We start from the raw sequence: 115,343 nt of genomic DNA, 5'->3' as shown, positions 1-115,343 counted from the left end.
GTCGTGACTTGTCCAAAAACGCGGCTTACGCTTTTCAGTACATCGATTGCCGGGTAATGTCCCTGCCCGGCCAGCTTTCTGCTCAGATACAGGTGACCGTCAAGGATAGAGCGAATTTCATCCGCCATCGGGTCCGCCTCTTCCTCGCTTTCCAGCAGTACCGTATAAAAGGCAGTAATGCTTCCCTCGCTGGTCGCCCCGGGGCGTTCCAGCAAGCGGGGCAAATTATCGAATACGGAGGCGGGATAACCTCGACGGGCCGGACGCTCTCCCGACGCCAGTGCCACGTCTCGCAAAGCACGCGCATAACGGGTCATGGAATCGATAAAAAGCACGACCCGTTTTCCCTGGTCGCGAAAATATTCCGCTACGGTTGTCGCCAGTTGCGCCGCATTGCAGCGATCGACCGAGGGGAAATCGGAAGTGGCAAAAACCAGCACGCATTTTTCTTTCTTATGCGAAGCGCGCAACATATCCACGAATTCAGTGACCTCACGGCCTCGTTCACCGATAAGACCGATAACAAAGACATCCGCCTCCGTTTGCTCGATCAGCATATGCATCAGCATGGTCTTACCGCATCCTGCGGAGGCAAAAATGCCCATTCGCTGGCCTACGCCACAGGTCAATAACCCGTCAATCGCGCGCACACCGGTAATCAGCGGTTCACGGACGCCAACGCGCGAAGCGTAAGAAGGCGGTGCGACATCAATAACGCGTTCTTCGCTAATCGGCGCCACTTCAGGGGTAAAACGCTCAACGATTTTCCCCGTCGGATCCAACACCGCGCCTAATACCGAGTATCCCACCCACGCCGATAACGCACGTCCAGTGGGATAAAGCACGACATCGCGGCTCAGCCCCTGGGCATTGCCGATAAGGCTCAGCACGGTGCGTTCCCGCTGTAAGCCAACCACCTGCGCACGTGCAACAACCTGTTTTTGGTGCCAGCCACGGCGTATTTCACACAGTTCGCCAATGGCCACATCGCGCAATTCCGCCTCAATAATTGGGCCGGTTATTTTTTGTGGGTAGGCCAGATATTGCAGTAAACGAGGTGTTTTCATCTCATTAGCGACCGACTAAAAACTTCCAGATAGTTGTAAAACCCATTCAAGGCAGTAGAGAACTTTTCACCGTCAGATAAAAAATCCGGATGCACTAAGGCTTTAAGAGTTAGCTCCCCATTCTGCTCCCCCAGTAGTAATTGCCCGCCGCGGGCAAAATGGCATCCTTCCATTATGGTCATTAAGATTTCATAAGCCCGCTGTTGTAATACCACCATGCTGTCAGCACCCAATTGCGCCCAGATCCATACATCATCGTCCTTGACGCTGATACAGATACTTGGCAATGCAAATAAATCCAGAACAATTGTTGAATGGCTATCTATTCCTCCAATTAATGAAGGATCGCAACCACTTACTTCCAGTGCGGAACGAACTAATTCAGCGATATCCAAATGTTGCATAGATCTTTTCCTTAATTAAGCCCTTATATTGTTTTTATAACATTCACTGACTTGCTATCTGCTATCTCACCGAAAGATAAAACCTCCAGATCCGGAAAACGACCTTCAATCATTTTCTTAATAAATCGACGGACATCGACAGACGTAAGGAGGACAAGATCTTTATGTGCAATCAATAAATCATCCAACTTAAGTGTAATGAGATCCATCAAATTAGCGGAGGCTTCCGGGTCAAGGCTGAGGAAGGTACTGCCAGAGGTCTGACGGATCCCTTTGCGAATAACATCCTCAACCTCAGCAGATACCATTACTGCTCGTAATTCGCCGCCATTGGCGAATTTATGACAAATATAACGCGCCATTGCTCCACGAATATGCTCCACAAGGTTAATGACATCTTTTTCTCTTGGCGCCCACAATGCGAGCGCTTCCATAATTAATTTCATATTACGCACGGAAACACGTTCGCTTAACAAACGCTGCAAAACTTCAGATATACGTTGTACCGTGGCATGTCTGAGCACTTCTTTAAGTAAATCAGGAAATTTCGCTTCCAGTTGGTCCAGCATATGTTTTGTTTCCTGAATACCGAAATATTCATTGACGTTGCGCGCCAGCGTCACCGCCAGACAGTGGTAAAGCTCATCAAGCGCGTTCCGCAACACATAGCCAAGCTCCCGGAGTTTCTCCCCCTCTTCATGCGTTACCCAGAAATACTGACTGCTACCTTGCTGATGGATTGTTGGATTAATACCAAAGGACACGACTTCATCGGAATAATTTACCACTCGCATCAAATCAAAATAGACCGTAAATTGTTCAACACGGATCTCATTAATCAACAATACGATGCTGTTATCGTCCAGGCCCTCGCCATCGCGTAACAATACTTCCGGCAGGCGCACGCCATAATCAATAAAGAACTGACTACGTAGACGCTCCGCAAGTTGAGCTTTTTCCAGATCTTCACGCCGGCTCTTCGGCACAAGTAATATCAACGGTACAGTCTCTGTAGAGACTTTATCGAGATCGCCAATCAGTCCTAACGACGACCCTTCTTTTTCCTCAATACTGAGCGGCTGCTCGCCTTTGCTGGTTTTAGGTTTGGCGGCGCTACGTTTTGCTTCACGGAATTTAAAATAGAAGAGTACGCTTAAAACCACCGATAAAATAACAAAAACCGGCAGCGGGAATCCCGGCAGAGTTCCCATTGAAATGGTCAAAATAGCCGTAACAACCAATACAAATGGGTTGTTCAACAGCTGCGTCATGATATTCCGCCCCATATTATCGCTATCGCCATTTACGCGAGTCACGATAAAACCGGCACTAATCGCAATCAACAATGCGGGGATCTGGGCGACAAGACCATCACCAATGGTCAGCATGGTATAAGTAGACAGAGCGGAGGACAAATCCATACCATGGCGGGTCATCCCCACCGAAATACCGCCAATAAAGTTCACAAAGATAATAATGATGCCGGCAATAGCGTCACCTTTGATAAACTTCATCGCACCGTCAAAGGAACCGTAAAGCTGGCTTTCCCTTTCCAGTACGCTTCGCCGTTCGCGCGCAGCATCCGCATCAATAATACCGGCCTTCAAATCGGCATCAATACTCATCTGTTTACCGGGCATACCATCCAGAGAAAATCGGGCCGCGACTTCCGCGACGCGTTCTGAACCTTTGGTAATAACGATAAACTGGACCACGGTGACAATAGAGAAGACAACAAAACCCACCGCCAGGCTATCGCCAATAACGAATTGCCCGAACGTGGCGATAATTTCACCGGCATCGGCTTCAATCAAGATAAGACGGCTGGTACTGATCGATAATGCCAGACGAAAGAGCGTGGTAATTAACAGTACCGCAGGAAACGTTGAAAAACTGAGGATTCTGTCAATGTAGAACGACCCCATAAACACCAATATCGCCAGTACGATATTCAGTGCGATCAGGAAATCAACCAGATAGGTAGGTAATGGAATGACGAACATAGAAATGATCATCACCATTAGTACCAGAATCAGTAATTCAGGTCGTAAACGAGCACTGTTAAGTAGAGAAAGCAGCACTATAGGTATCCTGTTAATATTAAATTAAGACAGCTTTTCAATAGTACGACGCTGTTCTGCCATTTCATGCTTGTAGGCAATATCGGTCATACTACGTAACGCCATTAACAATTCTTCCTGCCAATATTCTTCATAAAAGAGTGAAGAGGGTATGGCTTTACATACTTGATAAAATATCTGCAAAAAGGATGCATGTTCTTTATGACTAAGCAATAACGCATTCAAGCCTATAATATCGGCTAACAGCGAATCCACTTCATGTGGCTGTTGCAATAGCGAAAGCATCAGTAGTAACCACGACGACTCCTCCGCATTAAACGCTTTGGTAAACGAATACGACAACAATGTACTCACAAACAGTAGGTCAGCGGAGCGCAACATTTTAAGTTGCGTCAGGCGTCGTAAAAGCTGGCCAAACTCCAGGCGCGAACAACTGGCGTCATTCGCGTCAATATCGGTTAATAGCGAACCCTCAATAAAATCCAGTACCACCAGTCGACGTTGATAGCCATAACTGGCTATCCAGTCAGAGTAAATCTCCACTTCATGTGATTCACTCTGGATAAATTGCCGATAGCTGGCACGCAATAAGCCTGGTTTTAACGATAATGTTTTCCCAAAAAGCCGGGCCTTCAACGCACAATTAATCCCTGCCTTGAGGGTCTTCGGATCGGTTTGCTCTTCAACGTGCTTAAGTAACGACTCCAGCTTTTTCCGCACGATCTCTTCCAGGTCTTTACGACGAAGCAATTCGCGTAACACAAGGACTAAATCACTGGGGTCAGGAAATAAGCTACGCGCCTGACGTAAAAAATCTTCTAACGCGCCGCCATGTACGCTAATTAGCTTTAATATTTGCTTCGCCTTCGGTAAAGCCTCATCCTCCAGCACGCGTTCAAAACTGTTAGATAAATTACTGGATTTTTTTTCATAATCGCGACGGTTACGAAATTGCGCCAGCGCCGCTGACATTTCGTCCGTCGACTGGACAAATTTTTGTACTTCCGCCCCTGGAGACGAATCCTCTGCGGCCTGTTGTATTTCCGCCTGTTGCGCATCAGTATGCTGGGTCGCATCCTGATGAGATGTCTGCCGGGACAATATTCTGGAAAATGAAATACCAGAGGTTGAGCCAGGAATCATTTAATTACCTCCTGACCTCTATCCAGATAAACACGAACCCATTTCTGTAACTTATCGTCCCCACTCCAGGCACCGCTTTGCTTCAGAATATTGTTTACCGATTCGCTGGCATCCGGCGTTAACGGGTCGACAATTTCTTTTGGTTCAATCATGAACACACGAACAACATTACTTTTATTCTTACTGGAATAACGGAACAGGCTACCAATAAGCGGTAATTTGCCTAAAAACGGAATACTTTGGACAGTATCGGTATTTGCATCCCGTGTATAACCACCGACCAGCAAACTTTTTCCGTGCGGAACTCTTGCAATAGTGCTAATTAACGTTCGCCCGACTTCGGGTAACGCATCTACGGAGGTGGTAGTATCGGATTGCGGCGTCTTATCGTTGCCATCTTCAATGTCCAGCGACATTTCTATCTGACCATCTGCGGAAAAACGGGGCAGCACTCGGATCATTGTTCCGTATGTTACATGCTCAAGCGCCACATTACGTTCCCCAATCAGCTTGGTGTAAAACGTTCTGTTGTTATCAAAAATAGCGGGAACATTTTCCTGAGTCAGTAATACCGGACGCGAAACCACCGTCGCCTGTTTCTTCTCTTCTAACGCATTGACCGCGGCGATGAATCGACTGCCATCGAGGGTACTTATTGAAGACTGGTTTAATGACACGCCAAGTTTGTCCCCAATAGTAATGCTGCCGCTCCATGAAGTGCCCAAACGCTCCAGATCGCTTTTATTAAGATCGACAATCCACAGGGATAATTCTACGTGACGTTTGGCGACATCCAGCGCTTTAACCAGCATTTCGATAAAATGCACCTGCTCAGCCGTTCCCTTTACTAACAAACTGTTGGTATCCGGATAGGCCACGATTTTAATATTGCCCGCCGCGGCATTTTGCTTTAAAGCTTCCTGCAGACTCATGCCACCGGCATAATTTGCTGCTTTACCTTTCTCTCCATTCGCTGAAAACGCTGGCATCGCCGGGGGTTCGCTACTGACAATATTACCTAAAGGCTGCTCTTCTCCCTGCAATAACCTTTCAATGGCCGTAGCAATACCGGGAATAACCATTTTCTGATCGCGCAGATTGTAGGTACGATCGCCCACGAAGGTATTGTTCAGACGCATCACCCCTATTTTCTGGCGTCCCAGCTCAATACCATCGTTTTGCTTGTCCATCATGGTGGCGGCGTTGACCACCATATCAACATAGACGGGTGGCCCTGAAACATAGAATGTTCCTTTACGGTTATCGCCACGTAGCGGGTAATTTTTGTTATATAAACCTGAGCGTTTTAGAAAATTGTTGAACTCATTGAGTGAGACGTTGCGTAAAGAAACCACGGCATTGCGCATTTCACTGGCGTCATAAATATAGATAGCCTGCCCATCGAAATACCAAATCAGCCCCAGTTGTAGGGAAAGCTTCTCCAGTAATGCGTTAGGATCGTGAAACTCAAAGTTGCCCGTAATTTTTTTTCGTGCCGCCATTTTGCTAACAATGACAGGCTCCTTTAGCTGTAGCGCCATGGCATCGAAAAATGTCCGCAGGCTATCGTCTTTCGCAACAAACCCACTTCCCGTTACAGGTATTTTTTCACTAGAATAACCAGGTGCAACCAGAACAAGCGCGGCACATGCCAGCACTCTGGCCAAAAGAATATGTGTCTTCATTTGTCTGCCAATTGAATAATATTTGATAATTTCCGCGGCGAAACGCCGATCAGCTCTTTGATCTCACTAGAAAAATGTGAAGGCGATGAGTAACCATGATTAACGGCTAATTGGGTGATGTTCTCGTGGCCTTCTACACTATTCAGCAGCGATTGCGCCATACGCCAGTTTCGTAATTCACTCTTCGCTTTTCCGCCCAACGCTCTGCTGCACAAACGACGAAAATGGGTATAAGAAACGCCATAGTCTTCTCCCAGCATTCTCATCGTGTTGCCGCTGGTTGACTGAGCGAGTAAATAGCCAACCAACCAGTAACTCTCGCTTTTTCGTAACAGCGCCAGTACCTTATTGAAGGCCGGAGAAGGCGTAATAATTTGCTGCAAAAACCAGTACTCGCAGCGTTTACGATCTTGCCAAATAGCGCGAAACTCAGGACTCAGCAAAACCCATTTATCGGATTCAGCATATGTCGTGTCCACTAATCCTGCGCCATCGATAAATGCCAGTAATTTGCTGAGTACTTCAATTTTTAACGGTCGAAAAACCAGGTCTCCTGATACTGGTGCGACAACGGCCTGCTCGCAAAAAAGCAGCGCGCCTTCCTGAATCAGGCAGTTTTCATTGTGTCGGCCTTCAGAAAATGACATATGCAGCTTTTGCGCGGAACACGTCTGTATAAACCATGCTTCCGGGCTGCGGATTTTCCGCTTCTCTCCTTCTTTAAGTACTTCCTGCGTATTTAGCATAGTTGTCAGCACCAGTTAAAAATCATTTTAATATGTAAACAATACCGGGAGCGGGTGGCAAAATCCTGATGCAAACATTATGAAACTGATGCCACCCGCTAATTAAATTAGCCAACTTGCACAGTGCTCGCTGATTTAAAATAGAAAATCAGCTCATAGTGTATAAATTCTGGCTTATTATTCTACAGCAGCAAAAATTCAGATATTGTCATCGGGATGGAGAATTAATTATTTATATCAGGAGTTTTTTTTGCTAGCATTCCTGAAACGCATTCACCCCCTTATAACTATTGTCAGATAACGTTCTGACGGTTGTGTAAAAACATTGCGCCTCATTCTTCTGTAGTTGGAGTTAATATGAAAAAATTTTATAGCTGTCTTCCTGTCTTTTTACTGATCGGCTGTGCCCAGGTACCCCTCCCTTCCTCCGTGAGCAAACCGGTACAGCAACCTGGCGCTCAGAAAGAGCAACTGGCCAACGCAAATAGTATTGATGAGTGTCAGTCTCTTCCGTATGTGCCGTCAGACCTTGCGAAGAATAAATCATTATCAAACCAGAACGCTGATAATTCCGCATCAAAAAATAGCGCAATCAGCTCAAGCATTTTTTGCGAAAAATATAAGCAAACCAAAGAGCAGGCGCTCACCTTCTTCCAGGAACATCCACAATACATGCGTTCGAAAGAAGATGAAGAGCAACTCATGACCGAATTTAAAAAAGTTTTGCTTGAACCCGGAAGTAAGAATTTAAGCATATATCAGACGTTACTTGCTGCCCATGAAAGACTGCAAGCCTTATAAGGCCATATCACCGTTGGCTGAACTCATCATGATATAATTAAGACCATATTTTGCATTGCCACTTAATATCAATATAATTATTATAGCTATGGTCACTTTTACGGTTGGCCATTTGTCTCTTACGTTGCATTTATCAATCTGCTTTTTGATACAGCAGCACCTCGCTGCTGCTTTTTTTATTGGCGATAAAGAACGGCCTCCCAGACTCGGGAAAATAGCCGAAACTTATACTGACAAACTATCGTCTCGTATATCGCGGTAAACTGACATCCCCCTCTTTCTCCACATGTTGGCATTCTTACGATACCCCATCCACTTTTCGCGGATAACGTTCTTTTTACCTGTGACAGCGTATTGACTACCAGGCTAGTATAGCGGCAGAAACGTCCCGATGTCTGGAATGAATGGCAAACAGTCTATAAGGTGATTGAATGGATACGACAGAAGAACTAAACGGAACCTACTTCTACCACGGACAATCGAATCTGTCAGCAGGTGAACTATTTGATGTAATTGTCCTTGAGCAATTTTGTGATGAACCTGGGATTGGTATTGAGTCAGGTGCTGCTATCCTCGCCGGGCAACCGTGGTTAAAAACCAGAACGAAACCGGGAGAGGCAATCAAAGGGACAAGTGTTATCTCCAGGTATGGGAGAATGCTTTTACGAAATGCACGAACTACTTTTGGTATTAGCGTTCCTACACCCGTTGGTATAAGAATGCGAAAAACAAATAATCTTGCCGCAGTCATAGCACGATATGTTCCATGGTTAGGTTGGGTTGGTCTTGTGAATTCAATTTACCAGGTATCAAGGAGAACTCAGGCAAAATACAACCTAATAGCACGCCCTAAAGATCGTATACAATGGACATCCTTTTGATGGACACAATTCAGCAAGAGGTGTTAGCACTCTTCCGTGAAGAGATTCCCGGATATTTAGACAGCAATTGGAAAGAAATCCCTTTAGAACTTGATTCTGATTTATTTGAAGCTCCAGGCGATGGCCTGCATGAAGCTTTGGATAAATTTGAAAAAAAATTTAATGTAGATTTATCACAAGTTAAATGGTCGTGTTATTTTCCCTGGGAGAATACTCCACTGCTTACACGATGGTTTAAATTAAAACGGGAAGATGTAGAACGAACTCGTACACCTTTAACAATCAGAATGTTTTCTGAGTCAGCGAAAGCTGGGAAATGGCTTTATGATTAGTGAAAAATATGTCGAATTAATCAGGAGTTAATTACTATGAATTTTGTTAATCGGTTAAAATTAAAAGTAGTAAATTTCATATGCTTTTCAAATTAAAATAATTTGTTGTATCTACCTTTCGATCACCAGTAACTTTGACGCCATCCGTTTCAAATTGACCATTTTGTTCTGGTGTATATCGCGAGTAGACATTTCTGAATGTGTTTGACTATCCACTCTTTTTTAGCCTGCGTGTATGGCGGCGACAATGCTGTTACATAGGTACCGGTATATTACCAAATTGATTCTGCCAGATATCCCGCCTCACGTAGAGCATTCATAATTTTATTCGCTAATTCATACTGATATTCATACGAGGTATTCTCCATGGAAAATACCGTTAATTCATATTTATAATACAGCCACCCATCATTCTCATTTATCAACTTAGGATTACAGTCATAATTTCTTTCTATTGTAATCATTGTATTTTCGCATCTTAAATATAATGAATTCACTTTTATTATGTCTGGAATCCCTTGGGATAAAAAATCAATTAACTCATATTTATCCAGATCAGACTCAACAACGATTGTGAATTCAGCGTTAACTTCTTCCATTATGGAACCTCAATATATGGGCCTCTATTAAACGGTGATGATCCTTTCATTACCGATATCTGTATTTTTGTTACATCATCCGGATGAAAATGTAGGATATACATCCTCCCGTATGCCACCTTCATCACCAGGGCCTAATGCACGCCGTTGGGCCTTTGTTGATTTTTAACCATCTGATCTTACTCAGCAATAGTGGACACGCAACTAAGTGAGTAAACGCTCAAGCAAGAGGTGACTCACATGACAAAACCAGCATCAACCACCAAAAAGCCACGTAAACAGCAAACTCAGCTCTCTTCTTCTGAACGTGAGCAGGAGATGTCCGCCGCTTAGGGTTGTGTCCCTATTACGCGGGTAGGATCAATCAAGCAGTTACAGCAAAAAAGAGAATCATGAATATATTTAGCAAACTCCCTGATGATACGTAATCAGTGAGATTAAAGTAATGCAATCGCGATAAACCGAAGTTAATCCCCTGTTTAAAGACAGTGAACGACCTTCTTGCCATGTCTGGACTATATCAGCCTCACATGTACGCCTTGAAAGCGTACAGACATGTATTATAATTGTACATATTGTTCATAAACAGGAGGATGAAAACCATGCCTCAGATAGCTATAGAATCTAACGAAAGACTGTCGTTACGTGTATCGACGGATGCCAAAAAGTTGATAGTCCGCGCTGCGGCAATCCAGCAAACCAACCTGACGGATTTTGTGGTCAGTAACGTACTACCTGTCGCACAGAAGATTGTTGATGCCGCCGAACGGGTATATCTGACGGAGCGTGATACTCAAATGATCATGGAAATTTTAGATAACCCGCCAGCGCCGAATGAAAAGCTTCTTGCTGCTGCTTTCGCCCTGCCGGACATGAAGAAATGATGTTTACAGACTGGCATGAGGCCGCGATAGGGAAAACCCACAATCGAATGAATTTTGATTGTGGGGATGCCGATCTGAACCAATTCCTGCAACGCCATGCACGACAAAATCATGAGAAAGGGACAACGAAAACCTATGTTGCGCTTGATAATTCGGATGTTACACGTATCCACGGCTTTTACTCAGTCAGTCCTGCATCACTGATATATGCACAGGTTCCCGGCGCAATCAGCAAAGGATTAGGGAGATACGATGTGCCAGTGTTTCGTCTGGGTCGTTTAGCCGTAGACAAATCTATGCAGGGGCAAGGGCTGGGAGCACAACTTTTGTTATCTGCCGGAAAGCGTTGCATACAGGCGGCTTTGCAGGTCGGTGGCGTAGCCCTGCTTATTGATGCCAAAAATAAACAGGTCTGCGACTGGTACAAAGGATTTGGCGCAGTACCATTAAACGATCAACCCCTTTCCTTGTTGCTGTCGTTTAAAACGCTTTATGCTGCTTTATCTGCATCTGGTAGGTTATGACAACATGAGGCTTTGTTGAATAATTCAGAATCGGCCAACGATAAGGATACAGGACCCCCACCGGAGCACTCGTTATACGAGCCTGACGCTGGTCGGCATTGCCAACAACGTCATCCGGTTCAGAGCTTTGACCATCGCCATCGCTTCACCCACCTGCGCGTCATAGTTCCGCAGGCTCAGATGGCCGCCCAGCAAGGTTTTGATACGGAACATCGCTGTTTCCACTACTGAACGACGGTGATAGCCCACTTTCTTTTCCAGACCTCATTGCTGCCGCTCAGATGTTGATTTGCCACCGCGTGGTTACGCTCATGGTACTTGCCCGGCCAGTATCGCGCACCGCTTCGTGGCGGGATTAGCGGCCTGATTTTTTTCCTCAATAACACATAATGGCAATAGCGCGTGTCATAAGCGCCGTCAGCCGAGGCTTCCCTGATTTTACAGTGAGTCTGGCTAATCAGCCCCGGCAGTGCCTGCGTATCCGTCGTGCCGCTGAGCGGGAAAGTATGCCTTTGCAATTAATCAGTAAAGTGTTGCGCGAGAAATAGTACATCTTTCAAGCACATCGTCTACTTTAATTAACCGATTCATAAAATATATATTACCTGTTCATTTCTAGCTTGTAGATTATTTTAATAACTGTGTATTTTAAAGAATAAAAATTAATATTACTCTACTTTTTTGTTATAATACCAGACTCCAAAATTGTGCTATAGGAACATCATGGAATTAATTCGTTATGCTGACATCAACAGCGATCTGTATCGCCACATTTGGGTCGTTGGTGATATTCATGGATGTTACTCCTTATTGTTAACCAGACTGGCTCAATTAAATTTCTCTCCTGATACCGATCTCTTGATCTCCACTGGAGATAACATTGATCGAGGAAAAGAAAACCTTGAAACACTGAGACTGTTAAATACCCCATGGTTTATTTCTGTAGTGGGTAATCATGAAGCTATGGCGCTTGACGCTTTTGAAACACAGGATGGCAATTTCTGGTATGTAAACGGTGGTTACTGGTACGACTCGGTCACCGAAAAAGACAGGCAAGAAGCCACTGACCTATTACTAACTTTTAAGCAGCGTCCTCACATCATAGAGGTTGAAACGTCCTCAAAGAAGTACGTGATTGCCCATGCCGATTATCCAGATGATAGCTACGATTATGGGAAGCAAGTTGATATTGATAGCGTTCTATGGTCACGCGATCGTCTGCTTGGTTCGTTACAGGGGAATATCCATCCAATACGCGGTGCGGATACTTTCATCTTCGGCCATATGATTGTTGACTACACAACAACATTCGCCAATCAAATCTACATTGACACAGGTTCTTTCTGTTCAGGCAATTTGTCTTTTTTTAAAATAAAGTAATCTGGAAATAGAATTATATAATATACGCAACGATAGCGTTACATTATTTTGTATTCTGAGGATATATATTCAAACATAGAATTCTATCATATAATATTAACCCTCCCTGCATTATGGGCAATGATATAGCCTTCAATAAGTACCATTGCCCATTCGTAATAGCGTCTAAATTTCGCGTTTTTCTGCCCATTTCAGCATTAAGATCGCAGGCCAAAAAAACGAAGCCGTAATCAGACGCAGGTAGTTACCCGATCGCCTGAGACGAGTAAAGATCGCACATCTCAAGATACCTATCGGAAGAAAGCGCAATAACCGTGGTGGCGAAATGGATCGGCTTGCCTTCATGCAACACAATCTTAATACCGGCGGCGGCCGGGATGAAGTTAATGCTCTGTGAATGCCAGGTGTTTTCGGCGATATTTGTCCAGGCCGCGAATTTGCCATTACAGAAGCGAATACCTTCACGACTGATGGTGACTGCCGGCTTTGCCGCGCTTAAAAATGAGCGAGCCAGGCGCACAATAAATAACAGACTGCCGCAACAAATAAGCCCCATAAAGATGGCACCGCCAGTTTTGGGCTCCTCGGGATCGGTGGCCATACTCACCGCCAGCGCAATAAAAACTCCCATCATACAAATCCAGAACACAATACCAACCAGCGTTTTAGATCTGGAATAATAGATATTGAACTCCACAGGCATGTTTTGCTGGCTGGTTTTTGATACGTACAGTTCCATTGATTCATCCTTGTATAAAAATGTCGTCAGGCGGGTAAACGCTGGGAAAGAAAGTTGAGCAGCAGCGGCTCATTGACGATAGTGGAGCGGTCGATTTTGCAGATCCGGCCCGTAGCGGTGCTAATCATCAGATAGCTCATTGAACTGCCAGCACCCTCCTCGCGCTGGGTGCGAATACTGGCGATCTGCGCATACGGCACCGCCCGGTTTTTGTGTTCAAGCCGATCCGCCAGCGCGGTCACTTTGCCGAATTTAAGACGTCCATCGGCGGCGAGGCGCGCCCCCAGCGCAGAACCGTGTCGCCGGACAAGTTCAGCAGCCAGTCGGTCGTAAATTCCGTTGCCATCGTTCCAGAAATCAAGGTAGATGACGTACTTCTTGCCGCCACTGTGGCGCAAGATGAGTTTGTCGGATTGATGGAGCAGACGCATTGATTCAAGCGCATCGTAATGGATAACACGATGCCCGGCCTGCAACGCGGTTTCGGTTAACGTCATCCTGCGCGGCGTAAACAGAAACAGAACTGTGACGCTGAATTTCCAGATGATAAACAACAGGCCCACCAGTAGCGATATACCGGAAAGCCGATAATTCACGGTGGCTGTTGCTATGCTGAGAATAAAAAAACCGATCCCGATAGCAAACCATTTCAGCTCCGAAAGCGAAAGATGCCGGGTGTATTGACGACTTTCCATGATGGTATGGTATCCCTGATTTTACTGTCGGCGTATTACGTCAGGTTGAGTAAGGAAGCTATATCCGTTATGTTTTAGATTATATACACTTCATCCTTCAGGCTGCCGGAGCAACTATTGTACGCTCCCGGAGATTAATGAGAGACATCCTGCCTCTCACCGAAGACCAACCACGAGCCTATACACCATTCGGTGTAAATGCCTTTCTCAGAAGTGAACGTCCAGGCGGCTACCGAACCCGAGCGTGATAATAAAGCGACTCGTTGTCATGAGCCAGTCCCTTAGCGACATTGTCCATTTTCGGATGTCGGCCTGAATTGCCAGTCACACGACCTTTTTCACTGACTCGTCCGTCGGAAACACCGTACGCTTTTGATAGCATGTTGGTTATCTATACCGGAAATGCGGGTCTGGTTTTTCTTCAGCAGACGATCGAACGGGCTGAGATCTTCAGGTATTTTGAGATTTTGGCCAGTGCATTAGCCAGAGCCTGCAACTGTTTTTCGTCCATAAAGCAACCAGCTTTTGATGTTGAATCGAACATTTCAAAATCAGGCAATTACACAATTTTAATTACAGTCTCATTTTGAGTTTGGAAGCATCCGCTCCCCTCTTAATTTTGTTGGGATTCCTCTTTGTTGCGAGCATGGTCTGAACTAATTGCCTGGCAGCTTGCCTTGTTTCGTCAATATTTGGAAAATCGAACACATTTACAACTTTTACTTTCAAGACAGAACTTGGCTTCCTACCCTCACTGACATTACGATCTGACGAGGCTACTCTTCGCTGGATTACGTAGGTTTTTTTCGTCAAACTGGCTTTTACCCCGAAACCAGCAGGAGCTTCTCTGTGATCATCGAAAACAGTGTAGAGTTTTTGAGCTGGGTTAGCTTCGAAAACGATTTTTCCAGAGCGACTGAGTGCAGGCTTAACATTGATACTTAACTTGTTGATAATGAAAGGCTGGCTGAGAGTTGTTTTCAAAGTATCACCCCTGTTGTAGTCCAGGAATGATGAGAATGTAACCTGTCACATTTTAGGCTACAGGTGAGCTACAAATTTATGGGTTTATGTGAGTTTATAAGGGTTTTACCCAGGGCCACATGAGCACTTGAAAGAATAAAAAAACGAGTAAAATCAATATGAATGAGTCATTTGATAAGGACTTCTCCAACCACACCCCGATGATGCAGCAGTATCTCAAGCTGAAAGCCCAGCATCCGGAGATCCTGCTCTTTTATCGTATGGGAGACTTTTACGAGCTGTTTTATGACGACGCAAAGCGTGCGTCGCAGTTGCTCGATATTTCGCTGACCAAACGCGGCGCATCGGCTGGCGAACCTATCCCTATGGCGGGTATCCCGCACCACGCCGTAGAAAACTACCTCGCGAAACTGGTCAATCAGGGCGAATCCGTCGCTATTTGCGAACAGATTGGCGATCCGGCCACCAGCAAAGGTCCCGTTGAACGTAAGGTCGTGCGTATCGTTACGCCTGGCACCATCAGCGATGAAGCCCTGTTACAGGAGCGTCAGGATAACCTGCTGGCGGCTATCTGGCAGGATGGTAAAGGCTACGGTTACGCCACGCTGGATATCAGCTCCGGGCGCTTTCGTCTGAGCGAACCCGCCGACCGTGAAACGATGGCCGCAGAGCTGCAGCGCACCAATCCCGCCGAACTGTTGTATGCCGAAGATTTTGCTGAAATGGCGTTAATAGAGGGACGCCGGGGTCTGCGCCGTCGCCCGTTGTGGGAGTTTGAGATTGATACCGCCCGCCAGCAGTTAAATCTGCAGTTCGGTACGCGGGATCTGGTCGGTTTCGGCGTCGAAAATGCCTCGCGTGGATTATGTGCGGCAGGCTGCCTGTTACAGTACGTAAAAGATACCCAGCGCACCTCCCTGCCGCATATTCGTTCCATTACGATGGAACGCCAGCAGGACAGCATCATTATGGATGCCGCGACCCGCCGCAATCTGGAAATTACCCAAAACCTGGCCGGTGGTGTCGAAAATACCCTCGCCGCGGTGCTTGACTGTACCGTGACGCCAATGGGTAGCCGAATGCTTAAACGCTGGCTGCATATGCCGGTACGAAATACCGCCATATTGCGTGAACGCCAGCAGACCATCGGCGCCTTGCAGGACACCGTCAGCGAACTGCAACCGGTGCTGCGTCAGGTCGGCGATCTGGAGCGTATCCTTGCGCGTCTGGCGCTGCGCACCGCGCGTCCGCGCGATCTCGCCCGAATGCGTCACGCCTTCCAGCAGCTGCCGGAATTGCACGCTCAGCTTGAAACCGTTGACAGCGCGCCGGTACAGGCGTTGCGTAAAAAAATGGGCGATTTCGCCGAGCTGCGCGACCTCCTGGAACGCGCCATTATTGACGCGCCGCCGGTACTGGTCCGCGACGGCGGCGTTATTGCGCCCGGCTACCATGAAGAGCTGGACGAATGGCGCGCGCTGGCGGACGGCGCCACCGATTATCTCGATCGTCTGGAAATTCGCGAGCGCGAGCGTACCGGGCTGGATACGCTGAAAGTCGGCTATAACGCGGTACATGGTTATTACATTCAGATTAGCCGTGGTCAAAGCCATCTGGCGCCCATCAATTATGTGCGTCGCCAGACGCTGAAAAATGCCGAACGCTACATTATTCCTGAGCTTAAAGAGTACGAAGATAAAGTTCTGACCTCGAAAGGCAAAGCGCTGGCGCTGGAAAAACAGCTATATGACGAATTGTTTGATCTGCTGTTGCCGCATCTGGCCGATTTACAGCAGAGCGCCAACGCGCTGGCGGAGCTGGATGTGCTGGTTAACCTGGCCGAACGCGCCTGGACGCTGAATTACACCTGCCCGACATTTACCGATAAACCCGGTATCCGTATTACCGAAGGTCGCCACCCGGTGGTTGAACAGGTACTGAATGAGCCGTTTATCGCTAACCCGCTCAACCTGTCGCCGCAGCGCCGGATGTTGATCATTACCGGCCCCAATATGGGCGGTAAAAGTACCTATATGCGACAAACGGCATTGATCGCCCTGCTGGCCTATATCGGCAGTTACGTTCCGGCGCAAAACGTGGAAATCGGCCCCATCGACCGTATTTTTACCCGCGTCGGCGCAGCGGACGACCTGGCTTCCGGGCGTTCGACCTTTATGGTGGAGATGACCGAAACCGCGAACATTCTGCATAATGCCACGGAAAACAGTCTGGTATTGATGGATGAAATCGGGCGCGGTACCTCTACGTATGACGGGCTGTCGTTGGCCTGGGCCTGCGCGGAGAATCTCGCGAATAAGATTAAAGCGTTAACGCTGTTCGCTACCCACTACTTCGAGCTGACCCAATTACCGGAGAAAATGGAAGGCGTGGCGAACGTCCACCTGGATGCGCTGGAACACGGCGATACTATCGCGTTTATGCACAGCGTGCAGGACGGCGCGGCAAGTAAGAGCTATGGTCTGGCGGTCGCGGCGCTTGCGGGCGTCCCTAAAGAAGTCATCAAACGCGCGCGCCAAAAACTCCGCGAGCTGGAGAGCATCTCGCCCAATGCGGCGGCAACGCAGGTGGACGGCACGCAAATGTCGTTGCTTGCCGCCCCGGAGGAGACATCGCCTGCCGTTGAAGCGCTGGAGAATCTCGATCCGGACTCCCTGACGCCACGCCAGGCGCTGGAGTGGATCTATCGGCTGAAAAGTCTAGTGTAAACGTGTCAGACCCGATAGCACCGCGCTATCGGGTCTGCGCGCCGGAACAGGCTTTTCAGGCTGTGACTGTCGTTTCATGTAAATGACGCCAGACTATCCGTCCTCTTTCCCTTTTTAAAATGACCGTCGACCAGCGTACCGTCTCAGCCTGGCCCGGCAGTTGCTGGCGCTCACGATAACGCAGCGCGGCGCCTTCCGGCCACTCCGCCACAAGGTCAATGTGCTCAACCACGATAACCAGCCCCGGGCGACACCCGCGCTGCGCCTGGAAAAAAGCGCCCAGCGCCGGATAATCCAGACAAATACCTCCTGGCGTTATCATCGTAAAATCAACAGCAAAACGCGCTATCAACGCCTCCAGGCTACCCACCCCCTTACTAAGCCAGTTCTCAATCGCCGCATGGGCGTGAATAATTTCTTCTTTATATGGATTCATGATCTTTCCTTTTTCAGGCACAGAAGCGCCTGTCTATTGTTTAGACAAACAGCGTAAATAAGGGGCAGCAGGGTGATACCGGCGGCGGCAATAAAGGTCCAGCGATAAGCAACCTCAAGCGACATAACGCGCTGGAGCGCATTTAACAGCAGCGTCAACAGCGTCGCGCCAAGGAAAAAGCTGATCTGACGATTAAGATTCCATAGCGCGCTGGCGTCAGGCATGTCCCGGCGAGCAATAGTCAGGAAAGCGCCACTCTGCGCGGTACTGCTGCACAAACTGCCGCCAGCGCCCATTAAGGCGAATATCATCATCAGTACACGGTGCGATGTCGCAGGCGTAACGTTAGTTAAAAGCAATATCCCTGCGGCCTGAAGAAGACAGCCGACGATAATCAGCGGACGCGGCCCAAGCCGATTGAAATAACGTCCGGTAAGCATAATGGCGACAAATGAAGCGATCGACCAGGGGATCATCAGCGACCCCGCCGCCGCAGGCGATAGCTGCGCGACGTTCTGTAGATAAAACATCCCGACCACGCTGATACCAATGAACATACCCGGTACGCACAGATAGACGATCATGGCAAAACGCAGCAGCCTGTCCGTCAACAACGGCAGATGGAGCAATCTTGCTGACGCCATTGTCGTCGACGCGGCGTTCAGCCAACGATAAGCGAGCAATAAAGTGAGAACGGCCACCGGCAGCGTGGCAAAGAATATCCAGCGCCAGCCGCACGTTTCCACCAGCAGCCCGCCAATCGCAGGCGAACATGCCGGCGCCAGTAGCGCCACCATCATGACAACCGATGACACGCCAGCGCGTTCATGCGGTTTAAACTGTTGCCAGGTTAACGCCTGACCAACCGGGATCAATAAGCCACCGCCCGTCCCCTGCACAATACGCCAGAAAACAAGGCTGTGTAAGGAATCGGCAAAACCTGCGGCAGCGGCGGCAACGCTAAACAGAATGAGCGAAAATATGATCAGCCGTCGTGCGCCGAGATAACGCGAAAGAAACGCGCTAAACGGAACGATCAGCGTTAATCCTGCGATATAACCGTTACTCACCCATGCCAGCGCCGATATGGACGTATGCAGATCCACGGACATCGCAGGAAAAGCCACGCTGGCAATAAACAGATTAATCAGATCAAGAAAGAAGCCGAGCAGGTAAACCACTGCCACTTTACTGCGATACGTCATTATGCATCCTCCGTCAGAGGCGCTAATGTAGCCGTCCGGAGAAAGCCAGATAAGTCCGCGCTTCAACGATATACTGTCAAAATAATTTTGACAGTAAAGGAGCTCGCCATGCTCAATTTGCAGCGTATGTCGCTGTTTATCGCCGTGGTAGATAGCGGCAGCTTCACGGCGGCCGCCGCCGCATCGGGCCAAACAAAAGCGGTAGTGAGTTTTAATATTCGGCAGCTTGAAAAAGAGCTTGGCGTAACGTTACTGCTACGTTCCACCCGACGATTGACGCTCACAGACGCCGGCGTCCTCTTTTACCAAAAAGGCGTGAATTTACTCAACGCAGCGAAAAATTTGCAGGATGAAGTGCGTGCCAGCCATAGTGGGCTGGGCGGCGAGTTACGTATTACCACTACGCCCGAGTTTGGCGAACAGGTGATCATTCCGTTACTGGCGCAGTTTAGTCAGCGCCATCCCGATCTCCGTATTCGGCATATGTCCTCATCACATCATGCCGATTTAATTGCCGAGCGCTTTGATGTGGCGATTCGGCTTGGCTCGCTGGCCGACTCCCGCTATCGCGCCGCGCTGATATCCCGCTTTACCATTCTGCCGGTCGCCGCGCCGCAGTGGCTCGCCCGCCACCCCGTGTCGTCGCTGGAGTCGTTGGCTCAGGCGGAATGGATTATTCATGAGCGATTACCTACGCCGCTACGGTGGACAGTAACGAATAATCATGGCCAACACTCACGCCTGGAGATAAGCAAAGCCGGCAAAATTTCTGTCGACAGCGCGCGCGCGCTGATGGCCTTCGCTCTCGCGGGAAGCGGCGTCGCATTACTGCCGCAATGGTTAGTCAACACCGCACTGGAGGATGGAACGTTAATTCACGTGTTACCCGACTATCATTTTCCCCGTCAGGGTATTTATGCCGTTTATCCGGACGCCCGCCATGTATCGACAAAAGTACGCGCATTTATTGATTTTTTACGTTCGCAATGGGATTGCGGGGAGCACGCCCCATCATTGTAGCCAGTCCGGGAGCATTGCGCTCCCGGACGGATAATACCGTCTTAATCCTTAACTACCAGCTTGTCTTTGATCCCCTGCGCCTGCCAACGCACCCACAGCATAATTGCCGCCAGAACGACAATCGGCAGTAACGGATCGAGCCAACTGCCGCCGGAACCGAACAGCAGGTTAATCAGCGCCACGCCGGTGCCGCCAATCGCCCAGGCAATGGTCGTCGGTACAGACCAAACCACCATCTGCTGTTTGACATCAGAGACGCCCATCATGCGGTTAACCACCCAGAACAGGCTATCGTTGAAGTAGCCGAAGAACAGCGACCCCATCGTTGCGGCCTGAGCGGCAAGCAACATATTGATGCCGGGGATCTGCGCCAGGATCGGCGCGGAAATCGAGGCGGCAGTGATCATCGCCACCGTCCCCGATCCCTGAATCAGGCGTACCAGCGTCGCCACGATAAACGGGATCAGGATCGGCGAGATCGGCAGGTTGGCAACCTGCTCCGCCAGCTGTTGCCCCGCGCCGCTGTCGCGCAGGATCGCGCCCAACGCGCCGCCAGCGCCCGTGACCAGTAAGATAATCCCGGCGCTTTGCAAGCCCTCTTCCAGACGCTCTGCGGTGGTATGTTTATCCATGCGCGGCACCAGCGTATACACCGCCAGCAGAACGCTGATGGCCAACGCGATCACCGGACTTCCCACAAAGTTGATTGCCTGTACCACCGGATGCGTCGCCAGGCCGGACCATCCTTCTACAGTGGCGAGGGTGGAACAGATAGCCTTCAGGAAGATCAGCACGATCGGCACCACAATAGGCAGCAGAGAGAGCGTCAGGCTCGGCAGATCCTTTTGCTCTTTCTCTTTATTGTACTGCTCCAGCGCGGCATTGACTTCATCGGCGTTCAGCGTACGCGGCACGAAATCAGGGTAGCGTTTATCCAGCCACTGCGCATAGAACACAATGCCGATCACACAGGGCACCGCCAGCGCCATCCCGGTCAATAACATTGCGCCGATGTCGACGTTAAAAATCCCGGCTACCCCCAGCGGGCCTGGCGTCGGAGGTACCGTATGGTGAGTGACCACCAGCCCGCCCGCCAGCGCGACGCCCAGCGTCAGTAGCGAACGCTTACCGCTTTTAGCCAGCGCTTTCGCCACCGGATAAAGAATGACAAAAGCGGAATCGACGAAAATGGGGATGCTGACAATATAACCCGTGATCGCCAGCGCCCACTCTTCACGGCGTTTCCCCAGCCATTTGATAAAGCTCCAGGCGATACGCTCCGCCGCGCCGGAAACCTCCAGCAAGCGCCCCATCATTACGCCGAGACCAATCACCAGGCCAATGCTGCCCAGCGTCGTACCGAATCCGCTTGTGATGACAGAGAGCGTTTTATCAATGCCCATTCCCCCCAACAGACCGGCGATGCAGGCCGCCGCCAGCATCGCGATCAGCGCATGAACACGGGTGCGTAACACCAGCCATACCAGCACGAAAACGGCAACGATCAGACCGATAATTGGGGTCGGTAAACTTGTCATGACCTCCCCTCCATATCATCTTGTCGAAAGCGTTCAATAATGTCATCGAAGCGTTTATCGGCGACAAAACCTAACGCCAGCGCACGCTGGTTATCGATACGTCCCGGCCAGGAGGCGACAATTTTCTCGACGCCTTCGTCGCGCTGATGCGTAACCCGATCGCGCGCCGCCTGGCCGCCCGCCTGACGCAACGTTTCCAGCATCTCGCCCACGGTTACGCTGATCCCCGGTAAGTTGATGCTGCTCGCCTCGCCAGGCGCGGGTAACGTTGCGGCCAGCGACAGGTTATGGATCACCGTCGCCGGGCTGGAAATCCACAGCCGCAAACTTTCCGACACCGGGCAGATGGTCGTCTCGCCCTGCAACGGTTCACGAATAATCGCGCTGACAAAAGAAGAAGCGGCGCGGTTTGGTTTACCCGGGCGAACACAGATCGTCGGCAAACGCAGCGCCAGCCCATCCACATAGCCTTTGCGGGTATAATCGTTGACCAACAGTTCACAGGCGGCCTTCTGCGCGCCATAAGACGAGCGCGGCGTGAGCGCGGTGGTATCGGTGACGCATTCCGGCAGCGTACCGCCATAAACGGCAAGCGAGCTGGAGAAGACAAAACGAATTTTCTGCGGTTGCCGACGACACGCCTCAAGTAACTGGCGGGTAAGATCCAGGTTAACTTTCCATCCCAGATCGAAATCGTCTTCCGCATGGCTGCTGACAATCGCAGCGAGATGATAAACAACAGAGGTATTAGCGGTAATCACATTCTCCAGCACGCCCGGCTGGGTTAAGTCAGCTTCCAGGCAGCGTAAACGAGGGGAATCTGATAACCGTGCAGGCATTTTTAAATCAACAAGAAGCAGTTCGTTAAACGCCAGCGATGAGTTTAATAAGGCGCTTGCGAGTTTCTGGCCTAAAAAGCCGCCCCCGCCGGTAATGATAATCTGCATCCGGATGTCCTCTTTATTGTTGTGTAGGGTAGTTCAGGGTTAGCGCCAGGCGTTAAACCAGCCAAGCCCGTCCTGAGTGGTATTACGTGGTTGGTATTCGCAGCCTATCCAGCCGCGATAACCTACGTCATCGAACAGCCGGAACAGCCACGGGTAGTTGATCTCGCCATCATCCGGTTCATGTCTGTCCGGTAGCGAGGCGATTTGTACATGGGCATAGCGGCCCGCGTACTCGCGAATCAGGTGACTCAAATTGCCATCCACTTTTTGCGCATGGAAAGTGTCGAGCTGGATGAACACATTCGGGCGGTCAACCTCTTCTGCGATGCCCAGCGCCTGATATTGGCTGGAAAAGAGGTAGCCGGGTTTAACGCCAGGACTCAGCGCTTCGATCAAAATACGTTTATCGTGGGCGGCAAACCGGTCGGCGGCATAACGCAAATTATCGATAAACGTGGCGCGATAACGTGCGCCATCAGCGCCATCCGGCACGACGCCCGCCATGATGTGAACCTGCTCACATTCCAGCGCCAGAGCGTACTCCAGAGCCAGATCGATATCGGCGCGCGCGTCGTGTTCTCGCCCCGGTAGCGCGGCACGTCCCCACTCGCCCGCCGCGGTATCGCCCGCCGAAGTATTAAACAGCGCCAGCGTCAGATCATTACGCGACAGCTGGGCTTTAATCTCGCTGGCGGCAAAGCCGTAGGGGAACAGAAACTCAACGGCCTGAAAACCGGCTTCGGCAGCGGCGGCAAAACGCTCGATAAACGGCACTTCGGTAAACATCATCGACAAATTGGCGGCAAAACGCGGCATCGGGTTATCTCCTTAACTGCGCAATTTCTTCGGTGGTTAAATAACGAATCGGGCGTTCGCCAAGGATAAAAATCAGCTTTGCCGTCTCTTCCAGCTCCTCGGTATTATTAGCGGCTTCCTGCAAATTCTCCCCGCACACGACCGGCCCATGATTAGCCAGTAAAAAGGCCTGATGCCGGGCCGCCAGCGCAGCCAAATCGCGAGCAATTCGGTCATCCCCCGGGCGATAGTAGGGAACCAGCGGAATGTCTCCCATCCGCATCACCACATAGGGGGTAAACGGGCGAATCACATTTTGCGGGTCCAGCCCTTCGAGACAGGAAAGCGCCGTTGACCAGGTGCTGTGCAGATGAACCACGGCCTTGCAGCAAGGGTTATTGCGATACAACGCCAGATGAAAACGCACCTCTTTAGACGGTTTATCGCCGCTGAGCCATTCGCCCTGCGGGTCCACTTTGGATAGCCGCTGCGGGTCGAGATTACCCAGACACGAACCGGTGGGCGTCGCCAGAATATTGCCGTCCGGCAGTAACAGCGAGAGGTTGCCTGCCGAGCCGGTAGCATAGCCGCGCTGGAAAAACGAGGCGGCTATCCTGACCATCTCTTCTCGCAAAGCGTGCTCTTCTTTTGCCAGTGTCGTCATACCTGAAACTCCCTTTGAGCGCGGATGAAAAAGGATTCATCGCCAAAATTGCCTGACTTTAGCGCCAGCGAGACTGGCGCATGGAGCGCGTTGACCCACGGCACGCCGGGTGAAATGCACGGTCCGATGTGAAAACCGGTAATACCGAGGCTTTGCGTCACCACGCCCGAGGTTTCGCCGCCCGCCACAATAAACCGGGTGATACCGCCTTCCGCTAAGCGAGCGGCCAGCAGGGAAAAGAGCGCCTCTACCGCATGGCTGGCTTCGGTAGCGCCATATTGCTGCTGGATGGCGGCCAGCGCCTGCGTGGAGGCGGTGGCGCTAATCATTGGCGCCAGTTCGCTGTCCTGACTGAGCACCCACTGCGCCAGCGCTTCAGCGTAGGCCTCGCGCGTCTCGGATGACAGGCAGCGCGCCACGTCAACGTCGCGTGTGGGAGCATGTTGTCGATAGAAAGCCACCTGCTGATTCGTCATTTGCGAACAGGAACCGGAAAGCACCACCGCGCGACCGCTCAGCGGATAGCCTGCGGAACGGGCCTGAGAAACGCCGTGCTTCGCCCACTGACGCGCCAGCCCCATTGCCAGCCCGGAACCGCCGGTCACCAGCGGGACATCACGCAAAACCTCGCCCTGAATTTCCAGGTGTCGCTCATTGAGCGCGTCAAGTACCGCGTAGCGATATCCTTCCTGCTGTAAACGCGACAGCGCCGCACGGGTCGCGGCAACGCCTTCATCAAGCGTCTGAGCCGGAATAACGCCGCAGCGCCCTTGCGCCTGCGCTTCCATCAGACGCGGCAGGTAGCTGTCGGTCATCGGATTGATAGGGTGGTGGCGCATACCGGACTCCGCCAGCAAGTGGTTCATGACAAACAGATAGCCCTGATAAACCGTGCGTCCGTTAACCGGCAGCGCGGGAGAAATCACGGTAAATGAGGTATCCAGCGCCACCATCAGCGCGTCGGTGACCGGGCCGATATTGCCTTCGGCGGTACTATCGAAAGTCGAGCAATATTTGAAATAGACTTGCTGGCAGCCCTGTTTTTTTAGCCATACCAGCGCCGCCAGCGATTGTTTTATCGCCTCTTGCGCCGGGCATGAGCGGGTTTTCAGGCTGATAACCACCGCGTCGCATCCTTCCGGTTGCGTCCCGGTTGGAACATCATTGATCTGCACTGTCGGCATCCCGTTTTCGACCAGAAAACTGGCGATGTCAGTCGCGCCGGTAAAATCATCGGCAATGACGCCAATTTTTAACATGACGGCTCCTCAGGCGTGACGCCAGGCAGAGTAATCCCTGAGAAAATTTTGATCACAGCGCTGTCATCCTCTTTGCCATAACCGGCGTTACTGGCGCTGGTGAACATATTTAACGCCGTAGAGGCCAGCGGTAAGGGGAAGCGCAGCGCTTTCGCCGTGTCGGCAACCAGCCCCAAATCTTTGACAAAAATGTCGACGGCCGAACGCGGGGTATAGTCGCCGTCAACGACATGCTGCATACGGTTTTCAAACATCCAGGAGTTGCCGGCGGCATGGGTCACGACGTCATACATCACGTCCAGAGGAATACCGGCCCGCGCGGCCAGCGCCATCGCTTCGGCCGCCGCTGCAATATGCACGCCAGCCAGCAGTTGATGAATGATTTTGACGGTTGAGCCTGCGCCCGGCGTATCGCTGATGCGATAAACGTTGCTGGCAACGGCGTCCAGCACAGGCTTCAGGCGGGTAAACGCCGCCTCGCTCCCGGAGGCCATCACCGTCATTTCGCCCTGCGCCGCTTTTACCGCGCCGCCGGAAACCGGCGCATCCAGCATGTTAAGATTCAATGCCGTCAACGCCGCGGCGATCTCTTGCGCGTCGGCGCTTGAGATCGTGGACGAAACCATCACCGCGCTTCCGGGTTTCATCAGATGGGCGACGCCATCCTCACCGAATAACACCTGTCTGACCTGGGCGGCATTGACGACCAGAATGACTAACGCATCCACGACGCCGGCGAACTCCCTGGCGCTGGCGGCAGCCCCACAAGCCCCTTCAGCGAGAAGATTCGCGCACGCTTGCGGGTTAAGATCGGCCCCCCATGTGGAAAGCCCGGCGCGCAGGCATGAACGCGCAGCGCCCATTCCCATTGAGCCAAGCCCCACAATGCCGACATGAAAATCAGTTCCTGTTGTCATTATCACTCCATGTTAATTTACGTGATATTATGTTTTGTTATGTGAATATAGGCGTTTTTGTAAACAATTGCGGTGAGTTGTTTCACAAAAAATAACAAAATGTGTTATTTTTTGTGAAGGCAATCCTCATAGAACTTCACACGCTGTGACGAGAAATCGCGTAAAATCGCGACAGGACTAAAGAAAGGAGCAGACGTTGATACCTACTGAGCGTCGACAAATCATTCTTGATATGGTGGCGGAGAAAGGCATCGTCAGTATCGCTGAACTGACCGAGCGCATGCATGTATCCCACATGACTATCCGCCGTGATTTACAAAAACTGGAGCAGCAAGGCGCGGTAATCCAGGTCTCTGGCGGCGTGCAATCATCGACTCGCGTGGCGCACGAACCCTCGCATCAGATCAAAACCGAACTGGCGACGCCGCAGAAAGCGGCGATTGGCAAACTGGCCGCCAGCCTGGTACAGCCAGAAAGCTGTATCTACCTTGATGCAGGTACGACCACGCTGGCGATCGCCAGGCAGCTGGTTACGATGAATAAACTTACGGTGGTGACGAATGATTTCGTTATCGCCGATTACCTGATGGACAACAGCGGTTGCACAATTATTCACACTGGCGGGGCGGTATGCCGGGAAAACCGATCGTGCGTCGGTGAAGCCGCGGCGACGCTTTTGCGCGGGCTGATGATTGACCAGGCCTTTATTTCCGCCTCTTCCTGGAGCGTGCGCGGTATTTCAACGCCAGCAGAAGATAAAGTCACGGTGAAACGGGCCGTCGCCAGCGCCAGCCGCCAAAAAATTCTGGTGTGCGACGCGACCAAATACGGCCAGGTCGCTACATGGCTGGCGTTACCGCTGGCGGAATTCAACCAAATCGTCACCGATGACGGCCTGCCGGAAAGCGCAATTCGGGCGCTGGCTAAAGTGGATATCTCACTGCTGATGGCTAAAAAATAGCGAGGCGGCGCAAGCCGCTTACGTCATCATCTTGCGAACCAGTTGCGTAAACTGTTCGCGTTCTTCAGCGCTCAGTCGCCCCAAAAACTCATCGTCAACGCGATCCCCCAGTGGTATCGCGGCGGCGAGCAACGTTTGGCCCTGAACGGTGAGATAGACAAAACGCCGACGTTTATCCAGCGGATCGTTTTCTCGCTTTACCAGCCCACGATTTTCCATCCGGCTTAACATCTCCGCCAGCGTCGCTTTAGTGCTGACCGCCGCTTCGGTCAGATCGACCTGTTCAATACCCGGATGTTCAGCAATAACGCGCATCACCGCATATTGAGGTTTGGTGAGCTCCGGTAGTTCATGCTGCCAGCGTGCGGTATGTTGCTGAAAAAGTTGGCGTAACAGATGAAACGCGGTGTTTCGTAACTCCATGAGCGCTCCGGATAAATTAACTTTTTCTATCATAACGACTTATGCACGGTTTTTTAATGACGAATGCTTTAGCTAAACGTGCGCAGGCATCGGGAGCGATCTTGTCGCAAAGGCCGTGTGGGCGTATTTTGATCAAAATGTTCGTATACGAACGATATTTGAGGTAAGAAATGAGATTGATTGTGGGGATGACCGGTGCGACCGGCGCGCCGCTTGGCGTCGAGTTACTCCAGGCATTGCGGGCGATACCTGATGTTGAAACGCATCTGGTAATGTCAAAGTGGGCGAAAACCACTATTGAACTGGAGACGCCCTACACGCCCGCGGAGGTAGCCGCCCTGGCAGATTATTGTCATAGCCCGGCCGATCAGGCGGCGACCATTTCCTCTGGCTCATTTCGTACCGACGGCATGATTATTATCCCCTGCAGTATGAAAACACTGGCGGGGGTTCGCGCCGGCTATGCCGAGGGGCTGGTGGGACGCGCTGCCGATGTCGTGCTGAAAGAGGGTCGCAAGCTGGTGCTTGTGCCGCGGGAAATGCCGCTCAGCACGATTCATCTGGAAAACATGCTTGCGCTTTCTCGTATGGGGGTGGCGATAGTGCCGCCCATGCCCGCGTTCTACAACCTGCCGCAAACCGTTGACGATATTATCCAGCACATCGTAGCGCGCGTCCTCGACCAGTTTGGTCTGGAGCATACGCGCACGCGCCGCTGGCAAGGACTGCGACAGGCTGCAAATTTTTCACAGGAGAATGGATAATGGCATTTGATGATTTGCGCAGTTTTTTACATGCGCTGGATCAGCAGGGACAACTGCTGAAAATCAGCGAGGAAGTGAATGCGGAGCCGGATCTCGCCGCCGCTGCCAACGCAACGGGACGCATCGGCGATGGCGCGCCCGCGCTGTGGTTTGACAATATTCGTGGTTTTACCGACGCCCGCGTGGCGATGAATACCATCGGTTCCTGGCAGAACCATGCCATCTCACTGGGTTTGCCGCCTAACACGCCGGTTAAAAAACAGATCGATGAATTGATTCGCCGCTGGGACAATTTTCCGGTAGCGCCGGAACGACGGGCGAATCCGGGCTGGGCGGAAAATACCGTCGACGGCGACGCGATCAACCTGTTTGATATCCTGCCGCTGTTTCGTCTGAACGACGGCGACGGCGGATTCTATCTGGATAAAGCCTGTGTGGTATCACGCGATCCGCTCGATCCCGATAACTTCGGCAAGCAGAATGTCGGCATCTACCGTATGGAAGTTAAAGGCAAGCGTAAGCTGGGTCTGCAACCAGTGCCGATGCATGATATCGCATTGCACCTGCACAAAGCTGAAGAGCGCGGGGAAGATCTGCCGATTGCGATCACGTTGGGTAACGATCCGATCATTACCCTGATGGGCGCAACGCCGCTGAAATACGATCAGTCAGAGTATGAAATGGCAGGCGCGCTGCGTGAAAGCCCCTATCCTATCGCCACCGCGCCGCTGACCGGTTTTGATGTGCCGTGGGGATCTGAAGTCATTCTTGAAGGGGTCATCGAAAGCCGTAAACGTGAAATTGAAGGACCGTTCGGCGAATTTACCGGCCACTATTCCGGCGGTCGCAACATGACCGTGGTGCGTATCGATAAGGTCTCTTACCGCAGCAAACCCATTTTTGAATCGCTCTATTTGGGGATGCCGTGGACGGAAATCGACTACCTGATGGGGCCGGCGACCTGCGTGCCACTGTATCAACAGCTGAAAGCCGAATTTCCAGAAGTGCAGGCGGTAAACGCCATGTACACCCACGGCCTGCTGGCCATCATCTCAACCAAAAAACGCTACGGCGGCTTTGCCCGCGCGGTGGGCCTGCGAGCGATGACGACGCCGCATGGTCTGGGATATGTGAAGATGGTGATCATGGTCGATGAAGATGTCGATCCATTCAATCTGCCACAGGTAATGTGGGCGTTGTCGTCGAAAGTGAATCCGGCAGGCGATCTGGTACAGCTACCGAATATGTCCGTCCTGGAACTGGATCCGGGCTCAAGCCCGGCGGGGATTACCGACAAGCTGATCATTGACGCCACCACGCCGGTTGCGCCAGATAACCGTGGTCACTATAGCCAGCCGGTTGTTGATTTACCGGAAACTAAAGCCTGGGCTGAAAAGCTGACCGCCATGCTGGCCAACCGTAAATAAGGAGTAACCGATGATTTGTCCACGCTGTGCCGATGCACATATTGAACTCATGGCGACTTCGCCGGTAAAAGGAGTCTGGACGGTATATCAGTGTCAGCATTGTCTGTATACCTGGCGCGATACCGAACCGTTACGCCGTACCAGCCGCGAACACTATCCACAAGCGTTTCGCATGACGCAAAAAGATATTGATGACGCGCCAATGGTGCCGAGTATCCCGCCGCTGCTGGCAGAAGACAAACGGTAAAAAAAAGGCCAGTCGACAGACTGGCCTTTTTTTGACAAGGGTACTTACTCGCGGAACAGCGCTTCGATATTCAGCCCCTGCGTCTGCAGAATTTCGCGCAGACGGCGCAGGCCTTCAACCTGAATCTGACGAACACGTTCACGCGTAAGACCGATTTCACGGCCTACATCTTCCAGTGTCGCAGCTTCATATCCCAGCAGACCGAAACGGCGCGCCAGCACTTCACGCTGTTTGGCGTTCAGTTCGAACAACCATTTGACGATGCTCTGTTTCATATCGTCATCTTGCGTGGTGTCTTCCGGACCGTTCTCTTTTTCATCGGCCAGGATGTCCAGCAACGCTTTTTCGGAATCACCGCCCAGCGGGGTGTCTACCGAGGTAATGCGCTCGTTGAGACGAAGCATACGGCTGACGTCATCAACCGGTTTATCCAGTTGCTCTGCAATTTCTTCCGCACTCGGTTCGTGGTCCAGTTTATGCGACAACTCACGTGCGGTGCGCAGGTATACGTTCAGCTCTTTAACAATGTGAATCGGCAAGCGAATCGTACGGGTTTGGTTCATAATCGCCCGTTCGATTGTCTGGCGAATCCACCAGGTTGCGTATGTTGAGAAGCGGAACCCGCGTTCCGGGTCAAACTTCTCGACTGCACGGATAAGCCCCAGATTGCCCTCTTCAATCAGGTCCAGCAACGCCAGTCCACGATTGCCATAACGGCGGGCAATTTTTACCACCAGACGCAGGTTACTCTCAATCATGCGACGGCGAGAAGCGACATCTCCACGCAGTGCGCGACGCGCAAAATAGACTTCTTCTTCGGCTGTTAACAGTGGTGAATACCCAATCTCACCAAGGTAAAGCTGAGTCGCGTCCAACACACGCTGTGTGGCCCCTTGCGATAACAGCTCTTCTTCAGCCAGGTCGTTATCACTGGGTTCCTCTTCACTCAAGGCTTTTTCGTCAAAAGCCTCTACTCCGTTCTCATCAAATTCCGCGTCTTCATTTAAATCATGAACTTTCAGCGTATTCTGACTCATAAGGTGGCTCCTACCCGTGATCCCTTGACGGAACTAGCAAGTCAAAGCCTGGTTCCGCCGCTTTATCGCTGCGGTAAATAACGCAGCGGGTTTACGGATTTCCCCTTGTAACGAATTTCAAAATGCAAGCGTGTAGAGCTGGTGCCGGTGCTACCCATAGTAGCGATTTTTTGCCCCGCCTTAACTTCCTGTTGTTCCCGGACCAGCATCGTATCATTATGGGCGTAGGCACTCAGGTAATCATCGTTATGTTTGATGATAATAAGATTACCGTAACCACGCAGTGCGTTACCGGCATATACGACGCGCCCATCAGCGGTTGCGACGATAGCCTGTCCCTTACTGCCTGCAATGTCGATCCCTTTATTGCCCCCTTCGGAAGCGCCAAAGTTTTCGATCACTTTGCCATCCGTCGGCCAGCGCCATGCGGAAATCGGCGCGCTGGTTGACGTACTGCTTGCATTTGGTTCGGTCGTGCTTACCGTTGGTGCCGTTACAGGCGCTGTGACAACCGTCCCAGCAGGCTTGTTGTTTGGCAACATTTTGTTAGCACTTTGTTCACCTGAGCCCTCAGAATACGTAATTGTTGGTTGAGACGCAACTGCAACGGTGGAATTTTGTGCAGACCTGGTCACAACTCCTTGCTGTGCTGCATCCGCCTGGGTGATCGCATTTCCGCCAGTAATTGGCGTGCCGGATGCGTTACCAACTTGCAAAGTTTGCCCTACATTCAGGCTATACGGGGCAGAAATACTGTTTCTCTGGGCCAGATCGCGGAAATCGTTCCCGGTAATCCAGGCGATGTAAAAAAGCGTATCACCCTTTTTCACGGTGTAAGTACTGCCACCCGTATAGCTACCTTTCGGAATATTCCCATACTGGCGATTGTATACGATTCGCCCATTTTCCATCTGCACGGGCTGTTCCGCGACCGGTTGAGTTTGCATGGGCTGCGTTACAGGACGCTGAACGGGTTGAATTTGCGGCGCTTGTTGCGGCGTTTGTTGCGTCGTCGCGCCCATTTTTGGCGGCGGTGTGATCAACATCCCGGAATTGGTATTTGATGACGACCCACTGTCCACAGACGTGACCGGCGCCGGAGGGTTTGACGAACTGGTACAACCTGCCAGCCATAGTGAAACCAGTGATAGTGCCGCAATGCGACTAACGGTGAATTTTGGGCTTCCCGCGCTCATTTATCCCCCAGGAAAAAATTTGGTTAACAACCAGTGACGTAAGAACCGTGCAACGCATTAAGTGAACACGGGAAAATGTGTTCACGATACGCTTAACCCACCGGGAATAACCAGGAAAACTCCAGGTATTCGTTTCGGCTTCATCAGGCGTAAGAGTGGGTGTTTGCAGGGCAAACTAGGCCAGCTCTCCCTTGACTAACGGGACGAAGCGAACGGCCTCCACGGTATCGATAATAAATTCGCCGCCCCGGCGACGCACGCGTTTCAAAAACTGCTGCTCATCGCCCACGGGCAGAACAAGAATGCCGCCTTCATCCAACTGTGCCATGAGCGCGGTAGGAATTTCCGGCGGCGCGGCCGTCACAATGATAGCGTCAAACGGCGCACGCGCCTGCCAGCCTTGCCAGCCATCGCCATGACGGGTAGAAACATTATGTAAATCGAGCTGCTTCAGACGGCGGCGCGCCTGCCATTGCAGCCCCTTAATCCGCTCAACGGAGCAAACGTGATGCACCAGATGCGCCAGAATCGCCGTCTGATAGCCGGAACCGGTGCCAATTTCCAACACCCTGGATTGCGGCGTCAGTTCGAGCAGTTCCGTCATTCGCGCCACCATATAGGGCTGCGAAATCGTCTGACCCTGGCCTATCGGCAAAGCGATATTTTCCCAGGCCTTATGTTCAAACGCTTCATCAATAAATTTCTCGCGCGGCACTGCGGCAAGCGCATTAAGCACCTGCTCATCTCTGATACCCTGCGCGCGCAATTGTTCAAGAAGAGCCTGTACACGTCCACTTACCATTGCGTGCCAACTCCCACGCTGTCTAACCAGTCTGAAACCACATCATGCGCGCTGTGCGCGGTTAAATCCACATGCAACGGCGTGACGGAGACGTAGCCTTCATCCACCGCCGCGAAATCGGTATCCGGCCCGGCATCGTATTTATCGCCCGGCGGGCCAATCCAGTACAATGTATTACCGCGCGGATCTTCCTGCGGGATCACTTTATCCGCTGGATGACGGCTACCACAGCGAGTCACGCGGATGCCTTTAACCTGCGCTAACGGTAGATCCGGGACATTCACGTTGAGAATACGCCCGGTACGCAACGGCTCCCGGCTTAACCCTCGCAAAAGCGCGCAAGTCACGGCTGCAGCCGTATCATAATGCTGATAGCCGTTAAGGGAGACCGCTAATGCCGGAAAGCCGAGATGACGACCTTCCATCGCCGCGGCGACAGTACCGGAATAGATCACATCATCGCCCAGATTCGGACCCGCGTTAATACCGGAAACGACAATATCCGGACGCGGACGCATTAAGGCATTAACGCCCAGATAGACGCAATCGGTCGGCGTCCCCATCTGTACGGCGATATCGCCATTATCAAAGGTAAAAGTACGAAGCGAAGATTCCAGCGTGAGGGAATTAGACGCGCCGCTGCGGTTACGATCCGGGGCTACGACCTGTACATCAGCAAACTCACGCAGCGCTTTCGCCAGCGTTTGTATACCGGGCGCGTGAACCCCGTCATCGTTACTCAGCAATATGCGCATAATCACCCATTGTGTTGATCAGTTCCCTTACTACGCTGGTGGCAAAACTGCCTGCGGGCAGCCAGAAACGTAACTCGACGGTAACGTCATCCCACCAGTTCCAGCTTAATTGTTGCGGATAAAGCAGCATCGCTCTGCGCGACGCCTCTACTTTTTCGCGCAGCAACAGCGATTGCAACACCGTTTCCTGGGCAATGGCATCTTGCTCAAACGCCAGCGCCGCACGCTGTGTTCCCCACTCTCCGCTGCCCGGCAACGACGCTGTAATCATCAGCTCTTTTTCGTCTACCCGGCGCTGCAATTCAGGCAGTTCTTCAGATGTCGCGACGAACCAGCTTCCACGCCCCGCTAATTGTAGCGCATCGCCGTCAACAACTTGATTAAAGTCTGGTTTCTTCAGCCGCTGGTGAACAATTTGATTAAACAACGCGCTACGTGCCGCCGACAACCAAAAACTGCGTTTATTGCGATCGCGCACCGGCGCGTTACTTTGCGCCCAGCGCAGCGCGCCCTGCAAGTTGCTGCCGCCAATGCCGAATCGCTGTGCGCCGAAATAGTTCGGCACGCCGCCATCGCGAATCGCCTGCAATCGTGTTTCGACATCGCGGCGATCGCTTATTTCACGCAACACCAGCGTAAAGGCATTGCCTTTCAGCGCGCCTAAACGCAGCTTACGCTTGTGACGCGCGTATTCCAGCACTTTACAACCTTCCAGCTGAAAGGCGCTGAAATCGGGCATCTCTTTCCCCGGCACGCGCGCGCACAGCCACTGCTCGGTAACGGCGTGTTTATCTTTTTGCCCGGCAAAGCTCACTTCGCGAGCGTGAATTTTCAGGAATTTCGCCAGCGCGTCAGCGACAAAACGGGTATTGCAACCGTTTTTCAAAATACGCAGCAGAATGTGCTCGCCTTCACCATCCGGCGTAAAGCCTAAATCTTCAACCACCACAAAATCTTCCGGATTCGCTTTCAGCAATCCGCTACCTTGTGGTTTTCCGTGCAGCCAGGTGAGATTGTCAAACTCTGTCATTTCGCCGCCTTCATCAGCAACGCGACCGCTTCGCAGGCAATGCCTTCTCCGCGTCCGGTAAATCCGAGCTTTTCCGTCGTCGTCGCCTTCACGTTAACGTCATCCATATGGCAGCCGAGATCTTCGGCGATAAAGACGCGCATTTGCGGAATATGCGGCAGCATTTTCGGCGCCTGCGCAATAATGGTGACATCCACGTTGCCGAGGGTGTACCCCTTCGCCTGAATACGACGCCAGGCTTCACGCAGTAGTTCGCGGCTATCCGCTCCCTTAAATGCCGGATCGGTATCCGGGAAGAGCTTGCCGATATCGCCAAGCGCCGCCGCACCCAGCAGCGCATCGGTCAGCGCATGTAACGCCACATCGCCATCGGAATGCGCCAATAGCCCTTTTTCATAAGGGATACGCACGCCGCCAATGATAATCGGCCCTTCTCCGCCAAACGCGTGTACGTCAAAACCGTGTCCAATTCGCATTATGCTTTCTCCTGGTGGATGGTTCGGGTCAGATAAAATTCCGCCAGCGCCAGATCTTCCGGACGGGTGACCTTGATGTTATCCGCGCGACCTTCTACCAGCGCCGGATGAAAACCACAATACTCCAGCGCTGACGCTTCGTCGGTGATGGTCGCGCCTTCATTCAGCGCACGCGTCAGACAATCGTGCAAGAGTTCGCGGGGGAAAAACTGCGGGGTGAGCGCGTGCCATAAATCGGCGCGCTCTACGGTATGGGCAATAGCGTTTTTCCCTGGTTCGCCGCGTTTCATGGTGTCGCGCACCGGACTGGCGAGGATACCGCCGACCCGGCTGTTTTCGCTGATGGTCAGCAACCGCGCAAGGTCATCCTGATGCAAACAGGGTCTTGCCGCGTCGTGCACCAGCACCCACTGCGCCTTTGCAACGGCCTGTAACCCGGCCAAAACGGAATCAGCGCGTTCGTTGCCGCCATCCACAACGGTGATTTGCGGATGATTCGCCAGCGGAAGTTGGGCAAAGCGATGATCGCCAGGGCTGATAGCAATAACAACGCGTGTCACCCGAGGATGCGCCAGCAGCGCATGAACTGAGTGCTCCAGAATGGTTTTATTACCGATTGAGAGATACTGCTTAGGACATTCTGTTTGCATTCGGCGGCCAAATCCGGCAGCCGGCACCACGGCGCAAACGTCCAATAAAGTGGCTGCCATGTTAAATCCCTGGATGGTTTATCGATGAGTTTGCCCCGCCGTTGCCGCGCGTTTTGAAGCGTCAGGCACCAGACGATAGAAGGTTTCGCCCGGTTTGGTCATGCTAAGTTCGTTGCGCGCGCGCTCCTCAATCGCTTCCTGGCCGCCATTGAGATCGTCAATTTCGGCAAAAAGCTGATCGTTACGCGCTTTAAGTTTGGCGTTTGTCGCCTGCTGCGCGACCACATCATCGTTGACGCGGCTATAGTCATGTATGCCGTTCTTACCGAACCACAGCGAGTACTGTAGCCAGACCAGTAAAGCCAGCAACAGCAGCGTTAGTTTACCCATCCTGCCCCCTGAAAAACGGCATCATCATCCCATAACGTCCTCTGTGACTCCACATTCAGGACGGGATTGCCGCGACAACGCCGGCAAATGTACCACATTTGCCGGATGTTACGTATACCCGAGTAAGGAGAACATAATCTCATTGTTGGTTACGGTTTGAATTATGACCGGAGGCGCAGTGATAACCCGTCTACCCTAATAGCCATATAAATAACGCGCCGAACAGCGCGCCTACGGCCAGTAGAGTAAACATGATGCTAAAAAGTATTTTGCCCTTTACCAGCAGATGCAACGCAATGCCGATAATCACCGATACCGGCATTAACGCGAGGAAAAAGGGCCAGGTATAGAGGAAAAAAAACAGCGTGTTAGGGCCATAAAGCAGAAAAGGGATCCCCAACGCCAGCAGCCATGACACAAAGCCGACCACCGCCCCCGGAAATGCACTGGTGGCGTCATCGTCGACCATGAAGGCGTCTGACCTTGTGAAAGTAATGTTATGGCTATTACGCATATTAAATCCTGTAACCTTGACCATACCGGGCATACAAGCCCGGTGGTGTCTCAGGATCTGATAATATCGCGCCGTCTCAGCAGGTCTAATAATTGGGAAACCAAATTTGTTACTAATTGTTCACCATTAAGATGAACCTGGGGCGAGTCAGGCGCTTCGTAAATGGCGTCGATACCGGTAAAGTTACGCAACTCGCCCGCGCGCGCTTTTTTATACAATCCTTTAGGATCGCGCTGTTCACAGATAGCCAGCGGCGTATTGACATAAATCTCGATAAAACGATCGTGGCCGACGCGCTCTTTCACCAGTTGCCGCTCGGCGCGGTGCGGAGAAATAAATGCCGTCAAAACAATCAGGCCGGCGTCCGCCATCAGGCTGGCCACTTCGCCTACCCGCCGGATATTTTCCTGGCGATCGGCATCGCTAAAGCCTAAATCACGGCACAAACCGTGGCGCACATTATCGCCATCCAACAGGTAGGTACTGACGCCACGCTGATGTAACGCCTCTTCCAGCGCGCCGGCCACCGTTGATTTTCCCGAACCGGAGAGTCCGGTAAACCACAGCACCACGCCACGGTGGCCGTGGAGCTGTTCACGAGCGGCGACAGTAACGGGATGAGAGTGCCAGACCACGTTCTCATCATGCAGCGCCATGTTTATCTCCCAGCAAATCGCGGGCGTCCCAGTGCGGAAAATGACGGCGTACCAGCGCATTCAGCTCCAGCTCAAACGCACTGTATTCCACGGGCGGCGTCGCTTCGCGTTCGTCCAGTTCCCGCACCATGCCAGCGCCCACGGTAACGTTAGAAAGTCGGTCGATAAAAATCAGTCCACCCGTCACTGGATTTTGCTGATAAATATCCAGCGCGAGCGGCTCATCGAATGTCATCTCTACCAGACCAATACCGTTTAACGGCAGGCTCTCGACGTCTCGTTGAGTCAGATTGTTGATATCAATCTGATAGCGAATAGCCTCGATACGCGCGCGGGTTTTCTTACCCGCAAGTTTAACGTCGTAACTTTGGCCCGGCGTCAGCGGCTGTTCCGCCATCCATACCACATCGATCGCGGCGTGCCGCGCAGGTGCCAGCGTCTCGTTTGCCGCCAGCAGCAGATCGCCGCGGCTAATATCAATGTCGTCGTTGAGTACCAGGGTAATGGCTTCGCCCGCACAGGCTTCTTCTTTATCGCCATCAAAAGTGACGATACGCGCCACGCTGGATTCCACGCCGGACGGCAGCACTTTAATGCGCTCTCCGACTTTGACGCTACCAGACGCCAGAGTGCCGGCATACCCCCGAAAATCAAGGTTCGGGCGATTGACGTATTGTACCGGAAAGCGCATCGGCTGACGGTCTACCGCACGCTGTATGTCTACCGTTTCCAGGACTTCCAGCAGCGTCGGACCGCTGTACCAGCGCATATTCGCGCTCTGCGCGGCGACATTATCCCCTTCCAGCGCCGAAAGCGGGACAAAGCGAATATCCAGATCGCCCGGCAACTGTTCAGCAAAGGTCAGATAATCTTCACGAATACGGGCGAAGGTCTCTTCGCGGTAGCCAACGAGATCCATTTTGTTGATTGCCACCACCAGGTGTTTGATCCCCAACAGAGTGGAGATAAAGCTATGGCGACGCGTCTGATCCAGCACGCCTTTACGCGCGTCGATCAGTAGGATCGCCAGATCGCAGGTGGACGCCCCGGTCGCCATATTACGGGTATATTGTTCATGGCCCGGCGTGTCGGCGATAATAAATTTTCGTTTTTCCGTGGAGAAATAGCGGTACGCGACGTCAATAGTAATGCCCTGCTCACGCTCGGCCTGCAGCCCATCTACCAGCAGCGCCAGATCGAGTTTTTCTCCCTGCGTGCCATGACGTTTACTGTCATTATGAAGAGAAGAGAGCTGATCTTCATAAATTTGCAGGGTATCGTGCAGCAAACGACCTATCAGCGTACTTTTACCGTCATCAACGCTGCCACAGGTTAAAAAACGCAGCAGGCTTTTGTGTTGTTGGGCCATCATCCAGGCTTCGACGCCGCCTTCATTGGCGATTTGTTGTGCAAGTATGGTGTTCATGGCGGCTCCTTAGAAATACCCCTGACGTTTTTTAAGCTCCATCGACCCCGCCTGATCGCGGTCAATCATCCTCCCCTGGCGCTCGCTGGTGGTAGAAACCAGCATCTCTTCGATAATTTCCGGCAGCGTTTGCGCGTGGGATTCCACCGCCCCGGTGAGCGGCCAACAGCCAAGTGTACGGAAGCGCACCATCCTTTTTTTGATGACTTCGCCAGGCTGGAGATCGATACGATCGTCATCCACCATCATCAACATGCCGTCACGTTCCAGAACCGGGCGTTCAGCAGCCAAATACAGCGGCACGATGTCGATGTTTTCCAGCCAGATGTATTGCCAGATATCCTGCTCTGTCCAGTTGGAGAGCGGGAAGACGCGTATACTTTCGCCTTTATTAATCTGACCGTTATAGTTACGCCACAACTCTGGCCGCTGATTTTTCGGGTCCCAGCGATGGAAACGGTCACGAAAGGAGTAAATACGTTCTTTCGCGCGGGATTTTTCCTCATCGCGCCGTGCGCCGCCGAACGCGGCATCAAAACCGTACTTATTCAGCGCCTGCTTTAACCCTTCGGTTTTCATAATGTCAGTGTGTTTAGCGCTACCGTGAACGAACGGATTGATGCCCATCGCCACGCCTTCCGGATTTTTATGTACCAGCAATTCGCAGCCATATGCGTTGGCGGTACGATCGCGAAAGGAGTACATCTCACGGAATTTCCAACCGGTATCAACGTGCAATAGCGGGAACGGTAACGTACCCGGATAAAACGCCTTACGCGCCAGATGCAGCATGACGCTGGAGTCTTTACCAATGGAGTACAGCATGACCGGATTAGCGAATTCCGCTGCCACTTCACGGATAATGTGGATACTTTCCGCCTCCAGTTGCCGCAGGTGGGTGAGTCGTTTTTGATCCATAACCGTTCCTTTGCAATACCGTTTTTTGCTAAACATTTCGATTACACGACTATAGGGAGCGCAGGAGAGTGAATGAAATGACGAATTGGAATGAGTAGTTCCTCAAAGGAATAACGCGGCCCAAAAACCAATATCAAAAAATGCTTAACGTACCGGATTGCCAGCATTTAGGAGCAAATGAAATTGTATTAACACGATCGCGGTTTCATACTAGCCACGTAAAATTTTGTTCTGTATTTAAGGACTCATTATGTTTTCCGCAACGCGCCGCTTTGCCGTCATTCTGGCGCTCGGCGTAGGCTTTATCCTTCCTGCACAAGCAGCATCACCAGGGCCTGGTGAAATAGCGAATACTCAGGCACGACATATCGCCACCTTTTTTCCCGGGAGAATGACTGGCTCTCCCGCCGAGATGTTATCTGCCGATTATTTACGCCAACAATTTACCCAGATGGGATACCAAAGCGATATTCGAACGTTTAATAGCCGATTTATTTATACCACGAAGGATAATCGCAAAAACTGGCATAACGTGACGGGCAGTACGGTCATCGCCGCCCATGAAGGGCGCGTGCCGCAACAGATCATCATTATGGCGCACCTGGATACGTACGCTCCGCAGAGCGACGCTGATGTCGATGCCAATCTGGGCGGTTTAACGTTACAGGGAATGGATGATAATGCCGCGGGATTAGGCGTTATGCTGGAACTGGCGGCGCGCCTGAAAGATATACCGACCCATTATGGGATTCGTTTTATCGCCACCAGCGGGGAAGAAGAGGGAAAGCTAGGCGCGGAAAATTTACTCAAACGAATGAGTGACGCTGAGAAGAAAAATACGCTGCTGGTCATTAATCTCGATAACCTGATTGTTGGCGACAAGCTCTATTTTAATAGCGGGAAAAATACGCCGGAAGCGGTGCGTACGCTGACCCGCGATCGGGCATTAGCGATTGCGCGCCGTTATGGTATCGCCGCCAACACCAATCCGGGACGCAATCCATCCTACCCCAAAGGAACGGGTTGCTGTAATGATGCGGAGGTTTTCGATAAAGCGGGAATATCTGTGCTTTCTGTTGAGGCGACGAACTGGAATCTGGGTAAAAAAGACGGATACCAGCAACGCGTGAAAAATGCATCCTTCCCGAACGGCAATAGCTGGCACGACGTACGGCTTGATAATCAACAGCATATTGACAAGGCGCTGCCAGGGCGGATTGAGCGCCGTAGCCGCGATGTAGTGCGGATAATGCTGCCGTTGGTAAAAGAGCTGGCGAAGGCGGAAAAAACGTCCTGATATGCTGGTGAAACGTGTTTATCCCCGCTGGCGCGGGGAACATTTTTCAGCCCTTGCCGACTGCGGAACGCCCCTCGACTTATCCCCGCTGACGCGGGGAACACTACCTGAGCGGATACGTCCGTTATTTGATTGCCGGTTTATCCCCGCTGGCGCGGGGAACACAAATAGCGACACTGAAAGCGAACAATTCCAGGCGGTTTATCCCCGCTGGCGCGGGGAACACCCAGAATTGCTCATGATTGGTGATATACCAGTCGGTTTATCCCCGCTGGCGCGGGGAACACTGCAGAACGCGCTCAACCTCGACGGAGTTATTCGGTTTATCCCCGCTGGCGCGGGGAACACACCAGTTCACTATATCCGGGCTGGGCGGTGGGCGGTTTATCCCCGCTGGCGCGAGGAACACGGGATACCCAGTGCGTTGGTTTTATTTCACTGCGGTTTATCCCCGCTGGCGCGGGGAACACTCTCAAACAGAACCTTCCAGCCATCAAACGTCCGGTTTATCCCCGCTGGCGCGGGGAACACAATACCATACAACACACGCGCGTTATGAATGTCGGTTTATCCCCGCTGGCGCGGGGAACACAACGTTGATTTCGTCGGCGTCCGCGTTAATGACGGTTTATCCCCGCTGGCGCGGGGAACACTATGACCTGAAATAGCTCCCCCGGATCTCCGCCGGTTTATCCCCGCTGGCGCGGGGAACACGAAAAGTATTTGTTGAGAAACGCAAATACGCACGGTTTATCCCCGCTGGCGCGGGGAACACTTTTCGCGGTAGTACTTGACGGACAACATGACCGGTTTATCCCCGCTGGCGCGGGGAACACTGTTTTGTCGTTTTCAGCGCATCGTTCGCTTTCGGTTTATCCCCGCTGGCGCGGGGAACACCTGGTCTGTGAGTAACCGAGTTTTCTCCCTAACGGTTTATCCCCGCTGGCGCGGGGAACACACGCCCATGCCGCTATGACGCATCTGTTCGATCGGTTTATCCCCGCTGGCGCGGGGAACACATTGCGTTCGGGGGCAATATGCTCTGACTCGTCGGTTTATCCCCGCTGGCGCGGGGAACACGGCTGCGGCTTCACCGGGCGCCGCGTCTGCGTCGGTTTATCCCCGCTGGCGCGGGGAACACAGCTGCCTCCCCACGCTCGCACTCTCCCCACACGGTTTATCCCCGCTGGCGCGGGGAACACAAACGCATATATAACCCAATATCACCCCGATTCGGTTTATCCCCGCTGGCGCGGGGAACACAGAACGCCGCTGGAATCCGTACTGATCGGTTTCGGTTTATCCCCGCTGGCGCGGGGAACACGATAGTGTTTGATATGCGGCAGCCGGTCCCTCCGGTTTATCCCCGCTGGCGCGGGGAACACGCTGTTGCAGGGCGCAAACTGGTGCCAAGGTTCGGTTTATCCCCGCTGGCGCGGGGAACACTGTTTGAGCGCCAGAAACTGTCCTGATTGGCGCGGTTTATCCCCGCTGGCGCGGGGAACACGGATTCCAGTTCCGCAGTCAGCCACCCAGTAACGGTTTATCCCCGCTGGCGCGGGGAACACAGTTCCGGGAACACTGATTATGAGCGAAGTAACGGTTTATCCCCGCTGGCGCGGGGAACACTTGCCGGTGTCCAGCGCGGTAGAAATGCGGCGCGGTTTATCCCCGCTGGCGCGGGGAACACTATAATATGAATTAATTTTTGCGCATAACCTGCGGTTTATCCCCGCTGGCGCGGGGAACACTTTGTTTTTGTGCTGTCAGTGATGGCGGCGTGCGGTTTATCCCCGCTGGCGCGGGGAACACGCAGGTGTATCCCCCTTAACCAGAACAGGGGGCGGTTTATCCCCGCTGGCGCGGGGAACACGGCGATGAATTCCGCGTCACGTTTCTCAACAGCGGTTTATCCCCGCTGGCGCGGGGAACACACTGAATGCCGAGCGCGTACTGGATGTTGTTCCGGTTTATCCCCGCTGGCGCGGGGAACACCCGGTTATAGCTGAAATGCAGGTCATCAAGGACGGTTTATCCCCGCTGGCGCGGGGAACACGCGTTCTGGTCAATGTGCTGGCTCACTCGCTGCGGTTTATCCCCGCTGGCGCGGGGAACACTTCTGGCTGGGGAGTGCTGCAATGGTGTTTTCCGGTTTATCCCCGCTGGCGCGGGGAACACTCTCGGTAAAGTAAGCAATGATTTGGCCCCGACGGTTTATCCCCGCTGGCGCGGGGAACACAGTATCTCTGTAGCGGAGCGCCTCGCTACTGCCGGTTTATCCCCGCTGGCGCGGGGAACACTCGCCCGTTGATTTCAACAGGCCCCGGTAATCCGGTTTATCCCCGCTGGCGCGGGGAACACTTAGCGTAATAATCGCGTAACGTCTCCAGTCTCGGTTTATCCCCGCTGGCGCGGGGAACACGTGACTAAAATCGATCGTATCTGGCTGTCCCGCGGTTTATCCCCGCTGGCGCGGGGAACACGGAGGGAGGCACTCATGACCACGCCGGGAAAACGGTTTATCCCCGCTGGCGCGGGGAACACCTTGATAGCGCCCTGGATAATTGTTCCCGTGCCGGTTTATCCCCGCTGGCGCGGGGAACACATGCTGAATGATAAATATAGCGATGCCCCCACCGGTTTATCCCCGCTGGCGCGGGGAACACCGGAGGTCGCCCATAAGGGCGCTAACAACATGCGGTTTATCCCCGCTGGCGCGGGGAACACCACCCACCTAAAAAAATAATGGCGTAAAACCGCGGTTTATCCCCGCTGGCGCGGGGAACACTTTTTTAATGATATGCCGAGTTCCTGAAATGACGGTTTATCCCCGCTGGCGCGGGGAACACGCGTGTTTTTTTGCTCTGTACCGTTGCGGAGCCGGTTTATCCCCGCTGGCGCGGGGAACACATGCTGCGGATCTTCGTTAAATGGCAATTTTTCGGTTTATCCCCGCTGGCGCGGGGAACACATATTTACTGGAGTTGAGCTACCACCAGACTGCGGTTTATCCCCGCTGGCGCGGGGAACACTAATCAGACCCGTTATCGCGCGTGCCGGTGATCGGTTTATCCCCGCTGGCGCGGGGAACACGCAAGCGAGGCTATGCGCAAAAAGAGAACAGACGGTTTATCCCCGCTGGCGCGGGGAACACCGTCTGCGGGCTGTTAATAACCGTTGTTTCGGCGGTTTATCCCCGCTGGCGCGGGGAACACACAATTACTAACCTCCCCTCCAAAGGCCTCAGCGGTTTATCCCCGCTGGCGCGGGGAACACACGCATGAAACCCGCTCACTAGTCATTGAAGCCGGTTTATCCCCGCTGGCGCGGGGAACACGGCCATAATGAGCGATGTTAATACTCTCCAAACGGTTTATCCCCGCTGGCGCGGGGAACACCCCGCCCATAGCACGGGAGCCGAGAGACGTTACGGTTTATCCCCGCTGGCGCGGGGAACACCACAAGTTTTTCGGCTGTTTCCAGCGTTATCCCGGTTTATCCCCGCTGGCGCGGGGAACACGCGCGGGTCGCGCACGGTGCAGCCCGGTGCAGGCGGTTTATCCCCGCTGGCGCGGGGAACACCCATATTAGCGCGGACTACAGCCAGGAATAGCCGGTTTATCCCCGCTGGCGCGGGGAACACCTATTGAGGTTCATCCCCGCTAACGCAGGGAACGGTTTATCCCCGCTGGCGCGGGGAACACGGCGTGTGTGGATAAGGGGCGATAACAGAATGACGGTTTATCCCCGCTGGCGCGGGGAACACGAAATCGGCGCCACCCTGCCTGTAGTTTCAGTCGGTTTATCCCCGCTGGCGCGGGGAACACACTAAAACTATATATTTGTTCTAAAAGCCCTTTTTTACTATCTAACAAACTACCAACGGTAAGATAACAATTCCTTATTATTAAAGAACATTCAACTTATTGATTTTCAACAGGAAGAAAAGAAACCAAACGCAGTCCATCCAAATCTACCGGAATACGTCTGTTTTCACCCCATGTCTGAAACTCAAATCCCGACTCCGTGTTGGTCGCCCAAGCCATGACGGCATTTCCGCAACCGCCAAGCTGTGTGATCTGTTGCCAAATCATTTCCCGAATACGCTTCGAGGTATCGCCAACATAAACACCTGCACGAACCTCGAGTAACCAGACGGCAAGACGTCCCCGCAGGCGCGGCGGTACGTTTTCCGTGACCACAACCACCATACTCATCAACCATGCCCCCGATGGCCGCTATCACCCAGTGATTCAGGTTCCGGTATTGCTGGCGGCAGCATATCCGGCGCAGGCTGAGGTGGTTTAATTTCACCGGCAGCGAGCACCTCTTCGATCAGCGGGATCAATTTTCCGGTCAGCTTCGAACTGCGAAAAATATCCCGGCAGGCCAGGCGCACTTCTTTATCAGGTTCCGCCGGGTGACGAGCGGCGATCTCAAATGCTTTGGGCACCACCGATTCAAATTTGATGATATCGGCAATGTCATAAACAAAAGAAAGCGGCTTACCGCTATGGATAAAACCGATAGCCGGCGCATATCCCGCCGCCAGGATAGCCGCTTCTGAAATCCCGTACAGGCACGATGTCGCCGCGCTAATACATCGGTTGACGACATCCCCCTTCTCCCAGTCTTTCGGATCATAGTTACGACCATGCCATTTCACGCCATACTGCTTCGCCAGTAATGCATAGGTCGCCCGCACACGGGATCCTTCAATACCGCGCAGTTGCTCAACGGAACGACGGGCGGGAGGCGGCTCACGAAAACGCAGCTCATACATTTTGCGGACTACTTTAAGCCGCAGGTCATCATCTAACGCCAGCTTTGCCTGATAAAGCAACTTATCGGCTCGTGCGCCTCCGGGTTGTCCGGAGGAATAGACCCGCACTCCCGCCTCGCCCACCCATACCAACAGGGTGCCGACCGTTGATGCCAAATGCACTGCCGCATGGGAAACCCGCGTTCCCGGTTCCAGCATGATACAAGCGACCGAACCGACGGGAATATGCGTGCGGACTCCCGTTTTATCGATCAGCACGAATGCCCCATCCAGCACGTCAATTTGACCGTACTGGAGGAAGATCATCGAGGTTCGATCTTTTAACGGGATCGGGTTGAGCGGTACGAACGTCACGCGTCGTCTCCGGGTTTGATCATCATCATTCCGCAGCCAAACGCCCGGCTTTTACCGTACCCCTGCGCCAGACGTTGCAGGAAAAGCACGGGATCGTTAAGCACCAGCACGCCGGTATAGTCCACGCTGCTAAACTGAATCATCTGCCGGGATTTCTCTCGACGTATCTGCTGCTGCCGATAAGCATCAACGCTCGTTTCGCGCAGGGTGAAGCCATTTTGCTCCCCCTGGCGCGCCAACCACGTCAGCGCCGCCTGCTGCTGATAAGACCAAATATCCTGGCTATCACCCTGCGTTTTACGCTGGCGTTTCGCCTCCATCAGCAAATCGTGACGCTTGCCGTTTTTGCAAACCGTCGGATTGGCGCGCAAGTTAAACCGCAGCGTCTGTCCCGCGCTCAGCATTGGCGCAAATGGGCGAGTCTGCACGTCAAAAATCGCGCTGGCGGCAGGCTGTTCCTGTGAGAGAACAAAAAAGCGAAACGCGCCCTGTAACTCTTCGCGGCGATAAAGAAACTGCCGTTCCTTGCCGCCGGGAAAGAGATCCCATAACCACTGGTGCATCACGTACTCGCCGCGCTCCACCAGATGCAAGAGCTGTGCCGGCGAAAGCTCGCTGGTGTGCAGCGTTATTCTTGAGAGATACACGCGTCCTCCTTGCGGAGCCACGGCCCCTGATTCACGCTACGTTCACCGAACAGCCATTGCTGGCGGCTCAACGGCATGTCGCGACGACGTAAAATTTTGTTCGCCGTTAAGCCATCGTGTTCACCTTCCCACCAGCATTCATTCTGTAATCCGGGGAGAGTCAGTTTCAGCGTATTGAATTTATCCTGATACCAACGATATGCTTCACGCAGGACATCCGCCGCACTCCCTTCCAGCAGTTGCGGCGCAAGCGGCAACGCCAGAGGGTGACTTTTGCGCCCCAGATACAGCGGGAACACAGGATGTTGTAACGCCGCCTGAAGCTGCGCCAACGTGTAAGGCGCGTCCGGCGTCGCGCTGACAGCGATCATCCACCAGGCGTCGGTGTAGTAGTCGCGTCGGGAAATCAGCGCGCTCAGTAACTCAGGAGCCTGCAACTCTTCACGGCGGCTGAAGTAACGTGCCTTACGTACCTCTTTCGGCATCTGCACCGTGTGATAATCCCGCGCCCAGCGCGGGTTGCCGCTGGCGCACAGCAAAAATTGGTAATGACGATTGAAGGCGTTTAGCCGTTCCTCCTCATCGCGGCGAATACCCAGCGCCGCAGCTAATAACCCCAACAGCGCAGAACGCGAAGGAAGTTCATGGCTGTGGCGCACTTCGCCTGGCGCATCCACGCCCCAGGAGGCCATCGGCCCATGAAGCTGAAAAACCAGATATTGGCTCATAAGCCGCCCCTTACGCGCAGATGAAGTCAAGCACGTCTTTCATGCTTCCCTGCTGATTCATAACGTTAAAGTCTTTGAACGCCGTCTCCTGTACATAGACCGCATTCATATTTTCACGCAGCGCGGTAATACGCTTAACCGCAACGTTCAATTGGTCTGTACCGTTGATCGGTTCATAAAACGCGGCCGCCAGTGAACGTGGTTGGTCGGTGCCTTTTTCGGCCAGCGCCCACGAGGCATAGGCACGGCTGGCAAAGCTGTTCTGTTTGCCGGTCGGCGACACTTTCAGCGCCGCTTCAGTAAAGGCGCGCAGCGTTTTGTTTGCCAGTTCTTCATTGCCGTTCAGGTTTTTCACCAGCAGATCTTTGTCGATGCAGATATAGGTGTAAAACAGCGCGGAGCCAAAGCCGGCTTCGCCGAGATGGCCTGCGCCTGCATCTTCTGCCGATGCCTGGCGTAGGTCATCCACAGCGGTAAAGAAATCGTCTTCGATGATCGTTTCGCTGACGCCGAAGGCGTGGGCGACCTGGCAGGCGGCTTCCACGTTAAAATCAGTTTTCTTCGCTAACATCCGGCCAAACATGGCAATATCGACGGCCATGCGATCGTGACGTAACAGTTCCGCTTCCTCTTCTGTTGCCGGACGTTTTTCTTCTGCCAGACGGCGCGCCAGCGCTTTCACGGCCTCAAACTCAGCAGGGCTGATATGCACCAGTTGCTCGGTTTCAGCATTCGTCAAATCTTCTTTGGGTTTCTTATCCTCTTTTACCTTGCCAAAGCAGTTGGCGATGTTCTTGACGTACTCAACCGCTTTTTTGGCGTCAATGCCGCTATCAACGAGGATTTGCGCCGCCTCACGAGCAATGCGACCAGTACGAATACCAATATGGCCAGCTAATGCCTGTTCAAATAACTCAGATGTACGCCAGGCGCGTTTCAGGCTCTGAGAGGAGATACGCAGACGTGTTGCACCGCCAAGCACCACGGTTTTTGGCGCGCCGGTATCATCACGGTTCAGGTTAGCGGCGGGGTAAGCGGTCAGTAAATGGAGCTGAATAAACGTTGTCATAAAGATATCCCTGTTAATCTTGTTCGTTATCGGTATCGCCATCGCCGGCCTGGTAGTATTCCAGCGCCCAGCGGATACGAAGAAATTCGGTTGGCCGCTGCTGGCGGCGATGGTGGTTCAGCAAGTCATTCTGCTCCTGGCACCAGCAGAAAATATCGTCTGCAAGAGAAAACAGGTTGACCGAACCATCTAACAGCTTCACCGCACGCCGTAACTGGCGCAGCAGTTCATCCGGCGTTTTTACCGCTAATAGGTGGGAGAAGCGTAATTTTGACATCACCGGAGTGTCGCCACCTTTCTTCTGTCCAAGCTGCGCAGCAAAACTCTTTTGCTCATCAATAAATTTGATATGTGCAGCCAGTGCCGCTGTGATTGCCAATGCAGTAACATTCCAGGGTGCTTTGTTTTTCCATAAAGAATGTGTTTGCATTAACAATGAATGAAGCCCCTCAGCCAAACAGGCATCATTCACCGTTTTACTACGTCGTAAGCTGGCACGTAATCCACGTTTTTCTTGTAGTTCCTCATGCCACTGAAGCAAAGTGGCTTTATCATCTTTCGTCACAATACTCATTCAGCAGCCTCCTGCTTCTTTGCTTTGGCGGCTTTCGCGCTTTGCTTTTCCGCCGATGAAGTAAAATATTTTTTGCGCGCCTTCATGATGCGCTCCAGATCGCTGCTCTCGTAGGGGTTGGTAAAGACGCGGTCGTCGAAGTAACAACGGGTAAATAGCCAAAGTTCTCTTTGCCATTTATTCAGCCTTTCGTCCGGCTTGTGTCCGTTTTCCAGATCGTGGATCAGATTGAGAAAGCGCCCCTGCGTCAGGTTCCAGAAATCAATGTCGATAAAACTGAAATCACCGCGGGCATCCTTCGCATTGGCGAACCACGCTTCTTTTAGCGCACTGCGAAGCAGGCTCAACAGGCGGGCCGCAGTTTGCACGGCCTTACGTAAATCAGGGATCAGACCTTCCGTCATCAGCAACGGGAAGTGATGCTCATACCAGCAGCGGATTTTCATATTGTCGAAATCCGCGCCAAAGCCCCAGATCCCCGCTTTAACGTCAGTCAGCGAGCGGGCGTTAAACACCTTGACTACCTGCGCGGGAGATTCGTAATTCGCTTCCGTCTGGTTGTTCTGACTTAATCCCAGCCAGTCGCGCCAGATAAGGCCGCCGGGCTGCGGTTTAACGGAAAAGAAGGCGTTTTGATCTTTTACCGGGGCGCGATAAGGCGTCAGCGGATGACGCCAGCCATCGTAGTTAACGCCGTAGTTCTTAACGGTCATAAAGCCAAGAAGCTCATCGCTTTCAGCGCCGCAAATATCGCAGCAACCTGACTGTAAGGTGGCAAAATCCAGGCGGATACGACGCGGCATCCCCCAGTACGCCTGGAGTTTATTGACCTGCTCCGGCGTGGTAACGGCATTCGCCTGCTCGCTGGTCCGCGTCGCGGCAAGCCACGGGAAAACGGTCGCATCACACTGGTCTGGTAAAGGCAGATCCGCAGTATCCTGCGGCATCACGTTGAGCCACAGCTTGCGCCAGATCGGCGTTTGCCGCTCGCCCTGATATTCCTGCAATTCAACCAGCGTGGTCAGTGGCCCGCCGCCGCGCAGCCCGGTACGATAGCCTTTGCCGCCCGCAGGCGCGTTAAGCTGCAACGAGAACAGCGCCAGCGCCGCGCAGTGCGGACAAAAACGTTCCGTTACGCCGCGTTTGACAAAATGATCTTTATTGAACTTCGTGGTTTGCGCGCCAGGTATTTCCGGCAACAATGAGGCAATAGAGACTTTTTCGCCGCTTAACGGTTCAAAATCCTGCATAAACGAGGGGGATTCCGCGCCAAACTGAAAAGCGTGTTCTAACGGTGCTAATGCCTTATGGAGCACATCGGCATGCAATCCATCAAACCAGATATCCTCCCAATTTTTGTATCTTTTCGGCGCGATACTGCATTGCAGCAATCCCAACAGAAACTGCCAGGCCGCTCCCTGTAAATCTGCTCGCGTTGCGGCGATGTCCACCACCTTTTCATCCGCCAGATCGACGGGGGCCAGCTTGCCCGTGGAACCGTCTTTGAAACGGACGGGGAGCCAGGGCGTTGTTAAAAGTGAAAAATTGTCCATATCTGTATTCGTTATTCCCCCATCATGCCAATCAATCCCTCATTCGCCGAATAACCACAAGCGGCAAAGTCCGTCACCACAATCACCGTGGCAAAATCCTTATCCTGATGCTGTTGCGCACACCACTTACGCAAGGGTTCGCCGTCTAATTTTTCAAACTCGTCTTTATGTTTATTCCACCAGCTCTGACGTACTCGCAGCACGCTCATCTCCCAGGCGTGTTCACCGCTGGCATAAGGGGTTACGACGCTATCCACGATTTTCGCCAGCCACAGCGTGACAGACTCTTCCGCCAGCCGCGTTGACATTTTCTCCGGTAAAGAATCGCTAATTTCAGCACAGTAGCCCGGCGCAAAGTTAAGCAGCATCTGGCCGGCAAATGCCCGGTCGCAATAAAATTTGCCTTCCTGCAATTGCTCGGTTTTTGCAAACCCAACCGGCATGTTGACATCCTCGCCGTAGACCGACTCAATCAACAAGCGGGCAGATTGCGGCATCCGAATCGTCCCCTGCTCACGTAATATGCGCTGCGTCAGCCACATGCGCCCATGATCGGGATAGACATAGGCGCTGTTACGCATGGCGCTGGATAACCAGTTCTCTCGCGGCGCGTCATCCCACTCCGGAGCAAGAATGCGCAGCACTGGCGTCTCTCGCTCATCCTGCCCACTCTTTTTCACCAGACCGTTACGATCGCGAATATGACGCTGTAGTCGACCGGCCCGCTGAATTAATAAATCCACCGGCGCTAAATCAGAGATCATCTCATCGCAGTCAATATCCAGACTTTGTTCGATTACCTGCGTGGCGATAATGACCTTACCGGCACGTTGCGCGCCGCTCTGTTTGCCAAAGAGATTCAGCGTCTGCGACTCAATCCGCTGACGATCGTGAAAAGCAAAGCGACTATGGAAGAGTAAAAGGTTTTCCGTGGCGACGACCTTACTCAGTTGAAGCTGGCGATAGATACGAATCGCATCATCAACGGAGTTACGTATCCAGGCGATACAGTTTCCTTTTTCCACTGCTTCACCTATACGTTCAAGACACGACTCTTCACTATGTAGCCAGCCAATATCTACGCTACGCTCAACCTCTTTGCGTGTATCAACCCGCTGAGAAATCAGCTCTGTTTGTGTGACCTGAGTCAGCCAGGGATAATCGTCATGGCCTAGCAACGGCGCCTGCACACTACGCCTCACGCCACGGGAAAATGCCGCCACCAGCTTATCTCGCTGCTGCTGCGATAGCGTCGCAGATAACAGAATAGTGGCGTTGCCATTACTGGCCTGCCGTTCAATCAAACCTTCAAGTATTCGGGACATCCAGGCATCACAGGCATGGATCTCATCAGCCAGTAAAATCTTGTTGCTAAGACCCAGTAACCGCAGGTTGTTATGTTTAAATGGCATTACCGCCATCATCGCCTGATCCAACGTGCCTACGCCAACCTCCGCCAACAACGCTTTTTTATTGCTGTCGGCAAACCAGGCGGCGCATCCCTGACTATAAGGCTGCGCTTCATCGGGTTCTTCCGTACCAGAAAGAGTGACCGACCATATTGACTGATTGAAACGATCCATTAAGCGACGCGCGCTATGCGCCAGAATCAGGCTGGGACGGGAATCCGGCTGATACAACGCCAGCCAGGTGTTCGCCATACGTTCAAACATCGCGTTGGCTGTCGCCATTGTCGGCAGTCCAAAATAGAGTCCCTGCGCTTTACCTGCCGCCATCAGTCGATGAGCTAATATGAGCGCCGCCTCTGTTTTTCCGGCTCCAGTGACATCTTCAAGAATAAAGAGTTGGGCGCCATCCACGTTGATATCCAGCTCAAGCGCCTTTTGTTGTAACGGTGTGGGATGCTGAATAAAAGGGAAAAGCGTTTCTATGCCCGTAAAGGCAGACACATTCGCCGCTGAGGGAAATAGCGTGATGGCAGTTTGTGCTTTAGCGAGAGCTTGCTGCCAGTAGGTATCAACAGGCATTTTTTCCGCAGTACGCGGAAAATAACGGCTGGCGGAACCAGTCCAGTCAGCCAGTACAACCGCAGCGGAAATAAACCAGGAAAGTTGCTGAAATTGGTCGATACCCTCATCTTCATCCCAGGCTTCAGGCAAGGTAATTAAAGGAAAGAGCGCTTTTATTCTCAGAAGAAAATCTCTTGCCGCATCTTTATCCTGCTGGCGAAAATGGTCCAGCTCCTGGATTGCCTCTGGAGGGCGTCCATGATGACCTGTAGTGACTGGCATCCAAAGCGCCATAACGCGCTTACTTTTACGAACTGAAAGCGAAGAAGGAGGAAACAATTCAGGGCATTCACTTAGCCAGGAGTTCCACAACACGTATCCCAGCGTGGTATGCGCGATTTTTTCATAATGCCGTGTAGGCTCATTAAAGATGTTTAAAGCCTCATGACGGTATAGTTGCTGGAAGGAATGAGCAAATTTTCCAATATCATGCCAACATAAAATCCAGGCAAAAAATTGCGCCGCCTGCTCCTTATCCTGGATGCCTAATTTTTTTAGATAGTGGTCAATAAAATAAATATTATTTATCACCATCCAGTAACCCACAGCCGCAACATCTAAAGAATGCCAGCAAAGCAAATGGTAATCATCACCGCCGTCAGTTTCTCCTCGTCGAGACTTTCCCCAATAGTGATATATCGACACGTAAACTCCAGCATGTGGATAATAAAAGCACTCTACGCCTTTTCAATGGTCTTTTTTGTTGATATATCTCACAAAAATTGCACTTCCTGAGATTATATTTAAATATGCTCACTCAACTTTATATATTCTTCATAAATATTTACCCCGCGAATAATTATTATAAATTTTTCCGCTCTTTTCTTCTGGAAGAAGCGATCAAAGAGGCTTCTTCCAACGCCCCCTGCATAAACCAAAATTTAAAAAAACGACCATTTGCGGCGAATCATCTACCTTTTGTCTGAATTATCGTCACCACAAAGGATTACCAACCATAAATGTGCTGTATTAATAATGTCGTTCAAATTCTCTCCTGTAGTAAACTTTATCTGTTTAATAAAAAAGAGAGAATTGAACGATATATTTTACTCCGAATATTGAATAATATAAATTTGAAGGAAAATATTATGCCAGTCACTTTAAGCTTCGGTAATCATCAAAATTATACGCTTAATGAAAGTCGGCTTGCTCATCTGTTAAGCGCAGATAAAGAAAAAGCAATCCATATGGGGGGCTGGGATAAAGTCCAGGATCATTTTAGAGCGGAAAAAAAGGACCATGCGCTGGAAGTGTTACACTCCATCATTCACGGACAGGGCCGTGGTGAACCTGGAGAGATGGAAGTTAACGTAGAGGATATAAATAAAATTTACGCCTTTAAACGGCTACAACATCTGGCCTGCCCGGCTCATCAGGATCTGTTTACTATCAAGATGGACGCTTCTCAGACACAATTTTTACTTATGGTCGGCGACACGGTGATCAGCCAAAGCAATATTAAGGACATCCTCAATATATCAGATGATGCAGTGATAGAATCTATGAGTAGAGAGGAGAGACAGTTATTTTTACAAATATGCGAGGTGATTGGTGCGAAGATGACCTGGCACCCGGAATTACTTCAGGAGTCGATTTCAACTCTACGAAAAGAAGTGACGGGCAATGCACAAATCAAAACGGCGGTTTATGAGATGATGCGTCCCGCAGAGGCTCCAGACCACCCGCTTGTCGAATGGCAGGACTTACTTACTGCAGATGAAACATCGATGCTGGCTTGTATTAATGCCGGTAACTTTGAGCCTACAACTCAGTTTTGCAAAATAGGTTATCAGGAGGTACAAGGTGAAGTCGCTTTTAGCATGATGCATCCGTGCATCTCCTATTTACTACATAGCTATTCACCGTTTGCAGAGTTTAAACCAACAAATTCTGGTTTTTTAAAAAAACTTAATCAGGATTATAACGACTATCATGCAAAAAAAATGTTTATTGATGTAATTCTTGAAAAACTATATCTAACCCATGAACGTTCTTTGCACATTGGTAAAGATGGGTGCAGTCGTAATATATTACTGGTATAAAGATAGTCAGTAATATACCCTTCATACTTCAAGTTGCTTATGTGTTGGCTACGCTCGTTCACCCCAGTCACATAGTTATCTATGCTCCTGGGGACTCACTCCCTTGCCGCCTTTAAGCAACTCGAATTATTTTGGGTATATAACCAATTTAAAATCCGGCTGCCTGCCGGATTTTTCATAGCAGCAAGTATAATCATACCGCGTAAGGACAATCACCCTTCATGCAGCCCGCACTCGCGCTTCAGTCCGAAGAAGCGTGTCTCTTCTTCCGCCATACCCGGCTCCCATTTGCGGGTGGTGTGCGTATCGCCTACCGACAGATAGCCCTGATCCCACAGCGGATGGTATTTCAGACCGTGCTTTTGCAGATACTGGTAAACCGTGCGGTTATCCCAGTCGATAATCGGTAGCACTTTAAACACGCCGCGCTGGATAGCGAGAACAGGTAAATGCGCGCGGCTGCCGGACTGCTCGCGACGCAGACCCGCAAACCACGTCTGCGCTTTCAGCTCTTTTAGCGCCCGGTTCATCGGCTCGACTTTGTTGATGTCATTGTATTTCTCAATGCCCTCAACGCCCTGCTCCCACAGTTTGCCGTAGCGCGCCTCCTGCCAGGCCGGACTTTCGCCCGCGCGGTAAACTTTCAGGTTGAGTTTGAGTTTGTCCGTTAGCTCATCAATAAACTGATAGGTTTCCGGGAACAAATAGCCGGTATCGGTGAGGATCACCGGGATATCCGGGCGAATCTGGTTCACCAGGTGCAGGCTCACCGCCGCCTGGATACCAAAGCTTGAGGAGAGCACGTATTCGCCGGGCAGATTTTCCAGCGCCCAGGCCACGCGTTCTTCGGCAGTCAGCGTTTCCAGTTGAGCGTTGGTTTCCGCCAACGCCAGTACGCGATCGACTTTTGGCAGTTCATTCAGGGCATTTAGATCGAGTTTGGACATAAGTTCCTCGCGGTATACCTTGCCTGATGGCGCTTCGCTTATCAGGCCTACGCGGGCGGTAGGCCGGATAAGGCATTTATGCCGCCATCCGGCAATTCAGGTTATTCCCAGAAATCACGCGCTGGATCGAGCACCGGGCGAATGATGCCCGCACGCACCGTAAAGTCGCCGAAGCCTTCACCCGCTTCACGCTCTTTCGCCCAGCGCCCAATCAGTTCATCCAGCGAGGCCAGAATATCCGGCTCGGTGATATTTTCTTGATACATCCGTGGGATACGACTCCCGATGCGGTTGCCGCCAAGATGCAGGTTATAACGACCAGGCGCTTTCCCTACTAAGCCAATTTCCGCCAGCATCGCGCGGCCACAACCGTTCGGGCAGCCGGTCACGCGCATCACGATATGCTCATCAGGAATGCCGTGTTTTTCCAGAATCGCTTCGACTTTGTCCGTGAACGACGGCAGGAAACGCTCGGCTTCCGCCATCGCCAGCGGACAGGTCGGGAACGACACGCAGGCCATTGAGTTTTCACGCTGCGGTTTCACCGCATTCATCAACCCGTGGTCGCGCGCCAGCGTCTCGATCTTCGCTTTCTGGCTTTCCGGCACGCTGGCAATAATCAGGTTCTGGTTAGCGGTGATACGGAACTCGCCCTGATGAATCTTCGCGATCTCCAGCAGGCCGGTTTTCAGCGGACGCCCCGGGTAGTCCAGAATGCGGCCACTTTCGATAAACAGCGTCAGGTGCCAGTTGTTGTCGATCCCTTTCACCCAACCGATACGATCGCCGCGACCGGTAAACTCATACGGGCGGATCGGCTCAAATTTGATCCCCGCGCGACGCTCGACTTCCGCTTTAAACGTCTCCAGTCCCACGCGCTCAAGGGTGTATTTGGTTTTGGCGTTTTTCCTGTCGGTACGGTTACCCCAGTCGCGCTGCGTCGTCACTACCGCTTCCGCCACCGCCAGGGTGTGCTCCAGCGGTAGATAGCCAAACTCGCTCGCGGTACGAGCATAGGTTTTCTTATTACCGTGCTCAATAGACAGACCGCCGCCGACCAGCAGGTTAAAGCCGACCAGCTTGCCGTTCTCGGCAATCGCCACAAAGTTCATGTCGTTGGCGTGCAGATCGATATCATTTTGCGGCGGGATCACCACCGTGGTTTTGAACTTACGCGGCAGATAGGTTGCACCGAGGATCGGTTCTTCGTCAGTGGTCGCGACCTTCTCCTGATCGAGCCAGATCTCCGCATACGCACGGGTGCGCGGCAGCAGATGTTCGGAGATCTTCTTCGCCCACTCGTAGGCTTCCGCGTGCAACTGCGATTCGTACGGGTTGGAGGTGCACAGCACGTTACGGTTCATGTCGTTAGCGGTTGCCAGCGCATCCAGCCCCACCGAGTGCAGCATCTGGTGCACCGGCTTGACGTTCTTCTTCAGAATACCGTGAAACTGGAAGGTCTGGCGGTTGGTCAGACGGATACTGCCATAAATCGTGTTATCCGCCGCGAATTTATCGATCGCCTGCCATTGCGTCGTAGTAATCACCCCGCCCGGCAGACGGCAGCGCAGCAGCATGGCGTGGCGCGGCTCCAGCTTCTGCGCCGCACGCTCGGCGCGAATATCGCGGTCATCCTGCTGATACATGCCATGAAAGCGTATTAGCAGGAAGTTGTCGCCTTTAAAACCGCCGGTGAGACCGTCGTTCAGATCTTCCGCAATGGTACCGCGCAGGTAGTTGCTTTCCAGCTTCATGCGCTCGGCATCGGACAGTTTACCTTCGACCACCAGTGGGCCTGGATGTTTTTCGCTCATTAGTAGACATCTCGCTGATAACGGCGCTCTACGCGCAGCTCACTTAAATATTCATCTGCCGATTCGAGGTCCATACCGCCGAATTCAGCGATCACTTCCAGCAATGCTTTTTCGACATCTGCGGCCATGCGCCTGGCGTCGCCGCAGACATAAATATGCGCGCCATCATTGATCCAGCGCCACAGCTCGGCGCCCTGTTCACGCAGCTTGTCTTGTACGTAAATTTTTTCTTTTTGATCGCGTGACCAGGCCAGATCGATACGGTTCAGCACGCCTTCTTTCACGTAGCGCTGCCACTCCACCTGATAGAGGAAATCTTCGGTAAAGTGCGGGTTGCCGAAGAACAACCAGTTCTTGCCTTCCGCCCCTTCCGCCGCACGCTGTTGCATAAAGGCGCGGAACGGCGCGATGCCGGTGCCGGGGCCAATCATAATGACCGGCGCTTCCGGGTTAGCTGGCAGGCGGAAGTTGTCGTTGTGCTCAATAAAGACGCGAACTTCGCCCTCTTCTTCCACGCGGTCGGCAAGGAAGCTGGAAGCACCACCCGCGCGAGCGCGGCCTTCAATGTCGTAGCGCACGACGCCGACGGTTACGTGTACTTCGCTTTCGACTTCCGCCTGCGCGGAGGCGATGGAGTACAAACGCGGCGTCAGCGGACGCAGCAGGTCGATTAGCGCCTGAGCATCCAGTTGCGCCGGAGAGAAACGCACCATATCGACGATTGGCGTGGTCGCGGCGTAGTGCTGGAGCTGCGCTTTGTCGCCCACTAATGGCAACAGCGACTCACTGCGCGTCAGGGTCGCGTAGTTCTCAACAATGTTGGCGGTATTCACCGTCAGCTCGAAGTGCCACTCCAGCGCTTCGGCGAGCGGCAGGGTTTTACCGTCAACCGTCACCGGCTCATCGCCTTTCAGCCACAGCAACTCAACCAGCTCCTTCACCAGAGCCGGATCGTTCTGATACCAGACGCCCAGCGCATCGCCCGGCTGGTAACGCAGACCGGAGTCGCCTAAATCAATCTCAATATGACGAACGTCTTTTTCCGAGTTGCGACCGGTGATTTTCTGATTCACGGAGAGGGTCGCGGTCAGCGGCGCGTCTTTGGTATAGGGGCTGGTGTGGATGTCGTTTACCGCGCCAGTAGCGACGGATTGCGAAGGTGCCGCGACAGGTGCGCGGGACTTCAGAACATCAACCACGCGGGCGCGCCATTCGCTGGCAGCTGCCTGATATTCAACGTCAGCATCGACACGGTCGAGCAGACGTTCACCGCCCAGTTCCGCCAGTTTGCTGTCGAAATCTTTGCTGGACTGGCAGAAGAATTCATAGGATGTATCGCCAAGACCAAATACGGCAAACGCGGTGTTTTCCAGTTTCGGCGCTTTTTTCGAGAACAGGAACTTATGCAGCGCGACGGCCTCTTCCGGCGGCTCGCCTTCTCCCTGGGTGGACGTCACTATCACCAGCATTTTTTCACTGGCAATCTGTTTGAATTTGTAGTCGCCGGCGTTCACCAGTGTCACATTAAGGTTGGCCGCCAGCAGATCATCACGCAGCGCTTCCGCCACACGACGCGCATTGCCGGTTTGCGAAGCGGAGATAAGCGTAACTCCCGGCATCTTTCCCTCAGGAGCAGGCGTGACGGCAACAGCGCCTGAGCGCGGGTTCAGTACGCCCCAAAAATAGCCGGAGACCCAGGCAAGCTGTTCGGGAGTAAGGTCGGTTGTCGCGGCCTGAAGGCGCGCCAGTTGCTCCGGATTAAGCGGAAGCAACCCAGTCAGTGGAGCCGGTGTCGTCATGCGTCGTTATGTTCCAGTAAGCAAAGCGGATCTATACACAAAATCATTCAAGTTCGCCGTAAGCTGAGCGCGCCCCAGGAGCGTACATAAATACGTGACTGGGGTGAGTAAACGCAGTCACACAGATGCGGCTTGAAAGATGAAATGTATAAGCGATAAATCCCAAACTGAGGATAAGGTTAACGGTGAGAGGAATAACAATTAAAGAAGGGTTGGAAATAACAAATAACCAAATGAACTAACCTGTTTTAGTTATCGTTATTAACGCCAAAATCGATTTTATAATTGATTGATAATTATTAAATTTTCTGGAAATTCTTAAATTAATTGCCCGTCACAAGGCGGAGAATGGTTTTAGTTAATGATAAAAAATGCGCTTTCCGGTACCCTACGGCGGTTTTTTTATTGCCTGAGAGTTCATCATGTCCACCACGTTGTATAAAGATTTCACCTTTGAAGCCGCTCACCGCCTGCCTCACGTGCCTGAAGGGCATAAGTGCGGCCGCCTGCACGGACACTCGTTTATGGTGCGTCTCGAAATTACCGGTGAAGTCGATCCGCATACCGGTTGGATTATGGATTTCGCGGATCTCAAAGCGGCGTTTAAACCGACTTACGATCGTCTTGATCACTACTATCTGAATGATATTCCAGGGCTGTCCAATCCCACCAGCGAAGTGCTGGCAAAATGGATTTGGGATCAGGTTAAGCCCGTCGTGCCGCTACTGAGCGCAGTGATGGTGAAAGAGACGTGTACAGCCGGCTGCATCTATCGCGGCGAATAAGGTTTATTAACGCGTGGGCTGGATGCCAAATTGATTCCAGCCTATTCACACGACGTTTTATCAGTGAAAACATTGTCCAGCGTGCGGTGTTAAAAGCGCAGCACATCACCGGTTGCAGGTGCGGTTATTTCCGGTAGCCACAACCGCCCCCAGGCCCCTGTACAGTGACAACCGCATAGTTTTTCAGGTTTTTGTTCTTGCAGAAAGCGCCTGACTCGCCACAGCGTGAACGGTGATGCGCAACGGAGATGAAATCCGCCGACAAGCGCGTAAATCCGCTTTATACCGGTAATGTTCTGACAGTGCCGGACAATATTTGCGATTCCCCGATGCCCGCATCCCGTAATGATGACTAATCCTTTTGCCGACTGGTAAATCAGTACGCCCTCATCCAAAATAGAGTCCGGCTCCGCATCGTGGCCGCCAAAAATGCCGTAGGCTTCAGGCGCGACCACCGGTATTTCCCCTGACCAGATAAAGTTTTCGCCAATCGGCAGGGGGTCACGCGTGTACATCATTCGGTAGCGTGAATAGTCCACCTCACACGACAATTTTTTTATTTTTCGGGTAATACCGAGAAAAGTCATTGCCGCATAACGTTCGCGCGCAATATCGGGATGGCAGATGATTCGACTGTTATCAGGAAGCCACGGCACGCCGCCGCAATGATCGTAATGACCATGCGAAAGCACCACAGCAGACACATCGGACAGGTCGATCCCCATCGCCAACGCGTTTTGCATAAAACTGCCATCAGGGCCGGTATCGAACAAGATAGACGTAGACTCATCCTCGACCAACAGGCTTAATCCTGGCCGGGCCTTCAACGATTTATCCGCTCCAGCTCCCTTATGATTTTCGAGCAATACCCTGATCCTTAACGCCATGGCCTTCTCCTGTATAAAAGCCTCCCCGGAAAAACGCGGCCTTTTTACTTTACAGGTTTGTAGCAGCCATTACTGGTACACAGATTATGATTATGCAACGGCTATCCCCGCTGGCGCGGGGAACACGCGTATTCTCGCGGCGTTGGCTCCCGATGAGGCGGTTTATCCCCGCTGGCGCGGGGAACACCCCGACCAGTGTTCCCTGCGCAGTTTTAGCGTCGGTTTATCCCCGCTGGCGCGGGGAACACGGAGGGAATACAGGGTATTGGGAGATAAGTAGCGGTTTATCCCCGCTGGCGCGGGGAACACCGAGGCGGGTTTATGGAATACCGCTGCAAAACCGGTTTATCCCCGCTGGCGCGGGGAACACTTCGACGCCCCGGCGACAAGCTGGTACTGCGTCGGTTTATCCCCGCTGGCGCGGGGAACACGATACGTGCCAGCTCTAACTCTTCCTCCAGACCGGTTTATCCCCGCTGGCGCGGGGAACACAAGGATATTCCTGTCTCTATTCGTGTAAATAGCGGTTTATCCCCGCTGGCGCGGGGAACACCCTCGAATGATTTGTAGTATTTAGGTGCGCACCGGTTTATCCCCGCTGGCGCGGGGAACACAGCTGTTCGGCGTCGGCGTCTGAAATATCATCCGGTTTATCCCCGCTGGCGCGGGGAACACATTGAGCGCGTTGAGGGTGATGTTCTGCACACCGGTTTATCCCCGCTGGCGCGGGGAACACTGAGAGGTGATTATTTCTTTTATAATATCTGTCGGTTTATCCCCGCTGGCGCGGGGAACACTTTCCCTCTTTATCGACAATCTGCGCGTGAGCCGGTTTATCCCCGCTGGCGCGGGGAACACTTTTCGTATACAGGCCCACCGTCCGACGGGCTCGGTTTATCCCCGCTGGCGCGGGGAACACTGAATACGTCGGCGTTTAACTTAACAGGCCCGCGGTTTATCCCCGCTGGCGCGGGGAACACATACCGCCACCAGCAGAGACATGACCACTGACCGGTTTATCCCCGCTGGCGCGGGGAACACCTGTTAAGTGGGATCGTAATCATGGAGGTTGCCGGTTTATCCCCGCTGGCGCGGGGAACACCCACACGACCTCATTGGCGTTGGGGTCATAAGCGGTTTATCCCCGCTGGCGCGGGGAACACTACGTAACGTTTAAGCGTGGAAAGGCGCGGATCGGTTTATCCCCGCTGGCGCGGGGAACACGGTTCTCTTTTAACTGCGCACCCTGAAATAATCGGTTTATCCCCGCTGGCGCGGGGAACACCACACGCTCAACCCAAATGAATTTGCCGTATCCGGTTTATCCCCGCTGGCGCGGGGAACACGCGTATCAGAACTTATCTCAAAGGGACAGCACAGGTTTATCCCCGCTGGCGCGGGGAACACGTGTAGCGAATGGCCCCGCGTCTGTTTTGGTTCGGTTTATCCCCGCTGGCGCGGGGAACACCACGCGGTTAGGTTCATCAGGTAGCTGACTCTCGGTTTATCCCCGCTGGCGCGGGGAACACAATAAGCTGTTCAAGGTTCATGTGAGGGAAATCGGTTTATCCCCGCTGGCGCGGGGAACACTAGGATTCGTTACGCCAGCGCCTGTACTCGCGCGGTTTATCCCCGCTGGCGCGGGGAACACCGCTAATGCGGGGCTTTTTTATGGGGAAAAATCGGTTTATCCCCGCTGGCGCGGGGAACACCTAACCTCAGTGGCGCGTCCGGGGTGGCGTAGCGGTTTATCCCCGCTGGCGCGGGGAACACTCCGCAAGGCTGGCCGCAACTTTGTCGTCTTTCGGTTTATCCCCGCTGGCGCGGGGAACACATTGCCGTGAGTACGGAAATGAAATCGTATGACGGTTTATCCCCGCTGGCGCGGGGAACACAGCGCCGTTTCATTGCGGGTCGCGACCGTATCCGGTTTATCCCCGCTGGCGCGGGGAACACGCCGCCGAGAGGCGGTTTTTTATAGGGATTAATCGGTTTATCCCCGCTGGCGCGGGGAACACCCATCTTCCGTGCTGGCTCGCTCTCCTGTTTGCGGTTTATCCCCGCTGGCGCGGGGAACACACTAAACGTATATCATTGTTTATAAACTACTTTTTATCAGTACCACATTCTACCAACATAATCGCAACAATTTAAATTATTAAAGAACAGCTAATTTTCTGATTTTGATGCAAAAAAGTTCATAGAATGATTTTTTCTTTAAATTTACCAAAATAGCGTGATCCGTGCATCGCTATGGAAAAATTTATCAGCGCTTTTATACACTCATCGAAATTCACATAGAGAAAATAAACAATGCAAGGTAATGGATGAGTCACAGACGGCATCGGCAGGCCGTCTGTAAGATTAGTAATGCATCAGGCGATATTTAAATATTTATGCGTTTGCATAGACAGCCGCCAGTTACGTGCAATACACGTTTCAATACACAGACGCGTCGCGTCTTCTTTCTGGCTAATGGGCTGCAAAGCAATCACGCGCGGTTTATCATCGCTCAACGTGGCTAACAGTTCATCCAGCGCCTCAATATCACGAACTCGCCCAACGGGATGCTTGATTTCATTGGCGCGCTCCAGCGCCTGGGAAAGCACGTCATATCCCCCGCGCATATTCACTTTTGGTGAAACCGTGACCCAGGTGTTAGGCGTACAGCGCACTTCATGCGTCCCGCTAGTTTCAATCTGGCAACTAAAACCACTCTTTTCAAGCAGATCGGTGAGCGGCATGAGGTCGTGAATACAGGGTTCGCCACCGGTGATGACAACGTGACGCGCGGTATAGCCCTGACGGTTAATTACTGCCAGCAAGTCTTCACTGCTCGCAGCCCCCCATTTGTCGCTCTCTTTGGTTTTTGCCAGAATGCTGAACAGAGACACTTCCCGATCGCTCAGTTTATCCCAGGTATGCTTAGTATCACACCAGGCACAGCCGACCGGACATCCCTGTAAACGAATAAAAATAGCGGGGACGCCGGTAAAATAACCCTCGCCTTGTAGAGTCTGGAACATCTCGTTAATCGGGTACTGCATAGCGTTCTCTGTTAAGGGGATAATCGTTAATTATTGCAGATTTCGTCTGCCCGGTCATGCGCAGCGGCTGCGCTATTGAACCGATACAAAAAAACCCGCCGAAGCGGGTTTATACGTTAAGAGGTAAAAGCAGGATTACGCCTGGCCTTTGATCTCTTTACGACCGTTGTACGGTGCTTTTTCGCCCAGAGCTTCTTCGATACGAATCAGCTGGTTGTATTTAGCAACACGGTCAGAACGGCTCATAGAACCGGTTTTGATCTGGCCTGCAGCGGTACCAACAGCCAGGTCAGCGATGGTAGCGTCTTCAGTTTCGCCAGAACGGTGAGAGATGACAGCAGTGTAGCCAGCGTCTTTCGCCATCTTGATTGCAGCCAGAGTTTCGGTCAGAGAACCGATCTGGTTGAATTTGATCAGGATGGAGTTAGCGATGCCTTTCTCGATGCCTTCTTTCAGGATTTTGGTGTTGGTTACGAACAGGTCGTCACCAACCAGCTGGATTTTGTCGCCCAGTACTTTGGTCTGGTATGCAAAACCGTCCCAGTCAGACTCGTCCAGACCATCTTCGATGGAAACGATCGGGTACTGTTTGGTCAGTTCTTCCAGGAAGTGGGTGAATTCTTCGGAGGTGAACGCTTTGTTGCCTTCGCCAGCCAGAACGTATTTACCGTCTTTGTAGAATTCAGATGCTGCGCAGTCCATCGCCAGGGTGATGTCTTTACCCAGCTCGTAACCAGCCGCTTTAACCGCTTCAGCGATAACAGCCAGTGCTTCCGCGTTGGAGCCTAGGTTCGGCGCATAGCCGCCTTCGTCACCCACAGCGGTGTTCATGCCTTTGCCTTTCAGCACTTTTGCCAGGTGATGGAAAACTTCAGAACCCATACGGATGGCTTCTTTAACCGTTTTCGCGCCAACCGGCTGGATCATGAATTCCTGGATGTCGACGTTGTTGTCAGCGTGCTCGCCGCCGTTGATGATGTTCATCATCGGAACCGGCATGGAGTATTTGCCCGGAGTGCCGTTCAGTTCAGCAATGTGCTCGTACAGCGGCATACCTTTAGCGGCAGCAGCAGCTTTGGCGTTAGCCAGAGAGACAGCCAGAATGGCGTTTGCACCGAAGTTAGATTTGTTTTCAGTACCGTCCAGGTCGATCATGATTTTGTCGATGCCAGCCTGGTCTTTAGCGTCTTTGCCAAGAATAGCCTGAGCAATCGGGCCGTTAACCGCGCCAACAGCTTTGGTTACGCCTTTACCCAGGAAACGGGATTTGTCGCCATCGCGCAGTTCCAGCGCTTCGCGGGAACCAGTAGAAGCACCTGACGGAGCCGCCGCCATACCTACGAAACCACCTTCCAGGTGTACTTCAGCTTCAACAGTCGGGTTACCACGGGAGTCGATGATTTCACGACCGATGACTTTAACGATTTTGGACATTAGGTTTTCCTCAAGTCACTAGTTAAACTAAAACTTCAGACAAACGGTGCACCGCTGAGGGTGCACCGCCGTTCTAACTTTTTTACTTCGCCTGACGTTTCTGATGCTCGTTGGCGGCTTTAACAAAGCCGGCGAACAACGGATGTCCATCACGCGGCGTGGAAGTAAATTCCGGATGGAACTGACAGGCCACGAACCACGGATGATTCGGTACCTCAATGATCTCGACTAACTGATCATCACCGGAACGGCCTGCGACACGCAGACCCGCTGCTTCAATTTGTTTCAACAACATATTGTTGACTTCGTAACGATGGCGATGACGTTCAACAATCGTCGACGCGCCGTACAACTGACGTACCAGACTGTCATCGCTAAGCTGGCACTGCTGCGCGCCCAGGCGCATGGTGCCGCCCAGATCGCTTTTCTCGCTACGGACTTCAACGTTACCGTCTTCATCGCGCCACTCGGTAATTAACGCCACAACCGGGTACTTACAGTCTGGCACAAATTCCGTTGAGTTGGCGTTGTCCATGCCGGCCACGTTACGAGCGAACTCAATCAACGCAACCTGCATCCCCAGGCAAATGCCCAGATAAGGAATATTGTTTTCACGCGCATAGCGCGCAGTGGCGATTTTACCTTCAACGCCACGATAGCCGAAGCCACCGGGGATCAGGATAGCGTCCAAATCTTTCAGAATTTCGACGCCGCGCGTTTCAACATCTTGCGAATCGATCAATTTGATGTTGACGGTAACGCGGTTTTTCAGACCACCGTGTTTCAGCGCTTCGATCACTGACTTATAGGCATCCGGCAGTTCAATATATTTGCCGACCATGCCGATAGTCACTTCGCCTGCCGGGTTCGCTTCTTCGTAAATGACCTGTTCCCATTCAGACAGGTTAGCTTCCGGACAGTTCAAGCTGAATCGTTTACAAATATAATCATCAAGCCCCTGAGATTTCAACAGGCCCGGAATTTTATAAATGGAATCGACATCTTTCATTGAAATAACGGCTTTTTCCGGCACATTACAGAACAATGCAATTTTTGCACGCTCGTTGGCAGGAACCGCGCGATCGGAACGACAAATCAGAATATCGGGCTGAATACCGATAGACAGCAGCTCTTTCACGGAGTGCTGAGTCGGTTTAGTTTTCACTTCGCCCGCAGCCGCCAGGTAAGGTACCAGCGTCAGGTGCATAAACAGCGCGTGTTCACGACCGATATCTACCGCCAATTGACGAATCGCCTCAAGAAACGGCAGCGATTCGATATCACCGACGGTACCGCCGATTTCCACCAGTACCACATCGTGGCCTTCGCCACCTTCCAGCACGCGCTCTTTAATCGCGTTAGTGATGTGAGGGATTACCTGTACGGTTGCGCCCAGATAGTCGCCACGGCGTTCTTTACGCAGAACGTCGGAGTAGATGCGGCCAGTCGTGAAGTTGTTGCGGCGAGACATCTTGGTGCGGATGAAACGCTCGTAGTGCCCCAGGTCCAGGTCGGTTTCAGCGCCGTCTTCAGTAACGAACACTTCCCCGTGTTGGATTGGGCTCATAGTACCCGGATCGACGTTGATGTACGGATCCAGTTTCATGATGGTCACGTTGAGACCACGGGCTTCCAGAATGGCTGCGAGGGAGGCTGCGGCAATGCCTTTACCCAGAGAGGATACGACCCCGCCGGTCACAAAAATATAGTTCGTTGTCATGCGGAACCTGAGAAGTTAGGTTTAAAAGACGATGGAATAACCAGGACGGGAAAGCAGTATACCCGAACATGACCTACGCCACAAACTTTCATTATTCCTCCTCTTCGTCAGGCTGACATTCACACAGGGAGGGAGAAAATAGCCCCTTTGAGGTAAATGTTTTTGACGTAAATCAAGCGCTTGTTATTTAAAAAATCACACAAATCGCTCTTGACCGCCTAAAACCTTTAGAGATCAATTTCCTGGCGTTTTACTTCCTGCCAAACTTCTTCCATTGTTTCCAGGTCCACCCCGGTCATTTCCAGGCCTCTGGCTGCGACAATACGTTCAACTTCGCGAAAACGACGTTCAAATTTATCGTTCGCTTTTTGCAAAGCGAGCTCCGCTTTCGTACCTAAATGACGCGCCATGTTGACCGTGGCAAAGAGCAAATCGCCCATTTCCTCTTCCAGTTTAGCCTGATCAACAACCGCCTGCCGCGCCTCGAACATCACCTCATCGATCTCTTCATAGACCTTATCGACGACCGGTCCCAGCGTCGTCCAGTCAAAGCCCACGTTTGAACACCGTTTCTGGATTTTTTGCGCGCGCATTAAGGCCGGTAAACTGCGCGGAATATCGTCCAGCGCGGAATGCTGCGCTTTTTGCGCGCGCTCTTCCGTTTTGATTTGCTCCCAGCGAGCTAAGACTTCTTCGCTATTATCAGCGGAAAGCTCGCCAAAAACATGCGGATGGCGGCGCTCCAGCTTGTCGCTGATGGCAGCGCAGATATCATTAAAATCGAAGCGGCCTTCTTCCTGCGCCATCTGCGCGTAAAACACCACCTGGAACAACAGGTCGCCCAGTTCGCCGCGCAAATCGTCAAAATCCTCACGCGCAATCGCATCCAGTACTTCATAGGTTTCTTCCAGCGTATAAGGCGCGATGCTGGCGAAGGTCTGCTCTTTATCCCACGGGCAGCCGTTTTCCGGGTCACGCAGGCGCTGCATGAGGGTGAGAAGACGGTCAATTTGATGGTTAGTTGTCATGGTTTTTAATCGGTTGTAAATACCAGCGACAATTGTAACGTATTATTCTTAACCATTCACGCACAGAGACACTACGGCAACGCCTATATAATAAAATATATTGTTAACAGGTGTTGAATGCTACCTTTCCCGTATAACTTTAAAATTATTAATCGATACACAACAATATAATAATCATATAACTAATTTATTAAAAAAACAGATATTTGCACCAGACATTATAAATAACATCAATTAAGTAAAAAAATCATGCAAACACTATAAGCACCCCACCCAAAGAGCCTTCCCTTTCAAAAAAAATAAATTATTTCACTTTTACGGAAAAACGAGTAGCATGCACGCCAGTTTAATATTCAAAAAAGACCGCTTTTTTTGTTTTTTCTGGAACATACATGAAATAAATATATTGAAAGTATTACATATAATATTCTATGAGCAGGTACGATCATTCAGCTCATAAGAATATACTCATAAAAATGTAGAAATATAATATTTTTATTATGACCTATTTTTTACCCAAAGCCCGCAGCATGGCTCTATGCCGCATATCCCTTGGTATACGCGTACAAAATGCTGCCATAAAACACGTTAATTAAGGATAACACGATGAAGTCATCTCATTTTTGTAAACTGGCAGTAACTGCATCTTTAGTTATGGGAATTGTCTCCGGCGCTCAAGCCGCGGGTAGCAACACAGCGAAGGTCACTTTCCTTGGTAATATTGTTGACTCCCCCTGCTCCGTCACATTGGATACGGAAGATCAAACAGTCAATATGGGTTCAAGTATCGGTAATGGCACGCTGAGTAATGGTAAAACGACCATCAACAATGCCCGTACCTTTCATATCGATCTTGAGGGTTGTACCTGGGCTACCGAGAAAAATATGAATGTGGTATTCACTACAGGTAGTGGAACCACAGCGGCTACAGGCGCCACGGATAATCTCGCGCTGATGAAGACTGACGGCACTGGCGCTATTAGCAACGTAAGCCTGGCAATCGGCGATGCTGGCAAAAACAATATCAAACTGGGCGATACCTATACACAGGCCATTGCGGACCTGGACGGAGATACCATTCTTGATGAGAAGCAAAGCCTGAATTTCACCGCCTGGCTGGTTGGCGCAGCAACCGGCACCGTAGGCACAGGTGAATTCAGCAGCGCCGCCAACGTCACTATCTCTTACCTGTAATTCAGTTAACAGAGTCACGACGATAATACCCTGCCGCTTTAGGTAGGGTATTCCTGTTGAGTTTTATTGCGGAATATATTTGATGAATAACACATGGAAAAGTGTTCTTTGCCCAATAGCGTGCGGAGTGGGAATGCTTCTAAGCGCCTCCCCTTATAGCGCGTCAGGCAAAGACATCGAATTTAATACCGATTTCCTCGATGTAAAAAATCGCGATAACGTTAACATTGCACAGTTTTCTCGTAAGGGTTTTATTCTGCCAGGCGTCTACCTTTTACAAATTAAAATTAACGGACAGACTCTGCCGCAGGAATTTCCTGTTAACTGGGTTATTCCAGAACATGACCCACAAGGAAGTGAGGTTTGCGCAGAACCAGAATTAGTTACGCAATTGGGTATAAAGCCGGAACTCGCGGAAAAACTCGTCTGGATAACGCACGGTGAACGACAATGTCTGGCGCCAGATTCACTGAAAGGCATGGATTTTCAGGCCGACCTGGGACACTCCACGCTGCTGGTGAATTTACCCCAGGCGTATATGGAATACAGCGATGTCGACTGGGACCCACCCGCCCGCTGGGATAATGGTATTCCCGGCATCATTCTGGATTACAACATTAATAATCAGCTCCGCCACGATCAAGAAAGCGGCAGCGAAGAGCAAAGCATCAGCGGCAACGGGACGTTAGGCGCGAACCTGGGCGCATGGCGACTGCGGGCCGACTGGCAGGCCAGCTACGACCATCGTGACGATGACGAGAACACTTCCACCCTCCACGATCAGAGCTGGAGCCGCTACTACGCCTATCGCGCACTACCGACGCTCGGGGCCAAACTTACGCTGGGCGAAAGCTATCTCCAGTCCGATGTTTTCGACAGCTTTAACTATATCGGTGCCAGCGTCGTTTCTGACGATCAGATGCTGCCGCCGAAACTGCGCGGCTATGCGCCGGAGATCGTGGGCATTGCGCGTTCTAACGCAAAAGTCAAAGTCTCCTGGCAGGGGCGCGTACTGTATGAAACGCAGGTGCCCGCAGGACCGTTCCGTATTCAGGATCTCAACCAGTCCGTTTCCGGTACGTTGCACGTCACCGTGGAAGAGCAGAACGGTCAGACCCAGGAGTTTGACGTTAACACCGCATCGGTTCCCTTCCTGACGCGCCCCGGCATGGTGCGCTACAAGATGGCGCTGGGCCGCCCGCAGGACTGGGATCATCACCCCATTACCGGCACATTCGCCTCGGCGGAAGCTTCGTGGGGGGTCACCAACGGCTGGTCGCTATATGGCGGCGCAATTGGAGAAAGCAGCTATCAGGCCGTGGCGTTGGGAAGCGGTAAGGATCTTGGCGTGGTGGGCGCGGTGGCGGTCGACATTACGCACTCCATCGCCCACATGCCGCAAGACGACGGGTTTGACGGCGAAACGCTGCAGGGTAACTCATATCGCATCAGCTACTCCCGTGACTTTGATGAAATCGACAGCCGACTAACCTTTGCCGGATACCGCTTCTCAGAAAAGAACTTTATGAGCATGAGCGACTATCTGGATGCGAAAACCTATCATCATCTCAATGCCGGTCACGAAAAAGAACGCTATACGGTCACCTATAACCAGAACTTCCGTGAACAGGGCATGAGCGCCTATTTCAGCTACTCACGCAGTACCTTCTGGGACAGCCCGGATCAGAGTAACTATAACCTGTCTCTTTCCTGGTACTTCGACTTAGGGTCGATAAAAAATCTCAGTGCGTCGCTGAACGGCTATCGCAGCGAATATAACGGTGATAAAGATGATGGCGTCTATATCTCGCTGTCTGTTCCCTGGGGCAATGATTCCATCAGCTACAACGGTACGTTTAACGGTAGTCAACACCGTAATCAGCTCGGCTATTCCGGCCACAGCCAGAACGGCGATAACTGGCAGCTTCACGTCGGGCAGGATGAACAAGGCGCGCAGGCAGACGGTTATTACAGCCATCAGGGCGCGCTGACGGACATCGATCTAAGCGCGGATTATGAAGAAGGATCGTACCGTTCACTGGGCATGTCGCTGCGCGGCGGCATGACGCTGACCACCCAGGGCGGCGCGCTACACCGGGGAAGTTTAGCGGGCAGCACACGTTTGCTGGTTGATACCGACGGTATTGCGGACGTCCCCGTTAGCGGTAGCGGCTCGCCAACCTCAACCAACATTTTCGGCAAGGCCGTGATTGCGGATGTCGGAAGCTATTCGCGCAGCCTGGCGCGTATCGATCTGAACAAATTGCCGGAGAAGGCGGAAGCTACTAAGTCGGTTGTGCAGATCACGCTCACCGAAGGCGCCATCGGCTACCGTCACTTTGACGTGGTCAGCGGCGAGAAAATGATGGCGGTTTTCCGGCTGGCAGACGGCGACTTCCCACCGTTCGGCGCCGAAGTGAAAAACGAACGCCAGCAGCAGTTGGGCCTGGTGGCCGATGACGGCAACGCCTGGCTGGCGGGCGTAAAAGCCGGGGAAACATTGAAAGTCTTCTGGGATGGCGCGGCGCAGTGTGAAGCATCACTCCCGCCCACGTTTACACCGGAGCTATTGGCCAACGCGCTATTGCTGCCGTGCAAAATGCTGGAAGGTCAGCCCCCCACCGCACCGCAGAAAAGTTCTCCGCTGCCTGCGCAACCGCTAATCCAGGAACATACGCAAACCGATGGCCAACCGGCCGCGCCGGTGGCGACAACCACTCAAACCCCGCCCATACCGCTGGCTGACAACCATGCGGTGAATCGCAAGGATATGGAATAAAGGGAACCTGTAATGAACAAGACCAACCATTTTAAGCGCCAGGCGCTTATCGCTTCGGTATTACTGGCTGCGCCGCTGGTATCGCACAGCGCGATTGTGCCGGATCGTACCCGCGTTATTTTTAACGGCAATGAAAATTCAATCACCGTCACGCTGAAAAACGGCAACGCCACTCTGCCCTATCTCGCACAGGCGTGGCTGGAAGACGATAAGTTCGCCAAAGATACCCGCTATTTTACCGCCCTGCCGCCGCTGCAGCGTATTGAGCCAAAATCCGACGGGCAGGTTAAAGTCCAGCCGTTACCAGCCGCGGCTAGCCTACCGCAGGACCGGGAAAGTCTGTTTTATTTCAACGTGCGGGAAATTCCGCCGAAAAGCGATAAGCCTAATACGCTCCAGCTGGCGCTGCAAACGCGTATTAAGTTTTTCTACCGCCCGGTAGCCGTCGCCCGGCAGGTGGATAAGACGCACCCGTGGCAGATGAAGCTCACGCTGACCTACCAGGGCGATGGTGTGATCTTCGACAACCCCACACCGTTTTACCTCGTAATCAGCAATGCCGGTAGCAAAGAGAACGAAACCGCCTCCGGCTTTAAAAACCTGCTGATTGCCCCGCGTGAAAAAGTGACCTCTCCCATCAAAGGTGCCTCGCTCGGCAGTTCGCCGGTGGTGGGCTACGTCGATGATTACGGCGGCCATCGCCTGCTGGTTTTCACCTGCTCAGGGAATACCTGCAAGGTCAATGAGGAGAAAACCCGTGACGCTGAGAAGAAAGCGAATAAGTAATCCTGTGCGAAAGAGATCTATGACGATGTTGACTCGCTGGAAAATGCTGGTGCTGCTGTGCGGTGGATTCGTTGCCGGCACCGAGGCTGCTGGCACAAAAACCGTGCAACTGGAGCTACATCTGGTCGTCACTCAACCACCGCCCTGTACGGTAGGCGGCGCTTCCGTAGAGTTTGGCGATGTCCTGACCACCAAAGTTGGCGATGCTTCTCAAACGAAACCTGTGGGCTACAGCCTGAACTGCGATGGCAGAGCGAGCGACTATCTAAAGCTACAAATTCAGGGGACCACTACCACCATCAGCGGGGAGCAGGTTCTGCAAACTTCGGTGCAGGGGTTAGGCATCCGTATTCAGCAGGCGGGCAATAAGCAACTGGTTCCGGTTGGCATAACGGATTGGCTGAACTTCACCCTGAGCGGCAGCAATGGGCCGGAGCTGGAAGCCGTACCGGTTAAAGAGCCCACCACGCAGTTAGCGGGTGGCGATTTTAACGCCAGTGCGACGTTAGTCGTGGATTACCAGTGATGGAGAGATTCATAGTGAAAAGGGTGCTTATCCTGACGCTTTTAATCACCCAGTTTGCCTGCGCCGACAATTTGACCTTTCACGGCAAACTGATAAACCCGCCCGCCTGTACTATCAATAATGGTGAAACGCTGGAGGTCAGTTTTGGTAGCGTGATTATTGATAATATTGACGGCGTCAATTACCTGACCGAGATCCCGTGGACCCTTACCTGCGACAGCAGCTTTCGCGATGACGCATTAACTTTTACGTTGAGCTATCTGGGCACGGCGACGCCTTACTCCGCAAATGCCTTAACCACCAATGTCCCTGAGCTGGGCATTGAACTTCAGCAGAACGGCACGGTGTTTCCTCCCGGCACGTCGCTAACCATCGATGAGTCATCGCTTCCCACACTAAAAGCCGTGCCGGTAAAACAGCCAGGTAAAGAGCCTGCCGAAGGCGATTTTGAGGCTTTTGCCACGTTACAGGTGGATTACCAATGAACCGTATTTTTCAAACTGCCGGGCATTTGATCGGAGGCGTAATGTTATGGGCGGTTTGCAATACGCTACCTGCCGCCACGCCTAATGTGCACTACAGCGGTAAGTTGGTTGCCGGCGCCTGTAACCTGGTAGTGGATAATGACACGATGGCAACGGTGGATTTTCATACTATTGGCAGTGACAATTTCGACGCCAGCGGGCAAACGACTCCTGTTCCATTCACACTTAGCCTCCAGGATTGCAAAACAGCGCTAGCCAACGGCGTGCTGGTGACCTTTCAGGGCGTTGAAGACAGTACTCTGCCCGGACTGCTGGCGCTGGAGCCCTCGTCGGAAGCCAGTGGTTTTGCGATTGGCGTGGAAACGGCTGCACAGCAACCAGTGAGTATCAATGCAACAGAGGGTACAGCTTTTGTGCTGAAGGAAGGGATTACCACCATCAACTTGCAGGCCAGGCTGCAAAAATACGCTGGTGAAGATGTTATGCCGGGGGAATTTAAGGGTACTGCTACCGTGAGCTTTGAATATCAGTAAGCTATAGGTAAAATTATAAGGATATGAAATGCAGCGAATTTTATTACAGCTAATACTGGTAATAATATCTGGTTTTTGGTGTATTGCGCTACAATGCGCTGAAGTAAGAACGGATATAGAATATAATTCTCAAATTATTTCACAGTTTGATAGCCTTGGTGCACTGACTGGCGATCCTACACTCGATACCATCCATACCCCATTACCAACAAACATTCATATCCTTTCATCGTGCACTAAGTCAGGTGGAGGCGATGGGGGTGGTTGTACTACTCAAGGTACAATTCCCTATGGACTTGAATCCACCCTTGAGTTTGATCCATCAACTTCTTTCATCAATACAACCGCTGTCGATAACGGTATCACTTATAGTTTTACTGGTGAAGCGGTAAAAGCGACGGCACATGCCGACTGTACGGGTAATCAGGCAACTAACAGCGCAATTTGTGTATGGGATAAATCATTTTCACTTCCCCTCACCTTACTTACCAAACAGAATGGAATAACAATTAACCAGCAAAATCTTACAGTTTCGGTAATACCCGGAGGAGGAAATAATGACACTAATCAATATTCATCCCTTTCCGGCCATATTATTATTGATGAATCGGTAAGCAGTTACGCTAGTTATGAACCGGAAACATCGGGCATTGAGAATCTGAAATTCAAATGGACTGTAACAGTGACAGAAGATACCGAGGGTGATTTCGGTATATGGAACGGATCACTTGTACTTAATGGCTCTCCAGCGTCCACCCTACATCGTTATTTGCCTCCAGAAATATTAGATGCTTCATTTTCTGAAAATACGATAGTGCACAGTACAGAAGTCGCCATGACTGGCGCAAAAAATAATGTCGAGCTAGCCTCTGTATATCTCTACCATGGCAATACGCCATGCGACGATACATCCTTGTGTAACTACAGTCTTAATAAGACGTCGGTTGCTCTTGTATGTCACGATCTGAATGCGCAGCTTGCCTTTAGCAGCACTTGTAATGCTTCAGACACAACACATTGCCTGAACGGCAAAGTAGGTACGATAAATGGTACCTGGGGGAAAGTCAGCATTGATACAACTTGTGCAATCACCGTTTTGATACCCTACGAATAAACACAGGAAAAATGATGACCATAAGCAAAAGAATCATAATTTCATTTATTCTATTTATGTGCTTCACCAACAATACATTTGGATCTGGATACGTTAAGATCAATGCCGAATTGAATAATATGGCAGGCAGAGGGGCAGGTACAGCTGATTTAAATAGTGACCTACGGGTTAGAACATCATTATTACCAGAGAATATTGAGATGTTATGTACTGGTGGAAAACTACGTGGCAGCCAGGTAACGTGCGCCCCTGGGCTATGGGTCGATATTGAATCAACGATAACAATGGATTCCAGTATAAGAATGATCATTGGCAGCACTTCTTTCACACTTCCCAATATGACTGAAACCCGCCGGGCCCGCTGTACATCACATGATAATTCCACACTTGATTGTGTCTGGACCAGCAATATCGATACACAATTAAATATATCACCACTATACGATGCACCAATAATCAAACAAGATTTAAAATTGCATATCGAACCATCTTCATATGATTACGCACAATCGCAATATATTGATGGGGAAATAACTTACAACACCAAAAAACATCAAGTATCCTATGACGCTTATAGTATAACAGATTACGGCTTTACAGACCATAATATAAAAACGGAAATTTCGATTATTGACGCCAATTTTGGGACCAGCATTACCACCATTAATGATAAAATGTCATTTTATAGTGACAGCGTACAAATTATCGCTTCAATCGATCCTGAAAATTTAGCTGCTTCTTTTGATAAATACTCAGAAGTAACCTCAATAAATAAAGAATTTAGTGGACCAAAAACCAATGAGCTCATTGCAAATATTTTTTTAAGACATGGAAATATGCCCTGTGATGTCTATGAATCAGATTCAATTTGTGCACAAATAATAGATAATGCAACAGTATCAATAGCATGTGATGATAAAAACATGCAGATTGAGGCTATTCCCTGTGATCAAAACAATACTGAATGTGCCCGTTCACAGATGGTAGAACTTCGTGGTACCTGGGGACGAGTCAACATTGACACCGATTGTGCGGTAACCGTATTACTGCCATACGAATAGAAATTTGAACAAAACCGATTTTCATGGAACCATACCAGATATCTGGTAAGCAGATAGCTACCAGATATCTTTATAAAACATCAAGCCGTAGCCCCCGATTATCTCCCTACATCCCGAATAATATCTGATAGATGATTAATATATCGATCGGCCTGTATTTCGCCAAAATGCTGCCAGCCATAATGCCAGATATTTTCCAGATCTTCACTGGCCTTTGGCGTTAATTTTACCATTCTCATCGGGTTTGATCATCCCTGTTTTGACCTTCCGTAAAAAGGCATCCTTTTCCCAGGCCTGCGGCTCTCCGCTGTTCAGACCTTCAGCCAGAAGTTCACGTAACGCCTGAAGTCGTGACTCGGCCTGTTTTTCCCTCAGCAGACGAAGAGACTCTCTGATCACTTCACTTTGTGTTCTGTAATCACCTGATTCTATGAGCGATTCAATAAACTCGCGCAGTTCATCGCCAAGATCAACGGTCATTGTTCTGGCCATAACAGCCTCCACTGTAAGTATAAATCTTACATAAGAGTACACCGGAAATGAAATGTACGTCAAAAACATACCCCATATCTCATGCTTATGGGGTTGCTAATGCGGCTTTGCTGAACGAGTAGCAAAGCCGCTACATTATTACTTTCTGGGATTTATCCCCCGTGCAGCCGCCGTGCATCAATCACATCCGGCACCTGGTTCAGCTTACCGAGCACGCGGCCCAGCACCTGCAGGTTGTAGATCTCGATGGTCATATCAATGGTGGCGATCTGCTGTTTAATGTCGCTGCGGCTGGCGACGCCCAGCACGTTGACTTTTTCGTTAGCCAGAATAGTGGTGATATCGCGCAGCAAGCCGCTGCGATCGTTGGCCTGGACGCGCACCACCAGCGAATATCCCGCCGAGTAGCTTTCGCCCCATACCGCCTCTACGATCCGCTCCGGCGCATGGGAGCGCAGTTCCGCCAGCTGTTCGCAGTCGGCCCGGTGCACGGAAATCCCCCGCCCCTGAGTAATGAAGCCGACAATTTCATCCCCCGGAATCGGCTGGCAGCAGCGGGCGATGTGGTGCATCAAATTACCCACACCTTCTACCACCACGCGCCCGTCGTCTTTACGACGATTTTGCGGCGCGTATGTTTTTTGTTGAAGCTGTTTCAGCGCCGCTGCATCCTGCTCCTCTGCACTCGGCTTATTGAACTGCGATTGCAGGAAATTCACCATCTGATTAAGACGGATATCGCCGCCGCCTATCGCCGCCAGCAACTCTTCCAGCTCATTAAAGTTGTAGCGCGGCAGCAGATGTTTCTCGGCCTCTTTCAGGCTAATCCCCAAATGCGCCAGCTCATCGTCGAGGATCTGCCGTCCAGCCAGGATATTTTTGTCACGGTCCTGTTTACGGAACCAGGCGTGAATTTTCGAGCGTCCGCGGCTGGTCGTCACATAGCCCAGGTTTGGATTCAGCCAGTCGCGGCTGGGATTCGGCTGCTTCTGAGTGATAATTTCAACCTGATCGCCCATCTGCAACTGATAGGTGAATGGCACAATACGGCCGCCGATTTTCGCGCCGATGCAGCGGTGCCCGACATCGCTGTGGATGTGGTAAGCAAAATCGAGCGGCGTAGATCCGGCAGGCAAGTCAACCACGTCGCCTTTTGGCGTAAAAACGTAGACCCGATCGTCAAACACCTGGCTGCGCACTTCATCCAGCATTTCGCCGGAATCGGCCATCTCTTCCTGCCAGGCGATCAGCTTACGCAGCCACGCAATTCTGTCTTCATGACCGGAGCGCACGCCGCCGGACGCGGCGCCTTCTTTATACTTCCAGTGTGCCGCCACGCCCAGTTCGGCGTCTTCATGCATCTGTTTGGTACGGATCTGGATCTCAACGGTTTTACCGCCCGGCCCCAGGACCACGGTGTGGATAGACTGGTAACCGTTCGGTTTGGGGTTAGCGACATAATCATCGAATTCATCCGGCAGGTGGCGATAATGCGTATGCACTATCCCCAACGCGGCGTAGCAGTCCTGCAGACGTTCAGCGACGATACGCACGGCGCGCACGTCAAAGAGTTCATCAAACGCCAGATGCTTTTTCTGCATTTTGCGCCAGATGCTATAAATATGTTTTGGTCGTCCGTAGACTTCCGCCTGCACGCCTTCGTTTTTCATTTCGGCGCGCAGATGTCCAACAAACTCTTCGATGTAATGTTCGCGATCGAGACGGCGCTCATGCAGCAGTTTGGCGATGCGTTTGTATTCCGCCGGATGCAGGTAGCGGAAACAGTAGTCTTCCAGTTCCCACTTCAGTTGTCCGATGCCCAGACGATTAGCGAGCGGCGCATAGATGTTGGTACATTCTTTCGCCGCCAGCACGCGCTCATCTTCCGGCGCCTCTTTCACTTCGCGCAAATGAGCGATTCGCTCGGCCAGTTTGATCACCACGCAGCGGAAATCATCCACCATCGCCAATAACATTCGACGGACGTTATCAACCTGCTCCGAAGAAACAGAGTCGTTATGAGTGGCGTTTAGCTGACGGATCGCCGCCATATCGCGCACGCCATGAATCAGGGTAACGATAGATTTGCCGACGCTTTCGCGCAGTACATCTTCGCTGACTACGTTGGCGTCGGCCAGAGGGAACAGTAGCGCCGCCCGCAGCGTGTCGATATCCATACTCAGCGTGGAAAGAATTTCTACCATCTCCACGCCACGCCACAGCAACAGATCCGCATCCGGATGTCCTTGTGTCTGTTGCAGGCAATACGCCCAGGTTTCGGCTAAGCGCTCACACGACTGCTGGCTGGAAATTCCCAGGCTTGCGATCCACTTCTTCGGATCAAATTCACCAGCTTTATTAATATGTGCACTTCTTACCGCGACCATCGTCCTCTCCTTAAGGGACCAGGCCTACCGAAGTCGGTAAGCCGGTAATCATTACATGCGCTCGAACAGAACCATTGATTCCAGATGTCCTGTGTGCGGGAACATGTCGAGCATCGCTAAACGCGTAACCTCATATCCCGCATTGACCAGCGCTTCACTATCGCGCGCCAGCGTCGCCGGGTTACAGGATACATAAACAATGCGAATAGGTTTTAATTTTATAATATGTCGCATCACTCCTGTAGCCCCCGCACGCGCAGGATCGAGTAAGACTTTGTCAAAGCCGTTTTTCGCCCACGGCTGCTTCGTGACATCTTCCTCCAGGTTCTCATGGAAGAATGTCACATTATGTAAACCATTGCGGATGGCGTTTTCACGGCCTTTTTCTACCAGCGCCGGAACGCCCTCAACCCCTACCACGCTTGCCGCGCGCGTTGCCAGCGGCAGCGTAAAATTCCCCATTCCGCAGAACAGATCCAGGACACGATCCTCGGCGCGCACATCAAGCCACTCCAGCGCGCGGGCGACCATTTGCTGGTTTACCGCCTCATTAACCTGAATAAAGTCTCGCGGACTGAAGGCTAAACGTAAGCCGTGCGAATCATACCAGGGCGCCTCGCCAGATACCGTTTCCAGTATCTCGCTAAACGGCGCCAGAAACAGAGACAATCCCTCAGAATGCGAAAAGCGTTCCAGTTTTTCTTTATCCGCCGCACTTAATGGCGCGGTATGGCGCAGAATCATCAGCGTACCGCTTCCCGCCTGTACCAGCTCAACATGCCCAAGATGTCGGGTGCCGTGTAAACTCGCCAGACACGCCCTGATTCGGGGCAGCAATGCTGCAAGCTGGGGCGCCAAAACGGGGCACTGTTCGACATTGACGATATCGCTGGAACCCGCTTTGCGAAATCCCATTTGCAGCGGTTTATCCGGCGGGCAATTCAGACTTAACCGCGCACGACGCCGATAACCCCAGGGCGCGCCGGCGATGATGTCATTCACCTCGTGTTTCATCAAACGCGCCAGCGCCGCGCTTTTGCTGCGTTGTTGCAGGGTGATGCTGACATGCTGTTGCTGACAACCGCCGCAGACGCCAAAATGCGGGCAGCGCGGCGTTTCTCGTTCCGGGCTATCATTCAAACGGCGCGAAACGCGTGCGCGGGCAAATTGCTTTTTATCTTCTGTAATAATGACTTCTGCGCTTTCCTCAGGCAATAAACCGGGGATAAACAGCGCCTTTCCGTTATGACGGGCTACGCCCTGACCAAATGAATCGAGGTCATTGACTTTAACGGTTATGATCTGACGCGTCGTCACGCGCCGTTTTGCAGAGTAGAATTGCGCCATCGACCAGGTTTTTCTCAATTTAACAGTGTGACCCTAATTGTCCCATAACGGAACTCCATGACCAACTACAGCCTGCGCGCACGCATGATGATTCTGATCCTGGCCCCGACCGTCCTGATAGGTTTGCTGCTCAGTATCTTTTTTGTAGTGCACCGCTATAACGACCTGCAGCGTCAACTGGAAGATGCCGGCGCCAGTATTATTGAACCGCTCGCCGTCTCCAGCGAATATGGTATGAACTTACAAAACCGGGAGTCTATCGGCCAACTTATCAGCGTCCTGCACCGCAGACACTCTGATATTGTGCGGGCGATTTCCGTTTATGACGATCATAACCGCCTGTTTGTAACGTCTAATTTCCATCTGGACCCCTCACAGATGCAGCTTCCCGCCGGAGCGCCGTTTCCACGTCGTCTGAGTGTCGATCGCCACGGCGATATTATGATTCTGCGCACCCCGATTATCTCGGAGAGCTATTCGCCGGACGAGTCAGCGATTGCCGACGCGAAAAATACCAAAAATATGCTGGGGTATGTGGCACTTGAACTGGATCTCAAGTCGGTCAGGCTACAGCAATACAAAGAGATTTTTATCTCCAGCGTGATGATGCTTTTTTGTATAGGCATTGCGCTGATCTTTGGCTGGCGGCTTATGCGCGATGTCACCGGGCCTATCCGTAATATGGTGAATACCGTTGACCGCATTCGCCGCGGACAACTGGATAGCCGGGTGGAAGGATTTATGCTGGGCGAGCTGGACATGCTGAAAAACGGCATTAATTCCATGGCGATGTCGCTTGCCGCCTATCACGAAGAGATGCAGCATAATATCGATCAGGCCACTTCAGACCTGCGTGAAACCCTTGAGCAGATGGAAATCCAAAACGTTGAGCTGGATCTGGCGAAAAAGCGCGCCCAGGAAGCGGCGCGTATTAAGTCGGAGTTCCTGGCGAACATGTCGCACGAACTGCGAACGCCGCTGAACGGCGTCATTGGCTTTACCCGCCTGACATTAAAAACGGAGCTGAATCCCACCCAGCGCGACCATCTGAACACCATTGAGCGTTCCGCGAATAATCTGCTGGCGATCATTAATGACGTGCTTGATTTCTCCAAGCTGGAAGCCGGTAAGCTCATTCTGGAAAGTATCCCTTTTCCACTGCGCAACACGCTGGATGAAGTGGTTACGCTGCTGGCCCACTCGTCGCATGATAAAGGGCTGGAGTTGACGTTAAATATTAAAAACGACGTCCCGGATAATGTGATTGGCGACCCGCTGCGCCTGCAACAGGTCATTACTAATCTGGTGGGTAATGCCATTAAGTTCACCGAGAGTGGCAATATCGACATTCTGGTAGAAAAGCGGGCGCTTAGTAACACCAAAGTACAGATTGAAGTGCAGATCCGCGATACGGGGATCGGCATTCCGGAACGCGACCAGTCGCGACTGTTTCAGGCGTTTCGCCAGGCCGATGCCAGTATTTCTCGCCGTCACGGCGGCACCGGGCTTGGGCTGGTGATTACGCAAAAGCTGGTCAACGAAATGGGCGGGGATATCTCTTTCCACAGCCAGCCTAATCGCGGCTCGACCTTCTGGTTTCATATTAATCTTGATCTTAACCCAAATGTTATTATTGACGGGCCGTCGACCGCGTGCCTGGCCGGGAAACGGCTGGCTTATGTCGAACCGAATGCTACCGCCGCGCAATGTACCCTGGATCTACTGAGCGACACGCCGGTGGAGGTGGTTTACAGCCCGACCTTCTCCGCGCTGCCGTTAGCGCACTACGATATTATGATTTTGAGCGTTCCGGTGACCTTCCGCGAGCCGCTCACCATGCAGCATGAACGTCTGGCGAAAGCGGCGTCAATGACGGACTTTCTACTGCTGGCGCTACCTTGCCATGCGCAAATTAACGCCGAAAAGCTGAAACAAGGAGGCGCGGCGGCCTGTCTGTTAAAACCATTGACGTCAACGCGCCTGTTGCCAGCGCTGACGGAATATTGCCAGTTGAATCACCATCCTGAACCGCTGCTAATGGATACCAGTAAAATCACCATGACGGTTATGGCGGTTGATGATAATCCCGCCAATCTGAAACTTATCGGCGCGTTACTGGAAGATAAAGTCCAGCACGTAGAGCTTTGTGATAGCGGACATCAGGCGGTGGATCGGGCGAAACAAATGCAGTTTGATCTGATTTTGATGGATATTCAGATGCCGGATATGGACGGCATACGCGCCTGCGAGTTAATTCACCAGCTTCCTCATCAGCAGCAAACACCGGTTATTGCCGTTACGGCACATGCGATGGCCGGGCAAAAAGAGAAGTTGCTCAGCGCGGGCATGAACGACTATCTGGCTAAACCGATAGAAGAAGAGAAGTTGCATAATCTGTTGCTGCGCTATAAACCCGGCGCCAACGTAGCAGCGCGCCTGATGGCGCCGGAACCGGCTGAGTTTATCTTCAATCCGAATGCGACGCTCGACTGGCAGCTTGCGCTCCGCCAGGCTGCCGGTAAGCCCGATCTGGCGCGGGATATGCTGCAAATGCTGATTGATTTTCTGCCGGAAGTGCGCAACAAAATTGAAGAACAACTGGTGGGAGAAAATCCCAACGGTCTGGTCGATCTGGTCCATAAGCTACACGGGAGCTGCGGCTATAGCGGCGTACCGCGGATGAAGAACCTTTGCCAGCTTATTGAGCAACAGCTTCGCAGCGGCGTCCACGAAGAGGAGCTGGAGCCTGAGTTTCTGGAGCTGCTGGATGAGATGGATAATGTTGCGCGTGAAGCGAAGAAGATATTAGGATGATATTCGCCGGATGGCGGCGTGACCGCCTTATCCGGCCTATAACTCAGCGTAACTGTTGCCCCGCTTTCAGCGTTGCAGCCACGTTGCGCGCGGTCATTCGTACGTTTTCACTCGCATTCTTCAGCGCGTCCTCCAGCGTGCAGATGGTATAAATCACGCTGAAAACGGCATCAAGCCCATGTTCATGAACCACGCTAACGTCCGCCGTCAGGCTACCCGCTATACCAATTACCGGCTTGTTATACCGTTTGGCGATGTTTGCCACGCCAATAGGGACTTTACCGTGAATGGTCTGGCTGTCGATGCGTCCCTCGCCGGTGATGACTAAATCAGCATCCGCAAGACACGCTTCCAGATGAAGCGCATCGGTGACAATCTCAATACCACGCCGTAGCTGCGCACCGCAAAACGCGTATAACGCCGCCCCCATGCCGCCTGCCGCGCCGCCGCCTGCCAGATCCAACACATCGACATGCAGATCGCGGGCAATCAAATGCGCATAGCGAGTCAATGCCGTATCCAGGCGTTCAATCATTTCCGGCGTCGCCCCTTTTTGCGGACCAAAAACCGCAGACGCGCCCTCTTTGCCGGTAAGGGGATTCGTGACATCGCAGGCGACCTCTATATGGCACGCCGACAAACGCTTATCCAGGCCGCTGATATCAATGCTGGCGAGTGTTTCCAGCCCAATGCCGCCTTGCGCAATATCATTGCCCTGCGCATCCCGTAGCCTGGCCCCCAGCGCCTGTACCATCCCCGCGCCGCCATCGTTGGTGGCGCTACCGCCGATACCAATAATGATATGCTCAACGCCCGCATCCAGCGCATGACGGATCAGCTCGCCGGTTCCCCATGACGTGGTCTTCAACGGATCGCGTTGCGCGGGCGGCACCTGCTCCAGACCGCTGGCGGCCGCCATTTCAATGAATGCGGAACGCGCATCGCCGGAAAGCCCATAAAACGCATTGACGCGATGCCCCAACGGCCCGGTGACCTCAACATGCACGATTCGACCCGCCGTCGCTTCAACCATCGCTTCGACAGTACCTTCTCCGCCATCAGCCAGCGGCAATTTCAGGTAATCGGCGTCAGGCCAGATCTCGCGAAATCCTTGTTCAATGGCGGTCGCTACCTCAAGAGCACTCAAACTTTCCTTATACGAGTCTGGTGCGATCACTATTTTCATAAGTCGTCCTTACGCATGTTGATCCTGTTAAGCATACACCCAGAGAAGGACCGGTTCCTTACGGAACCGGCTCTGACTTAACGCACCATGCAAGGACGCTTATTATCAAACGTCCAGCCAGGAATTAAGTACTGCATTCCCATCGCGTCGTCACGCGCGCCTAAGCCATGTTTTTGATAGAGCTCATGCGCTTTCATCACCTGATCCATATCGAGCTCAACGCCCAGACCCGGTTTGGTCGGTACTTGCACCATGCCGCCTTTAATTTCAAACGGTTCTTTAGTCAGACGTTGGTTGCCTTCCTGCCAGATCCAGTGGGTATCTATCGCGGTGATCTTGCCCGGCGCCGCCGCGGCAACATGGGTAAACATCGCCAACGAAATATCAAAGTGGTTGTTAGAGTGCGAGCCCCAGGTCAGACCGAACTCATGACACATTTGCGCCACGCGTACAGAGCCTTGCATAGTCCAGAAGTGCGGGTCAGCCAGCGGGATATCTACAGATTGCAGCGACAGCGTATGCCCCATTTGACGCCAGTCGGTCGCTATCATATTGGTGGCCGTCGGTAATCCGGTCGCGCGACGGAATTCCGCCATCACTTCACGTCCGGAAAAACCCTGCTCCGCGCCGCACGGATCTTCTGCATAGGCCAGAGAACCTTTCAGGTATTTACCAATGCTGATCGCTTCGTTCAGCGACCAGGCACCGTTTGGATCGAGCGTGACGCGCGCTTGTGGGAAACGTTTCGCCAGCGCCACGATTGACTCGGCCTCTTCTTCGCCCGCCAGCACGCCGCCTTTCAGTTTGAAGTCGTTGAAGCCGTATTTTTCATAGGCGGCTTCCGCCAGACGCACTACCGTTTCCGGCGTCATCGCCTCTTCATGGCGCAGACGATACCAGTCGCATTGCTCATCCGGCTGGCTCTGATACGGCAGCGGCGTGGCCTTGCGATTGCCGACAAAGAACAGATAACCCAGCATTTCGACTTCGCTGCGCTGCTGACCGTCGCCTAACAGCGAAGCGACGTTGACGCCCAGGTGTTGGCCCAAAAGGTCAAGCATTGCCGCTTCAATACCAGTCACCACATGGATAGTGGTACGGAGATCGAACGTTTGTAAACCGCGTCCGCCCGCATCGCGATCGGCAAACTGGTTGCGAACGGCGGTCAGGACATTTTTATATTCACCCAGCGTTTTTCCCACCACCAGTGGGATCGCATCTTCCAGCGTTTTGCGAATTTTTTCGCCGCCCGGAATCTCGCCGACCCCGGTATGGCCGGAGTTATCTTTAATAATGACGATGTTGCGCGTGAAGAACGGGGCGTGCGCGCCGCTCAGGTTCATCAGCATACTGTCATGACCCGCAACCGGGATAACCTGCATTTCAGTCACTACAGGCGTCGTAAATTGAGTACTCATAACTGTGTCCTTATTCAGAATTAGTGACGACCAAAAACAGGGCGTTTGCGGTCAAAAGTCCAGCCGGGGATCAGGTATTGCATCGGGCCTGCATCATTACGCGCGCCGCCTGGCAGCTTTTTATACGCGTCATGCGCTTTTCGCACCTGTTCCCAGTCAAGCTCCACGCCCAGTCCTGGCGCATCCGGAACGGCAATTTTGCCGTTTTTAATTTCCAGCGGATTTTTAGTCAGGCGGCAATCGCCCTCCTGCCAGATCCAGTGCGTATCAATAGCGGTGGGTTTGCCTGGCGCCGCCGCGCCGACATGGGTAAACATCGCCAGTGAAATATCAAAATGGTTATTCGAATGGCAGCCCCAGGTTAGCCCCCAGTCATCGCACAGTTGCGCCACGCGAACGGCGCCGGTGAGAGTCCAGAAATGCGGGTCGGCAAGAGGAATGTCTACCGCGTTGAGCATCACCGCGTGTCCCATTTCACGCCAGTTGGTGGCAATCATATTGGTCGCCACCGGCAGTCCTGTCGCGCGGCGGAACTCCGCCATGACTTCACGACCAGAGAATCCTTGCTCCGCGCCGCACGGATCTTCCGCGTAGGTCAGTACATCTTTCAGCCCTTTGCACAACGCAATGGCTTCATCCAGTAGCCAGGCGCCGTTCGGATCCACGGTAATACGCGCGTCCGGGAAGCGTTTTTTTAGCGCGCGAACGGTATCAATCTCTTGTTCGCCCGGCAGCACGCCGCCCTTGAGTTTAAAATCTTTAAAGCCGTAGCGATCCTGAGACGCTTCCGCCAGCCGCACGACCGCGTCGCTGTCCAGCGCTTCCTGATGACGCAGGCGATACCATTCATGACTGCCCGGCGTGCTTTCCAGATACGGCAGATCGGTTTTAGTGCGATCGCCAATATAGAAGAGATAGCCCAACACGGTGACGGCATCGCGCTGTTTACCGGGTCCTAACAGTTCACAGACCGGCACATTAAGCGCCTGCCCCAGTAGATCAAGCAGCGCCGCTTCCAAAGCTGCCACCGCGTTAACCCGCAGTTCAAACGTCCATGCGCCTTTACCAAAGGTGTCAAAATCAGCAGCCTGGTTGCCTTTATGCACCTGTTGCACCACTTTGTTCAGGCGGGCGACTTCCTGGCCTAATACCATCGGAATAGCATCGACCAGCGTCTGATAAATCACTTCTCCGCCCGGCGCCTCGCCGACGCCAGTATGCCCGGCGTTATCGGTGAGGACGACGATGTTACGGGTGAAGTACGCGTTATGCGCGCCGCCGATGTTGAGTAGCATACTGTCATGTCCGGCAACCGGAATGACCTTCATGTCCGTAATAACGGGACTGGATTGCGTTGTCATGATAATTGTCCTGCGACAGGTTTCAGTTCAATACGCTTAATATCACCTACCAGCACCAGATAGCTGATGATGGCCACCAGGGCATGTACGCCGACATAGATCAACGCGCCGTTGAAGGAACCGGTGGTGCCAACGATGTAACCAATCGCGATTGGCGTCACAATACCGGAGATATTGCCGAACATATTAAACAAGCCGCCGGAAAGACCGCTGATCTCTTTCGGCGCGGTATCCGCCATTACTGCCCAGCCCAACGCGCCGATACCTTTACCGAAGAAGGCCAACGCCATAAAGCCGATGATCATCCATTCCACGTTCACATAGTTACAGAACACCATAACCATTGACAGCAACATTCCCAGCACAATCGGCGTCTTGCGCGCGATATTCAGGGAGCCAGTACGACGCATCAGCCAGTCGGAAATGATGCCGCCCAACACGCCGCCGATAAAGCCGCAGACCGCAGGAACCGAGGCGACAAAGCCCGCTTTGAGAATCGACATGCCGCGCGCCTGGACCAAATAGACCGGGAACCAGGTAATAAAGAAATAGGTCAATGCGTTAATACAGTACTGACCGATGTAAACGCCAATCATCATACGAGAGCCCAGCAGCTGTTTGATCTGGCCCCATTTGACGCTAAACGGTACTTTCGCTTTGGTGTCTTTCTGATCCATATTGATCAGCGCGCCGCCTTCTGCGATGTACTCCAACTCTTTCTTATTTACGCCCGGATGGTTATTTGGTTCATGGATAACTTTCAACCAGATAAAGCTGATGATGATCCCTAACCCGCCCATAAAGAAGAAGACATGCGACCAGCCCACTTCGTGCGTCAGCCAGCCCATAATCGGCGCGAAAATAACCGTGGCAAAGTATTGCGCGGAGTTAAAGATGGCCACCGCCGTTCCCCTCTCCTGCGCCGGGAACCAGGCCGCAACGATGCGACTGTTGCCCGGGAAAGAAGGCGATTCCGCCAGACCGACCAGGAAACGAAGCGTAAAGAGGGCGACAATAATGCCGAAACCACTAAAGATATCGACAAAACCCTGCAACAGGGTGAAGACTGACCAAATGAAAATAGACCAGAAATAGACGCGTTTGGAACCAAAGCGGTCCAGCAGCCAGCCGCCCGGGATCTGCCCGATAACATAGGCCCATGAAAAAGCAGAAAAAACATAGCCCATGCCTACCGGATCAAGGCCGATATCTTTGGCCATTTCTGAGCCGGCAATGGACAATGTGGCGCGGTCGCCGTAGTTGAAGGATGTGACGATAAACAGCATCACCACTATCCAGTAGCGGGCGTTCGTGCGTTTCTCCGCACTGCTCGCCGCGTGACTTAATGAACTCATTGTTGCACTCCTGAAATTTCGCGTTAGCTACGCTCACTCTGAACTGCACAACCGGTAGGGAATCAGAGATAACGTTTCCTTGTTGCAGCTTTTATTAGGTCGTTTGCTTTGCACGCTGCATGCTTTTATTCACTGGCAGGAGAAGTATAAAAAGCGCGCCACACACACTCACCGTGCAACAACACAGTATTTTGGCGATGAATTACGCCTGTTTATGGCAAAAGCCCAGGACAGTGGAAGCCACTTCACGGAAATGAAATCAGAAGGCGTCGGCGTCGACGCAGGAGGAGTAAAAAGAGAAGAATGTGAAACAGGTCGCTTGATTACATGAAAACGCCCGTAAAAAACTGCCGCTTTTGCGGGCATATGCCCAAAGCTAACACGATTCAGTTACTTTACACTGTGTACAGGTCGTTATTTGCTTACTGGCAACGCAAGCAAACGAAAAGGTACCCTCCCGTAGGGGGGAGGGATTTACCTCAGGAAAGTAAAGTTCCCCAGTTTTCAACCCAGGGATTGGATTGGCTCTCCGGCTCCGGATGTTCGCTGGCGTCAATGAATAACATCTCCCCCACCCGCTGCGCGCTTTGCTCTTGCAACAGGGCATCAAACTGTTTGCCGCCATTACAGAAATTGGGGTAGCTGCTATCACCTAGCGCAATCACCCCGTAACGCAGGTTTGGCTGAAAACCCAACGTATCTTTAATGCCGTGAAAGAGCGGCGCAATGCTATCCGGTAGATCGCCCTGCCCGGTCGTCGAGGTAACGACCAGCGCAACCTTATCCTGATATTGCTGCCAGTCGGACAGTTCAGGATCTTCAAACACGGTCGCGCTGTGGCCCTGTCTGGCGAGGATCGCTTCCGCTTCTTCCGCCACCAGCAGTGAGTTGCCATACATAGTCCCGACAAAAATACCAATTTCTGCCATTATGCGTATCTCCCTGAATTATGCCTGATGAGTCTCATCCTGCCGGGACGCCGCCGTAAACTCAACCCTTTCATTGTCAGGGAGAAGTCCACGCCAGCCAAACTGTGTCAGCGCCTGCATCCAGGTTTCATCTAACCCGGCCTGAATTATCAACGGCTGTCCGGTGAAGGGGTGCGTCAGTTCAAGCCGACTGGCATGAAGCATCAGGCGACGACAGGCAAAATGCTCTGCGGCGCTGCGGTTTTGTCGCAAATCGCCATGCTTGCTGTCGCCGATGATAGGATGACGCAGATGCGCCAGATGACGACGAAGCTGGTGCTTGCGTCCCGTTTTTGGTTCCAGCTCAACCAGACCATAACGCGTGGTGGGATAACGTCCGGTCGGCACCGCCATTTCGACCGTCGCCAGCCCGCGATACTGCGTTACAGCCGGCTGGGGCGCTTTATCTTCGCGGGCGAATTTATCGGCAATTTTATCGCGCTCTTCCACCAGCGGATAATCCAGTACCGCGTCATCCATCAGCCAGCCGCGCACAATGGCATGGTAGCGTTTACGGATGTGGTGCTGCTCGAACTGCTGCGCCAGACGGCGTCCCGCTTCGCTGGACAGCCCCATTAACAGTACGCCCGACGTGGGTCTGTCGAGACGGTGGGCGGTAAAAACATGCTGGCCGATTTGGTCGCGCACCGTTTGCATGACCACGACTTTTTCGTCGCGATCCAGCCAGCTCCGGTGAACAAGCCAGCCTGCGGGTTTATTCACGGCAACCAGCCACCGATCTTGATAGAGGATCTCCAGCATCAGGATTTATCGCGGACGAATAGCGCATCCAGATCCTGCAAAACCGCCAGGATCGCCTCCCGCTGCGGATGATCCGCCGCCAGCGCCATTTCATAATAAGGGGCGACGGCAAATGCCTCGGGCAGCGGCTGCGCATTATCAAGTAGGGTATGCATACGTGGGATCAGTACCCATTGCAGCCATTCCAGCGGTTCCATGGTATCCATAAAAAATGGTTGGGTGCTGGTAAACAGGTGCGCCTGCGGCGCATCCTGCCGCCAGTGGCGATGCTCGCGCAGCAGCGTTTCAAGCGCATGTAACTGCTGACGCACACGGTCATGAGTCGTCATGTTAAAAACCTCAATGATGAAAATCTGGCGCGAAGAATAACAAAAAAAAGGGAGCACTGTATAAACAGTGCTCCCGGTTCGTTTCGCAGCATTCCAGCTACTTTTCGTGCTCCCTGCTCATCCGTGACAACTTTTCCTGTGACCTTACGGCCTGTTCATCCTGAACGTTTGCATCCTGCGCACATCGCCCGATGTGATAGCTTCATCCTGAAGCGTCCCTGGTCATCCAGACCCGCCGAACATCCTGATCGGCTCTCGTTCTCCGTCCTGGAGGTGTCCTTTAACGCATCCTGCGCTTTCCACTTTGCTTCATCCTGAAGCCTTTCCTTGTAACACCATCCTGGCGTGTCCTGCTGAAGCGTCATCATCCTGACGTTCGCTTCGTTGTACGACTCCCTGTCGACGAAGATAGAATCGCCTGTTTCACCTTGTCTTACAAGACGCTTACAGACAATACCTTAAGTAAATTTTCATATGAAAGTGCGCAAAAACATTTTAATTAGTTGTTTTATATAGACTTACATAAGAAAACGGGACTCAGTATCCGCTGATATCCTGGCGATCTCCTACAGACTTTGTAAGAGATCTCTCACACCCGTTAGGGCAAACGATTACAGAAGAGGATTAAGTTGCGTAAGGAATTCCGCAAGCGTTGCGGCAAGAACGGTGCGATTACGGGTGCCCAGCGTTTCTTTAATCACCTCGCCGGACAGGTTACAGACCGAAATGACCTCAAGCTCATTTTCCTGCGTCGCAATAAAAAGCGTGGGAGGAAGCTTGAGCCGCTTTTGCGTGACCAAGTGGCCTATCAGATTTTCCTGCACGCGCCGAAAGTCATCCTGACTCCAGGTTTGCAGTAGCGTAAGCTTTTCATCCGCAAACTGCGCGGGCATGTCGCCAGCAAACTGCGTGGTGTAAAACGCGTGGAGCGCAGGTTGTACCATAATATCAAAGGCGCGTTCAACCGCGTTTACATTTTCTTCGCCTTCAAAAGGTTGCGGCTGCCAGTAAACGGCATCGCGGGTTGAAGAAATAATGCACGGAGAAGGTACGCCATACAGTTCTTCGCTCAACGGCCAGCTACCGTGTTTTTCTTGCCACGCGTCGCAGTAACGCGTCGTAAAGGCTTTCAATGCCTGCGCTGTCAGTTCGTCCACCAGTTTCTCTCTTCATAAAAGCCAGGATACACTTGGCGCATAGTGTATCTGGTTTATGACGGTGAAACATGTCTTCTTATGAAAACCATCAGGCTCTCGATGGCCTGACTCTCGGAAAATCAACGGATTACCGGGACAATTATGACGCCAGCCTGCTGCAGGGTGTACCGCGCAGTTTGAATCGTGACCCGCTCGGATTAACAGCCGATAATTTGCCGTTCCACGGCGCGGATATCTGGACGTTGTATGAACTTTCCTGGCTTAACAGCCAGGGTCTTCCACAGGTCGCCGTCGGGCATGTCGAACTGGATTACACCAGCGTTAATTTAATCGAATCCAAAAGCTTTAAACTGTATCTGAACAGCTTTAACCAGACGCGCTTTGACACCTGGGAGACGGTGCGCCAGACGCTGGAGCGCGATCTGCGCGCCTGCGCGCAGGGCAACGTTAGCGTGAAGCTTCATCGTCTTGATGAGCTGGAAGGACAGCCTGTCGCCCATTTCCACGGCGCCTGTATTGACGATCAGGATATCAGTATCGACAACTACCAGTTTACTACCGACTATCTGCAACATGCGGTCAGCGGCGAGAAGCAAGTAGAAGAAACGCTGGTCAGTCATCTGTTGAAATCCAACTGCCTGATCACCCACCAGCCGGACTGGGGCTCGATACAAATTCAGTATCGCGGGCGCAAAATCGACAGGGAAAAACTGCTGCGTTATCTGGTCTCCTTCCGTCACCATAATGAATTTCACGAGCAGTGCGTAGAGCGTATTTTTAATGACATTCTGCGCTTCTGCCAGCCGGAAACGTTAAGCGTTTATGCGCGCTATACCCGCCGCGGCGGGCTGGACATTAATCCCTGGCGCAGCAATACCGATTTTGTGCCCGCCACGGGCAGGCTGGCGCGACAGTAATTTTTTTGTCAATTTTGCGTGCCGGATTGCGCATGTAAGGTTGTGAAAGGTCATCAGCCAGGGCTATTGTAATCAACAGGGAATGGCGTGTTGCGTCCCATAAGGAGTTTACTTGATTACACATATTAGCCCGCTTGGCTCAATGGATATGTTGTCGCAACTGGAAGTGGACATGCTGAAACGCACGGCCAGTAGCGACCTGTATCAACTGTTTCGTAACTGTTCACTTGCCGTTCTTAACTCCGGCAGCCTGACCGACAACAGCAAAGAGCTGCTGTCCCGCTTTGAAAATTTCGATATTAACGTACTGCGCCGCGAGCGCGGCGTGAAGCTGGAATTGATTAACCCGCCTGAAGACGCTTTTGTTGACGGGCGGATTATTCGTGCGCTACAGGCTAACCTGTTCGCGGTGCTGCGCGACATTCTCTTTGTGAATGGGCAGATCCATAATGCCGGTCGTTTCCAGCATCTGGATCTTGAAAGCTCAACACATATCACCAATCTGGTGTTCTCCATTTTGCGCAACGCCCGGGCGCTGCACGTCGGCGAAGCGCCAAACATGGTGGTATGCTGGGGCGGCCACTCAATTAACGAAAACGAGTACCTGTATGCCCGTCGCGTCGGCACGCAGTTGGGATTACGCGAGCTGAACATCTGCACCGGCTGCGGCCCTGGGGCGATGGAAGCTCCCATGAAGGGCGCGGCGGTCGGTCACGCGCAGCAGCGCTATAAAGACAGCCGCTTTATCGGCATGACTGAACCTTCCATTATTGCGGCTGAACCGCCTAATCCGCTGGTGAACGAACTGATCATCATGCCGGATATTGAAAAACGCCTGGAAGCGTTCGTCCGTATCGCACACGGTATCATCATCTTCCCGGGCGGCGTGGGTACGGCGGAAGAGCTGCTTTATTTGCTGGGGATTCTGATGAATCCAGCCAATAAAAATCAGGTGCTGCCGCTGATCCTGACCGGACCAAAAGAGAGCGCCGATTACTTCCGCGTGCTGGATGAGTTTATTACCCATACGCTGGGCGAAGCGGCCCGCCGTCATTACCGCATCATCATTGACGATGCGGCGGAGGTAGCGCGACTGATGAAGAAAGCGATGCCGCAAGTGAAAGAGAATCGCCGCGATACCGGCGACGCCTATAGTTTTAACTGGTCGATGCGTATTGCACCGGATCTTCAGGTGCCGTTTGAGCCGTCGCATGAAAATATGGCCAACCTGAAACTGTACCCGGATCAGCCGGTTGAGATTCTGGCGGCGGATCTGCGACGCGCCTTCTCCGGTATTGTCGCGGGGAACGTGAAGGAGGTCGGGATACGCGCCATTGAAGCTAATGGTCCGTATAAAATCCACGGCGATCGAGAGATGATGCGTCGCATGGACGATCTGCTGCAGGGATTCGTCGCGCAGCATCGTATGAAATTGCCAGGTTCCGCCTACATCCCCTGTTACGAGATCTGCGCTTAGCGCTTATGCCCGGTTGCCGCCAGCAGCCGGGCGCTTCTCCCATTCCTTTCATTGCGGTATGGCAATTAACGTATGCCTTCATTTTTTATGATGATCATCAGAGGCATAGCCCGCATTGTTTTATAAACACCATTTATAATTCACCATAAATAGATTGCCAGGCAAACGTTTACCTCACTCCGCTTACCGTGATTTATCGGTTCAAACTCTTATTCTTCGCCAGAATCCACTAAAAACCTTGATTTTTATAGTCAAACCTCCGTATCTTGCGCCCCAATCTTTCCGGCCTTATATCGTTAATGGTAGCCTTCGCGCCCGGAAATTCGTTATGACGTTTTTTTAATAGATTAATGGTCCAAATTTATCCATGTAAGAAGCGGATTATTGCATTTGAGATCGGGATCACTGATAGATTCATCACTTAAATGTATCTTTCCGCCCGAAAATTATTACGGCGAAAAATTATATAAAAAGCGTCCCTAAGCAGATTTCATTTTACGATCAGGTCTTTTTTCATTGGATTAGACCAGCAACCTGATTTTTAGCATCCTCCAGGAGAAATAGATGGAAACCACTCAGACCAGCACTATTGCTTCGATTGACTCTCGAAGCGCATGGCGCAAAACGGATACCATGTGGATGCTGGGCCTTTACGGCACGGCAATCGGCGCGGGCGTTCTGTTCCTGCCGATCAACGCAGGCGTCGGCGGCATGATTCCGCTCATCATCATGGCGATTCTCGCTTTCCCGATGACCTTTTTCGCACACCGTGGTTTAACCCGCTTCGTGCTGTCCGGTAAAAATCCGGGTGAAGACATCACTGAAGTCGTTGAGGAACACTTCGGTATCGGCGCAGGTAAACTGATTACCCTGCTTTACTTCTTCGCGATTTACCCCATCCTGCTGGTTTACAGCGTGGCGATTACTAATACCGTGGAAAGCTTCCTGACCCACCAGTTAGCGATTAATCCGCCGCCGCGGGCGATTCTTTCCCTGATCCTGATTGTTGGCATGATGACCATCGTGCGCTTCGGCGAGCAAATGATCGTTAAGGCGATGAGTATCCTGGTATTCCCGTTCGTCGCGGCGCTGATGCTGCTGGCCTTGTACCTGATCCCGCAGTGGAACGGCGCGGCGCTGGAAACGCTGTCCTTTGATTCCGCCGCGTCTACCGGTAACGGTCTGTGGATGACGCTGTGGCTGGCGATTCCGGTGATGGTTTTCTCTTTCAACCACTCCCCGATCATCTCCTCCTTCGCGGTTGCGAAGCGTGAAGAGTACGGTGAAGGCGCAGAGAAGAAATGTTCTAAAATTCTGGCCTTCGCCCACATCATGATGGTGCTGACCGTAATGTTCTTCGTCTTCAGCTGCGTGCTGAGCCTGACGCCGGCAGATCTGGCAGCGGCAAAAGAGCAGAACATCTCTATTCTGTCTTACCTGGCGAACCACTTTAACGCGCCGATCATCGCCTGGATGGCGCCGATCATTGCGATGATTGCTATCACCAAATCCTTCCTCGGCCACTACCTGGGCGCGCGTGAAGGCTTTAACGGGATGGTGATTAAATCGCTGCGTGGTAAAGGTAAATCCATCGAAATCAACAAACTGAATAAAATTACCGCGCTGTTCATGCTGGTCACCACCTGGATTGTGGCGACGCTGAACCCCAGCATCCTGGGCATGATTGAAACCCTGGGCGGCCCGATCATCGCGATGATTCTGTTCCTGATGCCGATGTATGCCATCCAGAAAGTACCGGCAATGCGTAAGTACAGCGGTCATATCAGCAACGTATTCGTTGTGATTATGGGCCTGATTGCCATCTCCGCTATTTTCTACTCACTGTTCAGCTAAGTCCTTTAGCGCCGCTTACCGCGGCGCTTCTCTATGATACAACCGCAATGGATGCCCTATGATTAGCGTATTCGATATTTTTAAAATCGGCATTGGCCCTTCCAGTTCTCACACCGTCGGACCAATGAAAGCAGGCAAGCAGTTCACGGACGATCTGATTGCCCGCCATATCCTTACAGATGTCACCCGCGTCGTGGTGGATGTCTACGGCTCTCTGTCATTGACGGGTAAAGGCCACCACACTGATATCGCCATTATTATGGGCCTGGCGGGGAATCTGCCGGACACCGTCGATATCGACGCCATTCCGTCCTTTATCCAGGATGTGAACACCCATGGGCGTTTACTACTGGCCAATGGGCAGCATGAAGTCGAATTTCCGGTCGATAAATGCATGAATTTCCACGCCGACAACCTGTCTCTGCATGAAAACGGGATGCGTATTACCGCGCTGGCGGGCGATAAGGTGCTCTACAGCCAAACCTACTACTCCATTGGCGGCGGCTTTATCGTCGATGAAGAGCACTTTGGTTTGACGAATAGCGAACCTGTTAACGTACCGTACCCTTACAAAACCGCCGCGGATTTACAGCGCCATTGCCAGGAGACGGGTCTGTCGCTCTCCGGTCTGATGATGCAAAACGAACTGGCCCTGCACAGTAAAGAAGCGCTGGAGCAGCACTTCGCCAGGGTCTGGGAGGTAATGCGCAGCGGTATCGAGCGCGGTATCACCACCGAGGGCGTATTGCCGGGCAAACTGCGCGTTCCGCGTCGCGCGGCGGCGCTGCGTCGGGTGCTGGTCAGTCAGGATAAGACCACCACCGATCCGATGGCGGTCGTCGACTGGATCAATATGTTCGCGCTGGCGGTGAACGAAGAGAATGCCGCAGGCGGACGAGTAGTCACTGCGCCGACTAACGGCGCATGTGGTATTGTTCCGGCGGTGCTGGCGTACTATGACAAGTTTATCCGCGAAGTAAATGCTAACTCACTTGCTCGCTATATGCTGGTCGCCAGCGCGATTGGCTCGCTGTATAAGATGAACGCCTCTATTTCCGGCGCCGAAGTGGGTTGTCAGGGAGAGGTCGGCGTGGCCTGTTCCATGGCGGCAGCGGGTCTGGCCGAGCTGCTGGGCGGTAGTCCGGCGCAGGTGTGTATCGCCGCAGAAATCGCCATGGAGCACAATCTGGGGTTAACTTGCGATCCGGTTGCCGGCCAGGTCCAGGTTCCCTGCATTGAGCGTAACGCGATTGCTTCAGTCAAAGCGGTCAACGCCGCGCGTATGGCGCTGCGCCGTACCAGCGAACCGCGCGTATGCCTCGATAAAGTGATTGAGACCATGTACGAAACCGGTAAAGACATGAACGCTAAGTACCGCGAAACTTCGCGCGGCGGCCTGGCGATGAAGATCGTTACCTGCGATTAATTCTCAGCACATTTTAGGATCTGTAGGCCGGATAAGGCGCTCGCCGCCATCCGGCTTTTGTTGCCTGATGGCGCCTCGCTTATCAGGCCTACGGATAGCGCTATTTCGCAATGCTCGCCTCCCCCCGCCGTGAATGTTACCCTACGCGCAGGTTTGTAAGGGAGAACACCGTGGCTGCTCATCTGCTTATCGTCGACGCGCTCAATTTGATTCGCCGTATTCACGCCGTTCAGGGATCGCCCTGTGTGGAAACCTGCCAACACGCGCTCGATCAATTGATTATTCACAGCCAGCCAACCCATGCCGTAGCGGTATTTGATGACGACGCGCGCAGTAGCGGCTGGCGTCATCAGCGTTTGCCGGACTACAAAGCAGGACGTCCGCCGATGCCTGACGATTTACATAATGAAATGCCCGCCCTACGCGCCGCATTTGAACAGCGCGGCGTACGCTGTTGGGCATCAGACGGTAACGAAGCGGACGATCTGGCGGCGACGCTGGCGCTAAAAGTTACCGAAGCCGGACACCAGGCAACCATTGTGTCAACCGATAAAGGCTATTGCCAGTTGCTCTCTCCGGGATTGCGCATTCGCGACTACTTCCAGAAACGCTGGCTGGACGCGCCGTTTATTGAAAAAGAGTTTGGCGTACTTCCCCGGCAGTTGCCGGATTACTGGGGTCTGGCAGGAATCAGCAGTTCGAAAGTCCCCGGCGTTGCCGGTATCGGCCCCAAAAGCGCGACCCAGCTGTTGATTCAGTTTCAAAATCTGGAGGGAATTTACGCCCATCTGGACGAGGTGCCGGAAAAGTGGCGCAAAAAACTTGAGACGCATAAAGAAATGGCATTTCTTTGCCGCGATATTGCACGTCTGCAAACCGATTTACATATCGACGGAAACTTACAGCAGCTACGGCTGGCGCGGTAGTTTTGTTGCCGGATGGCGGCGTGAACGCCTTATCCGGCCTACAGAACTGCACGAAATGTAGAGCGGATAAGCGCAGCGCCATCCGGCAAAATTACCAGGCGATATGATACAGTTCGACAATGTCCGCCAGACTCGCTTCACGCGGATTGCCGCCCGTACAGACATCATCGAACGCCGCCTGCGCCAGCGCCGGGATATCCTCTTTTCGAACGCCGACATCACGCAAATGCAGCGGAATTCCCACATCGCGATTTAACGCAAATACGGCTTCCACTGCGGCATTACGCGCCTCTTCAAGACTCAATCCTTCTACCTTCACCCCCATCGCCCGGGCGATATCACGGAATTTCGCGTTGGTAGACCCGGCATTGAAACGCATCACATGCGGAAGCAAAATAGCATTCGCGACGCCGTGTGGCGTGTTGTAAAACGCGCCCAACGGATGCGCCATCCCATGCACCAGTCCCAGCCCCACATTGGAAAACCCCATCCCGGCAACGTATTGCCCCAGCGCCATCGCCTCACCGGCCTCTTTTTCTCCGGCTACGGCGCCGCGTAGCGCGCCAGCAATAATCTCAATGGCTTTGATATGTAAGGCATCCGTCAGCGCCCATGCGGCCCGGGTAATATAGCCTTCAATAGCATGGGTTAGCGCATCCACGCCCGTTGCCGCTTTCAGCGCGGGCGGCATACCGTCCATCATATCGGCATCGATAAATGCCGCCTGCGGAATATCATGCGGATCGACACAAACGAATTTGCGCCGTTTCTCTTCATCGGTAATCACATAATTGATAGTGACTTCCGCCGCGGTTCCCGCCGTTGTCGGGATCGCCATAATCGGCACGCTGGGTTTACGGGTCGGCGATAGCCCTTCCAGACTGCGCACATCGGCAAATTCCGGATTGTTACTGATAATACCGATCGCTTTGCAGGTATCCTGCGGAGAACCGCCGCCAATGGCGATGAGATAGTCCGCGCCACTTTGGGTAAAGACCTTAAGCCCTTCCTGGACAACGGAAATCGTAGGATTAGGGATCACGCCCGCATAGATCTCCCACGCCAGCCCTGCGGCATCCATTCTGCTTGTCACTTTATCGACCACACCGCATTGCACCAGCGTTTTATCGGTAACAATCAGCGCTTTATGATAACCGCGGCGCGTCACCTCATCGGTTAATGCGTCCACCGCTCCCCGGCCAAACCATGCCGTTTCATTCAGAATCATTCTGTTCGCCATCGCCTGTCTCCTGACATCACTCTTCAATACGTAACCCGTAAGTTTTAAATTTCTCCAGTACGATAGCGATCGCCTCGTCATCCAGTACCGGTACCGGATCGACAATGGCCAGCGTACTTAAATAGAGCTGCGCCAGCACTTCCACTTCATGCGCCAGCCACAACGCTTTGTCTAAATTTTCTTCACAAGCGATAAGCCCGTGATGCTGTAACAGCGTCGCTTTACGATTTTTAAGCGCCACGGCAACATGGTCAGAAAGTTCGCGGGTGCCAAAAGTGGCGTAGGGCGCGCAGGGAATAGAGTTTCCTCCTGCGGCGGCAATCATGTAGTGAATCGCCGGAATCGGGCGATTCAGGATCGAGACTGCCGTACAATGGACAGCGTGGTTATGTACCACGGCATTGGCGTCAGGGCGCGTCTGGTATGCCGCCATATGAAAACGCCACTCGCTGGAAGGCAGCTTGCCCTGCTCATGCTGACCGTCTGCATCAATAAAGACAATGTGCGACTCTGTCAGCTTCTCGTAGGGGATCCCCGTCGGCGTAATCAGCAATCCGCCCTGATAACGTACGCTCACGTTACCTGCCGTCCCCTGATTTAACCCTAACCGCGTCATTTCCAGACAGGTATCAATAATCTGCCGCGCCAGTCTATTTCGTTCCATTATTTACCTCTCTCTGTGATTCAAAATGAGACAACAAAACCGCCTTTCGCATCGCGCTGCTGTCCTGTTGAAATAATCGAATAGTTAGCAACTATCATCATACTGAATAAAGAGAAGGGAATTTAAATAACGATATTTTGTGATTCACATCAATTAATTCGCCACGATAAACCAGACGACTACCGTTTCTCTCGCCGATAAATGCCCGCTCTTAATAATATTTTTTAAAACGGGCAAAAATGAAGAATAAGTTACTACTGCCCGTTTTCGTGGCAATAATTTAATTCGGGCATTCAGTCTGTGGTTTTTTAAATTAAACATCTCAAACGGTCATTTTTTTATGGAAATTAAAGTGATGATAATCACAGAACGCTCTGCTCTCAGGTATAAATGTGACCGCCATCATATTAAAAGGCCTTTTTTATTTGAAAATGACTCCATGAGTTCATTCCGGACGCCAATTTATTACCGGAAAGAAAAGCGAACTCACCTAATTTTACGGTCTGGTGACCAGAACCGACCGCACGCAAAAGCTTCTGAACCGATGAGGATGCTATGGGAAACACAACAATACAAACGCAGAGTTTTCGTGCTGTGGATGCAGAGCAAAGCAAGAGCAAGCGCTACATTATTCCATTCGCCTTACTTTGCTCGCTATTTTTTCTGTGGGCCGTCGCCAATAATCTGAATGACATTTTATTACCGCAGTTTCAACAAGCTTTTACGCTAACTAACTTTCAGGCCGGACTTATTCAGTCAGCCTTTTATTTCGGTTATTTCGTCATTCCAATCCCCGCTGGGATTTTGATGAAAAAACTCAGTTATAAAGCAGGGATTATCACCGGACTTTTTTTGTATGCTGTTGGCGCCGCATTATTCTGGCCTGCCGCTGAGATAATGAATTACACATTGTTTTTAATTGGCCTGTTTATCATCGCCGCTGGTTTAGGTTGCCTTGAAACAGCAGCCAACCCTTTTGTTACGGTATTAGGTCCAGAAAGCGGCGGACATTTCCGGCTTAATCTGGCGCAAACTTTTAACTCCTTTGGCGCTATTATCGCCGTTGTGTTTGGGCAAAGCCTTATTTTGTCTAACGTGCCGCATCAATCGCAAGAAGCGCTTGATAAAATGACGCCGGATCAGCTTAGCGCCTATAAACACAGCCTGGTGTTATCGGTACAAACGCCATACATGATTATCGTCGCCATCGTATTAGTAGTTGCGCTGCTGATTATGCTGACCAAATTTCCGGCCCTGCAAAGTGACGATCATAGCGATGCTAAACAAAGCTCTTTCTTATCTTCTCTCTCCCGACTCATCCGTATCCGCCACTGGCGCTGGGCGGTGCTGGCGCAGTTCTGCTACGTGGGGGCGCAAACCGCCTGCTGGAGCTATCTGATCCGCTACGCCATTGAGGAGATCCCTGGAATGACGCCCGGTTTCGCCGCCAACTACCTGACCGGCACGATGGTGTGCTTCTTTATCGGCCGTTTCACCGGGACCTGGCTTATCAGCCGCTTCGCGCCGCATAAAGTGCTGGCCGCCTACGCCCTGTTTGCCATGCTCCTGTGTCTGATTTCCGCCTTTAGCGGCGGACATATCGGCCTGCTGGCGCTGACGTTGTGTAGCGCATTTATGTCAATCCAGTACCCGACCATCTTCTCGCTGGGTATCAAAAATCTGGGACAGGACACTAAGTACGGCTCGTCTTTTATCGTCATGACCATTATTGGCGGCGGTATTGTCACGCCAGTAATGGGCTTCGTTAGCGACGCCGCAGGCAAAATCCCGACCGCCGAACTGGTTCCGGCATTGTGCTTTGCCGTCATCTTCATTTTTGCCCGTTTCCGTTCACAAGCGGCGACAAACTGAACATTTATCCGAATAACGTGAGGAATCTGTCATGAAAAAAATCAGCTTACCGAAAATCGGTATCCGCCCGGTGATTGATGGGCGTCGTATGGGCGTACGCGAGTCGCTCGAAGAGCAAACCATGAATATGGCGAAAGCGACGGCGGCGCTCATCACCGAGAAAATCCGCCACGCCTGCGGGGCACAGGTGGAGTGCGTCATTGCGGATACCTGTATTGCCGGAATGGCGGAATCCGCCGCCTGTGAAGAAAAATTCAGTAGCCAGAACGTGGGCGTGACCATTACCGTTACGCCGTGCTGGTGCTATGGCAGCGAAACCATTGATATGGACCCGATGCGTCCAAAAGCCATCTGGGGCTTTAACGGCACAGAGCGTCCTGGGGCGGTTTACCTTGCCGCGGCGCTGGCGGCGCACAGCCAGAAAGGCATTCCAGCGTTCTCCATTTATGGCCATGACGTGCAGGATGCCGACGATACCTCCATTCCCGCCGACGTCGAAGAAAAACTGCTGCGTTTTGCGCGGGCAGGGTTAGCGGTAGCCAGTATGAAAGGCAAAAGCTACCTCTCCGTCGGCGGCGTGTCGATGGGGATCGCGGGTTCCATTGTCGATCATAACTTCTTTGAATCCTGGCTGGGCATGAAGGTGCAAGCGGTAGATATGACCGAACTGCGCCGCCGTATCGATCAAAAAATTTATGATGAGGCCGAACTGGAGATGGCGCTGGCGTGGGCGGATAAAAACTTCCGCTACGGCGAAGATCAGAACGCCTCGCAGTATAAGCGCAATGAAGCCCAGAACCGCGCGGTGTTAAAAGAGAGCCTGCTGATGGCGATGTGTATTCGCGACATGATGCAGGGCAACAAGACGCTGGCGGACAAAGGGTTAGTTGAAGAATCGCTGGGCTACAACGCCATTGCCGCCGGCTTCCAGGGCCAGCGCCACTGGACCGATCAATACCCGAACGGCGATACCGCCGAAGCGCTGCTCAATAGCTCTTTTGACTGGAATGGCGTACGCGAACCGTTTGTCGTCGCCACCGAAAATGACAGTCTGAACGGCGTAGCGATGCTGTTCGGCCATCAACTCACTGGTACCGCGCAGATATTCGCCGACGTGCGAACCTACTGGTCGCCGGAAGCCGTAGAACGCGTCACCGGCCAGGCGCTCAGCGGCCTGGCGGAACACGGCATTATTCACCTGATTAACTCCGGTTCTGCCGCTCTGGACGGTGCCTGTAAACAGCGCGACAGCGAAGGCAAGCCGACCATGAAACCGCACTGGGAAATCAGCCAACAAGAGGCGGATGCGTGTCTGGCGGCCACCGAATGGTGCCCGGCGATTCACGAATACTTCCGCGGCGGCGGCTACTCATCCCGTTTCCTGACCGAAGGCGGCGTGCCATTCACCATGACCCGCGTGAATATCATCAAAGGCCTGGGACCAGTGCTGCAAATCGCCGAGGGCTGGAGCGTCGAACTGCCGAAAGCGATGCACGATCAGCTTGATGCCCGCACCAACTCTACCTGGCCTACCACCTGGTTTGCGCCGCGTCTTACCGGCAAAGGTCCGTTTACCGATGTCTATTCGGTGATGGCGAACTGGGGCGCTAACCACGGCGTACTCACCATCGGCCATGTAGGGGCGGACTTTATTACTCTCGCCGCGATGCTGCGTATCCCGGTATGTATGCACAACGTGGAGGAGGCGAAGATCTACCGTCCTTCCGCCTGGGCGGCTCACGGTATGGATATCGAAGGCCAGGATTATCGCGCCTGCCAGAATTATGGCCCGCTGTATAAACGTTAATGCGGCTTAGCCCGGTGACGCAGGCTTACCGGGCCTACGGGCGCATGAACCGTAGGCCGGATAAGCGTAGCGCCATCGGGCGGCGTTTATGGAGTTATCTATGAAACAAGACGTTATCCTGGTTCTCGACTGCGGTGCGACAAACGTTCGGGCGATCGCCGTTGATCGCCAGGGGAAAATTGTCGCCCGCGCCTCAACCGCTAACGCCAGCGACATTGCCGCAGAAAATAGCGCCTGGCATCAGTGGTCACTGGACGCCATCCTGCAACGTTTCGCCGACTGCTGCAGGTCACTCTCCAGCGCCCTGTCGGAGTGTGTTGTTCGCGGTATTACGGTGACTACGTTCGGCGTCGATGGCGCGCTGGTCGATGCGCAGGGTAAGCTGCTCTACCCGGTCATCAGTTGGAAATGCCCGCGAACCGCTGCCGTGATGGAAACGATTGAGCGCTCTATCTCGCCCCGGCAATTGCAGACGCTCTCCGGCGTCGGCGCGTTCAGCTTTAACACGCTGTATAAACTGGTCTGGCTTAAAGAGAATCATCCGCGCCTGCTGGAACAAGCTCACTGCTGGCTGTTTATCTCGTCGCTGATTAACCACCGTCTGACCGGCGAGTTTACGACCGATATCACTATGGCAGGCACCAGCCAGCTACTGGATATCCATCAGCGCGACTTTAGTCCGGAAATCTTGCAGGCGACGGGCCTGGCGCGCCGCCTGTTCCCGCGTATCGTGGAAGCGGGCGCCCCGATAGGCACGCTACAGACAGACGCGGCCAGGCTGCTTGGTCTCCCGGCGGGTGTGCCGGTGATCTCTGCCGGACACGATACTCAGTTTGCGTTATTCGGCGCTGGCGCGCAGCAAGGTGAACCGGTGCTCTCCTCCGGAACATGGGAGATTCTGATGGTGCGCAGCGGTCAGGTGGATACCTCGCTGCTCAGCCAGTATCCGGGCTCGACCTGTGAACTGGACAGTCAGTCGGGGCTTTATAACCCCGGAATGCAGTGGCTGGCCTCCGGCGTACTCGAATGGGTACGAAAACTGCTGTGGACGCCGGAAACACCATGGCAAACGCTGATCGACGAAGCGCGCGCTATTCCCGCTGGCGCGGAAGGCGTACGGATGCAGTGCGATCTGCTCGCCTGCCAAAATGCAGGCTGGCAGGGCGTGACGCTCAATACCACCCGCGGCCATTTCTATCGCGCCGCGCTGGAAGGCCTGACGGCGCAACTTCAACGTAATCTGCGCACGCTGGAGAAAATCGGCCATTTTAACGCCACAGAACTGTTACTGGTTGGCGGCGGCAGTCGCAACGCTTTATGGAATCAAATTAAAGCGAATCAGCTTGATATCCCTATCAAAGTGCTGGACGACGCGGAAACCACCGTGGCCGGCGCTGCCATGTTTGGCTGGTACGGCGTAGGCGAATTTAGTAGCCCGGAACAGGCGCGCGCGCAGGTCAATTATCAGTATCGCTATTTCTGGCCGCAAACCGAACCTGAAATTATTGATGGAGTATGAAATGCTAAAAACCATTTCACCGTTAATTTCCCCGACCCTGCTCAAAGTGCTGGCCGAGATGGGCCACGGGGACGAAATCATTTTTTCCGACGCTCACTTTCCCGCGCATAGCCTGGGCCCGCAGGTGATTCGCGCCGATGGTCTTAGCGTCAGCGATCTACTGCGGGCAATTATTCCGCTCTTTGAGCTGGATAGCTACGCCCCGCCGCTGGTGATGATGGCCGCCGTAGAAGGCGACACGCTCGACCCCAGCGTTGAAGCTCGTTATCGCGATGCTTTGTCATTAGAAGCGCCGTGCCCGGATATCGTTCGTATCGACCGCTATGCGTTTTATGAGCGGGCGCAAAAAGCGTTTGCGATCGTTATCACAGGTGAGTGCGCGAAGTACGGAAATATTCTTTTAAAAAAAGGGGTAACGCCGTAATCTCTTGCCGGTGCGCCCGCATGACGCGGGCGTTCATCGAATGATGGGGTGAGAAAAATGAAAGCGGCACGCCAACAAGCGATAGTCGATCTGCTGATCAATCATAAAAGTCTGACCACCGAAGCGCTGGCCACCCGGCTTAACGTCAGTAAAGAGACCATCCGCCGCGATCTCAGTGAACTACAGACGCAGGGAAAAGTGCTGCGTAATCACGGACGAGCTAAATATATTCATCGTGAAAATCAGGACAGCGGCGATCCATTCCATATCCGCCTGAAAAGCCATTATGCGCATAAAGCCGATATTGCCCGTGAAGCGTTAGCGTGGATAGAAGAAGGAATGACGATTGCGTTGGATGCCAGTTCAACCTGCTGGTATCTGGCCCGCCAGTTGCCGGATATTCCCATTCAGGTTTTTACCAATAGCCATCCTATCTGTCAGGAGCTGGGAAAACGCGAACGCATTGCGCTGATAAGTTCCGGCGGCCAGCTTGAACGTAAATATGGCTGTTACGTTAACCCGTCTCTTATCTCACAGCTAAAATCGCTTGATATCGATCTGTTCATCTTTTCCTGCGAGGGAATCGACGGCGGCGGCGATCTGTGGGACTCCAATGCGATCAACGCCGATTTTAAATCTATCCTGCTCAGGCGCGCCTCGCAGTCTTTATTATTGATTGATAAAAGTAAATTTAATCGTTCAGGAGAGGCGCGCATCGGGCATCTGGATGATGTGACGCATATTGTTTCAGATGCGCCGCAGTCATAGGCCGGACAAGCGTGCGCCATCCGGCGCTGATGACGCGCCGGACGACGGCAGTGCGTTTTTATCGCTCGTCGCGACGTCCGCCAACAGCCGCCCACAACCGACGCACGTGTACCGTCACTTCTTCGCGATCGTGATAAAGCTGACGTGCCTGGATCTGCGCATTAACGCCATGCTCATCCAACTGCGCCTGAAGATATGCCAGATTATGCGACACCTCTTCGTAGCGTTTTTTCATCGGCAGTTTAAGGTTAAAAATCGTCTCCCGACACCAGCCGTTCACCAGCCACTGCGCCATTAACGCGGTGACTTTGGCCGGCTTCTCCACCATATCGCAGACCATCCATGAAATATTATTCCGGTTCGGACGGTACCTGAAGCCATCCTCACGCAACCAGGTCACCTGTCCGGTGTCCATCAGGCTTTGCGCCATCGGGCCGTTATCTACGGAGTAGACCCACATATTGCGCTTCACTAACTGGTACGTCCATCCGCCGGGACAGGCGCCCAAATCCACCGCATACATGCCGTTCGCCAGACGTTCATCCCACTCATCTTCCGGGATGAAAACGTGGAGCGCCTCTTCCAGTTTCAGCGTTGAGCGGCTCGGCGCATCAGACGGAAACTTCAAACGCGGGATGCCCATATAAAACGGTGAATTGTTATGCGCGAGCGAATAACCGGTATAGCAGCATCCTGGCGCGATAAAAAAGACATGAACGACCGGACGCTTCGGCGTTTCATAATTCGTCAATACGCCCGCATCACGCAAAGCCGCGCGCAGCGGCACCGTAAATTTGCGGCAGAACTTCATCAGTTCTTTACTTTCATTGGTGTCGGCGACTTCAACCCGCAGCTCGCCGCCCTTTTCCACTACGCCCTGCAACATGCCGACAATCGGCGTAATTCTGTCTTCCGGCGGTAAATGTTGCAGCAGTTCACCCACCACAAACCACTGGCGGGCGAAAATCAGCGAACTGAACGGCAGCTCTGAAATCAGCTTTTCGCCATCTTCCGGCTGGTAGCATTCATAAATGACATAGCCTGCGTTCTCTTTTACGCGTGCAAAACCAAATATTTCCCGTTTTCCCGCTTTATCGGTAATTTCTGCAGCGCACTCTTTTTCAAACCCCGGACGGCAGAGCAATACAACTTTATTCATGGCTCGCGCCCTTACGTTTCATACGAATGGCGCCAATCAGTAATAGCGCCCAGCCCACCAGGAAACTGACGCCGCCGACAGGCGTGATATACGCCCACAGGCGCAGATGCGAAAGCGCAAGGCAGTACAGACTGCCGCTAAACAGCACCGTGCCCAGCGCCAGAAAAACGCTGCTCCAGTAAAACCAGATGCTGATACGGCGCTGCATCGCCACCGCCAGGCCAAAGATCGCCAGCGTATGGAACGCCTGATATTGCAGGCCGGTCTGAATCCAGCCCATTTCAACCACGCCCAGGGTTTTACTCAAAACATGCGCCCCGAACGCGCCCAGAGCAACGTAAATAAAACCGCTGATAGCGGCGACAATCAGCATAAAACGGCTGGTCATGGTCATACCCTAAGTTAATTATTGTTCGTAACGAAAACGGAATTTTTCTTGCTCCGTCGCCGCCTTCGCCAAAATCCACTGACGGAAGGCGGCTATTTTACCCAGTTCTGCCTGGCTGTCATGACAAACCAGATAAAAAGCATTCTTACTCACCAGAACATCGTTAAATGGACACACCAGTCGCCCGGCTTCAATTTCAGACTGCGCCATAACATTATTCGCCAGCGCGATCCCCTGTCCGTGAATAGCGGCCTGTAGCACCATCGCGCTGTGGCTAAATATCGGCCCTTGCTGAACGTTAATATGGTTGAGCCCTAACTGACGAGTATAGGCCTGCCAGTCACGCCGGGAGGCATCGTGCAATAGCGTGTGTTTCGCCAGATCTTCCGGCGTTTTTAACGGTTTTTCGCCTGTGAGTAATAAAGGAGAACAGACGGGCAGTAAATATTCTGCGTATAATTTTTCGACGCGCAAGCCCGGCCAGTTTCCCCGGCCATAAAAAATCGCGACATCGACATCGTCTGCCAGTTTATCTTCCTGACGGTCAACGGCTTGTATCCGAACGTCAATTCCCGGATAAGCTGAGTTAAAGCTGGAGAGCCTGGGCACCAGCCACTGGATGGCAAAACTGGGCGGTAAACTCACCGTCAGCGCCCCTTTGGCACTGCGCGCCTGGAGCTTACGCGTTGCTTCCGTGAGCTGGGAAAATATCTCTTTAATGTCGAGAAAATAGCTTTGGCCTTCTTCCGTCAGCAACAGCGAACGATTGCGGCGGCGGAACAGTTTTAGCCCCAAAAAATCCTCAAGTGACTTAATTTGGTGGCTTACTGCGGCCTGCGTCACAAAAAGTTCTTCCGCTGCTCGCGTAAAGCTCAAATGGCGCGCGGCAGCATCAAAAACGCGTAACGCATTTAAAGGAGGTAATCGTTTTGACATGGCCTCTGGACTTAATGTCGAATGAATTTAACAAATAGGTAACAATATGTAACCTATTAGTTTTTTTAATCTGAGACATTATAAATTGTCCGTTGAGGTTCTACCAGCAAATACCTATAGTGGCGGCACTTCCTGAGCCGGAACGAAAAGTTTTATCGGAATGCGTGTTCTGATGGGCTTTTGGCTTACGGTTGTGATGTTGTGTTGTTGTGTTTGCAATTGGTCTGCGATTCAGACCACGGTAGCGAGACTACCCTTTTTCACTTCCTGTACATTTACCCTGTCTGTCCATAGTGATTAATGTAGCACCGCCATATTGCGGTGCTTTTTTTTGTATAACAAACGGTTAGTTTTCCAGAGCCACCATCTCTTTCACGTCAGTACGATTGATCTGCTGTTTGTTGCCATTAGCGTCTTTATACGAAATCATACCGGTATCGTTATCGGTCTGGGGTTTACCGTCGGTCACAATGCTACGTCCATCATTGGTGTGCATAACGTAATTAGGACCGGAACAGGCGCTCAGGGCAAAAGTCAGCATACATGCAGAGATAATTGCGGCAGTCTTTTTCATCTTCTTCTCCTTAAAGCTGTTTGTGCTATTTAAAGCGGACTCCGTAACAGGCTTAAACATTCGCCTAACATTATTCAGCATAACCTCCTTTACATAATTCGCCAGGATATACAGACGATTCCGATGGTTAGGACAAACCTTGTATCAGCCGCGCTTTTACGCCACGATCGGTAAACTGAACCGAGGAATATCATGAACGCTTTTAATCCCACGCAGTTTCGCGCGCAGTTTCCCGCGCTAGCCGATGCGGGTGTTTATCTCGATAGCGCCGCCACGGCATTAAAGCCACAGGCAGTCATTGACGCCACGCACCAGTTTTATTGTTTGAGCGCCGGTAACGTTCATCGTAGCCAGTTTGCGCAGGCGCAGCGCCTGACGGCGCAATATGAAGCGGCCAGAGCAAAAGCGGCGCGACTGTTAAACGCGCCCGATGAAAAAAGTATCGTCTGGACACGCGGCACCACCGAAGCGATCAACATGGTGGCGCAGTGTTACGCCCGTCCTCGTCTGCGCCCCGGCGATGAAATTATCGTTAGCGTCGCCGAGCATCACGCCAACCTTGTGCCCTGGCTGATGGTGGCGCAACAAACCGGCGCGCAGGTCATAAAACTGCCGCTTAATGACCGGCGTCTTCCTGATGTTGAGCGTCTGCCGGAACTGATCACGTCGCGCAGCCGCATTCTGGCGCTGGGGCAAATGTCGAACGTAACGGGCGGCTGCCCGGATCTCGCAAGCGCTATCAGCGCCGCTCACGCAGCGGGAATGGTCGTGATGGTAGATGGCGCGCAAGGCGCGGTACACTTCCCGGCGGATGTTCAGCAGCTTGATATCGATTTTTATGCTTTTTCCGCTCACAAACTGTATGGCCCGACCGGTATCGGCGTGCTGTACGGTAAGCCGGAGCTTCTTGAGGCGATGTCGCCCTGGCTCGGCGGCGGCAAGATGATCCGTGACGTTAGCTTTGAAGGCTTCACCACTCAAAGCGCTCCCTGGAAGCTGGAAGCGGGGACGCCGAACGTCGCCGGGGTCATCGGCCTGAGCGCTGCGCTGGAATGGCTGTCCGATATCGATATTGAACAGGCCGAAAACTGGAGCCGGGGGCTGGCGACGCTGGCGGAAGACGCACTGGCGAAACGCCCGGGCTTTCGTTCGTTCCGCTGCCAGGACTCCAGCCTGCTGGCCTTTGATTTTGTCGGCGTGCACCACGGCGATATGGTGACACTGCTGGCGGAATACGGTATTGCGCTCCGGGCCGGGCAACATTGCGCCCAGCCATTGCTGGCGGAACTTGGCGTCACAGGGACTCTGCGCGCCTCTTTTGCGCCGTATAATACCCAACATGATGTGGATGCGTTGGTTAACGCCGTTGACCGCGCGCTGGAACTGCTGGTGGATTAATGACAAACCCTCTTTATACCGGACACCCGTTCGGCACAACGGTAACGGAAGAGACGTTACGCACTATCTTTCTCCCGCTGACCCAGTGGGAGGATAAATATCGTCAGTTGATTCTGTTAGGAAAACAGCTCCCCGCGCTGCCGGATGAATGCAAAGCGCAGGCGAAGGAGATAGCCGGCTGCGAGAACCGCGTCTGGCTGGGCTTTACCCGATCAGATAACGGAACGATGCACTTTTTCGGCGACAGTGAGGGGCGGATTGTCCGCGGCCTGCTGGCGGTATTGCTCACCGCGGTGGAAGGAAAAAACGCCGCCGAGTTGCAGGCTCGTTCACCGCTGGCGCTGTTTGATGAGCTGGGTTTACGCGCCCAGCTTAGCGCCTCACGCAGTCAGGGGCTGAACGCGCTGAGCGAAGCGATTGTTGCCGCAACGCATAAGCGTTGAAATAGCGTAAATATTCTGTCGCCTGACAGCGCCGTCCGCGGCGGTCAGGCGATGCAGATAAAATAATCCAGTCACTTTATTAGTTTCGGCGTCAGATTTCCCTGATAAACATTCTTTTGATTTTTATCAGCTATCACAATGAAATTACAATGTTAGAATCCATGTTAAAACGGCGTGAAGATTTTAGAGTAAATAAAGCCACCCGATGTAGCGTAGCAGGAGAACTGGAAAATCCATACGCATCGGGTGAAGTTATAACAGGATATGGATAAGTGGAAAAATATCTGCGTAGCGGTACCATGTTTGTGGTACTGGCATTTATATTATGGGGGTTAACACCTTTATATTATCAATATTTATCAGGGGGAAATCTCGCACAAATATTGATATACCGGGTGTTCTGGTCAATTCCATTATTACTGGCAGTAAGATTGTTATTTCGGCAGCGAACGCGATTTCATGATGCCTGGAAAGATAAAAAATCTTTTTTCTTCTGCATGATCGCCGGACTTTTGATGATTGTCTCATGGTCATCTTTTATTTATGCGCTAACCCATCATCTGGTGCTTGATGCCAGCCTCGGCTATTTTATCAACCCGCTATTTGTTATTGCGCTGGGATGCATTTTTCTTAAAGAAAAACTGTCGTTGTTTCAGGCCATCGCCGTTTTTTCTGGTGTCTGTGGCCTGACTTTTCAAATTATCATGCTACGGCATTTCCCGGCGCTGGCGCTAACCATGGGATTATCATTTGCGCTATATGGCCTGGCGCGAAAGTTTATACATTATGATGTGATGACATCGATAACGATTGAAACATTATGGGCATTGCCTGTCTCACTATTAATCTTTCTCTTTAGCGATAGCGGACCAATTATATCCGCTAATACTCCTTTCTTTTTGTATGTCATGACGGCGCCAGTGACGATCATTCCACTGGTATTATTTGCCATCGCGTTAAATCACACCTCGTTGATTGTCACCGGACTGGCGCAATATATAGAGCCGTCTTTACAGTTCTTACTTGCCATTATGATATTTGGCGAGCACATTAATTACGCGGAACTGCTCTGCTTTTGTGCGGTATGGTTCGGGTTGTTTCTATGCATATCTGAAAATTTATATTCCCATTATCTCCGCGCCCGTCTGAAACCGGTGTTCGGCAGGGTACAGCGCTTCTTTCGCTAACAAAGGGCGCAGGGCCGGATACGCGTCTGCGTGACACTCCGCCCCGTCCTTTTATTCTTGTCGCGCCGCTTTAGCCATGATCTTCTTCAGCGCATGGGAAACGGCGACAAAACCGAACGTTGCCGTCACCATCGTCGCCGCGCCGAAGCCAGAGGCGCAATCCATCCGTTTTGGCCCTTCTGCGGTAGCTTTCATCGCGCATACGGAACCGTCCGCCTGTGGGTAAACCAGCGCTTCAGTGGAAAAAACGCAGTCCACGCCCAGCTTACCTTTACTGTTCTTCACTACGCCAAAATTATGTTTCAATCTCTCGCGCAGTTTTGCCGCCAGCGGATCCTGTATGGTTTTCGCCAAATCAGCGACCTGGATTTGCGTCGGATCGATCTGCCCGCCCGCGCCGCCAGTGGTCACTAAAGGAACCTTATATCGGCGACAGTACGCAATCAGAGCGGCTTTTGGACGAACGCTGTCAATGGCGTCAATGACATAGGTAAAACCCGCGTCCATATAACCCGCCACATTATCCGGCGTGATGAAATCATCGATAACCGTTACCCGGCACTCCGGGTTAATTTGCCGAATCCGTTCGGCCATCACTTCCGCTTTCGCCAACCCGACGTTATCACGCAACGCATGGATCTGACGGTTCGTATTGGTCACGCAGACATCGTCCATATCAATCAGCGTAATCGCACCGATGCCCGTACGCGCCAGCGCCTCTGCCGCCCATGATCCCACCCCGCCGATTCCCACGACGCAGATATGCGCCTCAGCAAACCGCTGCAGCGCTTTTTCACCGTACAGACGCGCGGTGCCGCCAAAGCGTTGGCGCCAGGCATCACTTATCACCACTGACATATGACCTCAGAATAAAAAAAGGTGAGGTTATTCCTCACCCCTGCTCACTATTTTCAGGCCCGATAGCGATCGCGTTATCGGGCAATCCGGTTGTCGCAGAATACCACAATCAGCCGCTAAACACGTTACCGGCGCCCGGCGCGCTTTTTAACACCCATACGCGACCATAGTGATTATACCATCCGGCACGATGCCCGGCATCCGGGCCAATTCCCTGGTAAATATCAAAGTGCTGGCCTTTAATCGCTCCGCCGACATCCAGCGCGACCATCAAACGTAGCTCATACTGACCGCTAAATTTACCGTTGTTATCCAGCAACGGTACTTCCGCCAACAAGGTCGTGCCAGGCGGAATGATGCTGCGGTCGGAGGCGACGGATGCTCGCCCAATCAGCGGTACGGCGCTGGCGCCTTTGACCGGCGCAAAAGATTGCGGCTTAAAGAAGACGAACGACGGGTTCTGCTCCAGTAATTCACGCACTTCCGCTTTGCTGTGCTTCTCTCCCCATTCGCGTATGGCCTGCATCGACATATCTTCTTTTTTCACTTCACCGCGATCGATAAGCACTTTACCAATACTGCGATAAGGCCAGCCGTTTTTACCGGCATAACTAAAGAAGTTCAGCGGACTACCATCACCGAAATCAATATAACCGCTGCCCTGGACATCCATAATAAAGTTATCCATCAGCGAATTACTCCAGGCCAGGATGTACTTATCGCTCAGCGCGCCTGCGTAGATCTGGGCGCGGGACGGTAAGCGTCCGCGTTTTGGCGGCATACTATAGAT

104 protein-coding genes, 3 pseudogenes and 2 CRISPR repeat arrays (2 of these 109 only partly in view) are annotated in these 115,343 nt (G+C 52.4%); of the genes and pseudogenes, 39 read left to right on the top strand and 68 right to left on the bottom strand.

Annotation, left to right across the window (positions count from 1 at the left end):
• The 6 genes in view from invC to invF are tightly spaced (at most 24 nt apart) and all read right to left on the bottom strand, a layout consistent with a single transcriptional unit that may run on beyond the window.
• Window positions 1-1,067, bottom strand: partial view of a SctN family type III secretion system ATPase InvC gene (gene invC, locus QEN32_RS04925; RefSeq protein WP_000856766.1) — the 5' portion only. It extends 229 nt beyond the left edge of the window; the window shows 1,067 of its 1,296 coding nt (coding positions 1-1,067); it begins with the start codon at window positions 1,065-1,067; its stop codon lies beyond the left edge, outside the window.
• The gene (gene spaK / locus QEN32_RS04920) at window positions 1,064-1,471 is read right to left on the bottom strand and encodes an SPI-1 type III secretion system chaperone SpaK (RefSeq protein ID WP_001164066.1); all 408 of its coding nucleotides are present in this window, start codon (window positions 1,469-1,471) and stop codon (window positions 1,064-1,066) included. Before spaK ends, invC begins: the two co-directional genes overlap by 4 nt.
• A gap of 23 nt (window positions 1,472-1,494) precedes the next feature.
• Window positions 1,495-3,552, bottom strand: a complete 2,058-nt coding sequence (gene invA, locus QEN32_RS04915; protein ID WP_000927219.1) for a type III secretion system export apparatus protein InvA — start codon at window positions 3,550-3,552, stop codon at window positions 1,495-1,497.
• 24 nt (window positions 3,553-3,576) lie between these two features.
• Entirely contained in the window at window positions 3,577-4,695 is a 1,119-nt protein-coding gene (gene invE / locus QEN32_RS04910; protein ID WP_000612171.1) for a type III secretion system gatekeeper InvE, read from the bottom strand.
• Window positions 4,692-6,380, bottom strand: coding sequence for a type III secretion system outer membrane ring protein InvG (gene invG, locus QEN32_RS04905; RefSeq protein ID WP_000848102.1), 1,689 nt, complete (start codon window positions 6,378-6,380; stop codon window positions 4,692-4,694). The genes invE and invG overlap by 4 nt, the downstream gene beginning before the upstream one ends.
• On the bottom strand, window positions 6,377-7,027 hold the full coding sequence (gene invF, locus QEN32_RS04900) for a type III secretion system transcriptional activator InvF (protein WP_001728903.1): 651 nt from the start codon (window positions 7,025-7,027) through the stop codon (window positions 6,377-6,379). The genes invG and invF overlap by 4 nt, the downstream gene beginning before the upstream one ends.
• A 456-nt stretch (window positions 7,028-7,483) precedes the next feature.
• On the opposite strand from invF, the gene invH reads away from it, so the two are divergent.
• The 3 genes from invH (at window position 7,484) to QEN32_RS04885 (ending at window position 9,140) form a co-directional block, all read left to right on the top strand.
• Complete coding sequence (gene invH / locus QEN32_RS04895) at window positions 7,484-7,927, top strand: SPI-1 type III secretion system invasion lipoprotein InvH (protein WP_000715096.1); 444 nt, start codon at window positions 7,484-7,486, stop codon at window positions 7,925-7,927.
• Between the two features lie 431 nt (window positions 7,928-8,358).
• Window positions 8,359-8,808, top strand: a complete 450-nt coding sequence (locus tag QEN32_RS04890; RefSeq protein ID WP_000381619.1) for an STM2901 family protein — start codon at window positions 8,359-8,361, stop codon at window positions 8,806-8,808.
• Entirely contained in the window at window positions 8,793-9,140 is a 348-nt protein-coding gene (locus QEN32_RS04885) for a DUF1493 family protein (RefSeq protein ID WP_242105758.1), read from the top strand. The genes QEN32_RS04890 and QEN32_RS04885 overlap by 16 nt, the downstream gene beginning before the upstream one ends.
• Window positions 9,141-9,412: 272 nt before the next feature.
• Here QEN32_RS04885 and QEN32_RS04880 read toward each other — a convergent pair whose 3' ends face one another.
• Window positions 9,413-9,739, bottom strand: a complete 327-nt coding sequence (locus QEN32_RS04880) for a hypothetical protein (RefSeq protein ID WP_242105757.1) — start codon at window positions 9,737-9,739, stop codon at window positions 9,413-9,415.
• Window positions 9,740-10,332: 593 nt separating this feature from the next.
• Here QEN32_RS04880 and QEN32_RS04875 point away from each other — a divergent pair.
• Together QEN32_RS04875 and QEN32_RS04870 are read left to right on the top strand one after the other, a co-directional pair.
• On the top strand, window positions 10,333-10,623 hold the full coding sequence (locus QEN32_RS04875) for a DUF1778 domain-containing protein (protein WP_000855694.1): 291 nt from the start codon (window positions 10,333-10,335) through the stop codon (window positions 10,621-10,623).
• On the top strand, window positions 10,620-11,147 hold the full coding sequence (locus tag QEN32_RS04870) for a GNAT family N-acetyltransferase (protein ID WP_000971655.1): 528 nt from the start codon (window positions 10,620-10,622) through the stop codon (window positions 11,145-11,147). The genes QEN32_RS04875 and QEN32_RS04870 overlap by 4 nt, the downstream gene beginning before the upstream one ends.
• A 72-nt stretch (window positions 11,148-11,219) precedes the next feature.
• Here QEN32_RS04870 and QEN32_RS04865 read toward each other — a convergent pair.
• A pseudogene (locus QEN32_RS04865) lies at window positions 11,220-11,644 on the bottom strand (transposase); the annotation flags it as partial.
• A 226-nt stretch (window positions 11,645-11,870) separates the two neighbouring features.
• On the opposite strand from QEN32_RS04865, the gene pphB reads away from it, so the two are divergent.
• Window positions 11,871-12,527, top strand: a complete 657-nt coding sequence (gene pphB, locus QEN32_RS04860) for a protein-serine/threonine phosphatase (protein WP_076741749.1) — start codon at window positions 11,871-11,873, stop codon at window positions 12,525-12,527.
• Between the two features lie 244 nt (window positions 12,528-12,771).
• On the opposite strand, the gene QEN32_RS04855 is transcribed toward pphB, so the two are convergent.
• The 3 genes and pseudogenes from QEN32_RS04855 to QEN32_RS04845 all read right to left on the bottom strand — a co-directional run.
• Window positions 12,772-13,266: a hypothetical protein gene (locus QEN32_RS04855; RefSeq protein WP_000424944.1), complete on the bottom strand. Its 495-nt coding sequence runs from the start codon at window positions 13,264-13,266 to the stop codon at window positions 12,772-12,774.
• 26 nt (window positions 13,267-13,292) lie between these two features.
• The gene (locus tag QEN32_RS04850) at window positions 13,293-13,961 is read right to left on the bottom strand and encodes a hypothetical protein (RefSeq protein ID WP_000445914.1); all 669 of its coding nucleotides are present in this window, start codon (window positions 13,959-13,961) and stop codon (window positions 13,293-13,295) included.
• 562 nt (window positions 13,962-14,523) lie between these two features.
• Window positions 14,524-14,945, bottom strand: a pseudogene (locus tag QEN32_RS04845) (cytoplasmic protein); the annotation flags it as partial.
• Between the two features lie 158 nt (window positions 14,946-15,103).
• Between QEN32_RS04845 and mutS the strand changes: the two are divergent.
• The gene (gene mutS / locus QEN32_RS04840; protein WP_242105756.1) at window positions 15,104-17,671 is read left to right on the top strand and encodes a DNA mismatch repair protein MutS; all 2,568 of its coding nucleotides are present in this window, start codon (window positions 15,104-15,106) and stop codon (window positions 17,669-17,671) included.
• A 55-nt stretch (window positions 17,672-17,726) separates the two neighbouring features.
• On the opposite strand, the gene QEN32_RS04835 is transcribed toward mutS, so the two are convergent.
• Both QEN32_RS04835 and QEN32_RS04830 read right to left on the bottom strand, forming a co-directional pair.
• Window positions 17,727-18,107: a DUF4440 domain-containing protein gene (locus tag QEN32_RS04835; protein ID WP_001070481.1), complete on the bottom strand. Its 381-nt coding sequence runs from the start codon at window positions 18,105-18,107 to the stop codon at window positions 17,727-17,729.
• Window positions 18,104-19,312, bottom strand: coding sequence for an MFS transporter (locus QEN32_RS04830; RefSeq protein ID WP_242105755.1), 1,209 nt, complete (start codon window positions 19,310-19,312; stop codon window positions 18,104-18,106). Before QEN32_RS04830 ends, QEN32_RS04835 begins: the two co-directional genes overlap by 4 nt.
• 87 nt (window positions 19,313-19,399) lie before the next feature.
• Between QEN32_RS04830 and QEN32_RS04825 the strand changes: the two genes are divergently transcribed.
• Entirely contained in the window at window positions 19,400-20,332 is a 933-nt protein-coding gene (locus QEN32_RS04825) for a LysR family transcriptional regulator (protein ID WP_265321972.1), read from the top strand.
• 41 nt (window positions 20,333-20,373) lie between these two features.
• On the opposite strand, the gene QEN32_RS04820 is transcribed toward QEN32_RS04825, so the two are convergent.
• From QEN32_RS04820 to ltnD, 6 genes are read right to left on the bottom strand one after another with little or no spacing between them, the layout of a single operon-like run.
• Window positions 20,374-21,870, bottom strand: coding sequence for a gluconate:H+ symporter (locus tag QEN32_RS04820; RefSeq protein WP_000202725.1), 1,497 nt, complete (start codon window positions 21,868-21,870; stop codon window positions 20,374-20,376).
• Window positions 21,867-22,817, bottom strand: coding sequence for a D-erythronate dehydrogenase (denD, locus tag QEN32_RS04815; protein WP_001165727.1), 951 nt, complete (start codon window positions 22,815-22,817; stop codon window positions 21,867-21,869). The genes QEN32_RS04820 and denD overlap by 4 nt, the downstream gene beginning before the upstream one ends.
• Window positions 22,818-22,856: 39 nt before the next feature.
• Window positions 22,857-23,633 carry an HPr family phosphocarrier protein gene (locus tag QEN32_RS04810; RefSeq protein WP_001136903.1) on the bottom strand — a complete coding sequence of 259 codons (777 nt, stop codon included), beginning with the start codon at window positions 23,631-23,633 and terminating at the stop codon, window positions 22,857-22,859.
• A gap of 4 nt (window positions 23,634-23,637) precedes the next feature.
• Complete coding sequence (locus tag QEN32_RS04805) at window positions 23,638-24,276, bottom strand: aldolase (protein ID WP_000209068.1); 639 nt, start codon at window positions 24,274-24,276, stop codon at window positions 23,638-23,640.
• Window positions 24,273-25,535: a 3-oxo-tetronate kinase gene (gene otnK / locus QEN32_RS04800; RefSeq protein WP_000912492.1), complete on the bottom strand. Its 1,263-nt coding sequence runs from the start codon at window positions 25,533-25,535 to the stop codon at window positions 24,273-24,275. Before otnK ends, QEN32_RS04805 begins: the two co-directional genes overlap by 4 nt.
• Entirely contained in the window at window positions 25,529-26,452 is a 924-nt protein-coding gene (gene ltnD / locus QEN32_RS04795) for an L-threonate dehydrogenase (protein WP_000206958.1), read from the bottom strand. Before ltnD ends, otnK begins: the two co-directional genes overlap by 7 nt.
• 196 nt (window positions 26,453-26,648) lie before the next feature.
• On the opposite strand from ltnD, the gene ygbI reads away from it, so the two are divergent.
• Complete coding sequence (gene ygbI / locus QEN32_RS04790; protein WP_000613180.1) at window positions 26,649-27,413, top strand: DNA-binding transcriptional repressor YgbI; 765 nt, start codon at window positions 26,649-26,651, stop codon at window positions 27,411-27,413.
• 18 nt (window positions 27,414-27,431) lie between these two features.
• Here ygbI and QEN32_RS04785 read toward each other — a convergent pair whose 3' ends face one another.
• Window positions 27,432-27,836, bottom strand: coding sequence for a MarR family winged helix-turn-helix transcriptional regulator (locus QEN32_RS04785; RefSeq protein ID WP_000423338.1), 405 nt, complete (start codon window positions 27,834-27,836; stop codon window positions 27,432-27,434).
• Between the two features lie 170 nt (window positions 27,837-28,006).
• Here QEN32_RS04785 and QEN32_RS04780 point away from each other — a divergent pair, with 170 nt between their 5' ends.
• The 3 genes from QEN32_RS04780 to QEN32_RS04770 are packed head-to-tail and all read left to right on the top strand — an operon-like array spanning window position 28,007 to window position 30,274.
• Window positions 28,007-28,600 carry a non-oxidative hydroxyarylic acid decarboxylases subunit B gene (locus QEN32_RS04780; protein ID WP_001237181.1) on the top strand — a complete coding sequence of 198 codons (594 nt, stop codon included), beginning with the start codon at window positions 28,007-28,009 and terminating at the stop codon, window positions 28,598-28,600.
• Window positions 28,600-30,027, top strand: a complete 1,428-nt coding sequence (locus tag QEN32_RS04775; protein WP_265321971.1) for a non-oxidative hydroxyarylic acid decarboxylases subunit C — start codon at window positions 28,600-28,602, stop codon at window positions 30,025-30,027. The genes QEN32_RS04780 and QEN32_RS04775 overlap by 1 nt, the downstream gene beginning before the upstream one ends.
• Window positions 30,028-30,037: 10 nt before the next feature.
• Window positions 30,038-30,274 carry a non-oxidative hydroxyarylic acid decarboxylases subunit D gene (locus tag QEN32_RS04770; protein WP_000562964.1) on the top strand — a complete coding sequence of 79 codons (237 nt, stop codon included), beginning with the start codon at window positions 30,038-30,040 and terminating at the stop codon, window positions 30,272-30,274.
• 44 nt (window positions 30,275-30,318) lie between these two features.
• On the opposite strand, the gene rpoS is transcribed toward QEN32_RS04770, so the two are convergent.
• Both rpoS and nlpD read right to left on the bottom strand, forming a co-directional pair.
• Window positions 30,319-31,311: an RNA polymerase sigma factor RpoS gene (gene rpoS, locus QEN32_RS04765; RefSeq protein ID WP_000081498.1), complete on the bottom strand. Its 993-nt coding sequence runs from the start codon at window positions 31,309-31,311 to the stop codon at window positions 30,319-30,321.
• Window positions 31,312-31,373: 62 nt separating this feature from the next.
• Window positions 31,374-32,456, bottom strand: a complete 1,083-nt coding sequence (gene nlpD / locus QEN32_RS04760) for a murein hydrolase activator NlpD (protein ID WP_223151197.1) — start codon at window positions 32,454-32,456, stop codon at window positions 31,374-31,376.
• On the opposite strand from nlpD, the gene QEN32_RS04755 reads away from it, so the two are divergent.
• The gene (locus QEN32_RS04755; protein WP_223148970.1) at window positions 32,386-32,544 is read left to right on the top strand and encodes a peptidase; all 159 of its coding nucleotides are present in this window, start codon (window positions 32,386-32,388) and stop codon (window positions 32,542-32,544) included. The two genes, nlpD and QEN32_RS04755, sit on opposite strands and share 71 nt — an antisense overlap.
• 138 nt (window positions 32,545-32,682) lie before the next feature.
• Here QEN32_RS04755 and QEN32_RS04750 read toward each other — a convergent pair whose 3' ends face one another.
• The 10 genes from QEN32_RS04750 to cysD all read right to left on the bottom strand — a co-directional run bounded on the left by QEN32_RS04750 (window position 32,683) and on the right by cysD (window position 40,124).
• The gene (locus QEN32_RS04750) at window positions 32,683-33,309 is read right to left on the bottom strand and encodes a protein-L-isoaspartate(D-aspartate) O-methyltransferase (protein ID WP_000253545.1); all 627 of its coding nucleotides are present in this window, start codon (window positions 33,307-33,309) and stop codon (window positions 32,683-32,685) included.
• Window positions 33,303-34,064, bottom strand: coding sequence for a 5'/3'-nucleotidase SurE (surE, locus tag QEN32_RS04745; protein WP_001221538.1), 762 nt, complete (start codon window positions 34,062-34,064; stop codon window positions 33,303-33,305). Before surE ends, QEN32_RS04750 begins: the two co-directional genes overlap by 7 nt.
• Window positions 34,045-35,094 (bottom strand): tRNA pseudouridine(13) synthase TruD, encoded by a 1,050-nt coding sequence (gene truD / locus QEN32_RS04740; protein WP_000134246.1) that lies wholly within the window; start codon window positions 35,092-35,094, stop codon window positions 34,045-34,047. The genes surE and truD overlap by 20 nt, the downstream gene beginning before the upstream one ends.
• Window positions 35,091-35,570 (bottom strand): 2-C-methyl-D-erythritol 2,4-cyclodiphosphate synthase, encoded by a 480-nt coding sequence (ispF, locus tag QEN32_RS04735; RefSeq protein ID WP_001219244.1) that lies wholly within the window; start codon window positions 35,568-35,570, stop codon window positions 35,091-35,093. The genes truD and ispF overlap by 4 nt, the downstream gene beginning before the upstream one ends.
• Window positions 35,570-36,280, bottom strand: a complete 711-nt coding sequence (ispD, locus tag QEN32_RS04730) for a 2-C-methyl-D-erythritol 4-phosphate cytidylyltransferase (protein ID WP_000741653.1) — start codon at window positions 36,278-36,280, stop codon at window positions 35,570-35,572. Before ispD ends, ispF begins: the two co-directional genes overlap by 1 nt.
• Window positions 36,281-36,298: 18 nt before the next feature.
• Entirely contained in the window at window positions 36,299-36,610 is a 312-nt protein-coding gene (gene ftsB / locus QEN32_RS04725; protein WP_000517480.1) for a cell division protein FtsB, read from the bottom strand.
• A 190-nt stretch (window positions 36,611-36,800) separates the two neighbouring features.
• Window positions 36,801-37,124 (bottom strand): DUF3561 family protein, encoded by a 324-nt coding sequence (locus QEN32_RS04720; RefSeq protein WP_001537530.1) that lies wholly within the window; start codon window positions 37,122-37,124, stop codon window positions 36,801-36,803.
• Window positions 37,125-37,174: 50 nt separating this feature from the next.
• Window positions 37,175-37,780 carry an adenylyl-sulfate kinase gene (cysC, locus tag QEN32_RS04715; RefSeq protein ID WP_001173663.1) on the bottom strand — a complete coding sequence of 202 codons (606 nt, stop codon included), beginning with the start codon at window positions 37,778-37,780 and terminating at the stop codon, window positions 37,175-37,177.
• Window positions 37,767-39,206, bottom strand: coding sequence for a sulfate adenylyltransferase subunit CysN (gene cysN, locus QEN32_RS04710; protein ID WP_265321970.1), 1,440 nt, complete (start codon window positions 39,204-39,206; stop codon window positions 37,767-37,769). Before cysN ends, cysC begins: the two co-directional genes overlap by 14 nt.
• A 9-nt stretch (window positions 39,207-39,215) precedes the next feature.
• Window positions 39,216-40,124, bottom strand: coding sequence for a sulfate adenylyltransferase subunit CysD (cysD, locus tag QEN32_RS04705; protein WP_265321969.1), 909 nt, complete (start codon window positions 40,122-40,124; stop codon window positions 39,216-39,218).
• A 250-nt stretch (window positions 40,125-40,374) separates the two neighbouring features.
• On the opposite strand from cysD, the gene QEN32_RS04700 reads away from it, so the two are divergent.
• Window positions 40,375-41,421, top strand: coding sequence for an aminopeptidase (locus QEN32_RS04700; protein ID WP_000490481.1), 1,047 nt, complete (start codon window positions 40,375-40,377; stop codon window positions 41,419-41,421).
• 14 nt (window positions 41,422-41,435) lie between these two features.
• Window positions 41,436-45,248: a CRISPR direct-repeat array (repeat unit 29 nt; unit sequence CGGTTTATCCCCGCTGGCGCGGGGAACAC).
• Between the two features lie 96 nt (window positions 45,249-45,344).
• On the opposite strand, the gene cas2e is transcribed toward QEN32_RS04700, so the two are convergent.
• The 8 genes from cas2e to QEN32_RS04660 are packed head-to-tail and all read right to left on the bottom strand — an operon-like array spanning window position 45,345 to window position 53,804.
• A complete protein-coding gene (cas2e, locus tag QEN32_RS04695) occupies window positions 45,345-45,638 on the bottom strand; it encodes a type I-E CRISPR-associated endoribonuclease Cas2e (RefSeq protein ID WP_023204590.1) in 294 nt (97 codons plus the stop codon).
• Window positions 45,638-46,558, bottom strand: a complete 921-nt coding sequence (gene cas1e, locus QEN32_RS04690) for a type I-E CRISPR-associated endonuclease Cas1e (RefSeq protein ID WP_000144835.1) — start codon at window positions 46,556-46,558, stop codon at window positions 45,638-45,640. The genes cas2e and cas1e overlap by 1 nt, the downstream gene beginning before the upstream one ends.
• Window positions 46,555-47,205 (bottom strand): type I-E CRISPR-associated protein Cas6/Cse3/CasE, encoded by a 651-nt coding sequence (cas6e, locus tag QEN32_RS04685; RefSeq protein ID WP_000281478.1) that lies wholly within the window; start codon window positions 47,203-47,205, stop codon window positions 46,555-46,557. Before cas6e ends, cas1e begins: the two co-directional genes overlap by 4 nt.
• Window positions 47,187-47,933: a type I-E CRISPR-associated protein Cas5/CasD gene (gene cas5e / locus QEN32_RS04680; RefSeq protein ID WP_023137837.1), complete on the bottom strand. Its 747-nt coding sequence runs from the start codon at window positions 47,931-47,933 to the stop codon at window positions 47,187-47,189. The genes cas6e and cas5e overlap by 19 nt, the downstream gene beginning before the upstream one ends.
• Window positions 47,934-47,943: 10 nt before the next feature.
• Window positions 47,944-49,002, bottom strand: a complete 1,059-nt coding sequence (gene cas7e, locus QEN32_RS04675) for a type I-E CRISPR-associated protein Cas7/Cse4/CasC (RefSeq protein WP_023137836.1) — start codon at window positions 49,000-49,002, stop codon at window positions 47,944-47,946.
• 13 nt (window positions 49,003-49,015) lie between these two features.
• Entirely contained in the window at window positions 49,016-49,576 is a 561-nt protein-coding gene (gene casB, locus QEN32_RS04670; protein WP_000029568.1) for a type I-E CRISPR-associated protein Cse2/CasB, read from the bottom strand.
• A complete protein-coding gene (casA, locus tag QEN32_RS04665; RefSeq protein WP_080202961.1) occupies window positions 49,573-51,129 on the bottom strand; it encodes a type I-E CRISPR-associated protein Cse1/CasA in 1,557 nt (518 codons plus the stop codon). The genes casB and casA overlap by 4 nt, the downstream gene beginning before the upstream one ends.
• Before the next feature lie 11 nt (window positions 51,130-51,140).
• Window positions 51,141-53,804 carry a CRISPR-associated helicase/endonuclease Cas3 gene (locus QEN32_RS04660; protein ID WP_020899161.1) on the bottom strand — a complete coding sequence of 888 codons (2,664 nt, stop codon included), beginning with the start codon at window positions 53,802-53,804 and terminating at the stop codon, window positions 51,141-51,143.
• 443 nt (window positions 53,805-54,247) lie between these two features.
• Between QEN32_RS04660 and sopD the strand changes: the two genes are divergently transcribed.
• Window positions 54,248-55,201, top strand: coding sequence for an SPI-1 type III secretion system effector SopD (sopD, locus tag QEN32_RS04655; protein ID WP_242105750.1), 954 nt, complete (start codon window positions 54,248-54,250; stop codon window positions 55,199-55,201).
• Window positions 55,202-55,413: 212 nt separating this feature from the next.
• Here the strand turns inward: sopD and cysH are convergent, their stop codons facing one another.
• The 3 genes from cysH to cysJ all read right to left on the bottom strand — a co-directional run bounded on the left by cysH (window position 55,414) and on the right by cysJ (window position 59,761).
• Window positions 55,414-56,148: a phosphoadenosine phosphosulfate reductase gene (gene cysH, locus QEN32_RS04650; protein WP_079827602.1), complete on the bottom strand. Its 735-nt coding sequence runs from the start codon at window positions 56,146-56,148 to the stop codon at window positions 55,414-55,416.
• A 101-nt stretch (window positions 56,149-56,249) separates the two neighbouring features.
• Window positions 56,250-57,962 (bottom strand): assimilatory sulfite reductase (NADPH) hemoprotein subunit, encoded by a 1,713-nt coding sequence (cysI, locus tag QEN32_RS04645; RefSeq protein ID WP_242105748.1) that lies wholly within the window; start codon window positions 57,960-57,962, stop codon window positions 56,250-56,252.
• Complete coding sequence (cysJ, locus tag QEN32_RS04640; protein ID WP_265321968.1) at window positions 57,962-59,761, bottom strand: NADPH-dependent assimilatory sulfite reductase flavoprotein subunit; 1,800 nt, start codon at window positions 59,759-59,761, stop codon at window positions 57,962-57,964. Before cysJ ends, cysI begins: the two co-directional genes overlap by 1 nt.
• 422 nt (window positions 59,762-60,183) lie before the next feature.
• Here cysJ and queD point away from each other — a divergent pair, with 422 nt between their 5' ends.
• Entirely contained in the window at window positions 60,184-60,546 is a 363-nt protein-coding gene (queD, locus tag QEN32_RS04635) for a 6-carboxytetrahydropterin synthase QueD (RefSeq protein ID WP_000108312.1), read from the top strand.
• Between the two features lie 89 nt (window positions 60,547-60,635).
• On the opposite strand, the gene QEN32_RS04630 is transcribed toward queD, so the two are convergent.
• From QEN32_RS04630 to mazG, 5 genes are all read right to left on the bottom strand, one after another.
• On the bottom strand, window positions 60,636-61,433 hold the full coding sequence (locus QEN32_RS04630) for an MBL fold metallo-hydrolase (protein WP_001522969.1): 798 nt from the start codon (window positions 61,431-61,433) through the stop codon (window positions 60,636-60,638).
• Window positions 61,434-61,530: 97 nt separating this feature from the next.
• Window positions 61,531-63,512: direct repeats of the CRISPR family, unit length 29 nt; unit sequence CGGTTTATCCCCGCTGGCGCGGGGAACAC.
• A gap of 296 nt (window positions 63,513-63,808) precedes the next feature.
• Window positions 63,809-64,480 (bottom strand): 7-carboxy-7-deazaguanine synthase QueE, encoded by a 672-nt coding sequence (queE, locus tag QEN32_RS04625; protein ID WP_001199961.1) that lies wholly within the window; start codon window positions 64,478-64,480, stop codon window positions 63,809-63,811.
• A 135-nt stretch (window positions 64,481-64,615) separates the two neighbouring features.
• Window positions 64,616-65,914, bottom strand: a complete 1,299-nt coding sequence (gene eno, locus QEN32_RS04620) for a phosphopyruvate hydratase (RefSeq protein WP_000036734.1) — start codon at window positions 65,912-65,914, stop codon at window positions 64,616-64,618.
• A gap of 82 nt (window positions 65,915-65,996) precedes the next feature.
• Window positions 65,997-67,634, bottom strand: a complete 1,638-nt coding sequence (gene pyrG / locus QEN32_RS04615; RefSeq protein WP_000210863.1) for a CTP synthase (glutamine hydrolyzing) — start codon at window positions 67,632-67,634, stop codon at window positions 65,997-65,999.
• Between the two features lie 227 nt (window positions 67,635-67,861).
• Window positions 67,862-68,662: a nucleoside triphosphate pyrophosphohydrolase gene (mazG, locus tag QEN32_RS04610; protein ID WP_000210454.1), complete on the bottom strand. Its 801-nt coding sequence runs from the start codon at window positions 68,660-68,662 to the stop codon at window positions 67,862-67,864.
• A gap of 606 nt (window positions 68,663-69,268) precedes the next feature.
• On the opposite strand from mazG, the gene QEN32_RS04605 reads away from it, so the two are divergent.
• The 8 genes from QEN32_RS04605 (at window position 69,269) to QEN32_RS04570 (ending at window position 77,140) form a co-directional block, all read left to right on the top strand.
• The gene (locus QEN32_RS04605; RefSeq protein WP_000842512.1) at window positions 69,269-69,856 is read left to right on the top strand and encodes a fimbrial protein; all 588 of its coding nucleotides are present in this window, start codon (window positions 69,269-69,271) and stop codon (window positions 69,854-69,856) included.
• A 133-nt stretch (window positions 69,857-69,989) separates the two neighbouring features.
• Window positions 69,990-72,635: a fimbrial biogenesis outer membrane usher protein gene (locus QEN32_RS04600; RefSeq protein ID WP_280144440.1), complete on the top strand. Its 2,646-nt coding sequence runs from the start codon at window positions 69,990-69,992 to the stop codon at window positions 72,633-72,635.
• A gap of 12 nt (window positions 72,636-72,647) precedes the next feature.
• Entirely contained in the window at window positions 72,648-73,421 is a 774-nt protein-coding gene (locus QEN32_RS04595) for a fimbria/pilus periplasmic chaperone (RefSeq protein WP_047606534.1), read from the top strand.
• Window positions 73,422-73,440: 19 nt separating this feature from the next.
• A complete protein-coding gene (locus QEN32_RS04590; RefSeq protein ID WP_000178267.1) occupies window positions 73,441-73,947 on the top strand; it encodes a fimbrial protein in 507 nt (168 codons plus the stop codon).
• Window positions 73,948-73,961: 14 nt separating this feature from the next.
• Window positions 73,962-74,432 (top strand): fimbrial protein, encoded by a 471-nt coding sequence (locus QEN32_RS04585; protein WP_000832396.1) that lies wholly within the window; start codon window positions 73,962-73,964, stop codon window positions 74,430-74,432.
• Window positions 74,429-74,965, top strand: a complete 537-nt coding sequence (locus QEN32_RS04580) for a fimbrial protein (RefSeq protein WP_023138788.1) — start codon at window positions 74,429-74,431, stop codon at window positions 74,963-74,965. The genes QEN32_RS04585 and QEN32_RS04580 overlap by 4 nt, the downstream gene beginning before the upstream one ends.
• 28 nt (window positions 74,966-74,993) lie before the next feature.
• Complete coding sequence (locus tag QEN32_RS04575; RefSeq protein WP_001188945.1) at window positions 74,994-76,079, top strand: hypothetical protein; 1,086 nt, start codon at window positions 74,994-74,996, stop codon at window positions 76,077-76,079.
• Between the two features lie 11 nt (window positions 76,080-76,090).
• Window positions 76,091-77,140: a hypothetical protein gene (locus QEN32_RS04570; RefSeq protein WP_072276138.1), complete on the top strand. Its 1,050-nt coding sequence runs from the start codon at window positions 76,091-76,093 to the stop codon at window positions 77,138-77,140.
• Window positions 77,141-77,259: 119 nt separating this feature from the next.
• Here QEN32_RS04570 and QEN32_RS04565 read toward each other — a convergent pair.
• The 4 genes and pseudogenes from QEN32_RS04565 to rlmD all read right to left on the bottom strand — a co-directional run.
• Window positions 77,260-77,379, bottom strand: a pseudogene (locus QEN32_RS04565) (type II toxin-antitoxin system RelE/ParE family toxin); the annotation flags it as partial.
• Window positions 77,345-77,701 carry a type II toxin-antitoxin system ParD family antitoxin gene (locus tag QEN32_RS04560; protein ID WP_000480218.1) on the bottom strand — a complete coding sequence of 119 codons (357 nt, stop codon included), beginning with the start codon at window positions 77,699-77,701 and terminating at the stop codon, window positions 77,345-77,347. The gene QEN32_RS04560 and the pseudogene QEN32_RS04565, both read right to left, overlap by 35 nt.
• Before the next feature lie 83 nt (window positions 77,702-77,784).
• On the bottom strand, window positions 77,785-80,019 hold the full coding sequence (gene relA / locus QEN32_RS04555) for a GTP diphosphokinase (RefSeq protein ID WP_000226841.1): 2,235 nt from the start codon (window positions 80,017-80,019) through the stop codon (window positions 77,785-77,787).
• 51 nt (window positions 80,020-80,070) lie between these two features.
• Window positions 80,071-81,366: a 23S rRNA (uracil(1939)-C(5))-methyltransferase RlmD gene (gene rlmD, locus QEN32_RS04550; RefSeq protein WP_000046861.1), complete on the bottom strand. Its 1,296-nt coding sequence runs from the start codon at window positions 81,364-81,366 to the stop codon at window positions 80,071-80,073.
• A gap of 57 nt (window positions 81,367-81,423) precedes the next feature.
• On the opposite strand from rlmD, the gene barA reads away from it, so the two are divergent.
• A complete protein-coding gene (gene barA / locus QEN32_RS04545) occupies window positions 81,424-84,180 on the top strand; it encodes a two-component sensor histidine kinase BarA (RefSeq protein ID WP_000186400.1) in 2,757 nt (918 codons plus the stop codon).
• A 43-nt stretch (window positions 84,181-84,223) separates the two neighbouring features.
• Here the strand turns inward: barA and QEN32_RS04540 are convergent, their stop codons facing one another.
• The 4 genes from QEN32_RS04540 to gudP form a co-directional block, all read right to left on the bottom strand.
• Window positions 84,224-85,366, bottom strand: a complete 1,143-nt coding sequence (locus QEN32_RS04540; RefSeq protein ID WP_000706479.1) for a glycerate kinase — start codon at window positions 85,364-85,366, stop codon at window positions 84,224-84,226.
• 77 nt (window positions 85,367-85,443) lie between these two features.
• Window positions 85,444-86,784 carry a glucarate dehydratase gene (gene gudD, locus QEN32_RS04535; protein WP_000107113.1) on the bottom strand — a complete coding sequence of 447 codons (1,341 nt, stop codon included), beginning with the start codon at window positions 86,782-86,784 and terminating at the stop codon, window positions 85,444-85,446.
• A 20-nt stretch (window positions 86,785-86,804) separates the two neighbouring features.
• Window positions 86,805-88,145 (bottom strand): enolase C-terminal domain-like protein, encoded by a 1,341-nt coding sequence (locus QEN32_RS04530; protein WP_000211796.1) that lies wholly within the window; start codon window positions 88,143-88,145, stop codon window positions 86,805-86,807.
• A complete protein-coding gene (gudP, locus tag QEN32_RS04525; protein WP_000097015.1) occupies window positions 88,142-89,500 on the bottom strand; it encodes a galactarate/glucarate/glycerate transporter GudP in 1,359 nt (452 codons plus the stop codon). Before gudP ends, QEN32_RS04530 begins: the two co-directional genes overlap by 4 nt.
• A gap of 79 nt (window positions 89,501-89,579) precedes the next feature.
• Here gudP and QEN32_RS04520 point away from each other — a divergent pair, with 79 nt between their 5' ends.
• Window positions 89,580-89,831 (top strand): hypothetical protein, encoded by a 252-nt coding sequence (locus tag QEN32_RS04520; protein ID WP_001626563.1) that lies wholly within the window; start codon window positions 89,580-89,582, stop codon window positions 89,829-89,831.
• Between the two features lie 148 nt (window positions 89,832-89,979).
• Here the strand turns inward: QEN32_RS04520 and QEN32_RS04515 are convergent, their stop codons facing one another.
• The 4 genes from QEN32_RS04515 to syd form a co-directional block, all read right to left on the bottom strand.
• Window positions 89,980-90,429 carry a flavodoxin gene (locus QEN32_RS04515; protein WP_000807736.1) on the bottom strand — a complete coding sequence of 150 codons (450 nt, stop codon included), beginning with the start codon at window positions 90,427-90,429 and terminating at the stop codon, window positions 89,980-89,982.
• Window positions 90,430-90,447: 18 nt separating this feature from the next.
• The gene (gene truC / locus QEN32_RS04510; RefSeq protein ID WP_042948842.1) at window positions 90,448-91,230 is read right to left on the bottom strand and encodes a tRNA pseudouridine(65) synthase TruC; all 783 of its coding nucleotides are present in this window, start codon (window positions 91,228-91,230) and stop codon (window positions 90,448-90,450) included.
• Entirely contained in the window at window positions 91,230-91,559 is a 330-nt protein-coding gene (locus QEN32_RS04505) for a YqcC family protein (protein WP_000207015.1), read from the bottom strand. Before QEN32_RS04505 ends, truC begins: the two co-directional genes overlap by 1 nt.
• A gap of 611 nt (window positions 91,560-92,170) precedes the next feature.
• The gene (gene syd, locus QEN32_RS04500) at window positions 92,171-92,716 is read right to left on the bottom strand and encodes a SecY-interacting protein (RefSeq protein ID WP_000343990.1); all 546 of its coding nucleotides are present in this window, start codon (window positions 92,714-92,716) and stop codon (window positions 92,171-92,173) included.
• Window positions 92,717-92,784: 68 nt separating this feature from the next.
• Here syd and queF point away from each other — a divergent pair, with 68 nt between their 5' ends.
• The 5 genes from queF to xni all read left to right on the top strand — a co-directional run bounded on the left by queF (window position 92,785) and on the right by xni (window position 99,316).
• Window positions 92,785-93,633, top strand: coding sequence for an NADPH-dependent 7-cyano-7-deazaguanine reductase QueF (gene queF, locus QEN32_RS04495; protein ID WP_000100456.1), 849 nt, complete (start codon window positions 92,785-92,787; stop codon window positions 93,631-93,633).
• A 112-nt stretch (window positions 93,634-93,745) separates the two neighbouring features.
• Complete coding sequence (gene ppnN / locus QEN32_RS04490; RefSeq protein ID WP_000627973.1) at window positions 93,746-95,110, top strand: nucleotide 5'-monophosphate nucleosidase PpnN; 1,365 nt, start codon at window positions 93,746-93,748, stop codon at window positions 95,108-95,110.
• Window positions 95,111-95,674: 564 nt separating this feature from the next.
• On the top strand, window positions 95,675-96,964 hold the full coding sequence (sdaC, locus tag QEN32_RS04485) for an HAAAP family serine/threonine permease SdaC (RefSeq protein WP_000450462.1): 1,290 nt from the start codon (window positions 95,675-95,677) through the stop codon (window positions 96,962-96,964).
• A 58-nt stretch (window positions 96,965-97,022) separates the two neighbouring features.
• On the top strand, window positions 97,023-98,390 hold the full coding sequence (gene sdaB, locus QEN32_RS04480) for an L-serine ammonia-lyase II (protein WP_000626384.1): 1,368 nt from the start codon (window positions 97,023-97,025) through the stop codon (window positions 98,388-98,390).
• A 170-nt stretch (window positions 98,391-98,560) separates the two neighbouring features.
• Window positions 98,561-99,316, top strand: a complete 756-nt coding sequence (xni, locus tag QEN32_RS04475; RefSeq protein ID WP_001519360.1) for a flap endonuclease Xni — start codon at window positions 98,561-98,563, stop codon at window positions 99,314-99,316.
• A 91-nt stretch (window positions 99,317-99,407) separates the two neighbouring features.
• Here xni and fucO read toward each other — a convergent pair whose 3' ends face one another.
• Window positions 99,408-100,556: a lactaldehyde reductase gene (fucO, locus tag QEN32_RS04470; protein WP_265321966.1), complete on the bottom strand. Its 1,149-nt coding sequence runs from the start codon at window positions 100,554-100,556 to the stop codon at window positions 99,408-99,410.
• Between the two features lie 16 nt (window positions 100,557-100,572).
• Complete coding sequence (gene fucA / locus QEN32_RS04465; RefSeq protein ID WP_000440819.1) at window positions 100,573-101,220, bottom strand: L-fuculose-phosphate aldolase; 648 nt, start codon at window positions 101,218-101,220, stop codon at window positions 100,573-100,575.
• A gap of 555 nt (window positions 101,221-101,775) precedes the next feature.
• On the opposite strand from fucA, the gene fucP reads away from it, so the two are divergent.
• From fucP to fucR, 5 genes are all read left to right on the top strand, one after another.
• The gene (gene fucP / locus QEN32_RS04460; RefSeq protein WP_000528622.1) at window positions 101,776-103,092 is read left to right on the top strand and encodes an L-fucose:H+ symporter permease; all 1,317 of its coding nucleotides are present in this window, start codon (window positions 101,776-101,778) and stop codon (window positions 103,090-103,092) included.
• 31 nt (window positions 103,093-103,123) lie between these two features.
• On the top strand, window positions 103,124-104,899 hold the full coding sequence (gene fucI, locus QEN32_RS04455) for an L-fucose isomerase (protein WP_000724126.1): 1,776 nt from the start codon (window positions 103,124-103,126) through the stop codon (window positions 104,897-104,899).
• Between the two features lie 100 nt (window positions 104,900-104,999).
• On the top strand, window positions 105,000-106,418 hold the full coding sequence (fucK, locus tag QEN32_RS04450) for an L-fuculokinase (RefSeq protein ID WP_265321965.1): 1,419 nt from the start codon (window positions 105,000-105,002) through the stop codon (window positions 106,416-106,418).
• 1 nt (window position 106,419) lies between these two features.
• Window positions 106,420-106,842 (top strand): L-fucose mutarotase, encoded by a 423-nt coding sequence (gene fucU / locus QEN32_RS04445; RefSeq protein ID WP_000920848.1) that lies wholly within the window; start codon window positions 106,420-106,422, stop codon window positions 106,840-106,842.
• A 57-nt stretch (window positions 106,843-106,899) separates the two neighbouring features.
• Window positions 106,900-107,610, top strand: coding sequence for an L-fucose operon activator (fucR, locus tag QEN32_RS04440; RefSeq protein ID WP_000642330.1), 711 nt, complete (start codon window positions 106,900-106,902; stop codon window positions 107,608-107,610).
• Window positions 107,611-107,668: 58 nt separating this feature from the next.
• On the opposite strand, the gene rlmM is transcribed toward fucR, so the two are convergent.
• From rlmM to QEN32_RS04420, 4 genes are all read right to left on the bottom strand, one after another.
• Window positions 107,669-108,769 carry a 23S rRNA (cytidine(2498)-2'-O)-methyltransferase RlmM gene (gene rlmM, locus QEN32_RS04435; RefSeq protein WP_001045497.1) on the bottom strand — a complete coding sequence of 367 codons (1,101 nt, stop codon included), beginning with the start codon at window positions 108,767-108,769 and terminating at the stop codon, window positions 107,669-107,671.
• Window positions 108,762-109,157 (bottom strand): DUF423 domain-containing protein, encoded by a 396-nt coding sequence (locus QEN32_RS04430; RefSeq protein ID WP_000203913.1) that lies wholly within the window; start codon window positions 109,155-109,157, stop codon window positions 108,762-108,764. The genes rlmM and QEN32_RS04430 overlap by 8 nt, the downstream gene beginning before the upstream one ends.
• Window positions 109,158-109,175: 18 nt before the next feature.
• Window positions 109,176-110,093, bottom strand: a complete 918-nt coding sequence (gene gcvA, locus QEN32_RS04425; protein ID WP_000044409.1) for a glycine cleavage system transcriptional regulator GcvA — start codon at window positions 110,091-110,093, stop codon at window positions 109,176-109,178.
• Window positions 110,094-110,439: 346 nt separating this feature from the next.
• Complete coding sequence (locus tag QEN32_RS04420) at window positions 110,440-110,667, bottom strand: YgdI/YgdR family lipoprotein (RefSeq protein WP_000750393.1); 228 nt, start codon at window positions 110,665-110,667, stop codon at window positions 110,440-110,442.
• A gap of 192 nt (window positions 110,668-110,859) precedes the next feature.
• Here QEN32_RS04420 and csdA point away from each other — a divergent pair, with 192 nt between their 5' ends.
• From csdA to rarD, 3 genes are all read left to right on the top strand, one after another.
• Window positions 110,860-112,065, top strand: coding sequence for a cysteine desulfurase CsdA (gene csdA, locus QEN32_RS04415; RefSeq protein WP_000991053.1), 1,206 nt, complete (start codon window positions 110,860-110,862; stop codon window positions 112,063-112,065).
• On the top strand, window positions 112,065-112,508 hold the full coding sequence (gene csdE / locus QEN32_RS04410) for a cysteine desulfurase sulfur acceptor subunit CsdE (protein ID WP_080150197.1): 444 nt from the start codon (window positions 112,065-112,067) through the stop codon (window positions 112,506-112,508). Before csdA ends, csdE begins: the two co-directional genes overlap by 1 nt.
• A gap of 299 nt (window positions 112,509-112,807) precedes the next feature.
• The gene (gene rarD, locus QEN32_RS04405; RefSeq protein WP_077248417.1) at window positions 112,808-113,695 is read left to right on the top strand and encodes an EamA family transporter RarD; all 888 of its coding nucleotides are present in this window, start codon (window positions 112,808-112,810) and stop codon (window positions 113,693-113,695) included.
• Window positions 113,696-113,746: 51 nt separating this feature from the next.
• Here the strand turns inward: rarD and tcdA are convergent, their stop codons facing one another.
• Window positions 113,747-114,553 (bottom strand): tRNA cyclic N6-threonylcarbamoyladenosine(37) synthase TcdA, encoded by an 807-nt coding sequence (gene tcdA, locus QEN32_RS04400; protein ID WP_000117742.1) that lies wholly within the window; start codon window positions 114,551-114,553, stop codon window positions 113,747-113,749.
• A 109-nt stretch (window positions 114,554-114,662) separates the two neighbouring features.
• Window positions 114,663-115,343, bottom strand: partial view of a murein transglycosylase A gene (gene mltA, locus QEN32_RS04395; protein ID WP_265321964.1) — the 3' portion only. 417 nt of this gene lie beyond the right edge of the window; only the last 681 of its 1,098 coding nucleotides appear in the window; the start codon falls outside the window, past its right edge; it ends in the stop codon at window positions 114,663-114,665.

Source organism: Salmonella sp. SA14318 (assembly GCF_029866905.1).
Lineage (GTDB): Bacteria > Pseudomonadota > Gammaproteobacteria > Enterobacterales > Enterobacteriaceae > Salmonella > Salmonella enterica.
This window is presented reverse-complemented; position numbering and strand designations above follow the sequence as displayed.

Excerpts from the sequence above, each read along its gene's own strand:
- spaK (WP_001164066.1), bottom strand. The coding sequence starts at position 1,471 with ATGCAACATTTGGATATCGCTGAATTAGTTCGTTCCGCACTGGAAGTA.
- invE (WP_000612171.1), bottom strand. The coding sequence starts at position 4,695 with ATGATTCCTGGCTCAACCTCTGGTATTTCATTTTCCAGAATATTGTCC.
- invG (WP_000848102.1), bottom strand. The coding sequence starts at position 6,380 with ATGAAGACACATATTCTTTTGGCCAGAGTGCTGGCATGTGCCGCGCTT.
- invF (WP_001728903.1), bottom strand. The coding sequence starts at position 7,027 with ATGTCATTTTCTGAAGGCCGACACAATGAAAACTGCCTGATTCAGGAA.
- invH (WP_000715096.1), top strand. The coding sequence starts at position 7,484 with ATGAAAAAATTTTATAGCTGTCTTCCTGTCTTTTTACTGATCGGCTGT.
- QEN32_RS04890 (WP_000381619.1), top strand. The coding sequence starts at position 8,359 with ATGGATACGACAGAAGAACTAAACGGAACCTACTTCTACCACGGACAA.
- QEN32_RS04885 (WP_242105758.1), top strand. The coding sequence starts at position 8,793 with ATGGACATCCTTTTGATGGACACAATTCAGCAAGAGGTGTTAGCACTC.
- QEN32_RS04880 (WP_242105757.1), bottom strand. The coding sequence starts at position 9,739 with ATGGAAGAAGTTAACGCTGAATTCACAATCGTTGTTGAGTCTGATCTG.
- QEN32_RS04875 (WP_000855694.1), top strand. The coding sequence starts at position 10,333 with ATGAAAACCATGCCTCAGATAGCTATAGAATCTAACGAAAGACTGTCG.
- QEN32_RS04870 (WP_000971655.1), top strand. The coding sequence starts at position 10,620 with ATGATGTTTACAGACTGGCATGAGGCCGCGATAGGGAAAACCCACAAT.
- pphB (WP_076741749.1), top strand. The coding sequence starts at position 11,871 with ATGGAATTAATTCGTTATGCTGACATCAACAGCGATCTGTATCGCCAC.
- QEN32_RS04855 (WP_000424944.1), bottom strand. The coding sequence starts at position 13,266 with ATGGAACTGTACGTATCAAAAACCAGCCAGCAAAACATGCCTGTGGAG.
- QEN32_RS04850 (WP_000445914.1), bottom strand. The coding sequence starts at position 13,961 with ATGGAAAGTCGTCAATACACCCGGCATCTTTCGCTTTCGGAGCTGAAA.
- mutS (WP_242105756.1), top strand. The coding sequence starts at position 15,104 with ATGAATGAGTCATTTGATAAGGACTTCTCCAACCACACCCCGATGATG.
- QEN32_RS04835 (WP_001070481.1), bottom strand. The coding sequence starts at position 18,107 with ATGAATCCATATAAAGAAGAAATTATTCACGCCCATGCGGCGATTGAG.
- QEN32_RS04830 (WP_242105755.1), bottom strand. The coding sequence starts at position 19,312 with ATGACGTATCGCAGTAAAGTGGCAGTGGTTTACCTGCTCGGCTTCTTT.
- QEN32_RS04820 (WP_000202725.1), bottom strand. The coding sequence starts at position 21,870 with ATGACAAGTTTACCGACCCCAATTATCGGTCTGATCGTTGCCGTTTTC.
- denD (WP_001165727.1), bottom strand. The coding sequence starts at position 22,817 with ATGCAGATTATCATTACCGGCGGGGGCGGCTTTTTAGGCCAGAAACTC.
- QEN32_RS04810 (WP_001136903.1), bottom strand. The coding sequence starts at position 23,633 with ATGCCGCGTTTTGCCGCCAATTTGTCGATGATGTTTACCGAAGTGCCG.
- QEN32_RS04805 (WP_000209068.1), bottom strand. The coding sequence starts at position 24,276 with ATGACGACACTGGCAAAAGAAGAGCACGCTTTGCGAGAAGAGATGGTC.
- otnK (WP_000912492.1), bottom strand. The coding sequence starts at position 25,535 with ATGTTAAAAATTGGCGTCATTGCCGATGATTTTACCGGCGCGACTGAC.
- ltnD (WP_000206958.1), bottom strand. The coding sequence starts at position 26,452 with ATGACAACAGGAACTGATTTTCATGTCGGCATTGTGGGGCTTGGCTCA.
- QEN32_RS04785 (WP_000423338.1), bottom strand. The coding sequence starts at position 27,836 with ATGGAGTTACGAAACACCGCGTTTCATCTGTTACGCCAACTTTTTCAG.
- QEN32_RS04780 (WP_001237181.1), top strand. The coding sequence starts at position 28,007 with ATGAGATTGATTGTGGGGATGACCGGTGCGACCGGCGCGCCGCTTGGC.
- QEN32_RS04775 (WP_265321971.1), top strand. The coding sequence starts at position 28,600 with ATGGCATTTGATGATTTGCGCAGTTTTTTACATGCGCTGGATCAGCAG.
- QEN32_RS04770 (WP_000562964.1), top strand. The coding sequence starts at position 30,038 with ATGATTTGTCCACGCTGTGCCGATGCACATATTGAACTCATGGCGACT.
- rpoS (WP_000081498.1), bottom strand. The coding sequence starts at position 31,311 with ATGAGTCAGAATACGCTGAAAGTTCATGATTTAAATGAAGACGCGGAA.
- QEN32_RS04750 (WP_000253545.1), bottom strand. The coding sequence starts at position 33,309 with ATGGTAAGTGGACGTGTACAGGCTCTTCTTGAACAATTGCGCGCGCAG.
- surE (WP_001221538.1), bottom strand. The coding sequence starts at position 34,064 with ATGCGCATATTGCTGAGTAACGATGACGGGGTTCACGCGCCCGGTATA.
- truD (WP_000134246.1), bottom strand. The coding sequence starts at position 35,094 with ATGACAGAGTTTGACAATCTCACCTGGCTGCACGGAAAACCACAAGGT.
- ispF (WP_001219244.1), bottom strand. The coding sequence starts at position 35,570 with ATGCGAATTGGACACGGTTTTGACGTACACGCGTTTGGCGGAGAAGGG.
- ispD (WP_000741653.1), bottom strand. The coding sequence starts at position 36,280 with ATGGCAGCCACTTTATTGGACGTTTGCGCCGTGGTGCCGGCTGCCGGA.
- ftsB (WP_000517480.1), bottom strand. The coding sequence starts at position 36,610 with ATGGGTAAACTAACGCTGCTGTTGCTGGCTTTACTGGTCTGGCTACAG.
- QEN32_RS04720 (WP_001537530.1), bottom strand. The coding sequence starts at position 37,124 with ATGCGTAATAGCCATAACATTACTTTCACAAGGTCAGACGCCTTCATG.
- cysC (WP_001173663.1), bottom strand. The coding sequence starts at position 37,780 with ATGGCGCTGCATGATGAGAACGTGGTCTGGCACTCTCATCCCGTTACT.
- cysN (WP_265321970.1), bottom strand. The coding sequence starts at position 39,206 with ATGAACACCATACTTGCACAACAAATCGCCAATGAAGGCGGCGTCGAA.
- cysD (WP_265321969.1), bottom strand. The coding sequence starts at position 40,124 with ATGGATCAAAAACGACTCACCCACCTGCGGCAACTGGAGGCGGAAAGT.
- QEN32_RS04700 (WP_000490481.1), top strand. The coding sequence starts at position 40,375 with ATGTTTTCCGCAACGCGCCGCTTTGCCGTCATTCTGGCGCTCGGCGTA.
- cas2e (WP_023204590.1), bottom strand. The coding sequence starts at position 45,638 with ATGAGTATGGTGGTTGTGGTCACGGAAAACGTACCGCCGCGCCTGCGG.
- cas5e (WP_023137837.1), bottom strand. The coding sequence starts at position 47,933 with ATGAGCCAATATCTGGTTTTTCAGCTTCATGGGCCGATGGCCTCCTGG.
- cas7e (WP_023137836.1), bottom strand. The coding sequence starts at position 49,002 with ATGACAACGTTTATTCAGCTCCATTTACTGACCGCTTACCCCGCCGCT.
- casB (WP_000029568.1), bottom strand. The coding sequence starts at position 49,576 with ATGAGTATTGTGACGAAAGATGATAAAGCCACTTTGCTTCAGTGGCAT.
- casA (WP_080202961.1), bottom strand. The coding sequence starts at position 51,129 with ATGGACAATTTTTCACTTTTAACAACGCCCTGGCTCCCCGTCCGTTTC.
- sopD (WP_242105750.1), top strand. The coding sequence starts at position 54,248 with ATGCCAGTCACTTTAAGCTTCGGTAATCATCAAAATTATACGCTTAAT.
- cysH (WP_079827602.1), bottom strand. The coding sequence starts at position 56,148 with ATGTCCAAACTCGATCTAAATGCCCTGAATGAACTGCCAAAAGTCGAT.
- cysI (WP_242105748.1), bottom strand. The coding sequence starts at position 57,962 with ATGAGCGAAAAACATCCAGGCCCACTGGTGGTCGAAGGTAAACTGTCC.
- cysJ (WP_265321968.1), bottom strand. The coding sequence starts at position 59,761 with ATGACGACACCGGCTCCACTGACTGGGTTGCTTCCGCTTAATCCGGAG.
- queD (WP_000108312.1), top strand. The coding sequence starts at position 60,184 with ATGTCCACCACGTTGTATAAAGATTTCACCTTTGAAGCCGCTCACCGC.
- QEN32_RS04630 (WP_001522969.1), bottom strand. The coding sequence starts at position 61,433 with ATGGCGTTAAGGATCAGGGTATTGCTCGAAAATCATAAGGGAGCTGGA.
- queE (WP_001199961.1), bottom strand. The coding sequence starts at position 64,480 with ATGCAGTACCCGATTAACGAGATGTTCCAGACTCTACAAGGCGAGGGT.
- eno (WP_000036734.1), bottom strand. The coding sequence starts at position 65,914 with ATGTCCAAAATCGTTAAAGTCATCGGTCGTGAAATCATCGACTCCCGT.
- pyrG (WP_000210863.1), bottom strand. The coding sequence starts at position 67,634 with ATGACAACGAACTATATTTTTGTGACCGGCGGGGTCGTATCCTCTCTG.
- mazG (WP_000210454.1), bottom strand. The coding sequence starts at position 68,662 with ATGACAACTAACCATCAAATTGACCGTCTTCTCACCCTCATGCAGCGC.
- QEN32_RS04605 (WP_000842512.1), top strand. The coding sequence starts at position 69,269 with ATGAAGTCATCTCATTTTTGTAAACTGGCAGTAACTGCATCTTTAGTT.
- QEN32_RS04600 (WP_280144440.1), top strand. The coding sequence starts at position 69,990 with ATGCTTCTAAGCGCCTCCCCTTATAGCGCGTCAGGCAAAGACATCGAA.
- QEN32_RS04595 (WP_047606534.1), top strand. The coding sequence starts at position 72,648 with ATGAACAAGACCAACCATTTTAAGCGCCAGGCGCTTATCGCTTCGGTA.
- QEN32_RS04590 (WP_000178267.1), top strand. The coding sequence starts at position 73,441 with ATGACGATGTTGACTCGCTGGAAAATGCTGGTGCTGCTGTGCGGTGGA.
- QEN32_RS04580 (WP_023138788.1), top strand. The coding sequence starts at position 74,429 with ATGAACCGTATTTTTCAAACTGCCGGGCATTTGATCGGAGGCGTAATG.
- QEN32_RS04575 (WP_001188945.1), top strand. The coding sequence starts at position 74,994 with ATGCAGCGAATTTTATTACAGCTAATACTGGTAATAATATCTGGTTTT.
- QEN32_RS04570 (WP_072276138.1), top strand. The coding sequence starts at position 76,091 with ATGATGACCATAAGCAAAAGAATCATAATTTCATTTATTCTATTTATG.
- QEN32_RS04560 (WP_000480218.1), bottom strand. The coding sequence starts at position 77,701 with ATGTTTTTGACGTACATTTCATTTCCGGTGTACTCTTATGTAAGATTT.
- relA (WP_000226841.1), bottom strand. The coding sequence starts at position 80,019 with ATGGTCGCGGTAAGAAGTGCACATATTAATAAAGCTGGTGAATTTGAT.
- rlmD (WP_000046861.1), bottom strand. The coding sequence starts at position 81,366 with ATGGCGCAATTCTACTCTGCAAAACGGCGCGTGACGACGCGTCAGATC.
- barA (WP_000186400.1), top strand. The coding sequence starts at position 81,424 with ATGACCAACTACAGCCTGCGCGCACGCATGATGATTCTGATCCTGGCC.
- QEN32_RS04540 (WP_000706479.1), bottom strand. The coding sequence starts at position 85,366 with ATGAAAATAGTGATCGCACCAGACTCGTATAAGGAAAGTTTGAGTGCT.
- gudD (WP_000107113.1), bottom strand. The coding sequence starts at position 86,784 with ATGAGTACTCAATTTACGACGCCTGTAGTGACTGAAATGCAGGTTATC.
- QEN32_RS04530 (WP_000211796.1), bottom strand. The coding sequence starts at position 88,145 with ATGACAACGCAATCCAGTCCCGTTATTACGGACATGAAGGTCATTCCG.
- gudP (WP_000097015.1), bottom strand. The coding sequence starts at position 89,500 with ATGAGTTCATTAAGTCACGCGGCGAGCAGTGCGGAGAAACGCACGAAC.
- QEN32_RS04515 (WP_000807736.1), bottom strand. The coding sequence starts at position 90,429 with ATGGCAGAAATTGGTATTTTTGTCGGGACTATGTATGGCAACTCACTG.
- truC (WP_042948842.1), bottom strand. The coding sequence starts at position 91,230 with ATGCTGGAGATCCTCTATCAAGATCGGTGGCTGGTTGCCGTGAATAAA.
- QEN32_RS04505 (WP_000207015.1), bottom strand. The coding sequence starts at position 91,559 with ATGACGACTCATGACCGTGTGCGTCAGCAGTTACATGCGCTTGAAACG.
- queF (WP_000100456.1), top strand. The coding sequence starts at position 92,785 with ATGTCTTCTTATGAAAACCATCAGGCTCTCGATGGCCTGACTCTCGGA.
- sdaC (WP_000450462.1), top strand. The coding sequence starts at position 95,675 with ATGGAAACCACTCAGACCAGCACTATTGCTTCGATTGACTCTCGAAGC.
- sdaB (WP_000626384.1), top strand. The coding sequence starts at position 97,023 with ATGATTAGCGTATTCGATATTTTTAAAATCGGCATTGGCCCTTCCAGT.
- fucO (WP_265321966.1), bottom strand. The coding sequence starts at position 100,556 with ATGGCGAACAGAATGATTCTGAATGAAACGGCATGGTTTGGCCGGGGA.
- fucA (WP_000440819.1), bottom strand. The coding sequence starts at position 101,220 with ATGGAACGAAATAGACTGGCGCGGCAGATTATTGATACCTGTCTGGAA.
- fucP (WP_000528622.1), top strand. The coding sequence starts at position 101,776 with ATGGGAAACACAACAATACAAACGCAGAGTTTTCGTGCTGTGGATGCA.
- fucI (WP_000724126.1), top strand. The coding sequence starts at position 103,124 with ATGAAAAAAATCAGCTTACCGAAAATCGGTATCCGCCCGGTGATTGAT.
- fucK (WP_265321965.1), top strand. The coding sequence starts at position 105,000 with ATGAAACAAGACGTTATCCTGGTTCTCGACTGCGGTGCGACAAACGTT.
- fucU (WP_000920848.1), top strand. The coding sequence starts at position 106,420 with ATGCTAAAAACCATTTCACCGTTAATTTCCCCGACCCTGCTCAAAGTG.
- fucR (WP_000642330.1), top strand. The coding sequence starts at position 106,900 with ATGAAAGCGGCACGCCAACAAGCGATAGTCGATCTGCTGATCAATCAT.
- rlmM (WP_001045497.1), bottom strand. The coding sequence starts at position 108,769 with ATGAATAAAGTTGTATTGCTCTGCCGTCCGGGGTTTGAAAAAGAGTGC.
- QEN32_RS04430 (WP_000203913.1), bottom strand. The coding sequence starts at position 109,157 with ATGACCAGCCGTTTTATGCTGATTGTCGCCGCTATCAGCGGTTTTATT.
- gcvA (WP_000044409.1), bottom strand. The coding sequence starts at position 110,093 with ATGTCAAAACGATTACCTCCTTTAAATGCGTTACGCGTTTTTGATGCT.
- QEN32_RS04420 (WP_000750393.1), bottom strand. The coding sequence starts at position 110,667 with ATGAAAAAGACTGCCGCAATTATCTCTGCATGTATGCTGACTTTTGCC.
- csdA (WP_000991053.1), top strand. The coding sequence starts at position 110,860 with ATGAACGCTTTTAATCCCACGCAGTTTCGCGCGCAGTTTCCCGCGCTA.
- csdE (WP_080150197.1), top strand. The coding sequence starts at position 112,065 with ATGACAAACCCTCTTTATACCGGACACCCGTTCGGCACAACGGTAACG.
- rarD (WP_077248417.1), top strand. The coding sequence starts at position 112,808 with ATGTTTGTGGTACTGGCATTTATATTATGGGGGTTAACACCTTTATAT.
- tcdA (WP_000117742.1), bottom strand. The coding sequence starts at position 114,553 with ATGTCAGTGGTGATAAGTGATGCCTGGCGCCAACGCTTTGGCGGCACC.